The 113,645-nt window shown below is 62.2% G+C and carries 110 protein-coding genes, 1 tRNA gene and 2 pseudogenes (2 of these 113 only partly in view); 57 read left to right on the top strand and 56 right to left on the bottom strand.

Going from position 1 to position 113,645, the window contains the following annotated elements; all coding sequences use genetic code 11:
* From LB551_RS01425 to LB551_RS01370, 12 genes are all read left to right on the top strand, one after another.
* Positions 1-309: the 3' end of a metal-dependent hydrolase family protein gene (locus tag LB551_RS01425; RefSeq protein ID WP_224624157.1), read on the top strand. Its footprint begins 1,134 nt before the window's first position; only the last 309 of its 1,443 coding nucleotides appear in the window; the start codon falls outside the window, past its left edge; it ends in the stop codon at positions 307-309.
* Between the two features lie 218 nt (positions 310-527).
* Positions 528-1,148: an HdeD family acid-resistance protein gene (locus LB551_RS01420; protein ID WP_224657947.1), complete on the top strand. Its 621-nt coding sequence runs from the start codon at positions 528-530 to the stop codon at positions 1,146-1,148.
* Positions 1,132-2,268, top strand: a complete 1,137-nt coding sequence (locus LB551_RS01415; protein ID WP_224657946.1) for an efflux RND transporter periplasmic adaptor subunit — start codon at positions 1,132-1,134, stop codon at positions 2,266-2,268. Before LB551_RS01420 ends, LB551_RS01415 begins: the two co-directional genes overlap by 17 nt.
* Positions 2,265-5,426 carry an efflux RND transporter permease subunit gene (locus LB551_RS01410; RefSeq protein ID WP_224657945.1) on the top strand — a complete coding sequence of 1,054 codons (3,162 nt, stop codon included), beginning with the start codon at positions 2,265-2,267 and terminating at the stop codon, positions 5,424-5,426. Before LB551_RS01415 ends, LB551_RS01410 begins: the two co-directional genes overlap by 4 nt.
* A gap of 240 nt (positions 5,427-5,666) precedes the next feature.
* On the top strand, positions 5,667-6,374 hold the full coding sequence (locus LB551_RS30010; RefSeq protein ID WP_224657944.1) for an META domain-containing protein: 708 nt from the start codon (positions 5,667-5,669) through the stop codon (positions 6,372-6,374).
* Between the two features lie 18 nt (positions 6,375-6,392).
* A complete protein-coding gene (locus LB551_RS01400) occupies positions 6,393-7,574 on the top strand; it encodes an alpha/beta hydrolase (RefSeq protein ID WP_224657943.1) in 1,182 nt (393 codons plus the stop codon).
* Between the two features lie 37 nt (positions 7,575-7,611).
* A complete protein-coding gene (locus LB551_RS01395) occupies positions 7,612-8,319 on the top strand; it encodes an MgtC/SapB family protein (RefSeq protein WP_181172550.1) in 708 nt (235 codons plus the stop codon).
* 61 nt (positions 8,320-8,380) lie between these two features.
* On the top strand, positions 8,381-8,581 hold the full coding sequence (locus LB551_RS01390; RefSeq protein WP_140552140.1) for a hypothetical protein: 201 nt from the start codon (positions 8,381-8,383) through the stop codon (positions 8,579-8,581).
* Positions 8,582-8,649: 68 nt separating this feature from the next.
* Positions 8,650-9,687, top strand: a complete 1,038-nt coding sequence (locus tag LB551_RS01385) for an AraC family transcriptional regulator (protein ID WP_224657942.1) — start codon at positions 8,650-8,652, stop codon at positions 9,685-9,687.
* Positions 9,688-10,257: 570 nt separating this feature from the next.
* Positions 10,258-11,328 (top strand): helix-turn-helix domain-containing protein, encoded by a 1,071-nt coding sequence (locus LB551_RS01380; RefSeq protein ID WP_224657941.1) that lies wholly within the window; start codon positions 10,258-10,260, stop codon positions 11,326-11,328.
* Between the two features lie 532 nt (positions 11,329-11,860).
* Positions 11,861-12,928 carry a helix-turn-helix domain-containing protein gene (locus tag LB551_RS01375; RefSeq protein ID WP_224657940.1) on the top strand — a complete coding sequence of 356 codons (1,068 nt, stop codon included), beginning with the start codon at positions 11,861-11,863 and terminating at the stop codon, positions 12,926-12,928.
* Positions 12,929-13,179: 251 nt separating this feature from the next.
* Positions 13,180-13,785: a L,D-transpeptidase gene (locus tag LB551_RS01370; RefSeq protein WP_224624148.1), complete on the top strand. Its 606-nt coding sequence runs from the start codon at positions 13,180-13,182 to the stop codon at positions 13,783-13,785.
* A gap of 139 nt (positions 13,786-13,924) precedes the next feature.
* Here the strand turns inward: LB551_RS01370 and LB551_RS01365 are convergent, their stop codons facing one another.
* From LB551_RS01365 to LB551_RS01350, 4 genes are all read right to left on the bottom strand, one after another.
* Complete coding sequence (locus tag LB551_RS01365; RefSeq protein WP_224624147.1) at positions 13,925-14,377, bottom strand: universal stress protein; 453 nt, start codon at positions 14,375-14,377, stop codon at positions 13,925-13,927.
* Positions 14,378-15,366: 989 nt separating this feature from the next.
* Positions 15,367-16,362: a YihY/virulence factor BrkB family protein gene (locus tag LB551_RS01360; RefSeq protein ID WP_224657939.1), complete on the bottom strand. Its 996-nt coding sequence runs from the start codon at positions 16,360-16,362 to the stop codon at positions 15,367-15,369.
* A 5-nt stretch (positions 16,363-16,367) separates the two neighbouring features.
* Positions 16,368-16,586, bottom strand: a complete 219-nt coding sequence (locus LB551_RS01355; protein WP_224624145.1) for a hypothetical protein — start codon at positions 16,584-16,586, stop codon at positions 16,368-16,370.
* 102 nt (positions 16,587-16,688) lie between these two features.
* Complete coding sequence (locus LB551_RS01350) at positions 16,689-16,994, bottom strand: preprotein translocase subunit YajC (RefSeq protein ID WP_140552148.1); 306 nt, start codon at positions 16,992-16,994, stop codon at positions 16,689-16,691.
* Positions 16,995-17,650: 656 nt separating this feature from the next.
* On the opposite strand from LB551_RS01350, the gene cyoA reads away from it, so the two are divergent.
* The 14 genes from cyoA to LB551_RS01280 all read left to right on the top strand — a co-directional run bounded on the left by cyoA (position 17,651) and on the right by LB551_RS01280 (position 31,385).
* Complete coding sequence (cyoA, locus tag LB551_RS01345; RefSeq protein ID WP_411970921.1) at positions 17,651-18,520, top strand: ubiquinol oxidase subunit II; 870 nt, start codon at positions 17,651-17,653, stop codon at positions 18,518-18,520.
* A 2-nt stretch (positions 18,521-18,522) separates the two neighbouring features.
* Positions 18,523-20,526 carry a cytochrome o ubiquinol oxidase subunit I gene (gene cyoB, locus LB551_RS01340; protein WP_224657937.1) on the top strand — a complete coding sequence of 668 codons (2,004 nt, stop codon included), beginning with the start codon at positions 18,523-18,525 and terminating at the stop codon, positions 20,524-20,526.
* Complete coding sequence (gene cyoC, locus LB551_RS01335; protein WP_224657936.1) at positions 20,523-21,197, top strand: cytochrome o ubiquinol oxidase subunit III; 675 nt, start codon at positions 20,523-20,525, stop codon at positions 21,195-21,197. The genes cyoB and cyoC overlap by 4 nt, the downstream gene beginning before the upstream one ends.
* Complete coding sequence (cyoD, locus tag LB551_RS01330; RefSeq protein ID WP_224657935.1) at positions 21,194-21,604, top strand: cytochrome o ubiquinol oxidase subunit IV; 411 nt, start codon at positions 21,194-21,196, stop codon at positions 21,602-21,604. The genes cyoC and cyoD overlap by 4 nt, the downstream gene beginning before the upstream one ends.
* A 544-nt stretch (positions 21,605-22,148) precedes the next feature.
* Complete coding sequence (locus tag LB551_RS01325) at positions 22,149-22,931, top strand: heme-binding protein (RefSeq protein WP_224657934.1); 783 nt, start codon at positions 22,149-22,151, stop codon at positions 22,929-22,931.
* Complete coding sequence (locus LB551_RS01320; RefSeq protein WP_411970920.1) at positions 22,928-24,814, top strand: methanol/ethanol family PQQ-dependent dehydrogenase; 1,887 nt, start codon at positions 22,928-22,930, stop codon at positions 24,812-24,814. The genes LB551_RS01325 and LB551_RS01320 overlap by 4 nt, the downstream gene beginning before the upstream one ends.
* A gap of 58 nt (positions 24,815-24,872) precedes the next feature.
* Entirely contained in the window at positions 24,873-25,664 is a 792-nt protein-coding gene (locus LB551_RS01315) for a substrate-binding domain-containing protein (RefSeq protein WP_411910464.1), read from the top strand.
* A complete protein-coding gene (locus LB551_RS01310) occupies positions 25,661-26,194 on the top strand; it encodes a c-type cytochrome (RefSeq protein ID WP_224657932.1) in 534 nt (177 codons plus the stop codon). Before LB551_RS01315 ends, LB551_RS01310 begins: the two co-directional genes overlap by 4 nt.
* 38 nt (positions 26,195-26,232) lie before the next feature.
* On the top strand, positions 26,233-27,204 hold the full coding sequence (coxB, locus tag LB551_RS01305) for a cytochrome c oxidase subunit II (protein ID WP_224657931.1): 972 nt from the start codon (positions 26,233-26,235) through the stop codon (positions 27,202-27,204).
* Positions 27,201-29,177, top strand: a complete 1,977-nt coding sequence (gene ctaD / locus LB551_RS01300) for a cytochrome c oxidase subunit I (RefSeq protein ID WP_224624136.1) — start codon at positions 27,201-27,203, stop codon at positions 29,175-29,177. The genes coxB and ctaD overlap by 4 nt, the downstream gene beginning before the upstream one ends.
* A complete protein-coding gene (locus tag LB551_RS01295; protein ID WP_224624135.1) occupies positions 29,174-29,779 on the top strand; it encodes a cytochrome c oxidase subunit 3 in 606 nt (201 codons plus the stop codon). Before ctaD ends, LB551_RS01295 begins: the two co-directional genes overlap by 4 nt.
* 1 nt (position 29,780) lies before the next feature.
* Positions 29,781-30,122 carry a hypothetical protein gene (locus LB551_RS01290; protein WP_140552158.1) on the top strand — a complete coding sequence of 114 codons (342 nt, stop codon included), beginning with the start codon at positions 29,781-29,783 and terminating at the stop codon, positions 30,120-30,122.
* On the top strand, positions 30,119-30,997 hold the full coding sequence (locus LB551_RS01285) for a cytochrome c oxidase assembly protein (protein WP_224657930.1): 879 nt from the start codon (positions 30,119-30,121) through the stop codon (positions 30,995-30,997). The genes LB551_RS01290 and LB551_RS01285 overlap by 4 nt, the downstream gene beginning before the upstream one ends.
* On the top strand, positions 30,978-31,385 hold the full coding sequence (locus LB551_RS01280; RefSeq protein ID WP_140552160.1) for a c-type cytochrome: 408 nt from the start codon (positions 30,978-30,980) through the stop codon (positions 31,383-31,385). The genes LB551_RS01285 and LB551_RS01280 overlap by 20 nt, the downstream gene beginning before the upstream one ends.
* Positions 31,386-31,944: 559 nt before the next feature.
* Here the strand turns inward: LB551_RS01280 and LB551_RS01275 are convergent.
* Complete coding sequence (locus LB551_RS01275; RefSeq protein ID WP_224657929.1) at positions 31,945-32,934, bottom strand: NAD-dependent epimerase/dehydratase family protein; 990 nt, start codon at positions 32,932-32,934, stop codon at positions 31,945-31,947.
* 558 nt (positions 32,935-33,492) lie between these two features.
* Between LB551_RS01275 and LB551_RS01270 the strand changes: the two genes are divergently transcribed.
* Both LB551_RS01270 and LB551_RS01265 read left to right on the top strand, forming a co-directional pair.
* The gene (locus LB551_RS01270; RefSeq protein ID WP_140517471.1) at positions 33,493-34,368 is read left to right on the top strand and encodes an ABC transporter permease; all 876 of its coding nucleotides are present in this window, start codon (positions 33,493-33,495) and stop codon (positions 34,366-34,368) included.
* Between the two features lie 3 nt (positions 34,369-34,371).
* Positions 34,372-35,601, top strand: a complete 1,230-nt coding sequence (locus tag LB551_RS01265; RefSeq protein ID WP_140552163.1) for an ABC transporter ATP-binding protein — start codon at positions 34,372-34,374, stop codon at positions 35,599-35,601.
* A gap of 9 nt (positions 35,602-35,610) precedes the next feature.
* On the opposite strand, the gene LB551_RS01260 is transcribed toward LB551_RS01265, so the two are convergent.
* The 10 genes from LB551_RS01260 to LB551_RS01215 all read right to left on the bottom strand — a co-directional run bounded on the left by LB551_RS01260 (position 35,611) and on the right by LB551_RS01215 (position 46,049).
* A complete protein-coding gene (locus LB551_RS01260; RefSeq protein ID WP_224657928.1) occupies positions 35,611-36,549 on the bottom strand; it encodes a glycosyltransferase in 939 nt (312 codons plus the stop codon).
* The gene (locus LB551_RS01255) at positions 36,546-37,424 is read right to left on the bottom strand and encodes a glycosyltransferase family 2 protein (RefSeq protein ID WP_140552165.1); all 879 of its coding nucleotides are present in this window, start codon (positions 37,422-37,424) and stop codon (positions 36,546-36,548) included. Before LB551_RS01255 ends, LB551_RS01260 begins: the two co-directional genes overlap by 4 nt.
* Positions 37,417-38,415, bottom strand: a complete 999-nt coding sequence (locus LB551_RS01250; protein ID WP_224623652.1) for a polysaccharide deacetylase family protein — start codon at positions 38,413-38,415, stop codon at positions 37,417-37,419. The genes LB551_RS01255 and LB551_RS01250 overlap by 8 nt, the downstream gene beginning before the upstream one ends.
* Positions 38,412-39,974 (bottom strand): glycosyltransferase, encoded by a 1,563-nt coding sequence (locus LB551_RS01245; RefSeq protein ID WP_224657927.1) that lies wholly within the window; start codon positions 39,972-39,974, stop codon positions 38,412-38,414. Before LB551_RS01245 ends, LB551_RS01250 begins: the two co-directional genes overlap by 4 nt.
* On the bottom strand, positions 39,971-41,065 hold the full coding sequence (locus tag LB551_RS01240; RefSeq protein WP_224657926.1) for an NAD-dependent epimerase/dehydratase family protein: 1,095 nt from the start codon (positions 41,063-41,065) through the stop codon (positions 39,971-39,973). Before LB551_RS01240 ends, LB551_RS01245 begins: the two co-directional genes overlap by 4 nt.
* Positions 41,062-42,165, bottom strand: coding sequence for a Gfo/Idh/MocA family protein (locus LB551_RS01235; protein ID WP_224657925.1), 1,104 nt, complete (start codon positions 42,163-42,165; stop codon positions 41,062-41,064). Before LB551_RS01235 ends, LB551_RS01240 begins: the two co-directional genes overlap by 4 nt.
* Entirely contained in the window at positions 42,149-43,141 is a 993-nt protein-coding gene (locus tag LB551_RS01230; protein ID WP_224623656.1) for a glycosyltransferase family 2 protein, read from the bottom strand. Before LB551_RS01230 ends, LB551_RS01235 begins: the two co-directional genes overlap by 17 nt.
* A complete protein-coding gene (locus LB551_RS01225) occupies positions 43,138-44,154 on the bottom strand; it encodes a glycosyltransferase family 2 protein (protein WP_224657924.1) in 1,017 nt (338 codons plus the stop codon). The genes LB551_RS01230 and LB551_RS01225 overlap by 4 nt, the downstream gene beginning before the upstream one ends.
* Positions 44,151-45,296, bottom strand: a complete 1,146-nt coding sequence (locus tag LB551_RS01220; protein WP_224623658.1) for a glycosyltransferase family 2 protein — start codon at positions 45,294-45,296, stop codon at positions 44,151-44,153. The genes LB551_RS01225 and LB551_RS01220 overlap by 4 nt, the downstream gene beginning before the upstream one ends.
* Before the next feature lie 677 nt (positions 45,297-45,973).
* Positions 45,974-46,049, bottom strand: a tRNA-Ile gene (locus tag LB551_RS01215).
* A gap of 147 nt (positions 46,050-46,196) precedes the next feature.
* On the opposite strand from LB551_RS01215, the gene LB551_RS01210 reads away from it, so the two are divergent.
* The gene (locus tag LB551_RS01210; RefSeq protein WP_140549984.1) at positions 46,197-46,907 is read left to right on the top strand and encodes an SIMPL domain-containing protein; all 711 of its coding nucleotides are present in this window, start codon (positions 46,197-46,199) and stop codon (positions 46,905-46,907) included.
* Between the two features lie 279 nt (positions 46,908-47,186).
* On the opposite strand, the gene LB551_RS01205 is transcribed toward LB551_RS01210, so the two are convergent.
* Positions 47,187-47,540, bottom strand: a complete 354-nt coding sequence (locus LB551_RS01205; protein WP_140549983.1) for a hypothetical protein — start codon at positions 47,538-47,540, stop codon at positions 47,187-47,189.
* Positions 47,541-47,822: 282 nt separating this feature from the next.
* Positions 47,823-48,269: a YcgN family cysteine cluster protein gene (locus tag LB551_RS01200; RefSeq protein ID WP_140550023.1), complete on the bottom strand. Its 447-nt coding sequence runs from the start codon at positions 48,267-48,269 to the stop codon at positions 47,823-47,825.
* A 198-nt stretch (positions 48,270-48,467) separates the two neighbouring features.
* Between LB551_RS01200 and LB551_RS30005 the strand changes: the two genes are divergently transcribed.
* Entirely contained in the window at positions 48,468-50,633 is a 2,166-nt protein-coding gene (locus LB551_RS30005; RefSeq protein WP_411970919.1) for an OmpA family protein, read from the top strand.
* A 365-nt stretch (positions 50,634-50,998) separates the two neighbouring features.
* Here LB551_RS30005 and LB551_RS01185 read toward each other — a convergent pair whose 3' ends face one another.
* From LB551_RS01185 to LB551_RS01175, 3 genes are all read right to left on the bottom strand, one after another.
* Positions 50,999-51,865, bottom strand: coding sequence for an SDR family oxidoreductase (locus LB551_RS01185; protein ID WP_224657921.1), 867 nt, complete (start codon positions 51,863-51,865; stop codon positions 50,999-51,001).
* A gap of 236 nt (positions 51,866-52,101) precedes the next feature.
* Positions 52,102-52,782, bottom strand: coding sequence for a helix-turn-helix transcriptional regulator (locus LB551_RS01180; RefSeq protein ID WP_224657920.1), 681 nt, complete (start codon positions 52,780-52,782; stop codon positions 52,102-52,104).
* 8 nt (positions 52,783-52,790) lie between these two features.
* Complete coding sequence (locus tag LB551_RS01175; protein WP_224657919.1) at positions 52,791-53,663, bottom strand: S1C family serine protease; 873 nt, start codon at positions 53,661-53,663, stop codon at positions 52,791-52,793.
* Between the two features lie 168 nt (positions 53,664-53,831).
* On the opposite strand from LB551_RS01175, the gene LB551_RS01170 reads away from it, so the two are divergent.
* The gene (locus LB551_RS01170; protein ID WP_224657918.1) at positions 53,832-54,782 is read left to right on the top strand and encodes a S1C family serine protease; all 951 of its coding nucleotides are present in this window, start codon (positions 53,832-53,834) and stop codon (positions 54,780-54,782) included.
* 10 nt (positions 54,783-54,792) lie between these two features.
* Here the strand turns inward: LB551_RS01170 and LB551_RS01165 are convergent, their stop codons facing one another.
* The gene (locus LB551_RS01165; RefSeq protein ID WP_224657917.1) at positions 54,793-55,218 is read right to left on the bottom strand and encodes a VOC family protein; all 426 of its coding nucleotides are present in this window, start codon (positions 55,216-55,218) and stop codon (positions 54,793-54,795) included.
* A gap of 66 nt (positions 55,219-55,284) precedes the next feature.
* Here LB551_RS01165 and LB551_RS01160 point away from each other — a divergent pair, with 66 nt between their 5' ends.
* Positions 55,285-55,878, top strand: a complete 594-nt coding sequence (locus tag LB551_RS01160; RefSeq protein ID WP_224657916.1) for a TetR/AcrR family transcriptional regulator — start codon at positions 55,285-55,287, stop codon at positions 55,876-55,878.
* A 42-nt stretch (positions 55,879-55,920) separates the two neighbouring features.
* On the opposite strand, the gene LB551_RS01155 is transcribed toward LB551_RS01160, so the two are convergent.
* Complete coding sequence (locus LB551_RS01155; RefSeq protein WP_224658179.1) at positions 55,921-56,874, bottom strand: LysR family transcriptional regulator; 954 nt, start codon at positions 56,872-56,874, stop codon at positions 55,921-55,923.
* Between the two features lie 107 nt (positions 56,875-56,981).
* Here LB551_RS01155 and LB551_RS01150 point away from each other — a divergent pair, with 107 nt between their 5' ends.
* Positions 56,982-57,617 carry an FMN-dependent NADH-azoreductase gene (locus LB551_RS01150; protein ID WP_224657915.1) on the top strand — a complete coding sequence of 212 codons (636 nt, stop codon included), beginning with the start codon at positions 56,982-56,984 and terminating at the stop codon, positions 57,615-57,617.
* A gap of 53 nt (positions 57,618-57,670) precedes the next feature.
* Here LB551_RS01150 and LB551_RS01145 read toward each other — a convergent pair whose 3' ends face one another.
* Both LB551_RS01145 and LB551_RS01140 read right to left on the bottom strand, forming a co-directional pair.
* A complete protein-coding gene (locus LB551_RS01145) occupies positions 57,671-57,970 on the bottom strand; it encodes an AzlD family protein (protein WP_224657914.1) in 300 nt (99 codons plus the stop codon).
* Positions 57,967-58,701 (bottom strand): AzlC family ABC transporter permease, encoded by a 735-nt coding sequence (locus tag LB551_RS01140; RefSeq protein WP_224657913.1) that lies wholly within the window; start codon positions 58,699-58,701, stop codon positions 57,967-57,969. Before LB551_RS01140 ends, LB551_RS01145 begins: the two co-directional genes overlap by 4 nt.
* A gap of 166 nt (positions 58,702-58,867) precedes the next feature.
* Between LB551_RS01140 and LB551_RS01135 the strand changes: the two genes are divergently transcribed.
* Both LB551_RS01135 and LB551_RS01130 read left to right on the top strand, forming a co-directional pair.
* Positions 58,868-59,326, top strand: coding sequence for an Lrp/AsnC family transcriptional regulator (locus LB551_RS01135; RefSeq protein WP_140549972.1), 459 nt, complete (start codon positions 58,868-58,870; stop codon positions 59,324-59,326).
* A 147-nt stretch (positions 59,327-59,473) separates the two neighbouring features.
* Positions 59,474-60,676 (top strand): MFS transporter, encoded by a 1,203-nt coding sequence (locus tag LB551_RS01130; RefSeq protein WP_140549971.1) that lies wholly within the window; start codon positions 59,474-59,476, stop codon positions 60,674-60,676.
* A 78-nt stretch (positions 60,677-60,754) separates the two neighbouring features.
* Here the strand turns inward: LB551_RS01130 and LB551_RS01125 are convergent, their stop codons facing one another.
* From LB551_RS01125 to LB551_RS01095, 7 genes are all read right to left on the bottom strand, one after another.
* Positions 60,755-61,051 (bottom strand): HlyU family transcriptional regulator, encoded by a 297-nt coding sequence (locus LB551_RS01125; RefSeq protein ID WP_140549970.1) that lies wholly within the window; start codon positions 61,049-61,051, stop codon positions 60,755-60,757.
* A 113-nt stretch (positions 61,052-61,164) separates the two neighbouring features.
* Positions 61,165-61,836, bottom strand: a complete 672-nt coding sequence (locus tag LB551_RS01120; RefSeq protein ID WP_140549969.1) for a PadR family transcriptional regulator — start codon at positions 61,834-61,836, stop codon at positions 61,165-61,167.
* A gap of 165 nt (positions 61,837-62,001) precedes the next feature.
* A complete protein-coding gene (locus LB551_RS01115) occupies positions 62,002-62,370 on the bottom strand; it encodes a thiol-disulfide oxidoreductase DCC family protein (protein ID WP_140549968.1) in 369 nt (122 codons plus the stop codon).
* 160 nt (positions 62,371-62,530) lie between these two features.
* The gene (locus LB551_RS01110; protein ID WP_140549967.1) at positions 62,531-62,824 is read right to left on the bottom strand and encodes a GYD domain-containing protein; all 294 of its coding nucleotides are present in this window, start codon (positions 62,822-62,824) and stop codon (positions 62,531-62,533) included.
* A 206-nt stretch (positions 62,825-63,030) separates the two neighbouring features.
* Entirely contained in the window at positions 63,031-65,055 is a 2,025-nt protein-coding gene (gene rpoD / locus LB551_RS01105) for an RNA polymerase sigma factor RpoD (RefSeq protein ID WP_140495911.1), read from the bottom strand.
* A 520-nt stretch (positions 65,056-65,575) separates the two neighbouring features.
* The gene (dnaG, locus tag LB551_RS01100; RefSeq protein ID WP_224657912.1) at positions 65,576-67,510 is read right to left on the bottom strand and encodes a DNA primase; all 1,935 of its coding nucleotides are present in this window, start codon (positions 67,508-67,510) and stop codon (positions 65,576-65,578) included.
* Positions 67,511-67,651: 141 nt separating this feature from the next.
* A complete protein-coding gene (locus LB551_RS01095; protein ID WP_224657911.1) occupies positions 67,652-68,047 on the bottom strand; it encodes an RcnB family protein in 396 nt (131 codons plus the stop codon).
* Between the two features lie 390 nt (positions 68,048-68,437).
* Here LB551_RS01095 and LB551_RS01090 point away from each other — a divergent pair, with 390 nt between their 5' ends.
* The 3 genes from LB551_RS01090 (at position 68,438) to LB551_RS01080 (ending at position 71,814) form a co-directional block, all read left to right on the top strand.
* Positions 68,438-70,099: a Na/Pi cotransporter family protein gene (locus tag LB551_RS01090; RefSeq protein WP_224657910.1), complete on the top strand. Its 1,662-nt coding sequence runs from the start codon at positions 68,438-68,440 to the stop codon at positions 70,097-70,099.
* 218 nt (positions 70,100-70,317) lie between these two features.
* A complete protein-coding gene (locus tag LB551_RS01085) occupies positions 70,318-70,527 on the top strand; it encodes a DUF2061 domain-containing protein (protein ID WP_224623678.1) in 210 nt (69 codons plus the stop codon).
* A 102-nt stretch (positions 70,528-70,629) separates the two neighbouring features.
* Positions 70,630-71,814: an MFS transporter gene (locus LB551_RS01080; protein ID WP_224657909.1), complete on the top strand. Its 1,185-nt coding sequence runs from the start codon at positions 70,630-70,632 to the stop codon at positions 71,812-71,814.
* A gap of 111 nt (positions 71,815-71,925) precedes the next feature.
* On the opposite strand, the gene LB551_RS01075 is transcribed toward LB551_RS01080, so the two are convergent.
* Together LB551_RS01075 and LB551_RS01070 are read right to left on the bottom strand one after the other, a co-directional pair.
* A complete protein-coding gene (locus tag LB551_RS01075) occupies positions 71,926-72,483 on the bottom strand; it encodes a GNAT family N-acetyltransferase (protein WP_224657908.1) in 558 nt (185 codons plus the stop codon).
* 52 nt (positions 72,484-72,535) lie between these two features.
* A pseudogene (locus LB551_RS01070) lies at positions 72,536-72,740 on the bottom strand (DNA helicase); the annotation flags it as partial.
* Between the two features lie 28 nt (positions 72,741-72,768).
* Between LB551_RS01070 and LB551_RS01065 the strand changes: the two are divergent.
* Entirely contained in the window at positions 72,769-72,936 is a 168-nt protein-coding gene (locus LB551_RS01065) for a hypothetical protein (protein WP_224657907.1), read from the top strand.
* Positions 72,937-72,971: 35 nt separating this feature from the next.
* On the top strand, positions 72,972-73,961 hold the full coding sequence (locus LB551_RS01060; protein ID WP_224657906.1) for a murein L,D-transpeptidase catalytic domain family protein: 990 nt from the start codon (positions 72,972-72,974) through the stop codon (positions 73,959-73,961).
* 53 nt (positions 73,962-74,014) lie between these two features.
* Here LB551_RS01060 and LB551_RS01055 read toward each other — a convergent pair whose 3' ends face one another.
* Entirely contained in the window at positions 74,015-74,464 is a 450-nt protein-coding gene (locus LB551_RS01055) for a GatB/YqeY domain-containing protein (protein WP_224623681.1), read from the bottom strand.
* A gap of 278 nt (positions 74,465-74,742) precedes the next feature.
* Here LB551_RS01055 and carA point away from each other — a divergent pair, with 278 nt between their 5' ends.
* The gene (carA, locus tag LB551_RS01050; RefSeq protein WP_224657905.1) at positions 74,743-75,954 is read left to right on the top strand and encodes a glutamine-hydrolyzing carbamoyl-phosphate synthase small subunit; all 1,212 of its coding nucleotides are present in this window, start codon (positions 74,743-74,745) and stop codon (positions 75,952-75,954) included.
* 13 nt (positions 75,955-75,967) lie between these two features.
* On the opposite strand, the gene LB551_RS01045 is transcribed toward carA, so the two are convergent.
* The 3 genes from LB551_RS01045 to mntR all read right to left on the bottom strand — a co-directional run bounded on the left by LB551_RS01045 (position 75,968) and on the right by mntR (position 78,978).
* Complete coding sequence (locus LB551_RS01045; RefSeq protein ID WP_224657904.1) at positions 75,968-77,233, bottom strand: TCR/Tet family MFS transporter; 1,266 nt, start codon at positions 77,231-77,233, stop codon at positions 75,968-75,970.
* Between the two features lie 159 nt (positions 77,234-77,392).
* A complete protein-coding gene (locus LB551_RS01040; RefSeq protein ID WP_224623684.1) occupies positions 77,393-78,325 on the bottom strand; it encodes a neutral zinc metallopeptidase in 933 nt (310 codons plus the stop codon).
* Between the two features lie 203 nt (positions 78,326-78,528).
* Positions 78,529-78,978, bottom strand: a complete 450-nt coding sequence (gene mntR, locus LB551_RS01035) for a manganese-binding transcriptional regulator MntR (RefSeq protein WP_181165236.1) — start codon at positions 78,976-78,978, stop codon at positions 78,529-78,531.
* Positions 78,979-79,205: 227 nt separating this feature from the next.
* On the opposite strand from mntR, the gene LB551_RS01030 reads away from it, so the two are divergent.
* The 3 genes from LB551_RS01030 (at position 79,206) to LB551_RS01020 (ending at position 82,213) form a co-directional block, all read left to right on the top strand.
* The gene (locus LB551_RS01030) at positions 79,206-80,570 is read left to right on the top strand and encodes an Nramp family divalent metal transporter (protein ID WP_224657903.1); all 1,365 of its coding nucleotides are present in this window, start codon (positions 79,206-79,208) and stop codon (positions 80,568-80,570) included.
* Positions 80,571-80,617: 47 nt separating this feature from the next.
* Positions 80,618-81,460, top strand: a complete 843-nt coding sequence (locus LB551_RS01025; protein WP_224657902.1) for a protein-L-isoaspartate O-methyltransferase family protein — start codon at positions 80,618-80,620, stop codon at positions 81,458-81,460.
* A 102-nt stretch (positions 81,461-81,562) separates the two neighbouring features.
* On the top strand, positions 81,563-82,213 hold the full coding sequence (locus LB551_RS01020; protein WP_224657901.1) for a dihydrofolate reductase family protein: 651 nt from the start codon (positions 81,563-81,565) through the stop codon (positions 82,211-82,213).
* 60 nt (positions 82,214-82,273) lie between these two features.
* Here LB551_RS01020 and LB551_RS01015 read toward each other — a convergent pair whose 3' ends face one another.
* A complete protein-coding gene (locus tag LB551_RS01015; RefSeq protein WP_224658178.1) occupies positions 82,274-83,143 on the bottom strand; it encodes a LysR substrate-binding domain-containing protein in 870 nt (289 codons plus the stop codon).
* Positions 83,144-83,238: 95 nt separating this feature from the next.
* Between LB551_RS01015 and LB551_RS01010 the strand changes: the two genes are divergently transcribed.
* Positions 83,239-83,838, top strand: a complete 600-nt coding sequence (locus LB551_RS01010; protein WP_224657900.1) for a LysE family translocator — start codon at positions 83,239-83,241, stop codon at positions 83,836-83,838.
* A 72-nt stretch (positions 83,839-83,910) separates the two neighbouring features.
* Here the strand turns inward: LB551_RS01010 and LB551_RS01005 are convergent, their stop codons facing one another.
* Complete coding sequence (locus tag LB551_RS01005; protein WP_224657899.1) at positions 83,911-84,705, bottom strand: SDR family NAD(P)-dependent oxidoreductase; 795 nt, start codon at positions 84,703-84,705, stop codon at positions 83,911-83,913.
* Positions 84,706-84,898: 193 nt separating this feature from the next.
* On the opposite strand from LB551_RS01005, the gene LB551_RS01000 reads away from it, so the two are divergent.
* On the top strand, positions 84,899-85,363 hold the full coding sequence (locus tag LB551_RS01000; RefSeq protein WP_224657898.1) for a MarR family winged helix-turn-helix transcriptional regulator: 465 nt from the start codon (positions 84,899-84,901) through the stop codon (positions 85,361-85,363).
* Between the two features lie 41 nt (positions 85,364-85,404).
* Here the strand turns inward: LB551_RS01000 and LB551_RS00995 are convergent, their stop codons facing one another.
* The gene (locus tag LB551_RS00995) at positions 85,405-86,583 is read right to left on the bottom strand and encodes an MFS transporter (protein ID WP_224657897.1); all 1,179 of its coding nucleotides are present in this window, start codon (positions 86,581-86,583) and stop codon (positions 85,405-85,407) included.
* A gap of 194 nt (positions 86,584-86,777) precedes the next feature.
* On the opposite strand from LB551_RS00995, the gene LB551_RS00990 reads away from it, so the two are divergent.
* The 6 genes from LB551_RS00990 (at position 86,778) to LB551_RS00965 (ending at position 94,391) form a co-directional block, all read left to right on the top strand.
* Positions 86,778-87,134 carry an ArsR/SmtB family transcription factor gene (locus LB551_RS00990; RefSeq protein ID WP_140549950.1) on the top strand — a complete coding sequence of 119 codons (357 nt, stop codon included), beginning with the start codon at positions 86,778-86,780 and terminating at the stop codon, positions 87,132-87,134.
* A 197-nt stretch (positions 87,135-87,331) separates the two neighbouring features.
* A complete protein-coding gene (locus LB551_RS00985) occupies positions 87,332-88,090 on the top strand; it encodes a metallophosphoesterase family protein (protein ID WP_224657896.1) in 759 nt (252 codons plus the stop codon).
* A 287-nt stretch (positions 88,091-88,377) separates the two neighbouring features.
* Complete coding sequence (locus tag LB551_RS00980) at positions 88,378-89,217, top strand: SH3 domain-containing protein (RefSeq protein ID WP_224657895.1); 840 nt, start codon at positions 88,378-88,380, stop codon at positions 89,215-89,217.
* A gap of 274 nt (positions 89,218-89,491) precedes the next feature.
* Complete coding sequence (gene carB, locus LB551_RS00975) at positions 89,492-92,983, top strand: carbamoyl-phosphate synthase large subunit (protein ID WP_224657894.1); 3,492 nt, start codon at positions 89,492-89,494, stop codon at positions 92,981-92,983.
* Positions 92,984-93,093: 110 nt separating this feature from the next.
* Positions 93,094-93,816, top strand: a complete 723-nt coding sequence (locus LB551_RS00970) for a DUF5343 domain-containing protein (RefSeq protein WP_224657893.1) — start codon at positions 93,094-93,096, stop codon at positions 93,814-93,816.
* Positions 93,813-94,391 (top strand): Swt1 family HEPN domain-containing protein, encoded by a 579-nt coding sequence (locus LB551_RS00965; RefSeq protein ID WP_224657892.1) that lies wholly within the window; start codon positions 93,813-93,815, stop codon positions 94,389-94,391. The genes LB551_RS00970 and LB551_RS00965 overlap by 4 nt, the downstream gene beginning before the upstream one ends.
* A gap of 80 nt (positions 94,392-94,471) precedes the next feature.
* Here the strand turns inward: LB551_RS00965 and LB551_RS00960 are convergent, their stop codons facing one another.
* The 9 genes and pseudogenes from LB551_RS00960 to LB551_RS00915 all read right to left on the bottom strand — a co-directional run bounded on the left by LB551_RS00960 (position 94,472) and on the right by LB551_RS00915 (position 101,943).
* Positions 94,472-94,864: a Rid family hydrolase gene (locus LB551_RS00960; RefSeq protein WP_224657891.1), complete on the bottom strand. Its 393-nt coding sequence runs from the start codon at positions 94,862-94,864 to the stop codon at positions 94,472-94,474.
* A 222-nt stretch (positions 94,865-95,086) separates the two neighbouring features.
* Complete coding sequence (locus LB551_RS00955; RefSeq protein ID WP_224657890.1) at positions 95,087-95,551, bottom strand: cupin domain-containing protein; 465 nt, start codon at positions 95,549-95,551, stop codon at positions 95,087-95,089.
* 263 nt (positions 95,552-95,814) lie between these two features.
* Positions 95,815-96,366, bottom strand: coding sequence for a DUF4142 domain-containing protein (locus LB551_RS00950; RefSeq protein ID WP_224657889.1), 552 nt, complete (start codon positions 96,364-96,366; stop codon positions 95,815-95,817).
* A gap of 78 nt (positions 96,367-96,444) precedes the next feature.
* Positions 96,445-97,188 carry a DUF899 family protein gene (locus LB551_RS00945; RefSeq protein WP_224657888.1) on the bottom strand — a complete coding sequence of 248 codons (744 nt, stop codon included), beginning with the start codon at positions 97,186-97,188 and terminating at the stop codon, positions 96,445-96,447.
* 92 nt (positions 97,189-97,280) lie between these two features.
* Positions 97,281-98,105 carry a carbohydrate ABC transporter permease gene (locus LB551_RS00940; protein WP_224657887.1) on the bottom strand — a complete coding sequence of 275 codons (825 nt, stop codon included), beginning with the start codon at positions 98,103-98,105 and terminating at the stop codon, positions 97,281-97,283.
* Between the two features lies 1 nt (position 98,106).
* The gene (locus tag LB551_RS00935; protein ID WP_224657886.1) at positions 98,107-99,063 is read right to left on the bottom strand and encodes a carbohydrate ABC transporter permease; all 957 of its coding nucleotides are present in this window, start codon (positions 99,061-99,063) and stop codon (positions 98,107-98,109) included.
* Positions 99,064-99,119: 56 nt separating this feature from the next.
* Positions 99,120-100,388 carry an ABC transporter substrate-binding protein gene (locus tag LB551_RS00930; protein ID WP_224657885.1) on the bottom strand — a complete coding sequence of 423 codons (1,269 nt, stop codon included), beginning with the start codon at positions 100,386-100,388 and terminating at the stop codon, positions 99,120-99,122.
* 150 nt (positions 100,389-100,538) lie between these two features.
* Positions 100,539-101,026, bottom strand: a pseudogene (locus LB551_RS00920) (GNAT family N-acetyltransferase).
* Between the two features lie 5 nt (positions 101,027-101,031).
* Positions 101,032-101,943, bottom strand: coding sequence for a lytic transglycosylase domain-containing protein (locus LB551_RS00915; protein WP_224657884.1), 912 nt, complete (start codon positions 101,941-101,943; stop codon positions 101,032-101,034).
* A gap of 180 nt (positions 101,944-102,123) precedes the next feature.
* On the opposite strand from LB551_RS00915, the gene LB551_RS00910 reads away from it, so the two are divergent.
* Positions 102,124-102,693, top strand: a complete 570-nt coding sequence (locus tag LB551_RS00910) for a methylated-DNA--[protein]-cysteine S-methyltransferase (protein ID WP_224657883.1) — start codon at positions 102,124-102,126, stop codon at positions 102,691-102,693.
* Positions 102,694-102,721: 28 nt separating this feature from the next.
* Here LB551_RS00910 and LB551_RS00905 read toward each other — a convergent pair whose 3' ends face one another.
* Positions 102,722-103,051 carry a hypothetical protein gene (locus LB551_RS00905; RefSeq protein ID WP_224657882.1) on the bottom strand — a complete coding sequence of 110 codons (330 nt, stop codon included), beginning with the start codon at positions 103,049-103,051 and terminating at the stop codon, positions 102,722-102,724.
* Positions 103,052-103,326: 275 nt separating this feature from the next.
* Here LB551_RS00905 and LB551_RS00900 point away from each other — a divergent pair, with 275 nt between their 5' ends.
* Positions 103,327-103,539: a cold-shock protein gene (locus tag LB551_RS00900; protein ID WP_010910991.1), complete on the top strand. Its 213-nt coding sequence runs from the start codon at positions 103,327-103,329 to the stop codon at positions 103,537-103,539.
* 228 nt (positions 103,540-103,767) lie between these two features.
* Here LB551_RS00900 and LB551_RS00895 read toward each other — a convergent pair whose 3' ends face one another.
* From LB551_RS00895 to LB551_RS00885, 3 genes are all read right to left on the bottom strand, one after another.
* Positions 103,768-104,376: a glutathione S-transferase family protein gene (locus LB551_RS00895; protein ID WP_224657881.1), complete on the bottom strand. Its 609-nt coding sequence runs from the start codon at positions 104,374-104,376 to the stop codon at positions 103,768-103,770.
* A gap of 113 nt (positions 104,377-104,489) precedes the next feature.
* On the bottom strand, positions 104,490-105,338 hold the full coding sequence (locus tag LB551_RS00890) for an EAL domain-containing protein (protein ID WP_224657880.1): 849 nt from the start codon (positions 105,336-105,338) through the stop codon (positions 104,490-104,492).
* A complete protein-coding gene (locus LB551_RS00885; RefSeq protein WP_224657879.1) occupies positions 105,335-106,225 on the bottom strand; it encodes an EAL domain-containing protein in 891 nt (296 codons plus the stop codon). Before LB551_RS00885 ends, LB551_RS00890 begins: the two co-directional genes overlap by 4 nt.
* A 215-nt stretch (positions 106,226-106,440) precedes the next feature.
* On the opposite strand from LB551_RS00885, the gene LB551_RS00880 reads away from it, so the two are divergent.
* Positions 106,441-107,643 carry a pyridoxal phosphate-dependent aminotransferase gene (locus LB551_RS00880; RefSeq protein ID WP_140516803.1) on the top strand — a complete coding sequence of 401 codons (1,203 nt, stop codon included), beginning with the start codon at positions 106,441-106,443 and terminating at the stop codon, positions 107,641-107,643.
* A gap of 56 nt (positions 107,644-107,699) precedes the next feature.
* Here LB551_RS00880 and LB551_RS00875 read toward each other — a convergent pair whose 3' ends face one another.
* Positions 107,700-108,095 (bottom strand): cupin domain-containing protein, encoded by a 396-nt coding sequence (locus LB551_RS00875; protein ID WP_224657878.1) that lies wholly within the window; start codon positions 108,093-108,095, stop codon positions 107,700-107,702.
* A gap of 326 nt (positions 108,096-108,421) precedes the next feature.
* On the opposite strand from LB551_RS00875, the gene LB551_RS00870 reads away from it, so the two are divergent.
* On the top strand, positions 108,422-110,473 hold the full coding sequence (locus tag LB551_RS00870) for an elongation factor G (protein ID WP_224657877.1): 2,052 nt from the start codon (positions 108,422-108,424) through the stop codon (positions 110,471-110,473).
* Between the two features lie 860 nt (positions 110,474-111,333).
* On the top strand, positions 111,334-111,831 hold the full coding sequence (locus LB551_RS00865) for a methyltransferase family protein (protein WP_224657876.1): 498 nt from the start codon (positions 111,334-111,336) through the stop codon (positions 111,829-111,831).
* A gap of 13 nt (positions 111,832-111,844) precedes the next feature.
* Here LB551_RS00865 and LB551_RS00860 read toward each other — a convergent pair whose 3' ends face one another.
* Both LB551_RS00860 and trxB read right to left on the bottom strand, forming a co-directional pair.
* Positions 111,845-112,741: a LysR family transcriptional regulator gene (locus LB551_RS00860; protein WP_140495954.1), complete on the bottom strand. Its 897-nt coding sequence runs from the start codon at positions 112,739-112,741 to the stop codon at positions 111,845-111,847.
* Positions 112,742-112,830: 89 nt separating this feature from the next.
* Positions 112,831-113,645, bottom strand: the 3' portion of a protein-coding gene (trxB, locus tag LB551_RS00855) for a thioredoxin-disulfide reductase (protein WP_224657875.1). The gene runs 160 nt beyond the window's last position; the window shows 815 of its 975 coding nt (coding positions 161-975); the start codon falls outside the window, past its right edge; the stop codon is at positions 112,831-112,833.

The following is a 113,645-nucleotide window of genomic DNA, read 5'->3' as shown; positions in this document are numbered from 1 at the left end:
TGGGGTTCCGACGTGCTGTTCTCGCCCGCGTTGGGTCCGCGCCAGAGCATGATGCTCACGCATTTAGCCAACTGGTACAAGAACGCCGAAGTCCTGCAGATGGCGACCTCCGGCAATGCCGAACTGCTCGCGCTCTCCAATCTGCGCAACCCTTATCCTGGCAAGCTCGGCGTCATCGAGGAAGGAGCTTTCGCGGACCTCCTGGTCGTGGACGGCAACCCGCTCGACGACATCCGGCTGATCGAGGATCCGCACAAGAATTTCGTCGTCATCATGAAGGACGGCCGGCTGCACAAGAGTACCCTTTGAAAGCCAGCGGAAAGCCGTATGCCGCATTCACGTCGCAGCGATCAGTATCCGACACGGCCTCACGGACCTGACGAAGCAAGGGCGCAAGAAGATCTCGACCACGCAGCCGTCGTCATCGGGAAATCTCGCCGAGAGGCGGCCAGACTGGCTCCTGACGTTCCGTCCGGACTGTCCGCAGGGTGCGAGATCGATATTTAGAACCTGCATGGAACGGGGACATGCCAGAAAAATCAGATCACCCGCCTGCAACGCCATATGAACGGGCCGAAATCGAGCAGAGCAAGTGGCGCAGGTTTCTGCTCTTTGGGATCCTCCTGCTTGCGGGCGGTGTTTTTTCAGTCGCAGTTCCCACCGTTTCCAATTTCGCATCCAACGTCGTGTTCGCCGTAGCCCTGATGGCAGTCGGCGTCATCAAGGTCATCCAATCTCTCTGGATCAAAAGTTGGGCGGGTTTCGTGTGGCAGGAACTGACCGGCTTCTTCGAGCTCATCGGCGGCATCATGATTTACTTCAACCCTATAAAAGCATCGGCCGCAATATCACTGTTCATAGCATTTGTACTATTCGTCCACGGTATTCTTCAACTAATCATTGCCACGGAAGTCAGGAAAGTCGGCGGCTGGTATTGGTTCGCCGTTTCCGGAATCGTCGCCATATTTGCTGCCTTCTCCATACTGTTGAAGTGGCCGATCGTCAGAGAGATGCCGACTGGCTTGGTGGCCGGATTTTCCATGATGATTGCCGGACTGGCGTATCTCGTCATTGCGCTGAGCGTGCGCAGGACGAGGGTTGTGGCTTTAGAGCGGGATGCGAGGGCCCATGATGAAAAGCAATTTTGATTTTCGAGCCAAGATCGTGGCGGCTGCAATGCTGGTCGGCGTGGCCGGCTTCGCGGGCGCGGCACGTACGCAGACCGCGCAGCCGGCGCCCGTGCCGGTGGTCGTGCAGAAAGTCCAGTCCGGTCCAGCAAACGCCCCGCTGACATACAACGCGCAGGTCGAGGCCATCGACGCTGTCGACATTCAGGCGCGCGTGTCCGGCCTGTTGAAGGAGATCCGGTTTTCGGAAGGCCAGCGCGTGAAGGAGGGCGATCTGCTTTTCGAAATCGAGCCGGATCAACTGTCGGCGGCGGTGATGTCGGCCCAAGCACAAGTGGCGCGATCCGAAGCCACCCGCAATGCCGCGCAGCAAAGCCTGTCGCGCGCCAGGGACCTGCTCAATCGCAGGACTATCGCTCAGGCCACGCTGGACGATGCGCAGGCTGCATTCGATGTCGCCGCGGCGGATGTTCAAAGCGCCAACGCAGCGCTCCATACGGCCGAACTCAATCTTTCCTATGCTCAGATCAGGTCTCCCATCGATGGCACCATCGGCCGCTCCCTGGCGACGCGCGGCAATCTCGTGGGGCCCGGCTCCGCGCCATTGGCGCGCATCGTGCAACTCGACCCTATTCGCGTCGCATTTTCGATCGCCGACAGCACCTTGGTCGACATCAGGCAGAAATTGGCCGGCGGCCAGAAAATCGATCCGAACGGGTTTCGCCTGAGCCTGTTGCTCGCCAACGGCACCGAATTCGCTTCGCCGGGGCGGGTGCAGTTCATCGACAATGAGGTCAACCAGCAGACCGGCACCGTCGCCGTCCGCGCGTTGTTCCCCAACCCCGACCATATATTGGCGCCAGGCCAATTCGTCCGGCTGACAGTCGTCGATGAAGACGCCAGAAAGTTGCCGATGGTGCCGATGGCGTCCGTTCTTCAGGACCGCCAGGGCAAGTTCGTCTTCGTGCTCAACGACAACAATACCGTGACCAGGCACGCGATCACGACCGGTGCGCGCATCGACAATCGCTGGGCAGCGACGAGCGGATTGAAAGGCGGCGAGACGATCGTCGTCGAAGGACTGCAGCGCGTTTCCGATGGTCAGCAGGTCACCCCGCGCGAAAGCGAGGGCACGCAATGATCTCGGACCTGTTCATCACCCGCACCCGGCTCGCGATCGTTATCTCGATCATCATTTCGATCGCCGGTGCGATCGCGGTGTTTTCTCTTCCCATACAGCAATACCCGCAGATCAGCCCTCCAACAGTGACAGTGTCGGCCTCCTATCCGGGAGCAAGCGCGGAAGTCATCGCCGACGTCGTCGGTGGCCCGCTGGAGACGGCCATAAATGGCGTGGATCACATGATGTACATGTCGTCCACCAGCTCCAACGCCGGCCAATACACGCTGTCGGTGACCTTCGAAGTCGGAACCGACCCCGAGACGGCGCAGATCAACGTACAGAACCGTGCCCAACTGGCGATCTCGCGGCTGCCGGCGGCGGTTGCGCAGCAAGGCGTGTCCGTGCGCGCTCGCTCGCCGGATTTCATCCTTGGTATCGCCTTCTATTCACCGGACGACAGCCTCGATGCGCTGGCGATCACGAATTTCATCACCACGACCATCGCCGACACGATATCGCGTGTGCGGGGCGTCGGTGAGGCTTCGGTTGCGGGGGCCTCGGAATACTCGATGAGGGTATGGCTCAACCCACAGCGCATGGATGCGCTTGGGCTGACGCCCGACGATGTCTCAGCCGCCATCCAACGCCAGAACATCCAGGCGACACTCGGGCAGGCGGGCGCGCCGCCGCAGGCGCAAGGCTCGGAGCTGCAGTACACGCTGGTCGCGCAGGGGCGGCTGAGGAGCGTCGAGGAGTTCGGCGACATCGTCGTACGTACGGGCTCGTCGGGGGCCAAGGTCTACCTGCGCGACATCGCGCGGCTCGAGCTCGGCGCGCGAAGCTATGCTTCGAGTGCCAGCTTTGCCGGACACGCATCGGCGATGATGCAGATCAACCAGTCGCCCGGCGCCAACGCCATCCAGACCGCGGCCTCGGTACGCGCCGAACTGGAGCGCCTTTCGTCACGCTTTCCCAAAGGCATGCAGTACCACATCGTCTACGACGCGACCCGCTTCGTGAATGCCAGCATCTCGCTGACGACCCGAACCCTGCTTGAAGCGTTCCTGATCGTTCTCGCGGTCACCTATGTCTTCCTGCAGGATTGGCGCGCCACGTTCATATCGGCGCTTGCCATCCCGGTTTCCATGCTCGGCGCCTTGGCGGTGCTGTTTGCCGCCGGCTATTCGCTGAACATGGTCTCTCTTCTGGCGCTGGTGCTGGCAATCGGCCTGGTGGTGGATGATGCCATCCTTGTCGTTGAGAACGTCAAGCATGTGCTGGAGGATACGCCGGACATCGGGGTCGCCGACGCCACGCGCAAGGCGATGCACCAGATCACCGGGCCGATCATATCCACGACCCTGGTGCTGCTGGCCGTGGTGACGCCGACGGCGTTTCTCGGCGGCATAGGTGGCCAGCTCTACCGGCAGTTCGCCGTGACGCTGTCTTCGGCGCTGGTGATCTCCTCGTTTGTCGGATTGACCCTGAGCCCGGCGCTGGCCGCACTGCTTCTGCGGCGCCATGCGGGTCATTTCAAGCGCGGCCCCCTGGCCTGGTTCACGGCATTCATGAACAGGACGCGCGACGGCTATGGACGCCTCGTCGGATTTCTGGTGCGGCATTGGTACGTGCCTTTGGCGGGATTGCTTGCCTGTTTCGGCGCCGCCTATCTGATCTTCACCGGGCTGCCGTCGACCTTCCTGCCCGAAGAGGACCAGGGCGCGCTGTTCGTCGACATCCAGTTGCCCAATGCCGCTTCACTCGATCGCACGAAAGCCATCGTGGAGGACGTGCGCAAGATTCTGGCCGACACCGGCGGCGTGCAAGATGTCATCACGGTTGCGGGATTCAGCATCCTTCAGTCGACGAGTTCGCCCAGCGGCGCAATGGCGGTCGCGGCGCTGAAGCCCTGGGACGAGCGCACGTCCAGGGAACTGCAGCTCGCCGGCATCCTGCAGGCGCTGCGGATGAAATTCTCCCAGATCCCCGGCGCGAATGTCGCCGTGTTCGCTCCGCCGGCGATCGCCGGCATCGGCTCGGTCGGTGGCTTGGACTTCCGCCTGCAGGCGCTAGAAGGGCAACCGCCGCAGGAGATCGCGCAGGTCGTCAGCGCCCTGCTTGGCGCCTTCAATCACCTGCCCGAACTCGGCGGGGCCGCCACCACCTTCAGCGCCAATGTCCCGCAAGTCTATGTCGACGTGGACAGAACGCGTGCCGAGGCGCTCGGAGTAAGCGTGTCGGACGTCTACTCCACGATCGGCGCGGCTTTCGGGTCGCGCTACGTAAATGACTTTACGCTCAACGGCCGCGTGTTCCAGGTCAATCTGCAGGCCGATGCCGATTTCCGTGCCCATGCGGAAGACATCTTGGACCTGCACGTGCGCAGCCGGAACGGCACCATGGTGCCCTTGAACACTCTGACGTCGCTGACGACGATCCTGTCGCCGTTCGCCATCCAGCGCTACAACCTGTCGGTCGCCGCTCCCATAAACGCCATTACCGCACCTGGAAGCTCGAGCGGCGGCGCCATGGACGCAATGGAGAAGACAGCGGCCCAGGTTTTGCCGAACGGCTATGGTTTCGAATGGTCGGGCCTGTCGTTTCAAGAACGTCGCGGCAGTGGCCAGGAGGGTCTGGTCTTCGCGCTGGCGTTCCTCTTTGCCTATCTCTTCCTTGTCGCCCAATACGAGAGCTGGTCGCTTCCGTTGGTCGTCATCCTTTCGCTCGGAGCGGCTCTCTTCGGCGCCATCGCGGCATTGAAGGTCTTCGGATTGCAGAACAGCCTCTACGTGCAGATCGCCATGGTGCTGCTGATTGGGCTGGCGGCGAAGAATGCCATCCTGATCGTGGAATTCGCCAAGGAGCGGCGCGATGAAGGACAGAGCATAGTGGAGGCCGCGCGGACCGGGGCCGAGCAGCGCTTCAGGGCGGTCATGATGACCGCGGTCTCCTTCATCCTCGGGATCATTCCTCTTGTCGTGTCGACCGGCGCGGGCGCCGGCGCGCGGCGGGCTGTTGGCGTCACAATCTTCGGGGGCATGGCCGCGGCTACCACGATCGGCCTGCTGATCATTCCCTCGGTCTATTTTGTCGTCCAGAAAGCAACCGAGTATCTGTCGTTCCGGCGTCCGGAAGACCGTGCGGAACGCCTCGATACGATCGAACCATCCCGTTGAGGTTCGTCCTCGCCAAAGGGCGGCCGAGATGGTCCACGGCCATCATCTATATTCTTGGAATCTCAATTCTTGGCTTTGCGTCCATTTTTCGCCGAATGGACTCGTTCTCCGAACCGCGACGATAGACTGACGGCCGGATGTCAGTACATTCGGCGCAATATTTTGGCGAAGCCGCCCCGCCAGAGGCCGGTTTCCGGGCGGCCTTTGAATTCAGTGACGCTTCGCCTGGAGGCTGCAACCGTGAGCCCAGATTCCTGCTCGTCTCCGCCATTAGCCGCTTCACTTGCGGTGTTGTCGGTGTTCGCCACCGCGACGGGCAATGCGGAGGCCGCGTCGCTGACCGCACGCGGCAACGAGCCGAGTTGGCAGATCAGTATCTCGGACACCGCGCTCAGCTTCAACGCCTTAGGGGGCGAGACCTTCACGGTTAAGCCGGCTCCGAGCCCTACGAGGCAAGGCGACGCCGACACCTATTTGGCAACGGTCGGCGGCCGGCAACTCGCGGTGACCGTCGCTGCCAAAATATGCGTCGATACCATGAGCGGAATGCCATACCCCCAAACCGCGACCGTCATCCTTGGCGACCGGAAATTTGAGGGCTGCGCCGGAGAGCCGGGCGACCTCCTTCACGGAGATTGGCTCGTGGACGAGATTCGAGAAGAAACCACGGTCGCGGGTTCGAAACCCACCCTTGCCTTCGAGCCGGATGGACGCATCCATGGGAATGGTTCGTGCAATCGGTTCTTTGGCGGCTTCGCCTTGACCGGGGAAGCGCTGACGATCTCGGAAACCGGCTCGTCGAGGATGATGTGCGATCAGCCACTCATGGATCAAGAGCGCAATCTTCTGAAGGCACTCGGGTCCGTCCATCGCTTTGAAGCCCCACAGACAGGACGAGTGCAACTGTTGGACAAGGATGGCCAAAGGCTGGTGAGTTTACAAAGATAAGCCGGCGCGGCCAGCAGCATGCAGAACCCCGCAGGACGATTTGTGTTGGTTATCTCGCTGGCGTTGCTGGTGCAAAGCTGCGCCGGTCCAAGAGCCGTGACAGGCCTTGCCTCGCCTGTACAAATTAGCAACGAAATGTCGGCTATTCCCTTCCTGGTCGCCACCACGCGCACAAGGTTCCCTACCACTGAACCGCCCTATTCGCGGGATCGTTCCCCGACATTGAGTTTTTCGCAGTTGACTGTCGTTGTGCCGGCCACACACCGGCCGGGCGTCGTCGAGACGTCATCGACATCACCCGATCCGAAGCGCCATTTTTCCGCTCGTGATCTTGTCCGCTTCGAGAACAGGGCATCCTTCGCAGGTCGGTTAAACGGTATGCTGGCGAAGCGCCCGCCTTCGGAGCGCGAGGTGTTTATCTTCGTGCACGGCTACAACAACAATTTTGCCGAAGGCCTGTTTCGCAATGCCCAAGTCGTCCACGACTACCATATCTCCTCGGTGCCGGTTCATTTCTCCTGGGCGTCGGCGGGATCCATCGGCGGCTATCTTTTCGATCGCGATAGCGCTCTGCAGGCGCGGGACGGCTTGGCCGAAACGATCGAAATCGCAGCTCGATCGAACGCTACCGGTGTTTTCATCGTCGGCCATTCCATGGGCGCGTATGTCGTGATGGAGGCGCTCCGCACCCTTGCGTTGCAAGGCAAGGCGGAGGTGACCTCAAGAATCCGCGGCGTCTTGCTTGCCGCGCCCGATATCGATCCGGATGTCTTCAGCAGCCAGGTTAGGGACATACCCCAACTGCCCCATCCCTTCACGATCGTTGTCTCTCGGCGAGATCGTGCCTTGAGCGTGTCGCGCCGCATCGCAGGTGGCCGGCCACGAGTGGGCAGTGGCTTCGAGATTCCGCTCCTTCAGAAAAAGAACATCCAAGTTATCGATATTTCCGGCGTGGACGGCGGCGGACACAGCGGCTTCGCAACATCGGAAACACTGATGAAGCTGTTGGGGTCCGGGCATCTGCTGCGTCGTCTCATCGTGAACGAAGATATGCCGGTCGAAGACAAAGCCGAAGAGGCCCGGCAGATCATCTTCAACAACGCCTTCCTCGTTCTCCACCTGCCGCTCACAATCCTGAAGCGGTCGGCATCCCAGCAATCCGTGTCCCGGCAGCCGGCGCCCGAGATCGGCGCCATGTGATGAAAGCCCTGCATCTTGAATAAGACGGAATGAACATTTGGAAGCTGAAGTCGCGATAACTCAATCAATCCTGCTGAAGCTTGTGCTTGCCTTGCTGCTCGGCGCGCTGATTGGTGCGGAACGCCAGTACCGGCAACAGTATACAGGACTTGTGACGTACGCACTGGTCGCACTGGGTGCGGCAGCATATTCCTCGCTGCCGGGCGCTCTCGGCTCAGGTCTCGATCTTCGAATGGGGGCTCAGGTCGTAACCGGCATTGGTTTCCTTGGCGCCGGCCTGATCATCAGGGACGGTTCCAACATAAGAGGGTTGAGTACGTCCGCGACGATCTGGAGCACTGGCTCTGTCGGAGTGTTCGTAGGCTTTGGCTTTCTGCTGCTGGCCGCGGAAACCGCAATGCTGATTATCGTACTCAATTCGCTTCTTCCTAATTTCTCAAGATTCTTTCGAAGGCACTCTCAGGAACAACCTGCCGTCGAATACACGTACACCATAGAGATCGTATGCCCACGGGATAATGTTTATTTGCTCAGATCGATCCTGCTTCAGACCATCAATACAAACCTCCTCCGCCTACGCTCCCTTAACAGCCATCCCATCAATGAGGGCGACGCCATGAGAATAGAAGCAACGTTGTTCAGCAACCGTGATGATGCGCAATCAGTCGAACGCGTCGTCGCTCACCTCGCGCTCGACTCGAATGTTCAGTCGGCTTCCTGGGAGCCGGAAGAAAAGACCGAATAGAGCGAAAGCCAGAAAGACCCTCGACACCACCTCGAAACGTCAAATTTAAGGAGCTGCGACAATGGAAGGAACCACCAAGGCCCTGTTGGCAAACAAATTGATAGCTATCGGCCTCTTGCTCATAGGCTTTCTCATTTTTGCATCGGGCTATCGCTACGGCTCTCCATCGAGCATCACGGTTGGCTGTCTTCTCTTTGCTATCGGAATCATTCTCCTGATTATAAAGATCGCCCGCAGAAACAAGCCGGACTCGGTTGCTTGACTTATCGAGTTGGACGAAAGCGATCGCGTCCAACCCCAGTCCGGACAAAAGACTTGGAGAGGCCCTCGTTGTTGGAGGCTCCTAACTGGTACGCTCGCCAATATAATTCCGTGGTCGCGCGCACCCGCGAGTCTGATCCCGACGCGGAATTCCATATCCAGCAGATTGGCGAGCAGCGCCATGCATCGAGCCTTGCAACGATAGACTATGGCGACACGTTTGTCCTCGATTTGCGGGACAAGGGTGGCATCGCCATGTCTGGGGCGATCAATGACGATGCGTTGACGGCGGTGTTCCTCTGGGGCGAAGGCACGACCTTCAACGGACAACGGAGTGAAGTACCGCAGTTGCGGATCATCGGCCCGGGAACGGAATTCAAGCTGGAGATGCCAGGAAGCTATCGCCTCATGCGGATCGGTCTGCGTGGGTCCGCGCTCGAGTCTCTGCGCACGGCATCAGCCTCCCACCTGGGCCAGAGGAGCTCGTTGACGCCAGGGATACATGAGCAACGCCTCACGGCAGGAGCCGAACTGGAGCTTCAGCAGAAGCTGCTGCGAACCGTCGGGTTCGCGGAAGCTGCAGCACAGCGTGGCTATGACCTAAGTGCCGGCCTGGCCGTTGCGGCGAGCGAAGCGGGCGCCGCGCTCGCGCGGGTGCTTTCCCTCACGGAGCAACCGTCCCCCCGCGCCCCCGGCTCCAGCGATCGGCGCGATATCGTTGACGCTACCCTGGCCATTCTGGAGGCAAAGCCTCATAGCCCTGTTTCCGTCAGTGCAGTCTGCGAGGTACTGGGCATTGGCGAGCGAATGTTGGAGCGCGCCTTTCAGGAACGTCTGGGAGTCAGCCCTCGAACTTACGAGCGGGAGCGGCGGCTTCGGGCCGCGCACGGCCTTATCCTGACGCAGGGCGATCGCCTCTCGATCACCGATATCGCCATGAGCTTTGGTTTCTGGCACCTGGGCCGTTTCGCTGGAGCCTATATGTCAATCTTCGGATGCTCCCCCAGTGAGGCGCGTCGGCGCTTCTGGAGACACACAGCACCAGACCGATGGGATGCCCAACCTGCCGATCCGAGGCTGGTTAACGTTGGGCCCCAGGCATTTTGATCAGGATGGAGCCGTCGGCTCCTGTTGGACGGAGGCAGTCGGCAGAAATGCCGGCCCCCCGCGGTCCAAGCCAAGAACATGCCTACGCGTAGAGCCTCATCACAGCTTGTGCAGCCCGCATTCGGCCTATTGCCTACTGAACCACCCAATCCCGAGAGCTTTCAGGCACTCCGTCGGAAAGTGGATAGAAATTGGTTGGCCGTCAGGAGATTCTCATGGCGCGACCTCTGTGGGTCGCAACAGACCTTCCGACCGGTTGGTCGCAAGCAAGAGAATGCAAGGTCACTCCACATGGCGCGCTCGGCGCTGACAAGAATGGCCATGGTTGCAAGGGTAAATACGATGGGAAAAACGCTGTCCCCGTTTCCACGAGAAATAAACGCATTGCCTATGTTTGGGATTCCTAGCCCACTCTAGGGGCGTATCTCCGGCTTAAGATTGTCTCAAAATCGATCTCATCCGCGGCGGCAGGTTGAGGCGTGTTTTATTGTCGGTTTCCTTCCGGGAAACGGCCTGCCGACCCCTTGAGTTGCCTATACTTCGGCGTCTCTTGTACGACAGGAGTTTGTTATGGACGCGAGAGTAACCGCTGCCGGCGTTCCCACCGACCCTTTTGCGGATGAACCTCTAAGATGCGCCATCGACGTAAGTAGCTTGTTGGCGCCCCCAGCCGAACAGTTTGATTTCTATCGATCATGGTTTACCGGGGTTGCCGAAATACAGCTTCTTCGAGCTGAGCGCTCCGCGTTCCCGGCTCGTCATCAGGTATGGCAGTTGGGCGATCTGGCGTTGAGTTCCATCGAAATTCCAGGCGCCGGTTACGAGATACAATGGGAACATCGCAGACGACCGCTGTTGGATCACTGGATGCTGTCGGTGCCGTTCTCGCGTTGTGCCGGGGGCGAGATGATATCTCGTCGGCCCCGCATGAGGTGTCTGGCCCTGCCCGATGTTGGAGTGAGCAACGACGACCTGTTCATCACACTTTTTCTGCCGCGCACATGGCCGGCAACCAGATCATCGAAAATCGAAGCCAGCGACGCAGCGCTTGATTTTCTTGCCCACTACGCGGTTCTTCTGCACCGCTCACTTCCTCACTTGAGAGAAGCGGATCTACCCCATATCGTTACCGCGACCGCCAATATTTCCGCGGCTGCTCTTATGCCGACAAAAGATCATCTGGCAGAGGCGCAAGGGCCTGTGAACGCCGTGTCTGCCGCTCGGATTGCCAAGCGTATCGCGGAGAGGTTGAGCGATCCCGACTTGACGCCCAACAAACTCTGCCGTGCGGTCGGTGTCTCGCGCTCCCGTCTCTACCGGATTTTCGAGCCGGTAGGCGGTGTGTCCAACTATGTGCGACGCAAGCGGCTGCTCAAAACGCGCGACGCCCTGGCGGACAGTTCGGACAAGCGAACGATCTCCAGCATAGCCGAAGCATGGGGCTTCCACGATCCGTCTACCTACAGCCGGATGTTCAAAACAGAGTTCGGCATCTCTCCAAGAGAAGCGCGCGAACTCGGGTGGCAGGGCGTCAAGCATTCGACCTGGCTGACTGTGGATGAGCCAGTCGCGGATGCTGGCATTCTGAGCAACCTCCTGATCAACAATTCATTGGGATTGTCCCTTTCTTCAAGACAGTGACGGATTCCTGGCAGAGGTCGGGGGCGACTGGAGATCATCACACAAGCTACAAGAAATATACGTCAAACCCATATTATGGATTCCTCGCATATTTTTCAAAAATCGATGACCGTTTAAGCTCGGCCGTGTCCTCGTCATCAGCATCACGATTTTCGATAACTCCACTCTGGATTTTTAATTGTCAGGACCGTCTCCTTGCGAAAGGCACATCGTTCATTGTTGATCTGCTAGCGCCATAGGAGCTTGTGATGGAGGTAACCATACGAAGCGATACTCTTGGCGAGCCGATCGCTGCAGCAGTTGCCATACACGCGGCCGACATCCGCACATCATCGATTCTGCTGGCTGGGCGAGATGTTCTTGTCGACTGGTTCCATACCACCCAAGCAGGTGCAGGTGTCGGGATTTCAATCCCATAACCTCGATCTCGCCGCGGCTACATCCGCCGGCGATGAGCCCGACACGTCTGGTCTCTTGATCGAGAACTCCATGGGGTCGGCGTCACCCTCTTTCAAGCAATGAGTTTGCCTCAATGCAAGACAAGCCATCAATTGTCAGCGAAAGTGAAGCGATCGGGACCGCGGAACCTCTAAGATGCGTCGTAGACGTTGATACCTCGCAGGTGCCACCGGCCGAGCAATTCGACCTGTTCCGGAGTTGGCACTCAAATATTGCCGACGTCGAATTGCTGCGAGACGAGTTCGGCTCGTTCTCTGCGCGCGAGCGGGCGTGGCGATTGGAGAGCCTCGTGCTGGCCTTCATCGAATATCCCGGGATGGGGTACCGTCGGCGGTGGCGCAGCAGAAAGAGTCCGGTGTTCGACCACTGGGCTCTCTCGGTGCCCCAGACAATCCCCGCGGGCGGCGGCCCGCCAAGAATGGGACAGCTACGCTGGCAATGCCTGGGTGCACCCCATGAAGATCAGGGTGAGGATGACGGTGTCCTTGCGCTATTCCTTCCGCGGGATTTCGCCTTCTCGCAACCCTTCACGCTCGATATCCGGCCCGAGATGGCTGCGTTCGTCGCCGACTATGTTCTGCTGCTCTATCATTCCTTTCCCGATCGCACGGAAAACGACGTCCCGTATATCGCATCGGCGACCACCAGCCTGCTTGCCGCGTGCATTTCCCCGTCCCGGGATCACTTTTTCGAAGCACAGGAGCCGATCGACGCGGTCATCATGGCCCGCGCAAACAAGATCATAATAGCCAATCTGGCCGACCGGAACCTGACACCGGGAAAGCTCTCGCAAGACCTCGGCATCTCACGCTCTCGACTTTATCGGATTTTCGAACCAGCCGGAGGAATCTCGCACTATATCCGGCGACAGCGGCTGCTGAAAACGAGGGACGCGCTCGGGAACATCGCGGATGGACGCCCGATTTCAAGCATTGCGGAGGAGTGGGGCTTCATGGATCCCTCGACATATAGCCGGACATTCAGGCGCGAGTTCGGAATCTCGCCCAAAGAGGCACGGGAGGCGGGCTGGCTGGGCCTCAAGCATCCTCCTTTGGCGGAGCGGTCGAACAACGGCAAACCTTCCCTGAACAGCCTCCTGGCCAACAATTGCCTTCTCAGCCATCAGCTTTCGAGTATGTGATTGGAGTCTTCGGCTGAGGTAATCTTGTCGAAGACGAGAGTGAACCCATTCCTTGGCGAAGCTGGAGATTGGACGCCGGTTCGAACTGCCCGCCGGGAACACCACGCAGCCTGACGAGGCGCTCGTACGCATAAGAGATTGCACCCTCAAGCGGAGAGGCCGATGTCAGAAATGTTGGTCCCGATAGCGCAGGCTCATCGAAACTCACAAAATACCAGCCAACAAGTCATTATATTTTGGAGGTTCATTTGGTGAATTCTTTGAGCAGACGGTCCCTGATCGTTGGGGGGATATCATTTCTGGCGCTGTCCGGGCGTGCGGAAGCTTCCCAAAAAAGTTGGTATATCGGGAGAATTCCAGATCAGCCGTTTGACATCCCTCTCGTAGACAAGACGCGCATCCCCCAGCAATTCCGTCGGCAAACGGTGCCTTACTTGGGCAGGGAAACCGCCGGAACTATCCTAATCAACAAGCAGGAGCGCTTCCTGTACTATGTCGAAGACGCCGGCAGGGCGATCCGCTTCGGCATCGCAGTCGGTCGGGACGGACAGAGATGGGATGGAGAGGCAATCGTTGGACGACGAGCCCAATGGCCGACCTGGACCCCCACCGCCAACATGCGACGCCGTAACCCGAGCTTGCCGCAGCGCGTTCCGGGAGGCCCAAACAATCCTCTCGGCGCGCGGGCGCTGTATCTGTATCGCAATGGCCAGGACACGCTGTATCGCATTCATGGGACCAATGAGCCCTGGACCATTGGAAAAGCTGCATCATCCGGCTGCATCCGGATGTTGAACGAGCATGTTTTTGAACTCTTCGGGACAGTGCGCAACGGCGCCCGCGTTATCGTTGTCTAGCCTGCGCCAATCATGGATGCCATTGTGCGGCAGCCTCTAAATGCCGAGGCCGGCGCATGGAGACATCGTCGTCACAGGATACCGTCTCTTTCGGAAGGTTGAGCGCAAAGGAAGCCGGCACTTCTCCGGTTTCGTCTGGCTACCGTACGACCAATACAGGCACACTTCCATCCGCGAGAACCTCCGATGTCTGGCTTCCCAGCAAAAGCTTTCTGATGCCACGACGGCCGTGGGAAGCCATCACAATCAGGTCGCAGCCCCGTGACTTGGCGGTGTCGATAATCGCCTTGGCCGGGTGGGCATCCGGGACATGTAGAAATTCCGCGGATACCCCCATCCGGTCAGTTGCCTCCCTGACTTGATCGAGGACTTGCCCTGCGAATTCCTTGCTCGCGGCCTCAAAACTATCAACCTCCTCCTGCGAAGGAATAGACCCGGAGGTAAATCCGGTTCCATAGTCAATCAGCATTGGCTCCGTGACAGTGACAACTGTCGCCTTGGCAGCCAAGGCTTTCGCCAAGGCTATCCCCTGCTCAACGCCCTTCCTGGCGACGTCGGAGCCATCCGTGCTCACGAGAATATTGGTGTACATCTGAGTTCTCCCTGCCTGGTCGATCACGGTTCCGGCAACACCAACAGTAGTCGAGATATGCACGTTGGTGCACTGCAAGCCCTCTCTTGCTTATCCAACTCACGCCGCCTGTATCGCGACGCCTGGCACATTCGGGAGCGGGCGCACCGTCTCCAAATCGCGGAGGAATAGCGCTTGCCCGGCCCGCCGATCACCAATTGCCTTCTCATGTACCAGCTATGGTTAAATCACAGACAAGACGACAGATGTTCGCAATGCCGTTGTTGCCCGCTCAACCTACAATTCATCGGGTCATTGCGTTATGTGCAATTTATCCCAATGAATTGCATCTCGTCCAATTCTTCTTATTGCGATGACATATGTTAGCGATACCTCTTTCGACCCCGAAATCGCACATATGATTTGATCAATGTATCTTTCGGTGAGGATCTCCACATGAAAGGAAGCCCATTTCTGACTGCAGGGGCGGCAGCCGTCACCGCCTGTCTGCAAAGCCCGCATTTTCGCAGTCGACCTCGGAGGACGGCCAGCCGCTAACGGTCACCGATTTGGAGAACTCGGCCGCTCAGCTTCGACCCGCTTTTTCTCCGGGTTTCGATCCCGCCCGGTGAGTGCCTATCAGGGTGAACGCGCGATGCTACGATGATCGACATGGCGCCGAGCCAAGGCCCCGATTTGCAGGTCCGAGAGTAAGGAAACACTGCCTTCGCACAGCCTAAGTCCTCCACCACTGTGCCTGAATGCCGGAGCTCAAAGCTCCCGCCGTGGCAGACCGACTCCTTCTGCGAAGCCACAGGCGCCAAGTGTCCAAACGCGCGGCACGACCGCGCCGCGCTCCACGGGTCAAGGCTGCCGGACAGCACGGATAATCTTCGCCTTGCTCCTGCGCAGCGGCCGGGATCCTGTTATCCTCAGTAGTGCTGCGCCCATATGGGGCTGGATCAAGATGCTACGGCTTTCGCTTTTTGCAACGGTGCCCCCGCGCGGCGTCAATCCTGCTTTCGCCGCCACAATTGCGAGACCAGCGCGGTGATCAGGCTGCTTACGACAATCCATGCGGCGATCTCGCCGTCATGCACTTCAGGCCGGCGCGGCTTATCTATCTTGTTGCCGCTCAACACCACTACCGGCGCAAGGTCTGGCCGGCTGCCACGCCTGACCGAGTAAGCGCGCGTAATTTCCGCACCGAAGAGGAAGATCTGCGCTGAATAATAGACCCAAAGCAGCACCACCATCAGCGCGCCCGCCGCTCCGTAGGAAGTCGCTATCGCGCTGGTTCCGATATACCAGCCGATCAGCGACTTGCCGATGGTGAACAGCAACGCAGTGACCACCGACCCGACGGCAACATCGCGCCATTTGAGCGTGCGATCCGGCAAGACCTTGTAGATCGCTGCGAAGAGCAGCCCAATCAGCAAGAAAGAGACAACCGTGTTGACCGTGCTGAGCACCAGTTCGCCGAACGGCAGGTGGTGATTGATGACTTCGCTTAGCGCGGTGATCGCTGCGCTTGCCGCCAGCGATACCATCAGCATGAAGCCCAGCGCGGCAACCAGGCCGAGACTTGCCGCACGCGCCCGCACCAGGCGCGAAAGCGACAGGCCGTCCGCTTTTACCTTCCAGATCTCGTTCAGCGACTGTTGCATCTCACCGAAAACACCGGAGGCAGTGAAGAAGAGCGTCACCAATCCGATGACCGTGGCAAGCGTCCCGGACCATCGGTGCGAAGCCGTCTCGATCGTCGCCTTGAGTAGATCGGCACTCTGCGCGCCCATCACGCCGGATATCTGTGCCGACAGGGCGAGCTGGGCCGCATCCTTGCCCACCGCCAGACCAGCGACCGCCACGACGATCAGAAGGATCGGCGCCAGCGATGTCGTGGCGTAGAAAGCCACCGCTGCCCCGTGGCTCAACGCATTGTCGTTGATGAAGCCGGTGACGGCATCCTTCAAGAGAATCCAGGCACCGCGAAACCAGTGTGGCATCTCCCTCATCCGTCACGCCATATCGGACGCGGAGCGTCGTGGCCTGTCACGATCGGCGGAAACTGCCCTGCACGTCGGTCTCTGACCGCTTCCGCCACTGCCAGCACCGCGATGCGGACCCCGGTCTGGATCGCACGGTCGGCGTCAAGCGCTTCATGGCTCGGCTCCCAGTGGCCGATATAGCGCGCGAGTTCGGCCACTTCGCCAATGGGATCAAGCTTCATCGAGCGCAGCCCGTCGGTAAGGCTGACGCGGCGAGATGGCGTGAATAATCCCATCCCGCGAGCTCGGCCTCGTTGGCGAGCTTTACGCCGCAGGGCGATGCATCAGCCATTTCGGGCCGCGCAATTTTTCTTGAGCCTTATGATCGCCGACATGTGGACGGTAACCACACCGCCACAGTCAATCCGTACGCTCAGCTTGTTGGTTTCAAGATCGACCCGAGTGACGTCCCCAACAAGAACGACTTTGTCTCCGACGTGAGTTCTGGGGGGCGCATCGATCGCATAAGGACGATCATAGGAGGGGATGCTCACCCTGGCGCGTCCGCTGGGAAGCATGTCCATGACCGTACTCGTCAGGGCAACTTCATCACCGATTGCAACTTCTCGAGGCAGGTTGAATTGCAGCATGGCATTTCTCCCGAGACTGTCCCAAATCAATGCTGGCAGTTCGAGTTGGTTGCCTGAAATCGCACCTACATAGCAGGCAATAGGAGACCTGCTGACGCGGATCGCGAGCCGCGAGCTCAACAGCTCGCCCGGGAGGAACACACGGAGCGGAAACCTTTAAGAGCCAAGCCAGCCGATATTGCGTGATCGCGAAACGTCCCAGTGCGCAACGGCGTCTCGCCCGAGGTTGGGTTGGATCTTGTAGGGCTCGCGTTCGCCGTAGCACTCAGTTGGACATTTGCTGTCCATTTCCGCAGGAGAAGCATCCGGCCTGCTGCACGTTAGGCGCAGTCTCTTTCGCGAAGTGTCGAGGCGAATTGCGTGGCCGACAAGGCAGGCCGACCACACGGGCCAGCCTGCCGTAGCGCTGACGTAGAACAAGTTGAGATCGGAGCGTGGGGCGCGCGAGACGCTCCGTCATCTCGATGCAGTGGCCGTCGCCGTTGGAAACAAAAGCGCGCCTTTGCGGAACAAGCAGCCCGCGCCGCAGTTATGCAGGTACTCATCCCGGGGACGGCGGCTGGCTATGATGTTTTGCAGTGTTACACTGTTTTAGTCGAGGCCTATCGCTTCTCTGGATTTTCGCAGCGGTAACCCTGTCGGGTTGCGCGGGAGGCGTGCTCGACCCGCAGGGACCGGTCGGCGCGGGGAACCGTACGATCCTCCTGAACTCACTGGCCGTGATGCTGGTCATCGTCATTCCGACGCTGGTCGCGCTGCTTGCCTTCGCCTGGATATTTCGTGCCTCGAACAGCAGGGCTCGGTATGATCCAGAGTTCACGTATTCCGGCCGGATCGAGCTCATCGTCTGGTCAATTCCGACGCTGACCATCCTCTTCCTCGGCGGCTTGATCTATTATGGATCGTACCATCTCGATCCTCGCAAGCCGATCGACTCCAGCCGGCCGCCAATCGAAATCCAGGTGGTGGCGCTCGACTGGAAATGGCTGTTCCTCTATCCCGATCAAGGTGTCGGAACGGTCAACCAGCTGGTTATTCCAACCGGCATGCCGGTGCGTTTCAGACTGACCTCGGCCAGCGTCATGAACACCTTCTTCGTGCCGCAGCTCGGCAGCATGGTCTATGCCATGAACGGCATGCAGACCGAGGTCAACCTGCAGGCTGATCGCGAGGGCGAGTACTTCGGCCTTTCGGCGCATTTCAGTGGCGATGGCTTTTCGGACATGAATTTCCGTGTCAGGGCAGTCTCGGCTGACGCCTTCGCCAGTTGGGCCTCCTCCTTGCATGGAGGAGGCGGCGTGCTCAACGCCAGCACCTATCGCCAGCTTGCCAGGCAAAGCATCAACGCGCCGGCATCCTCGTTCGGCCATGTGCAGCCGGGCTTGTTCGATGCGGTCGTGCGCCAGACGCTGCCTCCAGGGCCGGGACCTGCTGGAACTGCCGCCGGAGGGCCGCAGGTGAGCCCGAAAGCTGAGCCCAAGGCGGGAGCGCCGCCCATGGCTCACCAGCACGATGAAGGAGGATGACGATGCTCGGCAAGCTCGACTGGTCGGCCGTTCCCTTTGACCAGCCTATTCCGCTCGGCGCGGCCCTGATCGTCTTCCTGGCCGCCGCCGCCGTTCTGACCTGGGTAACGATCAAAGGCTACTGGCCCTATCTTTGGCATGAGTGGATAACCTCCGTCGACCACAAGCGGATCGGCGTCATGTATATCGTGCTGGCGGCGCTGATGCTTCTGCGCGGCTTCGTTGACGCCGTCATGATGCGCACCCAGCAGGTGCTCGCCATCCACGGACCGGGATACCTGCCGCCGGAGCACTACGACCAGGTCTTTTCGGCCCACGGCACGATCATGATCTTCTTCGCCGCGATGCCCTTTGTCATTGGGCTGATGAATTTCGTCATCCCGCTGCAGCTCGGCATCCGCGATGTCGCCTTCCCGACGCTGAATTCAGTGAGCTTCTGGCTGACCGCGACCGGCGCGCTGCTCGTCAACATTTCGCTCGTCGTCGGCGAGTTCGCGCGCACCGGCTGGCTGCCTTATGCACCGCTGTCGGAGACGACCTACTCGCCAGGCGTCGGCGTCGACTATTATCTGTGGTCGATCCAGATCTCCGGCGTCGGCACCCTGCTCACGGGCGTCAACCTGGCGACCACCATCCTCAAGATGCGCGCGCCAGGCATGGGTTATCTGCGCATGCCGATGTTCTGCTGGACCTCGCTTGCCTCCAACATGCTCATCGTCGCCGCATTCCCTATCCTTACCGCAACCCTCGCCATGCTAACCCTCGACCGCTATCTCGACTTCCATTTTTTCACCAACGAAGCCGGTGGCAACCAGATGATGTTCGTCAATCTCATCTGGGCCTGGGGTCATCCCGAGGTCTACATCCTCGTGCTTCCCGCCTTCGGGATCTATTCGGAAATCTTCTCGACCTTCTCGTCGAAACCGCTGTTCGGCTATCGTTCGATGGTTGCGGCGACGATGTTCATCTGCATCGTCTCCTTCATGGTCTGGCTGCACCACTTCTTCACCATGGGCGCCGGCGCCGATGTCAATGCGGCTTTCGGCATCGCCACCTCGGTTATCGCCGTCGGCACCGGGGTCAAGATCTACAACTGGCTCTTCACCATGTATGGCGGGCGCGTGCGCTTCGAAACGCCAATGCTGTGGGCGCTAGGCTTTGTCACCACTTTCATCATCGGCGGCATGACCGGCGTGCTGCTCGCCGTTCCGCCGGCCGATTTCATGCTGCACAATTCGCTCTTTCTCGTGGCGCATTTTCACAACGTCATCATCTCGGGCGTGCTGTTCGCGGCCTTTGCCGGCTTCACCTACTGGTTCCCGAAAGCCTTCGGGTTCCGGCTGCATGAGGGTTGGGGCAAGGCGGCGTTCTGGGTCACGCTTGCCGGCTACATTCTGGTGTTCGTGCCGCTCTATATCGTCGGCCTTCTCGGTATGACCCGCCGCCTTCAGCATATCGACATGGATATGTGGGCGCCGTGGCTTGTCGTGGCGGCCTTCGGAATCGTGGTGATGATCATCGGCGCCGCATGCCAAATCACGCAGCTTGTCGTCTCGATCAGGCATCGCGACGAGTTGCGCGACGAAACCGGCGATCCTTGGGACGGACGCTCGCTGGAATGGTCGACATCCTCGCCGCCGCCCGTCTTCAACTACGCGCGGCTGCCGCATGTCGAAAACGAGGAGCCCTACTGGACCATCAAGCAAAGGGCAATGGACGAGCAGAGTCAGGAGACCGAAGAAGACTACGAGGCGATCGAGATGCCGCGCAATAGCCCCACAGGCTTCGTCACCGCCTTCTTCAGCACTCTGATTGGCTTCGCGCTCATCTGGCACATCTGGTGGTTGGCGATTGTCGGCTTCATCGGGGCCTATGCCACCTTCGTTGTATTCGCCTGGCGCGAGCATGGCGATTACGAGATCCCTGCCGACGAGGTCGGTCGCATCGATCTTGACCGCAAGGCAGCCCAACTTGCCTGGATGCGCAGACGCGAGCGTGTGGCATGAGCGACATCCCCGCCGACACCGCAACGCGCGATCCCTACCGGCTGGGTCGCACCGCAGGGCATGGCCATCACGTGTTCTCGGCGACCGGCCACGGCGAGGGTGGCCCGGCCTCGAAGTTCGTTACGGTTGCCTACGGCTTTTGGATCTTCCTGTTGTCGGACATCATAATGTTCTCGGCTTTCTTCGCCGCATATGCCGTCCTGTCCAATTCGGCGGCGGGGGGGCCAACAGGCAAGGAGCTGTTTGAGTTGACGCGCGTCGCGGCACAGACGGCGCTGCTGCTCACTTCGAGCTTCACCGGCGGCCTTGCGATGCTCGCGACCCACCGCCGGTCGATGGCCGCCGCCCAGTTCTGGTTGCTGGTGACCGGCCTTCTTGGTGCAGCCTTCCTGTTCCTGGAGGTGCAGGAATTCGCGGCCATGGTGAATGAGCAGGCGGGCCCATCACGTAGCGCCTTCCTGTCCGCGTTCTTCGCCCTTGTGGGCTGCCACGGAACCCATGTTGGACTTGGCCTGCTTTGGCTCGGCACCATGATGGCGCAGCTCTGGATAAAAGGCTTTCGTCCCGACATATTGCGCCGGCTTCACTGCTTCAGCCTGTTCTGGCACGCGCTCGACATCATCTGGATCGCCATCTTCACCCTGGTCTATCTGCTGGGAGCGTCATCATGAGCGAAATGGACAGCCGGAACGAAGACATGCTTGACCGCCGCGATTCCGCACCAGGCGAAGAACGCAGCGAGGAACACGAGGTGGCGGGAGGCCTTTCCGGCTATCTGCTGGGCTTTGGCCTGGCAATCCTGTTGTCAGTGGCGTCCTTCATCGCGGCACAAACCGATCTGATTTACCAGCCGGCCGTGATCTCGGCCCTGACGGTGCTTGCCATCGCACAAATGGGCGTCCATCTCGTCTTCTTCCTTCACCTGACGACAGGACCTGACAACACCAACAACGTGCTCGCGCTCGCTTTCGGTGTGCTGATCGTGACCTTGGTCGTTTTGGGCTCGGTGTGGATCATGAATCATCTCAGCCAGAACATGGGAGCGATGGATGCGCATCAGGCTCACATTATGCCATGATGCGGTTCCAGCTCCGTGGCCTGGGCGCAAGACCGCCCGTCCATCGGTTCGGCTACCTTGCGCATAGCGTCTGCACTTTCAGTGTCGAAAATCCATAGGTGCGGAGAGCCAAGCCGATACCACTCGTACCCCCAGCGATGACGATGCTCTGTTGGAAAACTTGCCCATAGCTCACAGTCCGCACGGCGTTTGCACCTTGAACGCTGGACGCATCATTTCCCGTCACACCGTGCCGCTTCGGATGGTGGCTTAGACTACCTCGGACCTCGGCTGGCCGCATGCGTGACCAAGCGTGTTTTTCCGGGCTGTCATCCTGCTGCGGCCAACATGGAAGGTGACCAGCGAGCTGCGTCGATGCCTTTTCAATGAGCTGCTGCCTATGTCGCAGCGTCTATGCCTTTCATCATAATTTCAGGAAGTAGGAACATAGGGGCCTCGTCCGAGTTCCATTGAAAGTGCGGGAACATAGCTCAGTTTGCGAGGGGATTCCTTGCTCTGTGAGCGCTCTCACTTTCCACGTTGTGTTCAACGAATGCTCCGGATCATGGGTCGCCCACAGCTTTTCTCTCTGGCTTTCAGCCTCCTGGTACTCGTTAATTGCGCCTTGCTGCAAAGCAGGGCTTGGGCACAGCTACCCTGCCCCGCCGACCACGCCAAGCTCCTGGCTGCCCTCAAGGCAAACGTCAAAGCAAGCGGCGGCCCTGCCAATGGCGGCTTCGAGACCAATGAATGGGCGGCGATCGTTACGCGTGACGGAACAGTTTGCGCTGTTGCGTTCAGCGGCCCCACCAGCGATGCGCAGTGGCCCGGCAGCCGGCTGATCGCAGCCGAAAAGGCCAGCACGGCCAACGGGCTCAGCGTTGTCCAGATGGCTCTCTCGACGGCGAACCTATATGCGTCTGTTCAGCCAGGCGCCCCCTTGTTCGGATTGCAGCTTACCAATCCTGTCAACCAGGCAGCCGCCTATGCCGGCGACAGCAAGGCCTTTGGAAGTGCGAGCGATCCGCTGATTGGCAAGCCGATCGGCGGCGTCGTGGCATTTGGCGGCGGCCTTGCTCTCTACGACGGCAAAACGATTGTCGGCGGGCTTGGCATCAGCGGCGACTCCTCGTGCGCCGATCACAATGTCGCTTGGCGGCTGCGTGCGGACCTAGGCCTGGACAAGGTTCCGGCGGGCGTCAGTCCCAACGCCAAGGACGCTATCATCTACGATCTCGATCCCGGCGGAAAGAGCGCCTCCGGTTGGGGTCATCCGTTGTGCGCGGGAACCGAGGCGGACGTCGCGGCGGAACTCGGCGCCGGAGTGGGAGGTTCGATCCGCAAATGAGGGGATTGCTGAAACTGGCGGGGAAATACGCATGCGCGACACCAGACGGTCGAGGAGCGGAAAGGGGCCGGTGTTTTGACTTTAGGCCGTTGAAGTGGCTGGTGCTGGCCGCAGGCTGCTCATTGCTGAACGCCGCGGCCGCGCAGTCTGCGGTCACACCCGCCATCGCACCGCCCGCCGCGGCCGCGCCACCCGATGACGGCCAGTGGACAATGCCGGCCAAGAATTATGCCTCGACGCGCTACAGCGAATTGGCGGACATCAACGAGGACAATGTCAAGAACCTTCAGGTTGCCTTCACCTTTTCGACCGGAGTGAACAAGGGTCAGGAAGCGGCGCCACTCGTCGTCGGAAACACGATGTATATCGTGACGCCTTTTCCAAACATCGTCTACGCGCTCGATCTTTCCAAGCCGGGCGCGCCGATGAAATGGAAATATGAGCCAAATCCTGAACCTGCCGCGCAGGGCGTTGCCTGCTGCGACGTCGTCAACCGCGGTGCGGTCTTCGCCGACGGGCGCCTCTTCTTCAACACGCTGGATGGTCACACGATCGCGCTGGATGCCGCCACTGGCCAACCGGTGTGGAACGCGCATGTCGGCAACATCAATATCGGCGAGACCATAACCATGGCGCCGCTTGTGGTGAAGGGCAAAGTGCTGGTCGGCAATTCCGGCGGCGAGATGGGGGTGCGCGGCTGGGTCAAGGCGCTGGACGCGGGCGACGGACATGTCGTCTGGACGGCCTACGGCACCGGACCCGACAAGGACGTGCTGATCGGACCGGATTTCAAGCCGCATTACGACATGGACAGGGGCAAGGACCTTGGCGTGACCACATGGCCGCCCGAAGCCTGGAAGATCGGCGGCGGCAACATGTGGGGCTGGATCTCTTACGATCCGGACCTCAACTTGATCTATCACGGGACCGGCAATCCAGGGCCGTGGAATCCGGACCTTCGGCCCGGCGACAACAAATGGACCTCCGGCATCTTCGCGCGCGACCCCGATACCGGGGCCGCGAAATGGTTCTACCAATGGAGCCCACACGACCTGCACGATTACGACGGCATCAACGAGCAGATCCTGCTCGATATGAATTGGCAGGGTAAGCCGCGCAAGGTGCTGGTCCGCCCGGAGCGCAACGGCTATCTCTACATTCTGGATCGGACCACCGGGGAGGTCCTGTCGGCGACACCCTATGGGGCCGTTAATTCCAGCAAGGGCGTCGATCTGAAAACCGGGCGCCTGATCGAAAACCCCGACAAGAAAACCGGCACCGGCAAGGTGATCCGGGATATCTGCCCGACAGCATCCGGGCTCAAGGATTGGCAGCCATCCGCGTTCTCGCCCAAGACAGGGCTGCTCTACATCCCACACAACAATCTGTGCATGGACGAAGAGGGCCTCGAGGTGAACTACATCGCCGGCACCCCCTATGTCGGCATGAATGTGCGCATGATCCCGGGCCCGGGCGGCAACCGCGGTGCCTTCACCGCCTGGGACATCGCCGCGGCAAAGCCAGCCTGGAGCCTGAAAGAAAATTTTCCGGTGTGGAGCGGCGCGGTCGTAACCGCCGGCAACGTCGTCTTCTACGGCACAATGGAAGGCTGGTTCAAAGCTGTGAGCGCAAGGACAGGGGAATTGCTTTGGCAGTTCAAGACCTCGTCCGGGATTATTGGGCAGCCGGTCACCTATCGCGGCCCCGACGGACACCAATATGTCGCGATCCTGTCGGGCGTCGGTGGTTGGGCCGGCGCGATCGTGTCAGGCGACCTCGACCCGCGCGACGCTACCGCCGCGCTCGGCTTCGTCAACGCGATGAAAGACCTGAAGAACGCGACCACGGCGGGAGGCACGCTCTATGTGTTCCGGCTCCCCTGATGCTTTCGAGTTGACGGCAGTTCGAAGACGCGAGGCGAACGGACATCTTGTAGCCGCGGTGGTAGCGTTTGCCTCGCTGCTCTTCGCGGTTGCCGCCGACGCACGTGAACTCAAGGTGTGTGCCGACCCTAACAACATGCCGTTTTCCAACGCCGCTGGACAGGGCTTCGAAAACAAGATTGCCCAGATCATCGCCAAAGAACTGGATGCAAGACTTTCCTATACCTGGTGGGCCCAACGCCGCGGTTTCGTTCGCAACACGCTCAAGGCAGGCCTGTGCGATCTCATACCCGGCACCCCCGCCAATCTCGAAATTCTCCGCGCCACCGCTCCCTATTACCGCTCGACCTATGTCTTCGTGACGCGGAAGGACAGTCCCGAGATCACGTCTTTCAACGATCCACGCCTGCGCACTTTGCGCATCGGCGTGCAGCTCATCGGCGATGACGGGGCCAATTCCCCACCGGTCCAGGCACTCGGCCGCCGCGGCATTGTCGGTCATCTCGTCGGCTATCCAGTCTATGGCGACTATTCGGCCCCCAACCCGCCCGCGCGCATTGTCGAGGCGGTGGCCAGCGGCGAGATCGATGTTGCCGTCGTCTGGGGCCCGCTCGCTGGTTATTTCGCCGCCAAGCAGAAGATACCGCTGCGCATCACGCCCGTGACACCTCGAATCGACGGGCCTCAATTGCCAATGGTCTACGACATCTCCATGGGCGTCCGACGCGGGGACGACGCGCTGCGCGACGAAGTGGATGCAGCCCTTGCCAAGCACAAGGCTGAGATCGACGCGACCCTGGCCCGATACGGTGTACCGCGCCTTGATACCGGCGGGAGCGCGGACCGATGAGGCGGGCCCTCACCGTGCTCTTGTCGGCGATGCTGACCCTTGCCGCTTGCCAGCGGGAAGAGCGCGACACACGTCCGCAATCGGCACTTGGGTCCGGCCAACAGCCGACGCCGGTGACTGCGCTGGAGCCCGGCGGCCAAAGGCCATCCCCAAGCGACAACAAGGCGGCCAGCTTCGAGGCCAACGCCTTTCATCTCAGCGAGGGCAAGCGCCTGTTCAGCTGGTTCAATTGCTCGGGGTGCCATGCCAATGGCGGCGGCGGCATGGGACCGGCGCTGATGGATCAAAAGTGGATTTACGGCAGCTCGATCGAGAGTATCCACGCAACGATCCGGGATGGGCGGCCTAACGGAATGCCGAGCTTTCGAAACAAGATTCCCGATGATCAGATTTGGGAGCTTGCAGCCTTCGTGCGTTCGTTGAGCGGCAACGCGCCCTCCTCCGCCGCACCGCAGCGTAACGACGACATGATGGTCCATCCGTCGGAAAATCGCCTGCCCGATGCCGCCACGCTGGGGAAATCGCCGTGAAACGCTTTTTTCCAAAAGCGTGTTGCGCAACCGCTCTCTTGGCCCTTGCAGGTTGCAGCGGCTGGCAGTCCGCTCTTGATCCGAAAGGCCCCGCCGCGGGCGAGCTCGCCTGGCTGATATGGTTCTTCACCGCACTGTGCGCGGCAGTGTGGATGCTGGTGATGGTCGTGCTGGTCGCCACCCTGTTGCGGCGGGCTCGAACAGGAAAAGATCCGCTCGTCCTCGACCTCGCTTCCGAACATCGCAAAATGCGCGTGGTCGTGACCGCGGTTGGGGTGACGGCGGCGATCCTAATTGGGCTGACCCTGTTGAGCTTCTTCGCCAACAGGACCCTTGCCGGGATCGGATCGGATGAGGCGCTGACGATCCGCGTGACCGGCCACCAATGGTGGTGGGAAGTGCGCTACGAGAATGCTCAGCCAAGCCGCATCCTGACGACGGCGAACGAGATCCACATTCCAGCCGGCGAGCCGGTTCGGCTTCTTTTGACTTCGACGGATGTAATCCACTCCTTCTGGGTGCCAAGCCTTGCGGGCAAGCTCGACCTCATCCCCGGATATATGAATGTGCTGGACATCAGGGCTGACAAGCCAGGCGTCTATCGTGGTCAATGTGCTGAGTTCTGCGGCGCGCAGCACGCCAACATGGGCACCTTCATCATTGCCGAGCCGCGGCCGCAGTTCGATGCCTGGCTGGACGACCAGTTGCGGCCCGCCGCCGCTCCGGCGAACGCCGAAGCCAAGGCCGGCGCCGACCTTTTCCTCCGGCGGCCCTGCGTGATGTGCCACAGGATCGGCGGCACACCCGCAGGCGGCACAGTGGCGCCTGATCTTACCCACATTGCGAGCCGGCAAACTCTCGCAGCCGGAACGCTGACGATGAGCCGCGGTAATCTCGCTGCCTGGATCGCCGACCCTCAAGGCATCAAGCCCGGCTCCCATATGCCCGTAATGGAACTCAATGGCGACGAGCTCAATGCCATCGTCGCCTACCTCGAGGAGTTGAAATGAGCAGCGCCGGCCTGACGAGCGGACGTGACCTGCGGGCGGAAGACGAAGCAGGCTCCACGGGAGATCTTGCTCCCGAGCAGGACGGACCGCGCGATACCGGCATGGAAAAGGCCGACCTCCAGCGGTGGCTGGAACGCACCTGGCGTACGCCTCCCGGCATCATCGGCGCGCTTTCGAGCGTCGACCATAAGGTCATCGCCAGGCGGTATCTGATCACTGCCTTTATCTTTCTGTGTCTGGGCGGGCTCAACGCAGTGGCCATGCGTGTTCAGCTCTCGGGCCCGCAGCGTGGGCTGATCGGGCCGGACCTCTACAACCAGCTGTTCACGATGCACGGCGTCACGATGATGTTCCTGTTCGCGGTACCGATCGTTCAGGCGACCGGCATTTATCTGGTGCCGCTGATGGTCGGCACCCGCAACATCGCGTTTCCGCGGCTGAATGCATTCAGTTACTGGGTCTATGTCTCGGGCGGCCTGTTCGCCTGGGTGTCTTTCGCTCTCAACATGGCGCCGGATGTCGGCTGGTTCGCCTATGTGCCGCTGTCCGGCCCCGAATTCGCCCCTGGCAAGCGCGCCGACGTCTGGGCGCAAATGATTACCTATACCGAAGTATCGTCGCTGGCTGTGGCGGTAGCGACGATCGTCACGGTCTTGAAGCAGCGTGCTCCCGGCATGTCGCTGGACAAGATCCCGCTATACGTCTGGGCAATGCTGGTCACCTCCTTTGTCGTCGTCTTCGCAATGCCGGCGGTGATGATCACTTCGACATTCCTGATTCTCGACAGGCTGGTCGGCACGCACATCTTCAACCCGGCCGAAGGCGGTGACGCCTTGCTGTTCCAACATCTGTTCTGGTTCTTCGGCCACCCCGAGGTCTACATCATATTCCTGCCGGCGACCGGCATGGTTTCCTCGATCATCCCGGCCTTCGCCCGGCGACCGATGTTCGGCCATCTCGGCCTGGTTCTGTCGTTGATCGCGGTCGGCTTCCTGTCCTTCGGCCTGTGGGTCCACCACATGTTCGCGACAGGCCTGCCCAAGCTCGGCGCCAGCTTCTTCACAGCTTCCAGCATGATGATCGCTATTCCCAACGGGGTGCAGATATTCTGCTGGCTGGCGACGATGTGGGACGGCAGGCCGGTGATCCGCACGCCATTGTTGTTTGTGTTCGGCTTCTTCTTCATCTTCGTCATCGGCGGTCTCACCGGCGTCATGCTGGCCTCCGTGCCGCTGGATCTGCAGGTGCACGACACCTACTTCGTCGTCGCGCATTTCCACTATGTGCTGATCGGCGGATCGGTATTCCCGCTGCTGGGCGCGGCCTATTTCTGGTTTCCCAAAATCACCGGCCGCATGATGAGCGAGCGCCTCGGCCGCTTGCATTTCTGGCTGGCCTTCATCGGCTTCAACGCAGCCTTTTTTCCCATGCACATCGTCGGCCTGTGGGGCATGCCGCGACGGGTCTATACCTATCCAGCCGAGCTTGGCTGGGGAAACATCAACCTGTTCATAACAGCAGGTGCGGTGGTCTTCTTCCTGAGCTTCGTCCTGTTCACCTTCAATCTTGCACATGGCGCGTCGAAAGGCGCGCCGGCAGGCAGCAATCCGTGGGATGCCGGCACGCTGGAATGGGCGACGTTCTCACCACCGCCGAGCTATAATTTCGCCCGCATTCCGGTCGTCACCAACGTGGAGCCACTCTGGGCCGAGCGCGACGCCCTGCCTGTAGCGACCGGGCTTCGCGTCGACACGCGCGAGCTGCTGGTGTCAACAGTCGCCGAAGCCCATCCCGACATCCGCGAGAAATCGGCGACACCCTCGATCTGGCCGCTATTTGCGGCGCTCGCCGTAGGCAGCACGTTTCTCTATTCGATCTTCACGCCCTGGGCCATCGTGTGGGGCGCCCTGCCAATCGCCGTCACCTTGATCGGTTGGTTCTGGCCAAAAGGTGATCCGGAGGACGAGGAATGAACGAGCGTCCCGTCACAGATGTTTCCGGGCTCCCCACCTTTGGGCATGGTCCGCGCAGCCCTACCTGGTGGGGCACGTTGGGCTTCATGGCTCTGGAGGGCACCGGCTTTGCGCTCGCCGCAGCCGCCTATCTTTACCTGGCGCTCTCGTGGCCTGAATGGCGGTTGAGTGCACCGCAGCCGAACCATTGGCCAGGAACGATCGTCACGCTTCTGCTGATCGCCAGTCTGGTGCCGAACCACATCCTCGACCACTATGCCAAGCAATGCGCCATCGTACCAGTGCGGATCGGGCTGGTTGTCATGTCGCTGCTCGGCCTCGCCCCGCTCCTTGTGCGCTGGTTCGAGTTTCCGGCCTTGAACGTCTATTGGGATACGAACGCCTACGGCTCAATGCTTTGGGTGCTGCTCGGGCTCCACACCACGCATCTGATAACAGACGTCGGCGACACGATCGTGCTGACGGTGCTGATGTTCACGCGCCATGGTTATAACGGACGACGCTTCGGCGACGTCGGCGACAACGTTTTCTATTGGGATTTCGTGGTCGCAACCTGGCTTCCGATCTATGTGCTGATTTACTGGGTACCGAGGCTCGGCTGACATGCGCGCGGTGCAGTTAGGAACGTCCTGGGGTGGACTTTTGTCGGGCCCGTTGGGTTGGGCGGTCTCGACCCAATTGAACTACGCGCTGGTGCCCTGGCAATGCAATCACCAGGTGCCGGTCGTGCTTCCCGTAGCGTTGCTGCTTGCCTTGTTCTCGCTTCTGGGCGGTGCTCTGTCCTGGCAGGCAAAGCGGCAAGGCGGCGCCGCTTTCAAACCATCGCGCACGCGCGGTACTGAGCATTTCGTCGCCGATCTCGGCATGCTGGCGGCTCTGCTGTTTGCACTGGTCATCATCATGCAGGGCAGCGCCGCACTCATCCTGGACGAGTGTCTGCGATGAACCTGGCCACGCTCTTCTCCACCTCGATCTGCTACGGCTCCGGCGCGCCCGAGGCCGGATGGACACTTGCGCTTCCCATCACGGTTCCGCTGACTGCCGTTGCGCTCATCTACATGGCCGGTGCGATGCGCCTGTGGCGCCGCAGCGCTCGCGGCCGTCCCCTGCGGATGCGTCAGGCACTGCTGTTTGCCGCCGGCTGGAGCGTGCTGACAGCGGCCTTGGTGAGCCCGATCCATGCTCTCGGCGAGCGGCTGTTTGCCGCGCACATGATCGAGCACGAGTTGCTGATGGCGGGGGCGGCGCCGCTGCTGGTCATCGCCTGCCCCGCCCCTGCTCTGTTGTGGGCATTTCCCGTAACGTTTCGGCGTGCCCTGGGTATGGTTGGGCATGGCAAATCGCTGCGAGCGCTCTGGACCTTTGCGAGCCGGCCTGTCACCGCAACGATTGTTCACGGGATCGCGATATGGGTGTGGCACATTCCGGTCCTGTTTGAGGCAGCGCTCGAGCATGGCGTGCTGCATTATGCGCAACATGCGAGCTTCCTCGGCACCGGCCTGCTCTTCTGGTGGGCGTTGCTGCCGCGCCGACGCCAACAGCAGGCTTATGGAAGTGCCGTAATGCATCTTTTCTTCACCTCCCTGCATACCGGCCTGCTCGGCGTCCTGCTTCTTCTATCGCCGAAGCTCTGGTACCCGGAGAATGCTGCCGGGGCGGCAGTGTGGAATTTGAGCCCGATCGAGGACCAGCAGCTTGCCGGGCTCGTTATGTGGGTCCCGGCCGGCCTTATCTATGGCGGGGCAGCGCTATTGCTGGCCGGCCTCTGGATAACGACGAGCGGAACCAGGAAGATCGCACATGCGCCCTGGCCCGTCTAAATTGATCATCGCCGTGTGCATTCTGTTGGTCGTCGCGGGCGGCGCGCTCGCGTTGTGGGCCGACCGAGTCCGTCGGGTGCAGCAAGAGGCGGACGCCGCTACCGGCGGCGTCGGTGCACGTGCGGTACCGATCATGCTGGCGAATGGCTGCGCCGGCTGCCACACCATCACCGGTGTACCCGGTGCGGTAGGCCACGTCGGCCCGCGCCTGGACGCCAGTCTATCTGACAGGATCTATATTGGCGGCGTACTGGCCAACAATCCGGAGAACATGATCCGCTGGATACGGTCAGCAAGGGACATCAATCCGCACACCGCCATGCCTTCCACCGGCATCACCGAACAGCAAGCGCGTGATATCGCCGCCTATCTCTATGCTTTGAGATAGACCAGTCTTCGCCGCCTCGGCGGGACCACGGGCTGCGCCCAGGACCATAGCCGACGACGGGGAACAAAGCTGCCCGATTACGGTTTGGACAGCAGCCGGCGCAGTACAAATTCAGGTCCGCCGTGCTGCTGGGCCATAAGCCCCAGCCAAGAGCCCGCTTCCCCCTCCCTCAAGAGCGGGCTCTTTCCTTGTGGATCGGATGCGGAGCGATCAGGGGCGGGGACCGAGGCGACATGAAGCAACTTCTGTCAGATCTCGCCGCAATGGCCGAACCCGGCTTCTGGATCGCCTTGGGGCTTTTAGCCCTGCCTTACGTTGTGGGAGTAATCTTCCTGATCAAGACATGCCACTGCCTCTGATCGCCCAGCCTTCCGGTCGTACGGGCCTTATTACTTGCCAGCGCAAGGTGCGACCATCACGAACTGGGATCGTCGCCGAGGCCATCCGCGCCGCTCGAACACTCATAAGGTTGCCGACCACGCGTTGGAGGAGTTGCTGGGGAAGCATGCATTGCCGCGGGCGGAGCCTTCCGGTCACATTTTATCGGGGCGGATCCCACTCACACCGATGCGGCAGCCATCGAGTCCGAGGACACACTGGACAAGTCCTTCTGTTGCTGGCGGCGAAACCAATCCAGGGTGAGGCGCACACCCTCTTCAAGAGGTATTTGACAGGCCCAGCCGGGGATGATCCTGCGCGCTAGAGTTAAGTCCGGACAGCGGTTCGTCGGATCCTGGGGGATCGGATCAACATGCACGATTTTAGTGCCTGGCACCAAGCCCGCGACGTAACGGGCAACATCGACAACGGAAATCTCACGATCGTTCCCGATGTTCAGGGGACCAATATAACCATGCTCCTCCCCCCAGAAGAATTGCTCTAGGCCGTCCACGATATCGCTGACGTATCCCCAACTCCTCGACTGCAAGCCGTCGCCAAAAACGATTATAGGTTTGCCGAACAGCGCATTCGTGATGAAATTTGATACTGCACGTCCATCGTCAGGTCGTGTCCTCGGTCCGTAGACGTTGAACAATCTTGCAACTCGAATGTCGAGCCCGCTCAATCGGTTACTCTCAAAAAGCAGGGCCTCGGCGCAACGCTTGCTTTCGTCATACGATGAGCGCGGCCCCGTGCAATCAACGGAGCCCCTGTAGGTTTCCGGTTGCGGCGTCACCAGCGGATCGCCGTAAACCTCAGACGTGGACGTGAAACAGAAGCGGCCCCCGGCGCGAAGAAGGGCCAGAAGCCGCATAGTTCCTATTACGTTGGCCGAGATGGTTCTTACCGGATCTTGCATATACCAAGGAGGCGAAGCGGGTGAGGCAAGATGATAGATCTCGTCAAAAAGGCTCCCCTGTTGAAAATCTTCAACAGCCACATCTACCACGACCAAGCGAGGGTCGGCGATATGATCTAAATTGACACGCGTACCAGTCCAGAAATTGTCAACAGCAACAATTCGATTTATTTCTTGCCTTAACAACAGTCTATCAACCAGATGGGATCCAATGAACCCGGCTGCTCCCGCGACAAGAACACTTTTCATTTCCGACCCAAAGCTTTGCAGCTTGCTCAGGAGCTATGAACGCTGACTCGTCAAGCCGTCTGAATTGCCAATGAGATGTCACTCCTTCCACGCAATGATGGTTCGCGCAACGCGCATCGCCCGAACAACCCAAATCCGCGCAAATAGTACCACCCCATTGGACAATGGCACATCTTAAGGACCCTGTCACCAGCGGTGCAGTGCATACACTACACTGTAAAAACGACAGATTTCTGTAGCCTGACTATCTTCGATGGGCATAACATCACCACAGGTTCAATAGGGAAATATATCCTCGACAAACCCAGCACAGGTGGGAGAATAGCGGTAGAACTCAGACGGCCCGGGCAGATGTTCGTTGGCATCCGGATCGAACATAAAGCCCCTCCGTCCGGTTGGACTTATCGAGCAACGGGGAATATGCGGCGCGATCTCGCGCCTCCGGAGGATCTGGTCGAGCATTATGGGCGGCTGCTATGCGCTCTCGAATGGTGAGGGTCGTGGAACGACAGGCACCATCAAAAGTGCTGATTGCACTGCGCGGAAATGTAGGCCTCAATGGGGCTGTCAAGGGAGGCGGACGCCATCATCGTGTCGGACCGGACAGGCGCACAATCAGCTGTCGTGACAATCATCGATCCGTCCCGCAAGCGAGGACTGTTCGAACCTTCCGAGCTTTGGCGATATCGGGAAGTTGTGTTCTTCCTGGCCTGGCGTGATTTCAAGGTCAAATACCGGCAGACTTATCTGGGCATCCTTTGGGCAATGCTGCAGCCGCTCGTTGCTATGTCGGTCTTCAGCATCTTCTTCGGCAAGCTCGCAGGCATTTCGTCCAACGGCGCGCCATACCCGCTCTTTGTTCTGTGTGGGCTTGTGCCATGGAGTTTTTTTTCGCGAGCCGTCGCCAGCATGACGGGCAGCCTCGTCAGAAACCAGGAACTGGTGAAACGCGTCTATTTCCCGCGTCTGATCATTCCCATCTCCACGATGGCCTCATGCCTGACCGATATGCTCGTCGGCTTCGCTCTTTTGTTCGCCGCCATGCTGGCATTCGGAAGCTGGCCGGCACCACAAGCAGTCTTCTTGCCGCTGTTCGTGCTCGTAATGGCTGCGTCAGCGACTGGAGTGGGCGTGGCATTGTCGGCGATCAACGTTCGCTTTCGCGATGTGGGCTATCTGTTGCCGTTCAGCCTTCAGATACTTCTGTTCATGACCCCGATCGTCTATCCAGCCAATCTCGTCCCTCAATTGTGGCGGCCGCTCTATAGTCTAAACCCAATGGTTGGGACAGTCGAAGCCATCCGCTGGAGCGTACTGGGCACGCCTGCGGACTGGCTCATGATCTCGATATCAACGCTCTCCTCGTTAGCCCTTCTCGTTGCCGGACTGACTATCTTCTCAAAATCCGAACGCGCGTTTCCGGACCTGATCTGAGTGATGACCGACATCGTGATTCAGGCTGCCAATCTCTCCAAGGCGTATAGACTTGGTGTGGCGAACAACAGCTTCCCCACGCTGCGAGACGCGCTCGCCAGCAAAAGGCGGGGCCTCCGCGGGGAGGCCGATACAAGTCACCGCAAAGGTGCGGACGAGCCGTTCTGGGCGTTGAAAAACGTCTCCTTCGAGGTGCACGCAGGCGAAGTCCTTGCCGTGATCGGTCCCAACGGTGCAGGAAAGAGCACCATTCTCAAGATACTGGCGAAGATCGTGGAGCCGACTTCCGGCCGCGCGACGATACATGGACGGCTGGGAGCTTTGCTGGAGGTCGGCACGGGGTTCCATGCCGAACTGACCGGCCGTGAGAACATTTATCTCAACGGGGCCATACTCGGCATGCGGCGCGTCGAGATCAATTCCAAGCTTGACGAGATCGTGGATTTCTCCGGGGTCGAGCCGTTTCTCGATACGCCTGTCAAACGATACTCAAGCGGCATGTACTTGCGTCTGGCCTTCGCGATTGCCGCCCACGTCAATCCCGACATTCTGGTGGTCGATGAGGTCCTGGCTGTCGGCGATGCCACGTTCCAGAAGAAATGCATTGCCAAGGCAGCGAGCATCGCCGGGACAGGCCGCACCGTGCTGATCGTCAGTCACCAGATGCCGGTTCTGCAACGACTTTGCACCCGCGCAATCCTTATCGACGGCGGGATGATCCAGGCGGACGGCCCGACTCAGGACGTGGTCCGGGATTATCTCCAGACGCTTGAGGCCCGTGCAGGAACCGATCTGAGTGTGCGATCCACGCGCACCGGGCGCGGCCGCCTCCGTGTGGTCGGCATCGAAGTCTTCAATGAAATGGGCCCCGTCGCGTCCGGGCAGCCGGCAACTTTTCGGCTTCAGGTTGATGGGCCGCGCGAAACATTGCAGTGCCTTGTGACTATCATTGATGATCTCGGGGATCCTGTGACCTCATTTGATAGCCGGGAGCATTCCCTGCATGACCGTCAGGGCGAAGTCTACATGGTACATGTGGACAGCCTTATGCTGAGACCAGGGCGCTACAGGATTGACGTGGCGCTGGTGGCGGACGACAGGGTGGTCGAAGACCATGTCGAGACGGCCGCTGTGTTCGATGTCATGCCCGGTTTGCTCGACGATCGACCGGTCAGCGCCCAGCCTGGCTTTGGCAATGTCAGCTTCCCGCATCGATGGGTGGTCAGGAAGTGACGCCTGTTTTCACCTGGCCACGTGCGCAAACTGTCGCCGAACCCTGCGCCGCTGCTTTGCTACCCACACCATGATCTTCAGGGCAAGCCGTTCGGCTTTGCTTCCGATCGTTGCAGGCGTGACATAGGGCGCGCGTGCCAGCCGCAGCGCCAATTGGAGGCGGAAATCCCGCGTTCCACTTTCCATCATATGCTCCGCGATCCAGTCAAGAAAAGCGGCGCGGGCGGGGTGTTTCCCCATCCGATCGTAGAGCCCTCGCTCAGTGGCAATCGCCGAGGCCGAACTGGAATGCTGCCGGTAACGTGCGAGAGTTACAGGAGTGATGAAGGCTGGGAATCGCAGGAATAGCTTTGCCCACAGAGCTTGGTCTTCATAGAGATCAAACTGCTCCTCAAAGCCGCCAACCGTGCTAATCGCGCTTCTCCGCAAGAGCACGGAACAGGTGCACGGAACGTGGCCGTCCTGCATCAGCAGAAGCCGCCCCAGAAGCCTGGGGGGCTGATGCAAGCGTGCGGCAAGTCCGTCCGTCGGCTCGATCCAGTCGGAGCGCGCTCCATCCGGGTACCACCATTTGGTCGGCCCGAAAATCATTGCGGCATCCGGGTTGCCATCGGCTGCCGCCAGGACCGTCTGCAGCATATGCGGCTCGTACAAATCATCTGCATCCAGGAAGGCAAGCAAATCGCCGCAGCTGGCGGCTATTCCGGCGTTTCTCGCTGCCGCGGCGCCGCGCTTGGATCCGGGCGGCCTGCGCAGCACCTTAATTCGGGGATCGGTTGCCGCGGCATCATTGGCGATCCTGACACTGTCGTCCGTCGAATTGTCGTCGACCAGCAAGAGCTCCCAATCCGCAACCGTCTGGGCTCGGACGCTGGCGATCGCTTCGCCCAGATTTGACGCCGCATTGAGGAAGGGGGTTATGATCGTCACCCGCGGCACGGAAGTCATCGCTGGAGCCGTCTCGCAATGCTTCGCTTGCTCGCCTTCCAGGTTTCGCGCGCGAGCACTCTCCAGATTGCGGAACGAATGCGGAAGGAGGCGCCCTGATCCGCCATCACCCCATTCAGCCATTTGAGAAACGTGATACGCGCGGCTTCGTCAGTGCCTGCCCTGGCGGAGGCAACAGAGCAGCTTTCGGCGTGCTGGCGGTATCTCGCCCAGGTCCGGCCGGACACGTAGACGGGCGCGAATGCGAGCGCCTTGGCAAAGAATGTCTGGTCTTCGAACATCAGGCGAAAACTGTTCTCGAATCCCCCGAGGGTTGCGAACAAGCTCGAACGCATCAGGGCATTGCAAGTAGTCGGCGTCTGGGCCTGGTTCTGCAGCAGCAGCTCCAGCAGCACGGGCGGATCGTATCGGGCGTTTGGTTCGACTCCGAGCGGGTAATAGTAGTCGGCACGGCCAGCAGCCTCTTCCCAGCTGTGCCAGATCAGCGTCCGGCCGTAGATTAGGCCGAGCGCCGGATCGCTTTCCATGACGGAGACTTGTTCGGACAGCTTTTCGGGCAGCCATGTATCGTCTGCATCGAGAAACGCGACATAGTCGCCCCTCGCCTCGGCCAGCCCGCGGTTGCGCGACGCGCTAATACCATGATTGCCATTGTCGGGATGAGAGAGTAGTCGCACCTTGCTTGGCGAGCGCTGCGCATAGTCGCGCACGATGACAGATGACCGGTCCGTCGAGCCATCGTCGACGACGAGGAGTTCCCAGTCGGTGAAGCTTTGACCTACAACGCTGTCAATAGCTTCCCGGAGATATCTCTCGCCGTTGAACACGACGATGATTGCCGTGACGCGCGGTTTTCCGCATGCATGGTCAGCCATGGCATAGCACCGTACGTCGGAACTCTATCTCACCCCAATCAGCGACCGTGACCCGCGGCAGTCGGAAGGGATCGACCCTGGGCCCAGCTTCACGCGGCAGGGTGGTTACTGCATAGTCCATGCCAGCAGATCTTACCGCTTTGGCGGTGCTGTCGTCGAAGTCTCCGAAGGGGTATGCGAATCCCGACACCCTCCGCCCTGTGATCTCTTCGCATCGTTGGCGGCTAGCGGAGATCTCGCGTTCAAGATTGTCCCGTTTCAGCAACGGCAGGGACGGATGCGTGCAGGTGTGGGCACCGATCGAAACGCCATCGGTGTCGGCGAGATGCCGCAGCTCCGAATGAGTCATGGCGCGGTCACGCCTTCGGGGGCTGGCGTCGGTTCCTGCCCATCTTGCCAGCTGCTGCAGCACCCTCCTCCGTTCGTGTACTCTCAACGGCTTCAGCAGTGCGTGTAAGCCGAAATGGAGCGCCGTGCGACTGATGGCGAGATTCGATTTCGCGCGCGTGGCGTCCTCCGTCACGAGCCAATCATAGTTTCGGCCTGCGATCTGGATCGCCAGCCTCTCCGGGAGAGCAGGCGTCTCCAAAGTGATGCGCGACAGAATATCCCACCAGAACACTGAGGGATCGGTGAGCGCATGGGTGGTGACGAAGACGGTCACAGGAGCGTTCATGCGTAGCATGATCGGCACGGCATTTTGGACGACATCCGCATAACCGTCGTCAAAGGTGACTGCCGCAGCATTTCTCGGTGGCTTTCCGTCCCGAAGCCGTTGTGCCAGCCATTGCAGGGGAACAATATCGCGTGCCTCTGCCAGGGTTTCGATTTGGCGTGCGAAATTTTGTGGCGAGACCGAAAGTTCCCAAGGATCGACCAGCGGTTCTCCGACCCGGTGATACATCAGCACGAGCGGCCGATTGTAACCGGCAAGCAATCGGCCCCGTCGCAAGAGCTTGCTGAGAGTTTGACGCACTGTCACGCCGCTCATCGCCTGAAAGCGCGCGCGGCGACAATCACGGGGCAACATGGGTCATGCACATCGAGCATTGCCGAATTCAGCTCATGTTCTGCCAAGCCATAGAGAAACCCGGTAGCCGAATAGGCGTTTCCATAGTGGCGGACTTCGACATTCTGCACCCCGAACCTGTCTGAGAGAAGCCGTCCCAGGGCCGCCGGGGTTATCGACCAGAACCAGCTCTCGCCCCATTCTCCTCGGTCGATCGGGCTTACCCAAGGCACCGTGACCAGGAGCACGCCTCCCGGTTTCAGCATCCGCCATAGGGTTGCGACCGCGGCAGGCATATTGAAAAGGAGATGAAGGGTCTGGGTGAGCACGATGCAGTCAAATGTCTCGGAGGGCAGATCGTCGCCGTTGGCCAGATCGCCCACCAAGGTCGTCAACGGGTGACCTTCATATCGGTTTAGAACGTCGCTCCTGGCAACCCGATTGCCTCCGAAGCGGGTCGTATAGGCGCTGTCGCCGATTTCCAGAACCCTGCCGGATATGTTCAGCGAACATGATGCGAGGAAAGTCTCGACATAGCGGCGGTCCACCGGCTTGCCGCGATCAAAACCGAAATTTGTACTGAAGGGCAGCGGGCGGCTGAGGTCACCGAACCGGACGCCCGAGCGGCGCCGACTTGACCAGCCCTTGAACCGCTGCAGCAGCATCATGGTGGTCTGCAAGGGCGCTGCGAGCGAAACGGCAATGGTGTTCAGGAGCTGACCGCCGAGCGAAGAACGGGATCGAACCGCTGTACTAAGCTGTCCCAGTTGCATGTGCGCATAGTAGCGTTTCCAATTTTCGACGCCCTGATGGTAGGCGGCCGTCCGGTCTGGATTGGCCTGCACAAGACTCCTCTGCCGTCCAAGGACTTTTAGCGCCGCGCGCAACATCATCGGATTGTTGTTGGACATATTCGTCGCGTGCCTGCGGTAATCTGCGAGACACGCCGGGCTGCATGCGGCCTTGTTTGCCCGGGACAGGCGAAGGTAGACGTCGTAATCCTCGCAAGCCCGCAGGGATCGGTCAAATCCGCCAGCGGCCTCCAATGTGCTACGGCGATAGAGCACCGTCGCATGCATTCCAATCAGGTTGCCGGTCAAGAATCCGGCATACGGGTCCTCTCCCACCGGCCTCAGCGGAACTGAATTCCTGACTGCTCCCGCCTCATCGATGTAGCAATAGGCTCCATAGACGAAGGCGCAATCCGGACTGTCATGGAACAAAGCAAGATTGGTGGCGAGCGCCGTCGGGCGCAGCCTGTCGTCGGCATCCAGGAACGCGATGAATTCGCCACGTGCTGCCTTCATTCCCGTATTGCGGGCAGCGGCTAAACCCTGGTTTTTTTGGCGGATGTAGTGGACGTCGACATACCGGCGAACGACATTCTCGGGATTGTCCAACGAACCATCGTCCACAACGATGATCTCATCGGGCCGCACGCTCTGGTTCCGGACACTGTCGATCGCTTCCGCGAGAAATCGAGCATGGTTATAGGTCGTAATGACAACCGAAACATAGGCTGCGGCGGGTCTGGCGGTCATCTCTCGCCCACTTGGCTCCGCGTAGTCGGATAGCCGGCAAAGGTTAGCCATGCGACTGATCGCCGACATGCCTCCTCGAAGCCGACCACCGGTTGGTATCCGAGCTCGCGCTCGGCCTTGGCCGACGGGAGTTTCACCCGACACCGGTGCAACAGCGCACGTTCTTCAGATATCTTGATCTTTGGAGCCGTAGGCGGCTTCTGATCGAGCCCTGACTTCCGCCACTCGGCATAGCCTACCTTTAGTCCGCTACGAACGGGTTTCGGGAGGCTTCGGACAAGCCGCCGGTATAGGTCGCCGTCTCTCAGCCATTGTGTCCAGTTCGGTGTGAATGACAATGGCGCGGAAACCGAAATCGCAGCCAGGTCGACGCCCAATGCCTCGGCGATCGGGCGGCAAAGATCTGCCCAACTTATCCTTTCGCGGTCCCCGACCAGATAGGTTCGCCCAGCCGCCTCGGGCACTTCGATCGCAAGCTTGATCGCATGAACGACATTGTCGACATAAGCGCTGTTGCAGATGCCATGGCCGCCATCCACCAGATAGGCAGAGCCGTCGAGGAGATCGTTGGCAAAGCCCCCCGTCCAGCTGGAGCGCGGGCCAAAGACAATTCCGGGCCGCAGCACCACCACCTGGATTGCACCGTCCCGTGACAATTCTCCGAGACGACGTTCAGCACGAACCTTGGCATTGTTGTATTCGACCGTCTGGCCGTCGTGCAGCGCGCTCGTTTCGTCCGTCCCGGGCGGCGGCGATTGGCCGTGAACGGATGCGCTACTGAGGTAGACCAGGCGAACGACGCCCGCAGCGGCGGCGGCACGATAGACAGGCTCCACGGCATCGACGATCGTGCGAGTATCACCAGCAACTGCATGAACAACGGACTGACAGCCAAGAAGGGCCGCGGTAAGAGCAGGAACGTCATGCGCGTCCGCCACTCTTCCATCGATCGCAAAGCGAGACAGGCTGGCGAAAGCACTCGGCCTGCGAACGATCGGCCTCACCTCTGCCCAGCCGGAAAGATGCAGCAACTCCACGGTCCGGCAACCTATGAAGCCGTTGGCGCCAAGCACGGCAACAGTGCCGGTCATTGTCTGGTCTCGGCGGAAGCAATGACGTGGCGAAAGTCTTCTGCTCCGAGCCAAGGCATGTCCAGCCGTTTCCGTCTGGCATAGCATTCCTCGATTCGCTTGAGCACGTTGCGCCCCGCTGTGGCTGACCCGGAAAGGGGGATTCCATTTCGGACCGTGTCGACCAAGTCCGAAATCTGATCGCAGAACGCGTCGACGAAATCGCGCGATCCGCCGTCGGTGTTGGTGAAGGAGGCGGTGGCTGTCGTGCGGCATCCTTTCAAGGCGATCTCTACAAGCTCAGTCTCATTGACTGCCCAGGAAATCGAGCCACGTTCGCCCTCAAGACGGTAAAGGTTCGGACGAGCCCAATCACGGCTCAACCGGACCGTTGCCTCGAAGCCGCCAAAACCTAACCGGACAAGGCAGTTCGCCTCGACGCCGCCCATTGCGTCATCGGCGTAGTGGATTTCATGGGGCTCTCCGAACCACCAGGTCAGGAGGTCGAGGCAGTGCGTACCTATGTCCTGAAGCACGCCACCGCCGGATTCCGCGCGGCTGAAATAGCTCGTCGAAGCGACAGGCCACTGGAAAGGGCCACCCTCAAAACAACAAACACTTTGGATTTTTCCGATCAATCCGCCCTCGACCATGGCCTTTATCGATCGGGTGGCAGGGAACTGCCTTCTGACGAGGCCTGTCGCCACATGTAGGTTGTTGGCTGCCGCTGCCGCGAGGATAAGATCCGCGTCGGAGCTGCTCGTGGCCATCGGCTTCTCGCATAGAACATGCATGCCGGCCCGCAACGCCTGCATCGACTGATCAAGATGGTATCGAGGCGGGGAAGCGATGATCGCCACATCGGCGCCCACAGCCAAAAGGCCGTCGAAACTGGCTGCAACCTTCGCTCCGGGCAGCCGCGCCTGTACGACCGCGGCGGATTTCGCTTCGGGATCAAAGATCCCTGCGACTGCGATCTGGCCTCTGCCTTGAAGGCGCGACAGCGCTTCCGCATAGTAGAGCTTCGTGACGGCGCCACATCCGGCCAAAACGAGACGGACAGGCTCACCTTGCCGCAGCCGTGCTGGCTGCCGTTGCACAGTTTCAATTTGGGCGGACAATCTCGCCTCCCTGCTTCGCAACGAGTCGCAGCATACGTCCAATTGTCTTGAGCGACGGATCGAGTTGGAAGGCTTCACTCATTTGCGCGAGGCATCCAGCCCAATCACCGGAGCCAAGCAGCCGCCGCCCGGTTTCGAGAGCGCTTTGCGAATAGGTCCGCCGAGCCGATGCGGCGACATCGTCCGCGAGGTCGCTTGGAAGATAGCTCTTGAAAATATCAATCGCCATTCGCGTGTAAGCCATGTCCCCGGCACTCCGGATATGGCGTCCTGTGTTCGATTGCGGGTGCATCCGATAAAGGGCAAGGGCTCGCGGTTCGTACCAGACGGGAAAACGAGAAGCGATGCGTATCCACATCTCCCAGTCTTCGCTGCATTTCAGCCGCCGGTCGAAGCCGCCGAGTTCTTCGTAGACCGCGCGTCGGACCGCGATGGACGGCGTCATGATGCGCTGTTCGAGCGCCAGTCGCACCACCGCATTCTCAAGCCGTCCGGAGATTGACTGCATTGCAGGTTCGATCGACAACTCCTGTCCATGGGCGTCCATGAAGACCGTCCGGCAGAACGCCGCTCCTACTCTCGGGTCCGCATCGAAACCCCGACCGAGCAATTCGTAGAATCCTGGTCGGACGGCATCGTCGCCGTGCAGAAGATGGACAAGTTCCCCCTGGGCTCGGTTCAGGCAGGTGTGGAAGTTGCCGATATGGCCGAGGTTTTGGGGCTGGCGGAAAAAGCCGACACGCCTTCCCCCGATTTCGTTCACGACTTTTTGCGGATCGTCGGACGAACAATCGTCAACCACTTCGATCTGCATATGAGCCGGGTCAGGGGCTTGCGCGAGCACGCTTTGCAGCGTTGAGGCAAGAAAGCGAGCGCTATTATAGACGGGGATCATCACCGACCACTTCGGACGAACAGCCGCCTGTGGCAAGGACGGGACCGGATCCCGATTCTCGAAGTTGCGGAAAGCCGTCATCTCCCGAGCACCGAGGATTTCAGCAGGAGCAGTGCCAACCGCGCGATATCGCGTTTCGGCACGTTGTTTCCGCCACTGCCGCTTCGCAGCAATCGCAGGAAGCACGATCTGGCCGACGGCAAGTCACCTTCGTTCAGATACTGCTTCGACCATTCGTAAAAGTAGCGGGAACAGCCGCCACGGGCAAACTGTGCCCCACGGGCATCCATGACATTCGCCATTCGCCGGTAGAATCCCTCGATCGCATCAAGCCTGAGCGGGCCTGGCAGCGCCGATACAAGCCCACCCGGGTGCAGACGATAGATACCTGCCACCTCGTCGACAAAAGCGAGGTCTGCTGTCTTTGCGCAATGGACATACAGCGGCCAGTCAGTAATCGGAAAGAAATCTGCATACCACGATGGTACATCCCGAACGCACGCCGTTCGCATCATACCGCCGCAAGTGGCGAAGGGATTGCCTTCCCAGATCTCCCTTTGTGTGATTAAGGGCTTCTGATCACGTGGCGTCCACCGCCACGACGTGATCTCGTCGCCGTGCGCCACGAGCGCATTGTAAAATATGGCCGAGAGCTCAGGATGCGCGTCAAGATGGGCCACCTGATCTCGCAGCTTGGTCTTGGATGTCCACAGGTCGTCGCCATCAAGGATCGAGACATAGCGCCCGCGCGCAACCCGGAGTCCTCTCGCAACGACCTCGTTGGATCTCAAATTGCTGCCAGAATAGATCGCCGATAGTCTTTCGGGATAATCGGATACATACCGCTCGACGATCTCCCGGGTACCGTCCGTCGAAAAATCTTCGCTGATCAGGATCTCAACACCGAATTCCGTGTCTTGCATGAGAACGCTGTCGATCGCTGCCGCTACGTAGCGTGCGTGATTGTAGGTGACAATGAGGACGGTCACACTGACCGTCGGTTCATTCACCGTCCGCTCCAAAACGCATTCTGCCCCCTGGGCCAAGTTGCGACCCGATGACGACTGCTCTTTCGACAGCAGCAGCTTCTTCATTCCAAGCCTCGAAGCAGAAACAGGCTGTCTGAGTCGCCGCCCTCCTGGGGCGCTGCAAAGGTTCCTCGTTCGGGATGCTGCGCCAAATAGCCTCCGCAGGGTCCAAGTTTGCTGTCCATTACAGCCAGATTGTTGAGCAAGGCGCGGTAATCGGTATTCTCGCCCCGATCAAAAAACTCATCGACAGCGTAGTCCCAGAACGATTTCCCGATCCCCGAGCTGCGGCCTTCGCGTTCCAGCTTGGTTCCTTGCTTCGCCTTGCGCCGGAAAATGGCAAGCGTCGCACCGGCGACTTTCGCGAACTGCGAGGGCGATCGCCAGAGCACCCTGGCGAAGTTCATGGCGACGGCAGCAAAGCGGCGCCTTTTAAGCCCGAGCCTGGCGATCTCGACATCGTTACGGAACATCACATCCGATAGGATCGGGCTCACCACCTCGGTGCAGCGAGCAAAGAGGCTCTCGAGCACCATCCGACGCGAGATGAGCATTCGGACGAAATCTTGCGACATAGCCCCTGGCGTTCGGCGGTATCCGACCAAGTGCTCCATGACGACATCGAACCGGTATTTCGAGGCGATACTCAATTGGAGGAAGAAGTCCTCACAACCCTCCGCACCGTTTTCGCGCAGTCGCGAGGAATAGCCGCCCATTTCGAGCAAGACATCGCGCCGGAACATTGCCGAACTTCCGTGACCGATAAAGTTCTGTCCGAGATGCTGCATGAATACCCATCCGTGCGGGTGCGTGCGCTTAGGCGTAATGATCGCCCTATCATCGGCATCAATCGTCCGGTAAAGCGTATAGACAAGCCCGACATCATTGCCTGCTGCAGCGAAAACACGCAGCTGCTTTTCGAGTTTGGTTGGGTGCCAGAGATCGTCGGCGTCTATAGGCGCTATGTAGATGCCCTTGCTTGCACGTATCCCCGTATTCCGCGCCGACGCGACGCCGCTGTTCTTCTGTTGGAGCAACTTGATACGCGGATCGTCATTAGATAGTCGGCGGACGATTGATGCAGTTTCATCAATCGAACCGTCGTCAACGACTATTATCTCGATGTTTCTGTAGGTCTGGTTTGTCACCGACGCCAAGGTGCGTTCGATGAATTGTTCTGCGTTGTAGGCGGGGATAATAACGGCCACAAATGCGTGAGTAGGACATTGTGAGTTGCTCGTAGAACAGCTCTCCCTAGTGCGGCCACTTCCCTTCACTGTCACCGGGCCTCTGAGCTCTGCATGTACTGCTAAACGGTCGCTGTCCGGCTCATTAACATTTTGGGCCACGCACACTGGACGGCCCCTCGCCCAGCCTTCTTAGGTGGCCGATCCATTCTCTTTGTGCGACAGCCCATAGCGTATTTTCCTTTCGCCCCTGGCGGCTTGGGGTTGAAACTCACGCAATAGCCCGCCCCGCCCGCTGGCTAAGTGACCCCAAAATGATCGCACCCATGCGTAGAGCCGCCCACGCAGAGTGGCGGATCCGAGAATATCTGCCGTTCCTGCAATCTATGCCCCTGGATGGCGAGTAGATAGATCGTCAAAAGCGGTATCCGATAAGGAAAATTCGCGACCGTTTCGGGGTACCCGCGAGAATAAAACGGTCTCATTGCTGAGCGCGTACACGAATGTCACGAACTGACTGAATCGCACCCAAAACTGTGGAAATTCGCCTTCCATCTGGGAGTGCGCCCGTCGGGAAGATTTCTGATGACCCACGAAAACCGCTCTCGACGCCATCCGATCTAACTTTATCGCGGCTTCGAGCCCACTGCCTGGGCAAAGAAATAATAGATGAAAAATCAGTGACGTAGTTGTGTAGTTGGTGGGCCCGGAGGGACTCGAACCCCCAACCAAGCGGTTATGAGCCGCCGGCTCTAACCATTGAGCTACAGGCCCCACGCGGGCTGGATTAATGTTTTTCGCATCGCGACACAAGGCTTTCCGGGACCGCTGGTCACGATCGTCCAAATCAGCCCATAATCGCGCCATAAGGAGCCGCGTGCGCCCGGCTGGGCGCGGATATGCTTACCCGAGGAGATTTTCATGACCAGACCTCTTTTGCCCCTCGCACTCGCCGCCGCCATCGCCTTTCCGGCGCTGGCAGCGGCCGCTGAGTCGCCGACACCGCCCCGTATCGTGGTGTCGGGCGAAGGGGCGGCGACTGTAGCGCCCGACCTGGCGGTCCTGACGCTCAGCGTCATGCGCGAAGCCAAGACGGCGCGCGCCGCACTGGATGCCAACAACGACGCCATGGCCGCCGTGATCGCCGCGATGAAGTCGGCCGGCATCAAGGACCGCGACCTCCAGACCGCGGGCATCCAGATCAATCCGCGCTATAACTACACAAACAAGCCCGACGGCGGCCAGGAGGCCGAATTGATTGCCTACCAGGTAACCAACACGCTGTCGGTGCGCGTGCGCGACGTCGACAAGACCGGTGAGATCCTCGACAAGGCGGTGTCGCTGGGCGTCAACCAGGGCGGCGGCATCGTCTTCACCAACGACAATCCGGCTGCCACCGTCACCGAAGCGCGCAAAAAGGCGGTGGCCGACGCCATGGCCAAGGCCAAGACGCTGGCGGAAGCCGCCGGCGTCAGCATAGGCCGGGTGATCGAAATCACTGACCAGAATATCGCGCCGCCACCGATGCCGATCAACGCCAAGGCCTTCGACGCGGCCGTCGGTGCGGCTCCGGTGCAGGCCGGCGAGAACGTCTACAATGTCCAGGTCACCGTTACCTTCGAACTGAAATAAGCGCCTTCGAGGGTCCATGGCCGAGCCCGGCCCTGAACCGTCCGCCGTGGTGCATGAAAAACCCCGCGGGATCGCTCCCGCGGGGTTTTGGAGCCGCATTCTTCCCGAAGGAAAACGGCTCCACTACTCCAGACCGACCTTCGCAGAAGGTCGTGTCTCCAGACTAACCCTAAGAGGACATGTCTCCAGACCGACCTTCGCAGAAGGTCGTGTCTGCCGACTGACCCCGCAGAGGATCATGCCGCTACCAACCCTCGCAGAAGGTTGCGCCTTAGAGGCTCAACGGTTGATGATCGGGCAACCACGCTCATTGGCGAACACGATGACCACGCGGTCGCCATACTGGCGGCCCATCACCTTGACCGTGCGGCGGCTGACATCGACGATGCGGGCACGGTGCAGCCCCATGCGTTCGGCCTTATTCAGGGCCCAGTCGGGCGAACAGCCGCGGCGCCAGTCGCGGCGTTCATCGCGGCGGTGGCGATAGCCGTCATCGCCGGCATAGACGCCGAAGCGCGGATCGTTGTTGTTGCCGAAGCCCAGGTAAAGGCTGTCGGCATGGGCGGGAATGGCCGCCAGCGTGCCGAGGCCGACGAGTGCCGAAAGGGCTGCCGTTTTCACCGTGTTGAACATGGTCTTCTCTCCTTGTTGCGGGCTATCGCCCGTCCTCTTGAAATCTATGATGGGAGAATGCACCCGCCTGTCTGAACTATTTACGAACCCGCCGTTCATCGGCGGTTCATGTGGCGGAAAAAGGAAGCTTCTGCCGGTTTTCCAACGATGTGCCCCAAACGTCTCGCAGGTTCCTGGTCCTGCGCGCCCTTGCGGACACCGGCCTTATGGCTCGTCATCCCGATGCGAGCTTATGGCTCGTCATCCCGATGCGAGCTTATGGCTCGTCATCCCGATGCGAGCTTATGGCTCGTCATCGAGCATATAGTCGAAATAATCGTCCGGCTCGGCCAGGTCCGTCTCGCTGGCCTTGACCCGACCGCGCATCGACATGCCGGCCTCATGCACCGTCTCGGCACTGCCCGACACCAGCCGGTGCCACCAGTAGAGATCGCGCCCCTCCGCGACCAGCCGATAGGCGCAGGTGCTGGGCAGCCAGCTGATGGTGCGTACATTTTGCGGCGTCAGCCCGACGCAATCGGGAACGCGCGCCAGCCGGTTGTGATAGTCCGAACAGCGGCACGTCTGCGCGTCGAACAGGCGGCAGCCGACACTGGTCCAGTAGATGTCGCCAGTATCCTCGTCCTCGAGCTTCGAGAGGCAGCATTTGCCGCAGCCGTCGCAGAGCGATTCCCACTCGGCCGGGCTCATTGCTTCCAGCGTCTTTGTTTTCCAGAACGGCGTTTCCATCCCCGGCATGTGGCCCCAGCCGCTGCGAAGGTCAAGCAGGGCAAGGGCTGGAATGGGGCGGCAACCCCGTCGAAAGACATGAAGTTGCCTTCAAAAGGCCGGCCAATCGCCCCGTACGGTCCCTAACCATGAGCTGCCGGAACCAATTTCGTTAAAATCGGTTTCGGCAAGGATGGGACCCCACAAGGAGAAATTTCGATGAAACGCCAACCAGGGATTCTGGCAGGCACGGCACTCGGCCTGCTGATGGCATCCGCGCCGTTGGGCGCATCCCCGCTTCAGGGAAGTGCCGCGTTCGGCCCCATGCGAGACAGCGCAATGCCGCTGGTCCTGGCCCAGGACACCCAGACTGACGCACAGCAGAGCGACCAGGAACTGCTACGCAAGAAGAAGCGCGATCAGCAACAACAGCAGACCGAACAGGCACCCGCACAGCAGGCCGCGCCAGCCGCCGAGGAACAACAGCCACGCAGGAAGAAGCGCGACCAGCAGCAGGTCGAGCAGGCGCCCGCCGGTGAAGCCGCGCCAGCCGCCGAGGAACAACAGCCGCGCAGGAAGAAGCGCGATCAGCAACAACAGACCGAACAGGCACCCGCGCCAGCCGCCGAGGAACAACAGCCACGCAGGAAGAAGCGCGACCAGCAGCAGGTCGAGCAGGCGCCCGCCGGTGAAGCCGCGCCCGCCGTCGAGGAACAGCAGCCGCGCAGGAAAAAGCGCGACCAGCAACAGCAGACCGAGCAGGCGCCAGCCGGTGAGGCAGCACCCGCCACCGAGGAACAGCAACCGCGCAGGAAGAAGCGCGACCAGCAACAGCAGACCGAACAGGCACCGGCCGAACAGGCGCCGGCGGCCCAAACGGAACCTGCCAACGACAACCAGCGTAAGAAGCGCAAACAGGACCAGCAGGCCGAGCCCAGCGCCGTGCCGACACCGAAGGAAGCACCTGCCGCCGAGGCGCCCAAGGCCGAACCGGCACCTTCAGGCGAGCGGCCGGCAGCCCAGGGCGAACAACCCCAGGACAAGAGGAAAAAGAACGGCAGGCAACCGGCTGGCGAGCAGCCGGCCAATGGCGAACAGGAGCAAACCGGCAGGGCAACGGGCGAGCAGCCGGCCACGGGTGAACAGCCCGCTGCCGGCAAGGCCGCGCCTGTCCAGGGGCAAAACCCCGAGCAGGCCGAGACGCCCGCCGAAAAGAACGCTGCCCCCATTCTCGACAGCCAGAAGGATGCCCGGCGCCGCAGCCGCGGCGAGAACGGCCAGGCCGGCAGGAACCCCGCCAACCAGAATGGCGAGCAGCAGAATGGCGGGCAAAACGCCCAGCAGGGCGGTGCTCAGGGCCGCCAGCCCGCGGTCGCTCCCGTCGACCAGGGCCCGCCTCCGACCGACGATAGAGCTGCCCAGCAGGAGATCAAACCGGAGAAAATCGTTCCGGTTACCGAGGAGAAGGGCAAACGCCTCGAGCGCGCACCGGACGAGAACATCCGCGACCGCCGCCGCCCCAAGGGTGTCGACGTGCTCAAGGAGATCGGCGATCGGGTCATCATCCAGCTCAACGATCAGACATACGTTCAGAGCAGTGACCGGCCGCGCCTGACCCGCGGCGCCAGGGATGTCTACTATGAGGATCTGTCGCAAGGCCGCACGCGCGAAACGGTCGAGCGCGACAACGGCGTGCAGATCGTCACCATCCGCAACCGCTACGGCGACATCATCCAGCGGTCGCGTATCATGCCCGACGGCCATGAGTATGTGTTGAGCTATGTCGACGAACGAAGCTACGACGACGATAATGATTGGCGCGATCCGGGCGACGACCTGCCACCGATGCGGCTGACCATTCCGCGCCGGGACTATATCCTCGATTCCGAAGAGGTCGAAAGCCCTGACGACTACTACACCTTCCTCGAGCAGCCGCCGGTGGAGAAGGTGCAGCGCCTCTATTCGATCAACGAGGTCAAGCGTTCCGCACGGGTGCGCGACATCGCCCGACGCATCGATCTTGACACGCTGAACTTCGAATTCGGCTCTTCCTCGATCTCCGACACCGAGGTGCAGAAGCTCGAGGGTGTCGCCACGGCCATGGAGAAGCTGTTGAAGAAGAACCCGGCCGAGACCTTCCTGATCGAAGGCCACACCGACGCTGTCGGCACACCGGAGGCGAACCTCGCTCTGTCGGACCGCCGCGCCGAAGCGGTGGCCGAAGCGCTGACCAACGCCTTCGGCATACCGCCTGAAAACCTGACCACGCAGGGCTATGGCGAGGAATATCTGAAGGTCGACACCTCAGGCCCCAACCGCGAGAACCGGCGGGTCGCCATCCGCCGCATCACCTCGCTGGTGGCGCCGGTGGCGAGCAACAACTGACCATGGTCGGGAAAGCTGGAAACCGGCTTCGGAAAAGATCATGATCCATCAAATGTCTGCATTTCCAGACGCTTGAGCGGGCTTCTGGAATCAGATCGGTAAAAGGCCCATCCCGGCGAAACCGGGATGGGCGAGATCGTGGGCAACGGCCCAAGTTCAACAAGAATTGTCCTGGCGTCAGATCCCGGTCATTGAATCGCGGGGTAGCCTACCCCAGATTCAGGATCGGGCGTTCCCTGCCCCGTCCCGACTCCAGCGGGACGCACTGAGCCCCGCCGGCCCTCTCCGGCGGGGCTTTTTGCTCAGAGCAGCTCCAGGAAAGTCTGAAACCGAGTTCCATCCGGAATTGCGCCTCGAGACATCTTTTAGAAAGCCGTCCTGATCTTCGTGCCGGAATTGGCAAACACCTCGTCCGGGACAAAAAAATCGCCGGCCAGCGGCCCGGCCGCACCCGGCGCATAGACCGAAAAATCGCTGATCCCCTCGGCGCGCAGCACTTCCTCGTCGATGTAGAAATTGCCGGTCGCTTCGCGCGATGGCCGCATGAAGATGGCATGCGCGGCATCGGCCATGATGTCCGGGGAACGGCTCATCGCGGCCACCGTCGCGCCGCCCAGGAGATTGCGCACGGCCGCGGTATCGATGGTCGAGATCGGCCACAGCGAATTGACCGCGATGCCGTCTTTGGCGAACTCCGCGCTCATGCCCAGCGTGCACATGGACATGCCGAACTTGGCCATTGTGTAGGCGACATGGTTCTTGAACCACTTGGCCTTCATGTCGAGCGGCGGCGCCAGATTCAGGATATGAGGATTCCCGGCCAACTTCAGGTGCGGAATGCACATTTTGGAAACGAGAAACGTGCCGCGCGTGTTGATCTGGTGCATCAGGTCGTAACGCTTCATGTCGGTTTCCAGCGTGCCGGTGAGCTGGATGGCGCTGGCATTGTTGACGCAGATATCGATGCCGCCGAATTTTTCGACCGTCTTGGACACCGCTCCGGCCACTTGCGCGTTCTCGCGAATGTCGCACAGGACCGGCAGCGCCCTGCCGCCGGCTTGCTCGATCTCTTCAGCGGCGGTGTAGATCGTGCCCGGCAGCTTCGGATGTGGCTCAGCGGTCTTGGCCGCGATCGTCACATTGGCTCCGTCGCGCGCGGCGCGCAAAGCGATCGCCAGCCCGATGCCGCGCGACCCGCCGGAGATGAACAGCGTCTTTCCCTTGAGCGACATTTTTCCTCCGCTTGCATTGTCTCGCAGCGCGATCCTTGCCTGTGGCGGTCCCGGATACAAGAGCTTGCGGCAGCGGACGATGGTGACGCTGCGGACGATAGTGCGAGTTGATCGGAAAACGGTTGGATTGGCAGGGTGGCGCGCGAACTCGCACGGCGCCCCTGAAAGCCATGCCGTTCCTGTTCAGAGGTGATAATTTCCGACTAACCGACGTCGAAGCGGCGGTGTGATCGATATCAGACCAGCACCAGCCCCTGCCGCATCGCAATGGCGATGGCGTCCGTCCGGTTAGCGGCGCCGAGCTTGATCAGGATCGCGGCGACATGGAACTTCGCCGTGTGAACGGAAATGTCGAGCCGGCGCGCGATCACCTTGTTGGGCGCGCCCTCGGCCAGAAGCGCCAGCACTTCCGCTTCTCGCGGCGACAGCGCCGGGCGGGCGGCATGCTCGTCGGGATGCTCCTCGTGGAAAAGGCCGTCGCCGCCAATATCACCGTCGTGGAAATCGTCGCGGCGGCCAGGAACGGACCCGCTGTCGCCAAAGACGCGGTAGCCGGCCGCCGCCAGCCTGGCGGCGGCCGCAATCAGCATTGCATCCGCCGCCGTCGGCAGCACGGCGAACACCTGCCCCTGCGGCCGTGCCAGGCCGGCCTGCGAAGACAACAGCACCCGCGTGGTCGCGGCGGGAACGGCGTCGCCCTTCCCTGTTCCCGCACCCGTGGACCCGACAGTGTCGTCGACGATGGCGACGTCGGCCGCTTCGCCGCTGCCCGGCGTCACCGGCAGCAGATCGTCGGTCGCGGCAAGCGACGCGGACAGGCGCTCGGCGCGCGCGGCGTCACCGAGCGCGATCAGCACGACCAGCTGCCGCTCGCCGGTGCCACTTCCCGTCATCTCGCCTGCCGCGATCGCGTCCATTAATCCTCTCAGCTGAGCGGCTTTTCGCCGATCGTCAGCGCCACGTCTCGCTGTTCTCCGCCGCGCACGACGCCGAGCGTAACCGAAGCACCGGCGCTGTCGGGCCCGAGCCTGCGGATCAACTCGCGCGGGCCGCTCACCGCCTCGCCGTTCCACGCGACGATGATGTCGCCGAGGGAAAGGCCGGCGGCCTTGGCCGGACCGTTGTCGTCAAGGCTCATGACGATGGCGCCGCGAGCCTCACCGTCGCGGATCGGACGCAGACCGGCGCCGAGATAGCCGCGGGCGACATGGCCTTTCTCTCGCAGCGTGGCGACCGCCCGCTCGATCGTCTCGTAAGGCATGACCAGCGCGCGGCCGCGCGGCCCGAACAACAACATGCCGATCAGCGCGCCCTTGGCATCGAGCACCGGGCCGCCCTCGAAACGGCCGCCGGCGCCCACCGCCAGGTTGATGCGCCGGTCGATGGTGCCGCCGCGCATCGAGCGCCAGGCCGGGCCGACTTCGCCGACCGAGCCTGAAACCGCCAGCGCCGAACCCCGGCTGTTACCGATGGCGACGGCAATATTGCCGGGCCGCACCGCATCCGCCCTGGCCAACAGCGCGGCATTGACGGCACCGGTCGGCTTGAGCAGGGCGACGCCAGTCGAGGGATCGCGGCCGACAAGATCGGCCTTCACCGTCTCGCCCGAAGCCAGCGTCAGCTCGATCTCCTCGCCGGCCTCGACGGCTTCCTCGGCGGCAACGAAGTACCCGTCGCGCCAATGGAAGGCGCTCGCTGTGCGATGATGGTGCGTGGTGAAGCTCGCGGTCGCCGGTGCCGCCTTTGCTGCCAGATCGGCGATGGCTTCCGAAAAGGCACTTAGATTGAATTCGCTCATAACGGTCTCCTGGGTTCATCCATGCCCCAGATATCGCGCGGCAGCGCGCTTGGAGATACTCGCCTGACGGCTAGTCGGCCGGGTGACTGGCCATCTGGTCAGGTCGCGGCGGATGAAGCCGCTCCGCACATATAGTCATCGTTGCGCCTGAAAACATGGAGCCCGCCAATGGCCGTCGCTGCCGCCAAATTCCAATCCGACGACACGCTGCTTGACGCCTATTCGACGACGGTCGCCGACGCTGTCGACCGCATCGGCCCGGCCGTCTGCCGCATCGAGCGTATCGGTGGTCAGGGCGGGCATGGTTCGGGCTTCGTCATTGCGCATGACGGGCTCGTCGTCACCAACTTCCACGTCGTCGGCGATGCCAGAACGGTGCGCGTGTCGATGCCTGACGGCGCCTCCAGCGAAGGCCGCGTGCTCGGCCGCGATCCCGATACCGACATCGCGCTGGTGCGTGCCGACGGCAGCTTTGCCGATGCCGCGCCGCTGGGCGATTCCAAGCGCCTGCGGCGCGGCCAGATCGCCATTGCTATCGGCAACCCGCTCGGCTTCGAATGGACCGTCACCTCGGGCGTCGTCTCGGCGCTCGGCCGCTCGATGCGCGCTTCCACCGGGCGGCTGATCGACGATGTCATCCAGACCGACGCCGCGCTCAACCCCGGCAATTCCGGCGGACCGTTGGTATCCTCGGCGGGCGAGGTGATCGGCGTCAACACCGCCATGATCCATGGCGCGCAAGGCATTGCCTTTGCCGTCGCCTCCAACACCGCCAATTTCGTCATTTCGGAGATCATCCGTTTCGGCCGCGTCCGCCGCGCCTTCATCGGGGTGTCGGCCGACACCGTCAACCTGCCCCGTCGCGCGGCCCTTCTGTCACAAGTATCCAGCAAGACGGCGGTTCGGCTGCGCAGCGTCGAGAAGGAAGGCCCAGCGGCCAGGGCCGGCCTCCGGGAAGGCGATATCGTCGCCGCGATAGACGGCCGACCGGTCACAGGCGTCGACGACCTCGTGCGTTTGCTCGACGCCGAGCGGATCGGCTGCGAGACGCGGTGCACGGTCGTGCGCCGCACCGGTGTCAGCCAGGTGACGGTGATGCCAGTGGCAAGGGCTGGTTGAGGATTGCTACTCAGGCGCTCACTGCACCTTGCGCATACTGCGCCAGGAATTCCTCGCTCGGCGGGATCGGCTTGATGACATCGATCAGGACGCCGTTGGGGTCCCTGGTGATGAAATGGCGCTGGCCGAAAGGCTCGTCGCGCAGGGACCTAAGCATGGGCAGGCCGGCGGCTGTGATCCGCTCATAGACCGCATCGGGATCACGGACTTCGAAGTTGATCAGCAGGCCCGAGCTCCGACCCCTTCCCTCTTCCGGGATCGTCTCATGGTCGCCTTGCACGATGCCGAGATTGACGCGCTTGCTCTCCGCCGATTGCAGATGCACGTACCAGTCGCTCGTAAACAGCGGCCGGAAGCCGAAATGCTCGACATAGAACGCCGCTGTGCCGGCAACGTCCCCGGTCATCAGCACCGGATAATAGCTGGTCGTCTTCATCTTTCCTTCTCCCGTCAAGCAACATACAGTCTGCATGTAAATTGAATTAACATACAGGCTGCATGTATGCAACAGAGATCAGCGCGCCGTTCCAACCGTGACCGCACCGAGGCGACACGAGCCGATCTGATCGCCGCCGCGCGAAAACTGTTCATCGAAAAATCCTACGCCGAGACCGGCACGCCGGAGATCGTCGCCGTAGCCGGCGTGACGCGGGGGGCGCTCTACCACCACTTCTCCGACAAGCAGGCGCTGTTTGGCGCCGTTGTCGAGCAGGAGGCAGAGGCGGTGGCGCGGGAGATCGAAGGCGCCGCGCCGCCTTCGATCAATGCCCGCGACGCGCTCATTGCCGGCTCCGACGCCTATCTTGCCGCCATGCGCGCGCCCGGCCGCACGCGGCTTCTGCTGCTCGACGGCCCGGCCGTGCTCGGCCGCGCCGAAATGGACGCCATCGACAACCGCCATGGCAATCGCTCGCTGCGCGAAGGGCTGGTCGCGGCGATGCGCGCGCGGACTGTGAAGAAGCTTCCGGCCGAAGCCACGACCGCCTTGCTCGCCGCCGCCTTCGACCGCGCGGCGCTTGCCATCGAGGCGGGTGGTTCGGCAGAAGACTACCGTGCCGTGCTCATGGCGCTGATCGATGGGTTGTCCCGCGCCTGATCCGAGGCTCTCGCCTGATGTAACCGCCGGGCAAAGTTTGAATCAAAATTCCGCGTTGGAAATTTCCGGCTCTTCATCCGGCACTTCGCCCGGCTCGAACTCGTTGAAGCAGCCGAGCTGACGCTTGAACTGCTCGATCAGCCAGGCCGCCGCCGGCTTCGGGCTGCGGTCGGCGCGATGCATGGCATAGAGCGGCGAGCGCACCTCGCTGAACGGTTCCAGGTCGAGTTCCACCAGCCGGCCGCTGGCCAGATCATCGGCGATCAGCCAGCGCGGCAGCCCGCCCCAGCCTAGCCCGTCGCGCATCAGCGTGTGCTTGGTGCGTACATCAGTCAGCCGCCATGTGCGATACGCGAAGACACCATAGTCGCGCCCCTTGGTGCGCTCGGACTGGTCGGTGACGACAAGCTGCGTATGTTCGCGCGCATCCTCGATCGCCACCGGTTTGGGTAGCAGCGCCAGCGGGTGGCTGGGCGCGGCAGCCAACACTATCGACATGAAGCCTATGCGCACCAGGTGGACATCGACATCGCCCAGCAGGCCGCCGATGCCGAGATCGGCCTGGCCACCGACAACATGGTCGGGGATAAGGCCGAGCGTGCCGATATGCAGACGCAGCATCACGGTCGGAAACTGCGCTTCGAACGCCTTGAGCACCCGCACCAGCACAGGTGAAGGCAACGCCGCATCGACCGACAGTGCCACTTCGGCCTCCAGCCCGTGATGATGGCCGTCGACGCGCGAGCGGATACGCTGCAGCACGCCGACCATCCGCCGCGCATCTTCCAGCATCGCGCGGCCGATCTCGGTCAGTTGTGGCTCCCGCGTGCCGTCGCGCTCGAACAGCTTCAGCCCGAGTTGCGCCTCGAGATTGGCGATGCCGTAGCTGATGACGGATTGCGCCCGGTTGAGCTTGCGGCCGGCGGCGGAAAAACTTCCGGTATCGGCAACAGCCACGAGGATCTGAAGCTGGTCGAGTGTCGGGTTAGGCTGCATCATTGTATCTAATTCATGGATGGATCGTATAGAAAATATACCAGTTTATCTGATGGGTCGAAAGCCCATATGTAGCGGGACAACCCAATTCCACTGGAGAGACCCGTATGTCCATTCTTCTCGTCACGTCGAGCCCGCGCGGCGCTGCCTCGCACTCGACCCGTATCGCCACCGAACTCGCTCAGAAGCTGCTCGCCGCCGATCCGACGAACACGCTTGTCGTGCGCGACCTCGTCGCCAACCCGCTGCCGCATATCGACACCGATTATGCGACCGGCATCTACACGCCGGCCGAATCCCGCACGCCGCGCCAGGCCGAAGTGGTCGGCGTCTCCGACGCCGTGCTGGACGAACTGTTCGCCGCCGACACGGTGATCCTGGCCACCGGCTTCATCAACTTCAACATCTCCTCGACGCTGAAGTCCTGGGTCGACCATGTCGCCCGTTCCGGCAAAACCTTTGCTTACGGCGAGAGCGGCCCGAAAGGCCTCGTCACCGGCAAGAAGGTCTATATTGTGCTCGCTTCCGGCGGCATCTACTCGGAAGGCGCGGCCGTGCAGTTCGATCATGCTGTTCCCTATCTGCGCTCGGTGCTCGGCTTCATCGGCATGACCGAAGTCGACGTCATCCGCATCGAAGGCGTAGCCAAGGGTCCTGACGCAGTCAGCGAAGCGCTCGCCAAAGCCACCGCCAAGGTCGACGCTGTGGTGGCTGCCAGCCGGGATGTTGCGGCAGCCGCGTAAAAGCTCTGATTGCCAACCAGATCGAAGGCAGGCGCCCGCGCCTGCCTTTTGGCCTATCCAATGATGTGCCGCAGCAGTCCCGCCGAAGCGACCCCGATCAGCACGGTCGGCAGCATCGAAAATCGCGTGGCGGCAATCAGCGTGACGGCCAGGGCCAGAAGATCAGCCGGGTTTTTCGACACGAAGGCCGGCGCGATGACCGAGATCAGTACGCAACCGGGCGCCGCCTCCATCACGGCCGTTGCCCGTGCGCTGAGCACGCGGTTGCGCAGCACGACATAGCCGCCGATCCGGGTGAGATAGGTGACGCCCGCCATCAGCACTACGGCGAGAAGGGTTGTCATGTCGATCATGCATCACCTGCCGTCAGCCAGGCAGCAAGCAGCCCCGACAGCGCGCCCGCCGCGACATACCAGGCGCCGGGAGCGAAAAGGTAGGTCAGTGCCGCGATGACGAGGCTGACCAGCCACGGTCGTGCCGCGGCAATGCTTTTCCACATGCCGCGCAGCAGCACCAGGAAGACGGCCGCGAAGGCCATGTCGAAGCCGTAGGTCTCGGCGTCGCCAAGCACCGGGCCGAGCAAAGCGCCAGACGTGGTGAACGCCACCCAGGTCAAGTACATCGCCAGTGCCGCGCCCATGTAGTAGCGCGGACTGAAGGCCGGCGTCACGCCGTCGGCGGCGCGCCGTTTGGCGTCCGCCAGGCCCAGCGCCCAACTTTCATCGCACATGAAGAACAGCGCCGGAAACACCCTGCGCCGCGGCAGGTCGCGCAGGAAAGGCGCCAGTGCCGCCCCCATCAAGAGATGGCGGCTGTTGACCAGGAAGGCGATGGCGACGATGAGCAGGATGTGCGGCGGCGACGTCCATAGCTGGATCGCCGCGAATTCCGAACCGCCGGCGAAGTTCAGGCCAGTCAGCAGCGACAGTTCGACGGTGCTCAGTCCCTTCTGCGTGGCCTGCGCGCCGAGCACCAGCGCATAGGGGATGGTGCCGAGCAGCACCGGCGCGCAGGAAGCCACGCCGCGCCGGAACTCCGATCCCGAACCCCCGTCAGCCGCCGATGTCGCCTCTGCAATGCTCATGGTTCTTCCCTGGGCGCCTCGCGGCCGCCTCTGCCGGTTCCGATGTCGGTGATGTCTGCGCCAACCATAGCCATTTGGTCCCGCAATTTGGTTGCGAAGATTGTTGTGTTTCATCATGTTTTGGCATCTGATGTCAGAAATAAGCGAAGAAATGGAATTGAGAGCCATGAAGCTGGATGAGATCGACAGGCGGATCCTACGGGCGCTGCAGCGGGACGGGCGTATGGCCAACAATGAGCTGGCCATCGAAGTCGGACTGTCGCCGTCGCCCTGCCTGCGCCGCGTCAAGCTCCTGGAGGAGGCCGGCGTCATCGACCGCTACGTCGCCGTGCTCAACCCGGCCAGCATCGGCAAGGGCCTGACGTTCTTCACCCGCATCTGGCTGAAGGCGCAGGACGAGGACACGATCGAGCATTTCGCCACCGAGGTCGCCAAGCTGCCGCAGGTGATGGAATGCTATCTGATGCTGGGCGACTGCGACGCCATGGTGCGCGTGGTGGCGGCCGGCATCGACGACTACCGTCGCTTCCAGTCGGAGCATCTCAGCCGCATCAAGGGCGTGCAGAACGTCAAGACCGATGTTCCCAGCCAGACCATCAAATACACATCGGAACTGCCGATCTAGGCGCCGGGAAACGGTGTCATCTCGGACTGGATAAAAAATGCAACCGGATTGTAGGATCGGAGCCGGCGCGGGCGTCCTTCGGACGCAAGCGGCAGGCCAAGCCAGGCCGTGCCGCACAACAAATGCCTTACGGCATGGGAGAAAACCATGAACCTTTCCTATCGTTGGGTCATCGTCGCGGCCGGCGCGCTGATGTCTTGTGTCGCCATCGGCACGATGTTTTCGCTGGCGATCTTTCTCGAGCCGATGGCGCTCGACACCGGCTGGTCGCGTGCCGGCATATCGAGCGCCATGACGCTCAATTTCCTGGTCATGGGCCTTGGCGGCTTCGCCTGGGGCGCGCTGTCGGACCGCTTCGGCGCCCGCATCGTCGTCACGATCGGCGCGGTGCTGCTCGGCCTGGCGCTGGTGCTGGCCAGCCGCGCCGGCTCGCTTGTCACCTTCCAGATAACCTTTGGCGTGCTCGTCGGGCTCGCGGCCAGCGCCTTCTTCGCGCCGATGATCGCATTGACGACCGCCTGGTTCGACACCAACCGCGGCCTTGCCGTGTCGCTGGTCTCGGCCGGCATGGGCGTCGCGCCGATGACGATCTCGCCCTTCGCCCGCTGGCTGATCTCAGCCTATGAATGGCGCACCGCCATGTTCGACATCGGCATCATGGCCTGGGTGCTGCTCCTGCCGGCGGTGCTTCTGGTGCGCCAGCCGCCAAAGCCGGCCGCAACCGGCGCGGCCGCCGCACCGGTTGCCGAGGGCGCCGGTATGAGCGTCGGCCAGGCGCTGCGCTCGCCGCAATTCATCGTGCTGGGGCTGACCTTCTTCGCCTGCTGCGCGGCGCATTCGGGGCCGATTTTCCACATGGTCAGCTACGCCATGCTGTGCGGCGTGGCGCCCATGGCCGCCGTCTCGATCTACAGCGTCGAGGGCCTTGCCGGGCTTGGCGGGCGTCTGCTCTATGGCGTGCTCGCCGACAGGCTGGGCGTCAAGCCGGTGCTGATCGCCGGATTGGTGATCCAGGCCGTGGTGATCGCCGCCTATCTCTCGATCAGCCAGCTCGACCAGTTCTACATGCTGGCCGTCATCTTCGGCGCCACCTATGGCGGCGTCATGCCGCTCTACGCGGTGCTGGCGCGCGAATATTTTGGCCAGCGCATCCTGGGCACCGTGTTCGGCGCCGCCACCATGCTGTCCAGCCTCGGCATGGCGCTCGGCCCGCTCGCCGGCGGCATGGTGTTCGACGCCTACGCCAACTACCATTGGCTGTTCATCGGTTCGGCCCTCATCGGGCTCGGTGCAGCCGGCATCGCCATCGCCTTCCCGCCACTGCCGCGCAGAACGTTGCAGCCGGCATAGCGGGAACAAACGAAAGGGCCGGCCCATATCTGGACCGGCCCTCGGCTCTCTGGAATTCTTGAGCCGTTCGTCGGCGGCCTACCCGAACATCCGCTCGCCCTGCTCGTCGACGAGCTGGATGCCCTTCTTGATCGAGATGTCGACGGCGTCGTCCAACCCGGCAAAGCGGTCGGCGCGGATGAATCTATGTTCCTTCAGGACGCCGTCGACGTCCTTGGAGACGACGCCGCAGGTCTGGTACTGGCCATCGGCCTTGTAGGGCGTGGCACTGATCGTGAAACCCTTGTGCTCCACCTGCTTGGCCGGTGCGGCGCTCTTGGGCTCGGCCGCTTCATCGCCGCCACCACCGCCGAAAAGACGCTTCAGAAAAGACATCGGGCTTCCTCCACACCATTCATCCCGCACCACATAATGCAGCGCGGGATGATTTTCACTATCGGTCCTTGCCTGTACGGGCAAGAGATGTGTCCGGCTGGACCGGAGACCAGCTATTTGCGCGACAGCGCTTCCAAAGCCGCGGCGGCGTCTTCGAGGATGCTCATCGCCTCGGCCTGCTTGTCCGCCGGCGCATCGACGATGTCGCTCAGCGCGGCGCGCAGCCGGTGGCGCAGCGCACGGAATTCATCGCGCTTCTCCGAACGGCCGCCTCGGCCGCCGCGCCGATCCTCGCCCTCGTCGTTCCAGCCGAACCAGTCGCGCGCCTTGGCCATCTTGCGGCCGAACCGCTCGAGATGGTCGAGCACGCCGTCGATCATCTCGCGGTTGTCGGCAAGATGCTCCTGCCCGGCCTCGGTGATCGAAAACACCTTCTTGTTGCCTTCGCTCGAGGACACGGCATAGCCTGCCTCTTCCAGGAAGGTCAGCGTCGGGTAGACCACGCCCGGGCTCGGGCTGTAGATGCCGCTGGTGCGCTCCTCCAAGGCCTTGATGATGTCATAGCCGTGCCGCGGCGCCTCGGCCAGCAGCGACAGCGTGATCAGCTTGAGGTCGCCGTCGGCCAGCATGCGCCCGGCGCGGAACATGTCGCCCGGGCCGCCGCGTCCGCCGCCCCTGCCGTGGCCGAACGGGCCAAAGCCGCCGCCCCCTCTGCCGCCAAATTTTCCGGCCATGTGCATGAAAACGCGCTCGGCGCGATCGCCAAAATGATTATGTCTGTGCATTGACTGCTCCTTGAGTTCTATCTTACGATATATCTTAATTAGGAGTGCTCAATCGAGGAGTCAAGATATATCTTACGATGTATCTAACTGGAAGCAGCATCTGTCGGCCTCAACCAGGCGGGCAGCGCTCGAACTATGCCTTCGTCATGATTGGAGCGGCCCGCGCTACCAGCGGCCGCTGCGCCGGTTCCATGCATAGAGCAGGTCGGCAAAGCGGTCGTAGCCGAAGCGAGCGAGCGGCAGCGTGACGGCGTTGCCGAACAGCTTTGCCAGCCAGCCCTCGCCCGGCGTTACCCGCCAGACCGCTACTGCAACATCGGCGCCGACCAGCAGCCTGCCCTGAGCATCCGTTGCGTGCAGCCGGCGGCGGATGTCTTCCAGCGAAGCGCCGAATCCGGCCAGTGCTTCGGGCTCATGATTGATGTCGCGAAATTCGATCCGTCCGGCCTTGACCGCCTCGATCAGCCGCCGCTTCTGCCTGCCAATGCCGGCATTGCAGACCGGGCAACGCGTGTTGTACCAGACGGTCAGCAAAGGCCCGGACCTCGAAACAGAAGTATAACCTGAACTATCCGGAAAATGCCGCCGCCCCGCAATATGCCGGCTTAACGGCTGTCCGTCGAAGACGGTCAGGAAGCTCGCCGCCAAGCGGGCGTCGTCAAGACGGCGCCCTGCCCGTCGGCCTGCGTGGCGGCTATCCAAGCGAGGAGATGATCTCGCGGTAAGCAAGTTCCGGAAAAGCCTTCAATGTCCTTGTCTTGACGTTGCCGCCCGTGGCCAGCATCAGCGCGAAACGCGCCAGCACCGCATCATCGGGCGCTTCGACAACTGCCACCATGTCGTATTCGCCCATGGTCAGGTAGAACGACTTGAATGATCCTCCCATCTCGCCCAACTGCGTCCTGGCGGCGTCGAGGCGCTTTGGCGAGTCGCGCACATTTTTGGCGCCCTGCTCGGTCCAGTTGATAAGTATGATGTAAGTCGTCATGGCACACCTCCTCCGGGGCCACGGAGCACGGTGCTCAGGCCATGGAAATGTCGACATGGCCTCGACCGGGGCAGGCTTCCCGGGTTGTCGCCCAGAAAAATGCATCCGACACGAAATTATCCTCCCCAAGGGCAAATGCCGCAAGCCGCCCCAAGAAAAAGGGCGCCACGATGGGCGCCCTTTTCTCCAATACCGATTGGCAAGTCTCAGCTGTCGAGGAAGCTGCGCAGCTTGCGCGAGCGGCTCGGGTGCTTGAGCTTGCGCAATGCCTTGGCTTCGATCTGGCGGATACGCTCGCGGGTGACCGAGAACTGCTGGCCGACCTCCTCGAGCGTATGGTCGGTGTTCATGCCGATGCCGAAGCGCATGCGCAGCACTCGCTCCTCGCGCGGCGTCAGCGAGGCGAGCACGCGCGTGGTGGTCTCGCGCAGATTGGCCTGGATCGCCGCGTCGATCGGCAGGATCGCCATCTTGTCCTCGATGAAGTCGCCCAGATGCGAATCCTCCTCGTCGCCGACCGGCGTTTCGAGCGAGATCGGCTCCTTGGCGATCTTCAGCACCTTGCGCACTTTTTCGAGCGGCATTGCGAGCTTCTCGGCCAATTCCTCCGGCGTCGGCTCGCGGCCGATCTCGTGCAGCATCTGGCGCGAGGTGCGCACGATCTTGTTGATCGTCTCGATCATGTGCACCGGAATGCGGATGGTGCGCGCCTGGTCGGCGATCGAACGCGTGATCGCCTGCCGGATCCACCATGTCGCGTAGGTCGAGAACTTGTAGCCGCGGCGATACTCGAATTTGTCGACGGCCTTCATCAGGCCGATATTGCCTTCCTGGATCAGGTCGAGGAACTGCAGGCCACGATTGGTGTATTTCTTGGCGATGGAGATGACGAGGCGCAGATTGGCCTCGACCATTTCCTTCTTGGCGATAGCCGCTTCGCGCTCGCCCTTCTGCACCTGGTTGACGATCTTGCGGAATTCCAGGATCGAGATGGCCGTTTCCGTGGCCAGATTCTGGATCTCGGCGCGCAGATCCCTGATCGCGTCCTTCTCGTTCTTGGTGAACTCCTTCCAGCCGCGCGAGGTCAGATTGGCGATCGAGCGCGTCCAGTTCGGGTCGAGTTCGGAGCCCTGATATTCCTTCAGGAACTCCTCGCGGCGCACGCCATAGCTTTCGGCGAGACGCAAAAGCTTGCCCTCGTTCTGCACCAGGCGCTTGTTGATGTCGTAGAGCTGCTCGACCAGCGCCTCGATGCGCGCCGTGTTGAGCGACAGCGACTTTACCGCCTTGATGAGCTGGTCCTTCAGCTCCTTCAAGCGGCGGTCCTGGCTGGGCGACAGCGTGCCGGCCGCGGCCAGCCGGTTCTCGACCTGCTGATCCTGCAGCTTGCGCAGCTTCTTGTAGGTGTCGGCGATGACGTCGAGCGTTTCCATGACCTGCGGGCGCAGCTCGGCTTCCATTGCCGCCAGCGACAGGCTGGCCTCGTCCTCGTCCTCCTCGTCATCATCCCCGATGCCGCGCGTGTCGGCGCCGACATTGGTGATGTCGTCTTCATCGTCGCGTCCGCGGCGCGGCTTTTCCTCGACCTTGGGCGCTTCCTCGACGCGCTCCACCACCGGCGCCTGTTTGGCCTCGGGGCCGGCATAGGTAGCTTCGAGGTCGATGATCTCGCGCAGCAGGATCTTGGATTCGTTGAGCTCGTCGCGCCAGATGATGATGGCCTGGAAGGTCAGCGGGCTTTCGCACAGGCCCGCGATCATCGTCTCGCGGCCGGCCTCGATGCGCTTGGCGATGGCGATTTCGCCCTCGCGCGACAACAGCTCGACCGAACCCATTTCGCGCAGGTACATGCGGACCGGATCGTCGGTGCGGTCGGTCGGCTCTTTCTTCGTGGTTGTGGCGGCGACGGCGGTGCCGGTCTGCTCGGCCAGCTCGTTGGCGTCTTCCTCGGCATCCGCCGCGGTGTCGCCGGCCTCGGCCTCTTCGCCCTGCTCGTCATCCTCGACGACGTTGATGCCCATGTCGGACAACATCGCCATCGTGTCCTCGATCTGCTCGGAGGTCACTTCCTCGGAGGGCAGCACCGAATTCAGCTCGTCCATGGTGACATAGCCGCGCTTCTTGGCGGCCTTGATCATCTTCTTGACAGCATCATCAGAAAGGTCGAGCAGAGGGCCATCGGTGGCGCCTTCGCGTTCGGTCTCGACCTCTTCCTTTTCCTTTGTCGCCATAGTCTTTATCTTCTCCTAGCGGCCCGACATCGAGGCCGCGCAAGCTGTCGGACCGGTCAAATCGGCTGGGCTCGCTTTTGCAACGCGCTTCACCGGGCCAATAACTACATCATCTCTTTGTTGGTGCCCTGTCGTCGCCCAAAACCGGTTTCCATTTTTGGGCGACATGCATTAAGTCCAGATTAACCCTGATATCTGTGGCAGGCTGGCTGCCTGTCCAGTGACCAAGACCTGACATCGCTGCTTTTCCCGTCGACGCGGGTGCGGGTTAACGTTTCGAATCGTCCTGATTCCGCCATTCTGCCGGAAGGTCAAGCGCCTCTCGCATGATTCGCATGAAAAAAGCGAATCAATTACCCGACTTAGCGCGGTCCGGCTCTAGAAGATCCATGACCACGCCGTCATTCCTGCACTTGCTGGCACGAGCCCGTCCCAACCCTCGGGCCGAAATGAGCTCCGCCTTTCTTCTGCTGGAGCATGATCGTTCCCGAAAACCAGGTCCCGCTTTCGGAACCATGCTTCAGGCCCGACCAGCCCTGCCCGACGAAACACCGAAGCCTTCGATCAGCGCTTCCGTCGCTTGTACATCCCGAAATTGCGCTTGAATTTCGATCAGATGGCGGAAATTCTCGTCCGAAGGATCCGCATCCATCGCCGCTTCCGCCTGTTTCAGCTCCTTATGTAAGGTGCGCGCGCTGCGCTGCAAGTGCAGCGCCTGGTTCAGAGCGTCGCGGGCATCCTCGAGCGCTGCCGTCTCCAGCGCCGGCCACTGCCGCGCCCGCCTGATCAGGCCGACGGCACGCTCCCAGATCTCGGCGCAGCCGGCGCGCTCGATCGTCGCCACCACGGCGTGGCGGTCATTGGCCATGTCATGCGCCATCGCGTCGAGGATGGCGCCGTGCAGCCGCCTCAACTCGGAGTTGGCGAGATCGAGGAACTCGACATGGGCGAAATTCTCGTCGATCAGCGCCGGGTGGTTGACCAGTGCCACGATGATCGTCGCTTCGCGCACCGGCATTCCTTCGTTGCCGCGCTTGACCAGTGCCGACTGGCCGAGGCTTTCCGTGATGGCGATGCGACCACCGCCGGCCTTAGCGAATTGTCCGCCGGGAGCGGGCGCCTTGCCCTGCCCCGGTTTCCAGTCCGGACGACCTTGCCGCGTTCCGCGCTGAGAACCGAAGAAGCTCAGCACGCGCTCGCGCATCTCCTGCTGGTAGTGATATCGCAGGCTTTCATCACGGATGCGGCTGGTCAGTTCGCGCAGTCGCTTCTCCAGTTCGGCCCGCCGCTCCGGCGTGTCGAAGACGCCGCCCGCCGTCTCGCGCATCCATAACAGATCGGCAAGAGGACGCGCTTCCGCCAGCACGGCGCGGAAGGCATCCGGCCCCTCCGCCTTGACCAGGTCGTCGGGATCCTTGCCTTCCGGCAGCAGCGCGAAGCGCGCCGTGCGCCCGGCCTGGACTACGGGCAGCACCATGTCGGCGGCCCGCCATGCCGCCTTCAGCCCAGCCTTGTCGCCGTCGAAGCACAGCACTGGCTCGGCGGCCATACGCCACAACAGTTCGAGTTGGTTTTCGGTAAGCGCCGTGCCGAGTGGCGCCACGACATTTTCGAAGCCGGCCTGCGCCAATGCGATGACATCCATATAGCCTTCGACGGCGATGACCGTGCCGCCCTTGGCCAGCGCTTTTCGCGCGCGGGCGAAATTGTACAGCACGTTACCCTTGTGGAAGAGCTCGGTATCGGGCGAGTTCATGTATTTGGCGAGCGCATCCGGCGCCAGCGCTCGCCCGCCGAAAGCGATGATCTTGCCGCGCGAATCCGGAATCGGGAACATGATGCGGTCGCGGAACCAGTCATAGGAGACCGGAATGTCGTCGCCATGGCGCACCAGCCCACAGGCCTCGATATCGGCCTTCGGCACGCCCTTTGCAGCCAGATGCTCCTTCAGCGCATTGCGGCTGTCGGGCGCATAGCCCAGCCGGAACGCATGCTGCGTCGCGGGCGTCAGTCCGCGGTCGCGCAGATACGCACGGGCTTTGGCGCCCTCCGCGCCCTGTAGCCGCTCCTGGAAAAAGGCAGTCGCCATTTCCATGACGTCAGTGAGGCTGGCGCGTTCCTTCTCGCGCCGCTCCTCCTGCACGTCGCGAACCGGCATCGGCACGCCGGCCATGTCCGCGATCTTCTCGACCGCCTCGGGAAAGCTCAGTCCGTCAAGTTCGGTCAGGAACTTGAAGTGATCGCCCGAGACCGAGCAGCCGAAACAATGATAGCGGCCCTTCTTGTCCTCGCAATGGAAGGACGGGCTCTTCTCGCCATGGAACGGGCAGCAGGCCCAATAATCGCCGCGCGACGCATTGGTCTTCTTGCGATCCCAGGCGACGCGCTGGCCGATGACCTGCGAAATCGGCACGCGGTCGCGTATCTCGTCGAGGAAGGCGGGCGGAAAGCGCATCGGGGAACTCGTTTATCCCCCATATAATCATGCCCGCAAAGTCCGGCGACCCCTAATGCTGACGATGCCCGGTTTCCACAGGGCAAAAGGAAAGGCGGCCGTTGCGGGCCGCCCTTCCTCCAGTCTGGCACTATCGGGACTTTACTGCGCGGCAATGGCGCCAAAGATGATGCCGGAGAGGGCGCCGACCAGCACATAGTCGTTGCCGACGCGGATCCATTCCTGGCCACGGCCGGGACGATGCAGGCCGTAGCGACCATAATCGCGGACCGGCTGATGCTGCCGCCAGCCGGAATATTTCTGGCCATTGCGCCAGTTGTTCCGCTTCACGACGACCTTCTTTTGAATGATGCGCTTCTGGATAACGCGCTTCTGGATGACGCGCTTCCTGACATCCCGGTTGGTGGGCTTCTGCCAGTCGACGGCGGTGTAATTCGACTGCGGCGCGACCGGCGCATTGAGCGGCGCGGCCTGGCCCGTCAGGGACGTAGCGGCCAGCATCGAGAAAGCAAGACCGGAAAGAACAATGCGTTTCATGAAGGAATCTCCTTGGTTGTCGATGCCGCAGAAATAGCCGTCGAAGAATGAACCGAAACTGAACACGCGTATTACAATTCCGTAATGGATTCGAAGCTTTAGGCCGATTGGTTGAACATCCTCGCAAATTCCGGGCGAAGGGCTGGCGGCAACACCGGCCGATCCGCTGCGTCAAGGCGGCGAGGCTCATGCAACCATTTCGGCATCCGTCCATTCTCCGACACGTCCCGTCGCGCGTGGGGAGCCCTTGAAATCGACAAATTTTTATTATCCGGCTAAAATATTCGAGCTATTATCGCCCAACGCCATGATCATGATTCGCACACCTCGTCTTTCCCCCGGCCGCCGCGCTGCCCGCGGCGCCGGCTTTGCCCGTATCGGTGCGCCGCAATGAGCGGCTCCGTGGTCCTTCTGCATCTGGCCGGCGCCGTGGCGTTGATGCTGTTTGCCACGCGCATGGTGAAAACCGGCGTCGAGCGGGCCTATGGCGACGTGCTGCGCCACAAGCTGCGCGCCACCATGCGCAATCCTGTCATGGCGGTGCTGGCAGGCACCGGCCTCGCTATAGCGCTGCAGAGCTCCACCGCCGTCACGCTGCTGGTCGGCTCCTTCGCCGGCTCCGGCATCGTCTCGGGCGCGGCGGGGCAACTGGCCGTGCGCGGCGCCGAGATCGGTTCGGCTCTGGTGGTCAAGCTGCTCACCTTCGACCTCACCCTGCTGGTGCCGCTTTGCCTGATCACCGGCACGGTCATGTTCATGGCCACCGAGCGGCGCGACTGGCGCCAGACCGGTCGCATCCTGGTCGGCATCGGCCTTTTGATCCTGTCGCTGGAAATGATCGGTCAGGCATCCGAGCCGCTGCGCAACAGCCAGTTGATGCCGGTCATCATCAATTACTTCTCCGGCGATTCCATCACCGCTTATCTGCTGGCGGCGCTGATCACGTGGCTGTTCCAGTCGAGCATCGCCGCGGTTCTGTTAATGGCGACGCTGGCGGGCCGCGGCCTGATTACGCCGGAACTCGGCGTCGTCCTCATCCTGGGCGTCAATCTCGGTTCGTCGATCATCGCGCCCATGCTGACCCGTTCCTCCGGCCCCGAAGTGCGCGTAGTGCCGATCGGCAACCTCTTGATGCGCGGGCTTGGCTCGCTGGTCATGCTGATCCTGGTCATGATCTTCAGGCCGCATTTCGCGTTCCTCGGCGCGACGGCAGCGGACCAGATCGTCAATGCCCACATCCTGTTCAATGTGCTGATCCTGCTCGCCGGCCTGCCGCTGGCGGGTCTCGTCTACCGCGCCTCTGAGAAGATCGTGGCGCTCGGCACCAAGGCGCCAGCCGCCACGCTTGACGTGGTCGAACTCTCGGCGCTCAACGAAAGCGCGCTCGACATGCCGAGCCAGGCGCTGGCCAATGCCACCCGCGAGGTGGTGCGGGTCTGCGAGACGGTCGAGATCATGCTCAAGCGCATCATCGAGCTCTACGAGAGCGCCGATGCCGACAAGATCAAGGCGCTGGCCGCGCTTGACGACCGCGTCGACCGCAAGCACGCGGCGATCAAGCTCTACCTCGCCAAGGTCACCAAGAACCCGCTCACCGAGGACGAGGCATTGCGCTGCCAGGAACTGATCGGCGCCTGCGTCAAGCTGGAGCAGGTCGGCGACATCATTGTGCGCAACATGCTGGTGCATGTAAAGAAGAAGTTCGACCGTGGGCTGGAATTCACCGACGAGGGCTGGAGCGAGCTGTGCGCCTTCCACGCCTCGGTGCTCGCCAATGCGCGGCTTGCCTTCAACGTGCTGGTGTCGCGCGATGCCGAGACGGCGCGTCAATTGGTTCTGGAGAAGGAACGGCTGCGCGACGCCGAAAAAGAGACAAGCGCCAGCCATTTCCTGCGGCTGCGCGAAGGCACTGCCAAAAGCGTCGAGACCAGTTCGATCCACCTCGACACCATCCGCGATCTCAAACAGATCAACTCGCTGCTGGCATCGATGGCCTATCCCGTGCTGGAAGAACGCGGCCTCCTCGGCGGATCCAGGTTGAAGGCGAGCTGATCAAGGACATCTCTCCTTCTCCCTTTGGGAACCCTCATCCGACCTCGCTTTGCGAGGTCGCCTTCTCCCAACAAGGGCAGAAGAAGAGCGCCGCGCTCCCCCAAAAAATTGCATTGCGTAAAAATTGCATGGCGTCGGTGTTTCGGCGGCAAAATTGCCATTGCCGCGTTTCCATCGCTCGGGCTAGGCATATCAGCCAAAGCTTTCGGAGGAAATCGATGGACACCCATTCGCGCAGTTTCGCCAAGGCGCTTTCGTGGCGCGTGACCGGCACCATCGATACGATGATCATCTCGCTGGTGGTGACCGGAAGCGTCAAGCTGGCGGCCGCCATCGGCGTCACCGAGATCTTCACCAAGTCGCTGCTCTATTATTTTCACGAGCGGGCATGGCTGAAGGTTCCTTATGGACGCAAGACCCCGTTCTGACCCCGGGGATCAAGAAAAGCTAAAGCGGCGACAAAAATTTCTGGATTGCCGGCAGCGCGCATCCGTGGTTTGAGGCCTGCATTCGAGGATTTAATTCCCGCCATGTCGCTTCCGCTCATCGCCCTGTTCATCGCTGCCTTCGCTTTCGGCACCACCGAATTCGTCATCGCAGGCGTGCTGCCGCAGGTGGCGCAAGGGCTTGGCGTTTCGGTTCCGACATCGGGCTATCTCGTCTCCGGCTATGCCTGCGGCATCGCCATCGGCGGTCCGCTTCTGGCGCTTGCCACCAAGTCCCTGCCGCGCAAGACCTTGCTGCTCGGCCTCGCCGTCGCCTTCACCATCGGTCAGGCGGCCTGCGCGCTGGCGCCCGACTTCACCTCGATGCTGCTTCTGCGCATTGCCGTCGCAGTCGCGCATGGCGCTTATTTCGGCGTCGCCATGGTGGTGGCGGTCGGGCTGGTGCGCGAGGACCAGCGCGGCATGGCGGTGGCCGTCATCCTGTCGGGCCTCACCGTCTCCAACGTGATCGGCGTGCCAGCGGGCACTGCCATCGGCAACATTTGGGGCTGGCGCGCGACCTTCTGGGTTATGTGCGCATTGGGCGTGGCGGCCACGCTTGCCATGGCAGCCCTTTTGCCGCGCACCACAGGCTTTCAGGCCAAACCCGCCGGCCTCGCCCGCGAGGTCCGTGTGCTTGCCCGCCAGCAGGTCTGGACGTCGCTGATCCTGATGCTGATGCTGATGATCGGCCAGTTCGGCCTGTTCACCTACATCACCCCGACATTGCTCGAGATCACCGGCCTCGACGAGAACCTGGTGCCTTGGGTGCTCTTGCTCAACGGCGTCGGCGCCACGCTTGGCGTCTTCCTCGGCGGCAGGCTAGCCGACTGGAAGCTGATGCCCTCGCTGATCACCATGCTGGCCCTGCAGGCGGTGACGCTTGCGGTGATCTATGCCGTCAGCCCCTATCCCGTGCCGATGGTCGTGGCGATCGTCATCTGGGGCGGCCTCAACTTCGCCATCGGTACGCCGATTCAGACCCGCATCCTGTCCTGGACTGCGGATGCCTCGAACCTGGCCTCCTCGCTGATCCCATCCGGCTTCAATGTCGGTATAGCGCTCGCGGCATCGCTCGGTGCCGCCATGCTCAATGGCGGTTACGGTTATCGCAGCCTGCCGCTGCTTGGCGCTTTGGCGATGCTGGTCGCCGTCGCGGTGGCGCTCGCCTCGCACATCTGGGAGTGGCGCAGCAACGCCACGCCACCGCTGACGGCAGCGGCGGAGTAGATTATCCGCGCCGCGATATACTACCGATCATGCCTGATCCGGGCGTCCACCGGCGCAAGCACGACGCGATGAACAGTCATGTCTCCCCGGCGGCTGCGCAGCTCCAACGCATTACAGATCGATGCGGAACCGCAGGCTCTCCGCTCCGCCATAGGCGGCATCTTCGAAGAAACGTTCGACCAGTCTGCCGCCGTTGGCCAGGATCACTTTGTGCGAGGCCGGATTGCCAGGTTTTGCAGTGATGTCGACATGAGCCAGGCCGACCGCCCTCGCCTCATCCAACATCAGCCGCAGCGCTTCCGTCGCGTAGCCGCGTCGCTGTTTCCACGGCACCACGGCATAGCCGATATGGCCAAGCACGTGCGGCGGCAGCGCCGACGTGCCCTTCTGCCAGCGCAGGCCGATCGAGCCTGACGCCTCGCCGTCCCATATCCAGCGCCTGAAACCCGGCAGGCGCGGGACCTGTCTGCCGTCGGGCAAGGTGATCGGCGGCCCCTTGGCCTCGGGATCATCGAGGCTGGCCAGGAACGCCGCTGGATCCTCCTCGATTGCCGCAAGCTGCTCGCGCGTTGCATCCATGAGCCGTACATTGTCGGGCGACCAGCCGCGCTCGAGCGCAGCCTTGTAGGACGCCAGATGCTCGAGCCCGGGCTTGACAATTTCGATCATGATCCATGCTCCCTCGCAGGCCAAGCAGGCATAGCGATGGCCACTGGAACGCTCAAGCGGGCTGGAAGCGGATCTCGCCGCTGTTGAGGAAACACGCCTTGCTGAACAGCGACAGATCCGTCGGGTTCGGCAACCGGACGTCGCTGATAGCGGGAAACGGCTTCATCGATGGATCGTATGACCGGTCGATCTGCGAGATGAAGACCAGGATCACGCCCCCTGTCGCGCGCAAAAACCTTCAATGTGCGGACCTGCACAGTTGGTCCGGTGATCGGATTGCCCCGCATGAACAATGCTTTCCCGACTGAGGGAGGAGGCGTGGGCGCGCCGGAATCAGATGATACCGCAATGCTGGCGGGTCGAAAACGCGCATATATGCGGGAAGCGCTGAACAAGATGTGTTTCGCCGGCGGGCGCGAGCCGATTTATGATCGTGTCGTAGTGATTCACTAAGAAAACGCAAACGCTTCGACAGGAGAATGGGTCCGGTGCGGTTGATATCTGTCCCGCTGGGTGTCGTCGCCAGCCTCCTCCTCGTTGTCGTTGCCTTGACGGCACGGTCCTTTGCTGAGCCCTCGGCCATTCCGGCCTGGCTGCAGGCCCATGTCGGCGAAGGTGATGGTCAGATCTCAGCTGTGGTCCTGGAGCGGGCCCGTGCGCTTTACCTGAAGAAAGTCGGCGCAGGAGCCGTTAACAATCCATGCTACTTCGCCATGGATGCGACGCGCCCTAGCGATCTGGGCAACAACAAACTGGGTCACCGTTATTACATCATTTGCGAGGCCAGCCAGGCGTTTCGCGCGGTTTCGGCGGGCCACGGCAGCGGCCGGAATCTGAAGGGCGTCGCCGATTTCGCCAATGGCAAGCGCTGCGCGAAGAACTTCGGCAACGCGCTGGATTCGTCACTGACCGCCGGCGGCGCCTATATGACCGGCGAGGCCAAAACCTCGTTCAAGGGCTATTATCGCACCGCGGCGAAGCAGGACGTGGCTTTCATGCGTACCTTCGTGCAGTTCGATGGCGAGGGCGAGGCCGCGAACGCCAGGCAGCGCGTGATCGGCGGGCATCCGGCGGAAGTGTTGAAGGGAATGTGTCTTCGCAAAGACCCGGCCAGCTCGCATGCCGACCATGACGGCTACGTGCCGTTCGGTAAGCTGGTGGATTATGCCGGCGGCCGCAGCAATGGCTGCACCAGTTGGTCGGCGGCGGATGCGCGGCAGATCGTCCAGATGGTGAAGGACAATCCGACGACGCTCTACATCTACCCTGAATCGCGCGACATCGCCGCCGTTGCGCAAATGGTGGCGGCGGGTCGTTCGCTGTCGGGCGCTGGGCCCTATTGGAACGCATCCTGCCTGAAGGAAATCGGCTCTCCGAAATTCTGGCCGCGAAAGACGCTCGAGCCGATCATTGCCCAATACAGGAAGGACCACCCGCCACCACCGCCGCAGCCGGTGCCGATCTGCAAGGAGCCGTGAAGTTCGCCCACAGTGCCGAATTGCGGACTTTGCAAGCCAAGAGAAACAGCACCCTACTGCAGCAGCCCCTTGACGATCCCGCTTGCCTTGCCGAAATCCATCTGGCCGGCATATTTTTGCTTCAGCGCCGCGATCACCTTGCCCATGTCCTTCTGGCTGGCCGCACCGGTCGCTGCGATCGCCTCACGCGCCGCGGCGGTGATGGCGGCATCGTCGAGTTGCGTCGGCAGGAAATCGCGGATGATCGCCATCTCGCCGCGCTCCTGCGCGGCCAGTTCCGGACGCTTGCCGTCTTCGAAGGCCTTGGCCGATTCTTCGCGCTGCTTCACCATCTTGGCCAGGATCTGCAGGATCTCCTCATCGCTGGCCGGCTCTTTGCCGGCACCGCGATTGGCGATGTCGCGATCGTGGATGGCGGCCTGGATCAGCCGCAATGTCGGCAGCCGGTGCTTGTCCTGCGCCTTCATCGCGCTCTTCAGGGATTCGGCGATTTTTGCGCGCATCGTGCTTTCTCCTTCGGTCGGCGCGGACAATAGCGCCCGGTGCGGACCAACGCAAACCCTGATATGTTGAGGCAAGCCTATGATATTGCTCAATGAAATAAATCGCAGCGGCATTTCCCATCATCATTGACCGACCTGCCCCCTTCCCCTATGTACTGGGCCTTGCATGAACTGAAGCTTGAGTGCGTGGAGGCCGCGAATTCGCCGCTCCGCGCCGTTTGCCGCGCAAATGGGCCGCTGGGCCGGTTTGAAGCGCGCGGCCTGATAGGAGTGCCGCCATGGCCGACACCGCGTCCACCCCCGCTTGGGCAACCGAGAAACCGACGGCATTGCTGGTGCTGGCCGACGGCACCGTCATCGAGGGTCGCGGCCTGGGCGCAACGGGTTCGGCGGTCGCCGAGGTCTGCTTCAACACCGCGCTCACCGGTTACCAGGAGATCCTGACCGATCCGTCCTATGCCGGCCAGATCGTCACCTTCACCTTCCCGCATGTCGGCAATATCGGCACCAATGGCGAAGACGTCGAGGACCTCAATCCGGCCGCTCGCGCCGGCGCCGTCGGCGCCGTGTTCAAGGCCGACGTCACCAATCCCTCCAACTACCGCGCTGCCGGCCACCTCGACCAGTGGCTGAAGAAGCGCGGCATCGTCGCCCTCTCGGGCATCGACACGCGCGCACTGACCGCGTTGATCCGCGAAAAGGGCATGCCCAACGCCGTTATCGCGCACGCGCCCGACGGCGTCTTCGATCTCGACGACCTGAAGCGCCGCGCCGCCGCGTGGTCCGGCCTGATCGGCCTCGACCTCGCCAAAGAGGTCACGTCAGGCCAATCCTCGGTGTGGCGCGAGACGCCTTGGGTGTGGGACGAGGGCTTTGGCGAACAGGACGAGCCCTCCATGCATGTCGTCGCCATCGACTATGGCGTCAAGCGCAACATCCTGCGCCTGCTTGCGGGGCTTGGTGCCAAGGTGACCGTGGTTCCGGCCAAGACCGGCGCCGAGGAGATCCTCGCCATGCAGCCGGACGGCATCTTTCTGTCCAACGGCCCGGGGGATCCGGAGGCGACCGGCGACTACGCCGTGCCCGTCATCCAGGACCTGTTGAAGACCGATATTCCGGTGTTTGGCATCTGCCTCGGCCACCAGATGCTGGCGCTGGCGCTGGGCGGCAAGACCGCCAAGATGCATCAGGGCCATCACGGCGCCAATCACCCGGTCAAGGACCACACCACGGGCAAGGTCGAGATCGTCTCGATGAACCACGGTTTTGCCGTCGACGCTGACTCGCTGCCGTCGGGCGTCGAGGAAACCCATGTCTCGCTGTTCGACGGCTCGAATTGCGGCATCGCGCTGACAGGCCGGCCGGTATTCTCGGTCCAGCACCACCCGGAGGCCTCTCCCGGCCCGCAGGATTCGCATTATCTGTTCCGCCGCTTCGTCAACCTGATCCGCGAAAAGCGCGGCGAGGAACTGCTGGCCGAACGGGCTTAGTTCCGACAGATCCTCATACGCGTGCCCCATCTTCCGCGACGCCTTTGGTGACCGTTCCGAGTGCCGCGGGCCTCGCCACTTTCGTAACGAAGACAACGAGCGCCAGCACTAGGAAAACCGCGCCAACCAGGTAAGGCGCACCGCCGAAGGTCACTGGCGCGCTTGGCCCGGTGAACCAGGAAAAGATCGCGGTATAGAGCAGCGGAGTGATGATCGATGTGATCGAGAAGATCGACGTCATCGCGCCTTGTAATTCACCCTGCGCCGAAGGCGGCACCTTGGCGGCGGCGAGGCTCCTGAGCGGCGGGTCGGCCAGCGCTTCCAGGCAGCCGAAGACGATCACCGCATAAATCATCCAACCCTGCGTCGCGAAGGCGTAGCCGAAAGCGCTGAGCGCCGTGAACGCCAGACCGATCACCGCCGTCCTCCACTCGCCAAGCCTGGGAATGATGCGTGGCAGCACCGTTGCCATGACGATGGCACCGCACAGGCCGAAAGCGCCGAGCGAAAAACCGATCTGCTGCTCGTTCCAGCCATAGCGATAGTTGGAGACGAACGACCAGACCGCCGGATACATCATGTGGCCGAGCGTCATCAGGAAGAAGACCAGTCCGATCCAGCCAATGCCTTGATATTGGCGCATCTGCAGAAGCGTGCCGACCGGGTTGGCGCGCTTCCACTCGAAGCGGCGGCGGTGCTTTTCGTCCAGCGTTTCGGGCAGCAGGAACAGCGCGATCAGGAAGTTCACAAAAGCAAGCCCCGCGGCGAAAAAGAACGGCACGCGCGGCCCGAAGGTGCCGAGCAGGCCGCCAAGGACCGGCCCGATGACGAAGCCGACGCCGAAGGCGATGCCGAGCAGGCCGAAATTCTTGGCCCGGTTCTCATCGTTCGAGATGTCGGCGATGAAGGCTGATGTGGTCGAATAGCTGGCGCCCGAAATGCCGGCCAGCACGCGCCCGATGAACAGCATCGGGTAGGACCAGGCTATGGCGCAGATCAGATTGTCGATGGAAAACGTCAGCACAGAGGCGAGAAGGATCGGCCGCCGGCCGAACCGGTCGCTCAGCCCGCCCATGATGGGCGCGAAGAAGAACTGCATGGCCGCATAGACGAAGAATAGCCAGCCGCCTTCGATCGCCGCCTCCGAGACGCCGACGCCGGTCAACTCTTGCAGGTAGGCCGGCAGCACCGGCATGATGATGCCGAAGCCGATGATGTCGAGGAGCAGCGTCGTGAAGACGAGCGCAAGACCCCGCTTGGCGGTTTTGGGATCGATCATGGGTTCATTTGCTCCTTCCCCGGCGCCTGGCGCGCAGGCGGAGGCACTTATAGGTGAGCCCGCCGTCAGGAACAATGAGGGAACAAGCAGGACGTTCGCATCCTGACATCCCCTGACGGCATCCCTGCCGTCAGGTCACCCGTGAAAGAACCGGGATGCTCAGATCGGGTTGTTGAACGTATCGCAGTCGGAAAGCTTGCCGCTCTTGTAGCCGCGCGCCAGCCAGGTCTGCCGCTGCGCCGACGTGCCGTGGTTGAAGCTTTCCGGCACCACATAGCCCTGCATTTTCTTCTGCAGCGTATCGTCGCCGATCTGCTTGGCGGCATTCAGAGCGCTTTCCATATCGCCTTGCTCCAATATGCCCTTCTGCGCCGTGTAATGCGCCCAGACGCCGGCGAAGCAGTCGGCCTGAAGCTCGACGCGCACCGACATCTGGTTGGCTTCGGCCTCGTCCATGCTTTGCCGCATCTGGTTGAATTTGGACATGATGCCGGTCAGATTCTGCACGTGGTGGCCGACCTCATGCGCGATCACATAGGCCCGCGCGAACTCGCCCGAGGCGCCGAACTGCTGGTCCAGCTGCTGGAAGAATGTCATGTCGAGATAGACCTTGTGGTCGCCGGGGCAATAGAACGGTCCGGCCGCCGACGAGGCGAAGCCGCAGGCCGAGCGGATCTGCCCGCTGAACAGCACCAGCTTGGGGTCCTCATAGGTCAGTCCGTTGGCCTTGAAGATACCGGTCCATGTGTCCTCGGTCTCGGCCAGCACGGTTGCCACGAACTGCTTCATCTCGTCGGAAGCCGGCGCACCGGTGCCGCCGTCCTGGCTGCCGCTGTTGTCCGTTATCTCGCCGCCGCCAGGCAGCAGGCCTCCACCGCCGCCACTCAACACCTGGATCGGATCAATGCCGAAGGCTTTCAGGCCGAAATAGAGCACGACGAGGATGATGATGGTCGAGATCGACATGCCGCCGCCGCTGCTGCCGCCGATCGGAATGCGGAACTGGCCGGGTCCGCCGCCACCAAATCCGCCGTCGCCGCTGCTGCGCTGGTCCTCGACATTGTCACTCTGACGACGGCCTCTCCAGAGCATGGCAACTCCCCGCTGCGAATTTACTGGTCGATCCGGCGCGAGGCCGGCTCCACCTCCTAAACAATTATCTCAATGGTTGCGCCAAGTCACAGCATTTTTCGCGGCCGTGGTCGTGCTGGCATGTTGGCTCCGCAGCTCTGGCCGCGACTGTGGTATGTCCATGGCTTCGCCGGCGAAACGAGCCCAACGGCTTGGCAAAGTCCCTAGCCCGCCGTCATCGCCTTGCGGAACGCTTCCAGCGTCTCGGCGCTGACATGGTGCTCTATGCCCTCGGCATCGATGCGCGCCGTCTCGGCGCTGACGCCGAGCGAACGCAAAAAAGCCTCCACCGTCTGGTGGCGAATGCGGCTCTCTTCCGCGACCTTGCGGCCGGCTTCGGTGAGGAACACGCCGCGATAAGGCTTTCTGGACACCAGCCCGTCGGCACACAGCCTGGTCAGCATCTTGGCAACTGTCGGTTGGGCGACCCCCAGCCTGGCAGCGATGTCGACCTGCCGGGCCTCGTTGCCATCCTCGATCAGGTCGGCGATCAACTCGACATAATCCTCGACCAGCGCGCTGCGGCGCGCTTCGCGCGTCTGCCGGAACCCTTCCGAATGGACATCGGCATCGGGCAGCGGCTCACGCGGGACCGGTCTGTTCTTCAGCGCCAATATGCGCTCCTCCTTGGCTGCCCGAAGATTGAATCGGCCCGCATTCATAGCACGGGACCCGACAATCCTGGCGTTTATTTGCATTCGGACCCAGGCGCAACCGCATCGCCGCCCCGTCAGCGCAAGATCGATCACATCACAAAAGCATGATCAATGAAATATAGCATATTGCATAATGTTGAGCCGCGGCATAGATAAGGGGCATCATCCATCAAGCGGAATTCCCCATGTCCGAGACCGACGCCACCGCCATAGCCAGACCCGCGTGGCGGTTCGACAGGCCAGGCGAAGAGCAGCCCAGCCTGCGTGAGGTCAATTCGTCGATCGCCGTGCCGAATTCGGGCGTCTGGTTCCGTCGCCTGTTCGCCTTCATGGGGCCGGGCTACATGGTCTCGGTCGGTTATATGGACCCCGGCAACTGGGCGACCGACCTCGCCGGCGGCGCCCAGTTCGGCTACACGCTTTTGTTCATCATCATGCTGTCCAACCTGATGGCGATCCTGCTGCAGGCGCTCGCCGCGCGTCTCGGCATCGCCACCGGGCGCGACCTCGCCCAGGCCTGCCGCGCCTACTATCCGCGCCCGGTCAATTTCGTGCTGTGGATCGCCTGCGAACTCGCCATCATCGCCTGTGACCTCGCCGAGGTCATCGGCACCGCGATCGCGCTGCAGCTCCTGTTCGGCATTCCGCTGATTGGCGGCGCCGTGCTCACCGCGCTCGACGCCTTCCTGGTGCTTTTGTTGATGAACAAGGGCTTCCGCTATCTCGAGGCCTTCGTCATCGCGCTTCTGATCATCATCTTCAGCTGCTTCGCCATCCAGATCTTTGTCGCCGCGCCGCCGGCCGGGACGATCCTGCACGCCATGTTCGTGCCGTCATCCGAGATCGTCACCAATCCGGCGATGCTCTACATCGCCATCGGCATCATCGGCGCAACCGTCATGCCGCATAATCTCTATCTGCACTCCTCGATCGTGCAGACCCGCGCCTATGAGCGCACCGACAAGGGCAAGCGCGACGCCATCAAATGGGCAACGACGGACTCGACCATCGCCCTGATGCTGGCCCTGTTCGTCAACGCCTCGATCCTGATCGTGTCGGCGGTTGCCTTCCACGGCACAGGCCACCAGGACGTCGCCGAGATAGGCCAGGCGTTCGAGCTGTTGTCGCCGCTGCTCGGCCTGAGCATTGCCTCGATCCTGTTTGCCGTGGCGCTGCTCGCCTCCGGCCTGAACTCGACGGTGACCGCCACGCTTGCCGGCCAGATCGTCATGGAAGGCTTCCTGCGCCTGCGCATCCCGCAATGGGCGCGGCGCCTGCTGACGCGCGGCCTCGCCATCATTCCCGTGGTGGTCGTCACCGCGCTCTACGGCGAAAAGGGCACCGGCCAGTTGCTGGTGTTCAGCCAGGTGATCCTGTCGATGCAACTGCCCTTTGCGGTGGTCCCGCTGGTGCATTTCGTCTCCGACAGGAAGAAGATGGGCGCTCTCGCCATTCCGCGAGGCGTTGCAGCGCTGGCCTGGGTGGTCGCCGCCATCATCCTGGTGCTCAATTTCAAGCTGCTCTACGACACGCTGTTCGGGATCGGCTGAAAATCGGCCGCGACAAAGACGCGGCCCGCGCTATTTTTCGGTCGGTCATGACCACGATAGCCCAATCCCGAAGCTTCTACGCCAAGCTGATGGCCGCCCAGGCACGTTCCGCCGATCCGCGTCTCGAAGAGGTGTTCGCGGCCGTACCGCGCGAGGCGTTTATCGGTCCCGGTCCATGGACGATCGTCGCCGGTCAAGGCGTCATCGAGACGCCGAGCGCCGACCCGCGTTTCATCTACCAGAACGTGCTGGTGGTGCTCGATGCCGATAAGGGCATCAACAATGGCGAGCCGTTCCTGCACGCCATGTGGATCGGGAAACTGGCGCCCAGGCCCGGCGAGGCTGTCACGCACATCGGCGCCGGCACCGGCTACTACACGGCTTTGCTGGCCAGGTTGGTTTCACCTGGCGGCACCGTTGCCGCCTTCGAACTGGACGCCGATCTTGCCTTGCGGGCAAAGGCAAACCTTGCGGCATACGAGAACGTCACTGTCATTCCTGGCGATGCCGTCACATCGGATTTGCCGCCATCGGACGTCATTTATGTCAATGCCGGCGTCGCGGCACCTCCACCCGGCTGGCTCAAGGCGCTGAAGCCGGACGGCCGCATGATCTTCCCGTGGCGCCCGGCCGAGCGCGTTCCCCTGGCCGTTCTGGTGACCCGCACCGAAAAAGGTTTTGCCTGCGACCCTTTCATGCGCTCCTGGTTCATCCCTTGCTCCGGCGCGTCGGTTGCAAGTCTCGCGGCAAAAATCCCGACACGCGACCAGGCCGCGCGCAGCCGCTCGATCTGGCTGACGGCGGACAAGTTGCCGGACCGCACCGCCACCGCGGTCTTTGAGCATGTCTGGTTTTCGTCACGCAGCCTCGATATCCGGCCCCGGGGCTGACGCACCGAAATTCGGCACGCCCTGTCGGACGGCCAGCCAGTCATCCGTCCTTGGGCTGAAGTCCGGCCCTGACGGCATGGATCGAAACAGGAGGAGCATCCTATGAGAAAGATCAAAGCGGCGACATTCGTCAGCCTCGACGGTGTCATGCAGGCGCCTGGCGGCCCGGAGGAGGATCCCGTCGGCGGCTTCAAGTTCGGCGGCTGGACGTTCCATTATTTTGACGAAGTGGCGGGCGCGGCGATGGATGAGCTATTCTCCAAGCCCTTCGCCCTCTTGCTCGGCCGCAGAACCTACGACATCTTCGCCGCGTACTGGCCGTATCAGAAAGATCCGATCGCGGATGCCTTCAACCCTGCGACCAAATACGTGGCGACGCATCATCCGGATTCGCTCACCTGGCAGAACACGCAATCGCTTGGGCCTGATATCGTCCCGGCGTTGCGCCGCCTCAAACAGGAAGAGGGACCTGATCTGCTCATCCAGGGATCGGGCAATCTGATCCAGACCCTGCTCGCCAATGGTCTGATCGACGAAATTCGGTTGATGATCTTCCCGCTGTTGCTGGGCAAGGGCAAGCGGCTGTTCGGCGATGATGCGATGCCGGCCGCCTTCAAGCTGACCCGCTCGCAGACTTCCAGCACTGGCGTCATCATGGCGACCTACGAGCGCGCCGGCGAAATCAAGACCGGTTCCTTTGTCACGGGGGAGCCATCCGACGCCGAGCTCGAGCGGCGCAGGACCTGGAAGTAAACGCTTCTTTTCCTCTCCTCCACGAACGTGGAGGAGAGGAACCAGGTTCTGAGAAGTCCCTCAAGCCGCCTGCGGCCGGCGCGCCAGCCCGTCGCGTATATGCCGTGCGAACGCTTGCGCCGCCGGGCCAACACCGTGCCTCGGCAGATGCAGGTTGATCGAGAAATTCGGCAGCGGCGGCAGGCCGGACTCGGATGGCAATATGTCGAGATCGGCCGGCACCGTGGAGGCCAGCCAGGTGGTGACGGCCAGGTCGGAGCGCACGGTCGCCGTCGTCGCGTCGATATTGCCGTTCTCGAACACGGTGCGCCATTCCAGCCCATGCTCGTTGAGTGCCGAAAGCACCACCGGCCGGAAGGCGCAGCTGTCGGCAACCATCGAGACCGGCAGGGGGCGCTTGACGCGCGCGACACCGCCCTTGGCGCCGACCCACACCAGCCGATCGATGGCGAGGCATTCGCCATCCGATGGCCCTACCCGTTCCTCGATGACTGCCAGGTCGATTGTGCCCGCCGCGAGCGCCGCGGCCAGTTCCGGCGAAGAGGCGCAGACCAGCGATATCTCGACCTGCGGATAGGTTTGCGCATAGGCCTTCAGCACCGGCGCCAGCGTCGTGCCGACAAGGTCGTAAGGCACGCCGAACCGCACCTGGCCGGCCACGACATTGGCAGCCATTTCGGCCCAGATCTCGTCATTGAGGCTGAGCAGCCGCTTTGCCTTGCCGAACAGCCGCTCGCCAGAAGAGGTCAGCCGCAAGCCGCGCCGGTCGCGCTCAAACAGGCTGCGGCCGAGCGCCTCTTCAAGTCGCCGGACCTGCTGGCTGACGGCGCCTTGAGTCAGATGCAGCGCATTAGCCGCCGCCGTCATGCTGGCCTTGTCCGCGACGGTGATGAAGGTGCGCATGAGCGTCGTATCGAGGTTGCGGATCATGCCTGCATTATAGATGCTAATGCTTGTCATCGCAAATATTGCATTTACTGATATTCGGCTGCATCTACCATGGGGCCTCCGACTGAGGACGCCGCATGCTCCAACCCGTCATCCCCTTGATCTTGTTCGCCCTCGTGGCGACCAGCACGCCCGGCATCGCCACCACCTTGTCGACGGCGTCGGGCGCGCAGTTCGGCTTTCGCCGCTCGATCCCGCTGGTGGTCGGCAGCGCGGCCGGCTTGGCCACCGTCACCGGGGCTGCGGCCGCCGGGCTGGCCAGCCTGCTTCTCGCTATGCCGTCCTTGCAGCTTGCCATGAAGATCGCCGGCTCACTCTACCTTGTCTGGCTGGCGCTCAAGATCGGCCGTGCGGGGGCACCCAAGCTCGACGTGACGATGGTCAAACCGAACAGTTTTCTTGGCGGCGCCGGCATTCAGTGGATGAACCCCAAGGGCTGGGCGATGGGGCTTGGGGCCGCGGCATCCTTCGCCGCGCTCGCCGACGGACCGGCGCGTCTGGCGCTGCTGCTCGGCACCGCCTTCGGCCTCACCGCTGCCTTCTCGCTGTCGCTATGGTGTGTGGCCGGCATGCTGCTTGCCCGGCTGCTGAAGACCGAGCGGCAATGGCGCGCGCTCAATATCCTGCTCGGCCTGGTGCTGGCGGCATCCATCATTCCGATGTGGCGGCAGGCGTAGAGCGCAGCCTTGCAAGATTTGGGTTCCTCGCCCCCGCCAGAGCGGGGGCGAGGAACTCCCAGTCCTGCTAGCTCAAGCCGCGTAGCGCGCCGCCGGCTTGTCGGCGTGCAAGCTGCCAAAAAAGGCTTGCCGCGCGCCGAGGAAAATGTCCAGCTTGGCGGGGTCGGCAAGTCCCGGCACGGTGACCGCCTCGCCCCTCGCCAGCCCGACAAGCGCGGCATCGACCAGATCGTCGGCCGCCATGACGATCTCCTGCGGAACAGCGTTGATATCGCTTCCGGCACTTTCCCAGAAATCGGTCCGGGTCGCCCCCGGCAGCACCACCTGCACCTGGACATGGGTGCCGGCGACCTCGCGCTGCAGGGCTTCGGTGAAGTTGACGACATAGGCCTTGGTGCCGCTGTAGATGCCGCCGAACGAGGTGTCGAAGGCCAGCACCGAGGCGATGTTGACGATGGCGCCCCGGTTGCGCGCCAGAAGTCCCGGCAGCACCGCGCGGGTCAGGCGCGTCAAAGCGATGACATTGACCTTGATCATGCGTTCAGCCGCATCGGCGTCCGCCGTCGCAACCACCTGCGCACCACCAAGCCCGGCATTATTGACCAACAGCGTGACGCTGTCATCCGTCGATACCGCCCGCTCCACCCGCCGCACATCATCGTCGTTGGCCAGATCGGCACTGATCACGCTGACCTTGCTTCTATAGGCATAGCGCAGCTTTTCAGCCAGTTCCTCGAGCCGGTCGGCGCGGCGCGCCACCAGCACCAGGTCATAGCCCTGCCCCGCCAGCCGGTCGGCATAGACAGCACCGATGCCGGAGGAGGCGCCGGTGATGACGGCCGTGCCCTTGTTCTCATTCTTGCTCATTGTCTCCTGTTCCTTTTTCGCGCTCTTCGCTCTGGTTCGGCTTCGGCGGACGCGCCGGCTGCCGGGTTTCTGGATCAATTGGTGGCATATGCCACTTTTGGCGAAATAGGTATATGCCACTATCTTGTCAACCGCGGCCGCGAAAACTATTTCTGCGGCAGGCTGGCACAGTCTTCGCCGGCGAGGAGTTGACATGACCGACCTTCAGCAGCCGGGATTCAGCCGGTGCAACAATGCCACCTTGCGACGCACCGCGCGCAGGCTCGGCCGCTTCTACGACGACGCACTTGCGCCTTCCGGGTTGAAAGGCACGCAATTTGGCCTGCTCTTTCAAATCAGCGCCAGCAGCGAACCGGCGATGGGCACCGTTGCCGAGGCGCTGATCATGGATCTCTCCGCGCTCGGCCACACGCTGAAGCCGCTGGTCCGCGACGGCTATGTCGAAACCTTTCCCGACAAGGACGACCGCCGCGTCAAGCGCGTCCGGCTGACGCCGCACGGCCGGGCCAAGCTCGAAGAGGCGATCAAGCTGTGGAGTGTCGCCCAGCAGCGCTTCGAGGAGATGGTCGGCGCGGAACAAGCCGCGAAGCTGCGTGCGACGCTGGATGATGTGGCTTCTCTGGCCCTCGAAATGCCGGCGGCCGCTCCCTCCAGTTGAAGCGGCCGCGAAAGAACCAGCGACGAAAAGCTCGGCGCCATCTACTCCGCCGGCATGGCGACCGGCCGCGCCAGCATCCGGCCGGCCAGCACGATGCCGAGCCCGACGATCGGGAAGACGGCCGCGATGAGGCCGAGATCGGCCGGCGCGCCATAGCGCAGCACGGCGCCGCCAACCACCGCGCCGAGCGCCACGCCGAGATAGAGCGCCGAGGCGTTGAGCGACAGCACGATCGGGGCAGCGTCGGGGGCGAGCTTGATGATGCGGCTCGCCTGCGCCGGCGGGAAGGCCCAGCCGACAATGCCCCACGGTACCATCATGCCCATCAGCGCCGGCCCGGCGAGATGATGCGGCAGAAAGGCCGGGATCAGCGAGAAGGTGACGAGCGTGGCAGCGCTCAGCGCCAGCGACCAGCCGACGGTACGCGTGGCGCCGAACCGATCCGCGGCCTGGCCGCCGGCAATATTGCCGATGACGGCGCCGACGCCGAAGGCGAGCAGCATGCCGGGCAGCGCTATCGGGGAGAGCCCGCTGGCTTCGATGGCCAGCGGCGCGATGAAGCTGAAGACGGTGAAGGCGCCGATGAGAGCAAGCGTGGTCGTGACCAGGATCGGCATCACGCCGGGACGCATTGCCGCCGCCAGCCGGCGCTTCAGCGGCAGCTTGGTGCCGATGATGCCGCGCGGCAGCCGGTACCAGAGGATGGCGCCGGCGAGCGCGCCGAGGCCTGCGATGGCATAGAACGTGCCGCGCCAGCCGGCGATCGCCGCGACCAGCGCGCCGAGCGGGGCGCCCACCGCCACCGCCACCGTGGTGCCGCCGACGACGACGGCAATGGCGCGGGCCCGGTGATGGTCATCGACCAGCGCCACCGACGTGCCTTGCGCGGTCGCAGCGAAAAGGCCCGACGACAGCGCCATGATTATGCGCGCGGCGAGCAGCACTTCGAAGGAGGAGCTCATCGCCGCGACAACGTTGCCGATGACGAAGAACACCAGCGTCCACAGGATGACGCGGCGCCGGTCCCATTCGCCGGTCAGCGTCGCCAGGATGGGCGTGCCGACCGCATAGGCGAGCGCGAAGGCGGTGATCAGCGTGCCGGCGAGCGGAACGGAGATGCCGGCATCCCTGGCGATGTCGGGCAGAAGGCTGGAGATGACGAAGCCTTCGGTCGAGATCGCAAACGATCCGAGCGCAAGCCAGAAGATCCGCCTGTCCATGGCGATGTGTCCTTAGTTCAAAAGTTATTGAACAATTGGACATAACCCGGCAGGATGTCAATGAAGCCAGGGAAAAATAGCACAACCATCCTGACAGCCCTGTGTCAGCACGGTCGTGAAAGGGAGAGCGGTGTGCACGGCAGACGCGGAGCGGATGCGTTGAAATCGGCCGAAACTGTGCTTAGGTTGCAGCCATGAGCCTGCCACATCCCAATACGGACCAGATCAGCCTGCCGATCGTGCTCGCCGTGCTCGGCGACCCGACGCGGCTGGCGATCGTGCGTTATCTCGCCAGCAAGGAAGGCGTGCCGCTGAACTGCAGCAAGTTCCTCGATCTCGCCTCGAAGACCAATCTTAGCTACCATCTGGCCAAGCTGCGCGAGGCCGGCGTCACCCGCGCCGAAGCGGCCGGCACCAACCGTCTGATCACGCTGCGCCGCGCCGATCTCGACGCCCGCTTTCCCGGCCTGCTCGACAGCATCATTGCCGCCGCCGCGGATGATGCCGCGCTGCCGGCGGTCGGCGGCCACGATATGGAAGTGCCGGCCTAGTAGATTTTGGCCACCGCGAACGTTGGAGATTGGCGAAAGGCCGCGGTGACAGCGATCTCCCCCCTTGTGGGGGAGATTGGCAGCCTCGTCGCCGCGCCCTTCCTTCGCAAGCGCGAAAACCGGTTCGTTTCTGGTGACCCCGTAGAACGTCAACCGTGGCGCTGCTATGCAAGTGCCCGACCAACGGAAGCCATCGCATGCGCATCGCCGTGCTCGCCGATATCCACGGCAATGTGCTGGCGCTTGACGCCGTGCTCGCCGACCTCGAGCGGCGCGGCGGCGCGGACATCACGGTCAATCTCGGCGACAGCGTTTCGGGTCCGCTCTGGCCGCGCGAGACGTTTGCGCGGCTGGAAGCGCTGGGCCTGCCGACCGTGCGCGGCAACCATGACCGCCGCGTCGCCGCCGATCCGGCCGATGAGACCATGTGGGCTTCCGACGTCTACGCGCAGGAACGACTGACCGGGGCGCAGCGCGAGGTGCTGTTCGCCCTGCCGCTGACGCTGGAGATCGCGCCCGGCGTGATCGCTTTCCATGCACGTCCAGACCACGACGAGAAATACCTGCTCGATGCGATCACCGATGGCCGGCTGGTGCGCGCGCCGCTGGCGGCGATCCGGCGGCGGTTGAAGGCGCTCGATCCGGCCTGCCGCCTGGCCCTGTGCGGCCACAGCCACCGCGCCGAGCTGATCCGCATGCCCGGCGGTCCGGTGATCTTCAACCCGGGCAGCGTCGGCTGTCCCGCCTATGAAGACACGACGCCGCCGGCGCATGTTTCCGAGCAGGGCGGGCCGCATGCGCGCTACGGCATCGTCACTTCAGGCGAGCCCGGCCGACCCGACCGCTTCGAGGCCATCGCCGTCGACTACGATCACGAGGCGGCCGCCCGCCAGGCCGAGCAGGCGGGACGGCCCGGATGGGCCCATGCGCTGCGAACCGGCTTCATGCCGGGCTGAGCGAGCCCATGCCGGGCTGAGCGAGCTCATGCCCGGCTGGATGCCCTTGCATTCATGCCGCCAGGCTGAATGCTTTTTGCATTCATGCCGCGATCAAGCGCATGCCAGGCTGAGCTCGCTCCTCGCTCCCCCGATGACCGCCTTCACACAGGTCGGTCCATGCCGGAAGAAATCTCGCTTCTGGACATGGCGCGGCGTAGTCGCCTATAAAATCGGCTTCGCGTGTGGCGGCGTTTTTGTATCTGGCGGTGCCTTTGGTAATGCAATCTATCGGCCACGGCGAAGCGATGAAGCGCCGGTCTACGCTCCGAACGACACTCTTCGCGCTGATCGCCGCTCCTTTGCTTCTGACGGTGGCCCATGCCGAAGATGGGCCGTTCATCTCCATCGTAACCGGCCTCGCCCCCGACGATCTCCTCAACGTCCGCGCCCAGCCATCGCCGATCGGCAAGACCGAGGCGCGTCTGGCCAATGGCGCCAGCGTGAACAATCTCGGCTGCACCGATGTCGACGGCCGTCAATGGTGCAAGGTCGAGGCCGAGAACCCGAAAATCAGCGGCTGGACCCCCGCCCGTTACCTCAACCCCGTCAATCCGGCATCCCCACCCAATCCGGATCAGGCGGATGCAGGCCAGGCGCTCGACGCAACGGCCGGCCCCGCGGCCGCTCCGCCGCCCGCATTGCCGCCCGACCTGACGGCGCGGCTGGGCGGAGCCGACAATGCGGCTGCCCCCGCAACCACGCCGAAATCCGCGGCGGCGATCGCCATGCAGGATGCCTACGCCCTGGCGCTGGTGGCGAATGAACGGCCGCCCAGTGAGGAGACTCCGGCACAGGCGGAGGCCACCGGCGGAGGCGCCGCCATTGAAATTCCCTGCGCGCGCAATGTCGGCCAGCCGATGACCCTTTGCGCGGCAAGTGTCGAGCACAAGGGCAGCGACAAGGCCGACGTCACCGTAACCTGGCCCGACGGCGGCAGCCGCATCATCTCCTTCTACGGCGGACTGCCAGCAGGTTCCGACGGCGACAGCGATTTCCGCTTCACCCGCGAGGGCAGTCTCAGCATGATCCGCGTCGGCGTCTCGGAACGATTCGAGATCACGGACGCGGTGGCGTTTGGGGATTAGTTTGGAAGGGGAATAGGGCAGTAGGGCAGCAAGGCAATATGTGAAGTGCCTGGAAGGCCTTGCCCTACTGCCCTACTGCCCTACTGCCCTACTGCCCTACTGCCCTACTGCCCTACTGCCCTACTGCCCTACTGCCCTCATTTTCGGGGTTACATCAGGCAAAACTCTTCCCTATAAGGCCCTCCTAGCCTGATACCAGAATCGCAAGCACAACCGGCCGGGTCTCCCGTCCCGGTTTTTCGTGCAAGCCGCTCGCCGAACGGAATTCATAAAGATGCCAAGACGCACCGACATCAAGTCGATCCTGATCATCGGGGCCGGCCCCATCGTCATCGGCCAGGCCTGCGAGTTCGACTATTCCGGAACCCAGGCCTGCAAGGCGCTGAAGGAGGAGGGCTTCCGCGTCATCCTGGTCAATTCCAACCCGGCCACCATCATGACCGACCCGGAACTGGCCGACGCCACCTATATCGAGCCGATCACCCCCGAAGTCGTGGCCAAGATCATCGCCAAGGAGCGCCCGGATGCGCTGCTGCCCACCATGGGCGGCCAGACCGCGCTCAACACCGCGCTCTCGTTGCGCCGCATGGGCGTCCTGGAGCGCTATAATGTCGAGATGATCGGCGCCGACGCCACGGCCATCGACAAGGCCGAGGACCGGGCGCTGTTCCGCGAGGCGATGAAGAAGATCGGCCTGGAAACGCCGAAGTCGATGCTGGCCAACGCCACCGACGTCAAGAACGCCGACCGCAAGACGCATGAGGCCGAACGCGCCGCGCTGAAGGCAGAAAAGCCCGACAATCTCGACGCCGCGCTCGACGCGCTGGAGACAAGCTGGAACCTCGGCGAAGGCGACCGCAAGCAGCGCTATATCAGCCACGCCATGGCGATCGCCGCCCAGGCGCTCGACCATGTCGGCCTGCCCGCCATCATCCGCCCCTCCTTCACCATGGGCGGCACCGGCGGCGGCATCGCCTACAACAGGGCCGAATTCTTCGACATCGTCCAGTCCGGCCTCGACGCCTCGCCGACCACCGAAGTGCTGATCGAGGAAAGCGTGCTCGGCTGGAAGGAGTACGAGATGGAGGTCGTCCGCGACAGAGCGGACAATTGCATCATCGTCTGCTCGATCGAGAACATCGACCCGATGGGCGTGCACACGGGCGATTCGATCACCGTCGCCCCGGCGCTGACCTTGACCGACAAGGAATACCAGATGATGCGCAACGCCTCGATCGCGGTGCTGCGCGAGATCGGCGTCGAGACCGGCGGCTCCAACGTTCAGTTCGCCGTCAACCCGGCCGATGGCCGCCTTGTCGTCATCGAGATGAACCCGCGCGTCTCGCGCTCCTCAGCGCTAGCCTCGAAGGCGACCGGTTTCCCCATCGCCAAGATCGCGGCGAAACTCGCCGTCGGCTACACGCTGGACGAGCTGGAGAACGACATCACCGGCGGCGCCACGCCCGCCTCGTTCGAGCCGAGCATCGACTACGTCGTCACGAAAATCCCGCGCTTTGCCTTCGAAAAATTCCCCGGCGCCGAGCCTGTGCTGACCACCGCCATGAAGTCGGTCGGCGAAGTCATGGCCATCGGCCGCACCTTCCAGGAATCCCTGCAGAAGGCGCTGCGCGGGCTGGAGACGGGCCTCACCGGTCTCGACGAGATCGAGATCCCCGGTCTCGGCTCGGCCAACAGCACTGACGACCGCAATGCTATCCGTGCAGCACTCGGCACGCCGACGCCCGACCGGCTGCGCATGGTGGCGCAGGCGATCCGCATGGGCACCTCGCTCGAAGACGTGCACGCAATGTGCAAGATCGACCCGTGGTTCCTCGAGCAGATCGCGGGCATCCTCGCCATGGAAGCCCGCATCCGCGAACACGGCCTGCCTGAGAATGCCGCCAATCTGCGCATGCTGAAGGCCATGGGTTTTTCGGACGCCCGCCTCGCGTCGCTGACGAAGAGCGACGTGGAAGTCGTTCAGAAGATTCGCGAAAAGCTCGACGTTCATCCGGTTTATAAACGCATCGACACCTGCGCGGCCGAGTTCGCCTCGCCGACCGCCTACATGTACTCCACTTATGAAGTGCCGTTCGCCGGCGCGCTCGCCAGCGAGGCGCAGGTTTCGTCGCGCAAGAAGGTCGTCATCCTCGGCGGCGGGCCGAACCGCATCGGCCAGGGCATCGAGTTCGACTATTGCTGCTGCCACGCGGCCTTTGCCCTGCGCGATGCCGGCTATGAAGCGATCATGATCAACTGCAACCCGGAGACGGTGTCGACCGACTACGACACGTCGGACCGGCTCTATTTCGATCCGCTGACGGCGGAGGACGTGCTGGAGATCCTGCGTGCCGAGCAGGCCTCGGGCGAACTGGTCGGCGTCATCGTCCAGTTCGGCGGCCAGACGCCGCTGAAGCTGGCCGACGCGCTGGAGAAGGCCGGCATCCCGATCCTCGGCACCTCGCCCGACATGATCGACCTGGCCGAGGACCGCGACCGCTTCCAGAAGCTCTTGCACAAGCTCAACCTCAGCCAGCCGAAGAACGGCATCGCCTATTCGGTCGAGCAGGCCCGCCTCGTCGCCGGCGAACTCGGTTTCCCCCTGGTGGTGCGCCCCTCCTATGTGCTGGGCGGCCGCGCCATGCAGATCATCCATGACGAGGGCATGCTGCAATCCTACCTGCTCGACACCGTGCCCGGCCTGGTGCCGGAGGACATCAAGCAGAAATACCCCAACGACAAGACCGGCCAGATCAACACGCTCTTGGGCAAGAACCCGCTGCTGTTCGACACCTATCTATCCGGCGCCATCGAGGTCGATGTCGACTGCCTCTGCGACGGCAAGGCGACCTTCGTGTCGGGGATATTGGAGCACATCGAGGAGGCCGGCATCCATTCGGGCGACTCGGCCTGCTCGCTGCCCGTTCACTCGCTGCCTTCGGAGTTGGTCGACGAACTGGAGCGCCAGACGGCGGCACTTGCCCGCGCGCTCAATGTCGGCGGGCTGATGAACGTGCAGTACGCGATCAAGGACGGCACGGTCTATGTGCTGGAGGTCAACCCGCGCGCGTCGCGCACTGTGCCCTTCGTCGCCAAGACCATCGGCCGACCCATCGCCAAGATCGCAGCCCGCATCATGGCCGGCGAGAGCCTCGAAGACGCTTTCGCCCATTACGGCGCCATGCCCGACCCCAGGAACCCCGGTCACATCGCGGTCAAGGAAGCCGTCTTCCCCTTCGCCCGCTTCCCCGGCGTCGACATATTGCTCGGCCCGGAAATGCGCTCGACCGGCGAGGTCATGGGCCTCGACCGCGACTTTGCGCTGGCCTTCGCCAAGAGCCAGTTAGGGGCCGGCGTCGACCTGCCCCGCTCCGGCACGCTGTTCGTCTCGGTGCGCGACGAGGACAAGAAAGGCATATTGCCCGCGGTCAAGCGCCTCGCCGGCCTCGGCTTCAAGGTGATGGCAACCTCAGGCACCGCCCGCTTCCTCGCCGAAAACGGCGTCGTCGCCGAGAAGATCAACAAGGTGCTGGAAGGCCGCCCTCACATCGAAGACGCCATCCGCAACCGCCAGGTCCAGATCGTCTTCAACACGACTGATGGCCAGAAGGCAGTGTCGGATTCCAAATCGCTGCGCCGCGCGACGCTGATGCAGAAGGTACCGTATTACACGACGCTATCGGGAGCGGCGGCGGTGGCCGAGGCGATCGCGGCGCTGAAGGCTGGGAGCCTGGAGGTGCGGCCGTTGCAGGAGTATTTTAGTTAACGACCGTCGAATCGCGCCTCAGAGGAACAAAACAGTAGTCAGAGCGACAATTGACAGCAAACTGATTCTTCTGCCACCCTATCTAATTGATTTGGATCGGGGCGGGAGAGATGACGGAGTCAACGGAAAACAAAGAGCCAGCAGCATCAGGCACTCAAAGTAATAATTCTTCCGAAAAGCAAACCGCGACACAAAGAAAAATACCCGGCAATTTACCATATCTTACTGCTAGTGGAACGCTAAAGAAAACGTTAGATCGACTCATCGAAGCCCAGCGCCCAGAACGATTTAGCGTTGATTTTCTTGAAAACGTCCTCAAATTGTCTGGAGGTGGTGCAAGAGCGACAATACCAATACTTAAGAAAATGAACTTTCTCGGTAGCGACGGGACGCCCACCGAACTCTACGCTAAATTTAGAACAGACAGCGGACGCGGAGCGGCCGCGTTGCAAGGGCTACGAAGCGCTTTTCAAGAGATTTTTCGCAGAAGCGAATATGCATACTCTGCTGAGGAATCAAAACTAAAAGACATAATTGTTGAAGTAACAGGCCTTAAGCCAACCGACCCTGTCGCGATGGCGATACGAAGCACATTCAACGTCATCAAATCTTATATTCCACCGAATATGGAGGTAGGCCAATCCAACGGCACTGAAGACAGTGACGGTGCCGAAGCACCAGAAATTCGGCCTTTTGTGCGACAAGAGCGGAGGGATAGCGCTGTCAGCGAGATCGGTCTTGTTTATAACATAAATATTGTTTTGCCCGAAACATCTGACCTCACCGTTCTCAACGCAATATTCAGAAGCATCAAGGAAAACTTGATGAAATGAGTAAGTTGGATAAAATAGAGCTATTTGTTCTTAAGTCGGCCTCTGTAAAGGTGTCTACGGACATTATAACCGAAAAAATTGACCCGTCGAAGGTTGCCGTTCAGCCTGAAATATTTTCATCTATAAAACAATTCTCGAGCGACGTACGCGAAAACGCCGAGCGTATGTCTCAATATTATAAGCTTTTCTATATGCTAGAAAACGACATTCGTAAATTAATCGGCGACACCTTGTCCGAGGTCTATGGACCGCATTGGTGGGATAGTTATGCGCCAGGAAGCGCGAAAGAAGAGTGTAAATTTAATCAACAGCGAGAACAAGAGGCCGCCGTTACGAGTCGCTCAGAGAACGAGCTAGACTATGTTTCATTTGGACAGCTTGGCGAGATAATCCGTTCAAATTGGGTTTTATTTGGAGGAATTCTCAGCAATCAAAAGGCAATGGGACGGGTGATGTTCTCACTCAACACTCTGAGGGGTCCTATCGCTCACTGCGGGATACTGGCAGAAGACGAGGTTGATCGTTTGAAACTGACGGTAAAAGATTGGTTCAGACTCTTAGAGGGGCCAAAGTAACGCTGTCCAATCTGAGGATTGTTGGAAAAGACTGAGTGGCCTGGAAGTCATTTGGATCCCACGCCTACCCCCTCGATATCTCACGCCACCGCCACGCACTCAATCTCGATATCGAACTCCATCGGCCACGACGCCACCGGCACAAAGCTCCGCGCCGGCGGGTTAACGCTGAAGTACCGCGCATAAACCCGGTTGATCGCGTTGTAGAAGCCGGAATTGACGGCGTAGATGCGCACCATCACCACGTTTTCCAATGAGGTGCCCGCCGCTTCCAGGCAATGTTTCAGCGCCTTCAGCGACGCCTCGGTCTGCACCTCGATGTCGCCGCGCACCATCTCGCCGGTCACCATGTCCACCGGCGGCGTCGCCGAGATGAACACGAAGCCGTTGGCCTTCACCGCCGTCGAACAGGGCAGGCCGAGTGAGCGCACCTTGTCCGACATGACGGGTACTTCGATGACTTCTTTTTTCATGGTGATGCTCCCTGGGTTAGCGGGAGCTTATCGCGGCGCCGGCCGAATGCCAGCGTCTCTTCCTTCTCCCCTTGTGGGAGAAGGTGGATCGCCGCATAGCGGCGAGACGGTTGAGGGGTGTTCCAGCGGAGTGAGGCGTTGGCGTTCCCTGGAGCACCCCTCATCCGTCGCCTGCGGCGACACCTTCTCCCACAAGGGGAGAAGGGAGACCAGAGCCAGCGCTCACTCCTGCACCGGATACGGCGTGCCGTCCTTGTGCAGAAAACGCCCGTCGGCGCTGGGGCTCATCATGTCGACGTCGGAGCAGGTGATGACATCATCCGGGTTGCGCGAGCCGACCTCGAGGTAGAGCGCCGTCGTGGACGAGCGGTTGATCAAATGGTGGCCGTTGCCGCTGTTCTTGGCGAAGGTCGCGCAGTCGCCGGCGCTCAGCAGCGTCTCGCCGCCATCCTCGACCAGCGTCAACTCGCCTTCCAGCACATAGACGAACTCGTCCTCATGGCTGTGCCAGTGGCGCTGGCTCGACCAGCCGCCGGATGGCAATGTCATCAGGTTGACGCCGAAATCTGTGAGGCCGCCAGCATCGCCAAGGCGGCGGCGCGTGCGGTTCGCACAAGGGGCGTCGAAGGGCGCGGGGTAGCCCGAGCCCTTGCGGATGGGCAGGGCTGATATGTCTATTCTGGGCATGGGACCCTTCTCTCGGATGGATGACCGCAGTCTAAATTCGCAGAGCGTCGCGCTCTACGGCGCCCCCCTCTGTCCTGCCGGACATCTCCCCCACTTGGGGGGAGATTGGCGGCTTCGGCGCCGGCTCTCTTCTTGCCACGTTGGAGATTGGCGAAGGCCAAAAGTACAGTCAATCTCCCCACCTGTGGGGAGATGTCCGGCAGGACAGAGGGGGGCGCCGTAGAGCATTATCGTCAGCCGTTCAGCTCCTGCCTGACTGCCCCTCACCCCTGATGCGCCGCCCCCAGTTCCTTCACGTGCTTTTCGTGCATCTTCAGCACCGGCAGCGTCTTCTTGGCGAATTCCTTCATCGCCGGATCATCGCCCGATTTGGCATAGGTGCTGAACAGCGCCACCGCCTGTTTGTGCGCTTCGGCCTGCATCATGATGTATTTGGTGTCGAAGTCCTTGCCGCTGGCGGCCTTGAGTTCGTCGAGCTGGCCCTGTTCTTTCGGCTGCAGCGCCGGGCCGGCCGGCTTGGTCGAGGCGGTGGTCTGGCCTTGGGCGAGTGCCGCCTTGAAGTCCTCACCGGCCTTGGTGTGGTCGGTGATCATCTGTTTGGCGAAGGCCTTGACGTCGGCCGAGGCGGATTTCTGCTCGGCGAGCTTGCTCGACTGGATCTCGAACTCGTTGGCGCCGGGCACCGTTTTGATGAAGGTCTGCGTGTCGACCTTGCTGTCGGCGGCCAACGGGGTCGTTTGGGCGGTGGATTGGGCAAGCGCTGCGGGCGCCCCGGCGAGCAAGGCCGCGGCGGTCATGGTCAGAAGCGTTTTCATCTGCAATCTCCGGTCGGAATGGATCCCTCGGGATTCCAACGCCGCAGAGGAGCGGAAGTTGCGCCGGGCGCCCTGCCTTCAATGGCAGCACGCCTCGCCATATTGCAGCTGCTCGTCCCAGTTCGGCCGGCCTTCCGGCGTGAAATCCATCAGATTCCAGAGGATCTCGCAGGTGCCGATGGCGCGTGGGTCCTGGCCGGGTTCGGGCGCGGCGAAGTCCAGCTCGGACGACCAGAAATGGCGGATGCCGTCAGCATCGCGGTGGAACACCGACAGCAGCGGGATCTGCGCGCCGTCGACCGCCTCCGCATTGTAGTCGCGCTTGAAGCTGCTGGAGGCCGACGACACCAGCCGCATGTTCTTCCAGCCGCGGTCGCGGCCGAGCGTGAGCAGGTTTTCGAGCGCGGTTTTCGCCACCACGCAGAAGTTGAAGCCGGCGGCTTCGAGATTGCCGACCGCGCCGTCGAACTGGTCGAGCAGCGCCGTGCAGGACGGGCATGGCTGCTCCTGCCGCGCCAGCTTCGCCGTGCCGCCCGTCATTGCCACGTCGCGCGTCTCCTGCGGATGGCGCGGAAACATCATCTGGTAGAGGATCAGCGTGTCTTTGCCGGGCGCGAACAGCTGCGACAGCTTTATCTCAGCCGGCCTGCCCTCGGCATCCAGCCCGTCGAACACGTAATCCTGTGGCACCAGCCCGCCCGGCGGCAGCGAGCGGCGCGCGACGGCAACCGCTTCCATGGCGCGGCGCAGCTCGATTTCCTTCTGCAGCAGTTTTTCGCGGGCGGCGCGATATTTGGCGGATTCGTTGGGAAAGGTGATCATGATCGGCTCCTTGGGTCACAGCGCCGGCGTCCCGGCGCGGTTGCTCTACGACCTAAGGACGGGCCGCTCAGGCCGATTCCGACAATTTCCCTTCACCCTTTCACGCCGCCGGCGGTCAGGCCCGAGACGATCTTGCGCTGGAAGATCAGCACCAACACCACCAGCGGCACGGTGACGATCACCGACGCGGCCATGATGTTGCCCCACGGGATCTCGAACTGCGAATTGCCCGACAGCAGCGCGATCGCCACCGGCACGGTCCGCTGCGCGTTGTTGCAGGTGAAGGTCAGGGCAAACAGGAACTCGTTCCACGCGCCGATGAAGGCGAGCAGCCCGGTGGTCGCCAGCGCCGGCCACATCAGCGGCAGGAAGATGCGCGTGACGATGATCCACGGCGTCGCGCCATCGAGGATCGCCGCCTCCTCGACCTCGACCGGCAGGTCGCGCACGAACGCGGTCAACACCCAGACGGTGAACGGCAAGGTGAAGATCATGTAGGAGAAGATCAGCGCGAAAAGCGAATTGTAGAGGCCGAACATCCGCACCAGCTCGAACAGCCCGGCCAGCACCGCCACCTGCGGGAACATCGACACCGACAGGATGGCGAAGAGCAGCGCCGAACGGCCGCGAAAGCGCACGCGCGCCAGCGCATAGGCCGCGGTGACGCCAAGGAACAGCGAGAGCGCGACGACCGCGCCTGAAACCACCAACGAGTTCACGAGGTTGCGCGCGAAGGCGCCTTCGGTCAGCACGTTGCGGTAGTTGCCGAGGCTGAACGTCCGCGGCCAGAGGTCCGCCTGGAAGAGCTCGGTGCCCGATTTCAGGCTGGTGACGATGGCGTAGTAGAACGGGAATACCGCGACCAGCACGATGACCGCGACCAGCAGGTAGAAAGCCGTCCGCTTCAGGATCCCCATCTCAGCGCCCTCCGTCCAGGCTGACCCGGCCGATCCGGATATAGGCCATGGTGAGAAGGGCAAGAATGAGGAACAGCAGCGTCGAAGCGGCCGAGCCGTAGGCGAACTTGTCGAACTCGAACAGGTTCTCGCGCGCGAACACCGACATCGATTTGGTGTGCACATTGTTGGGCGTCAGCACATAGATCAGGTCGAAGATGCGCAGCGCATCGAGCGCGCGGAAGATCACCGCCACCATCACCGCCGGGCGGATCAGCGGCAAGGTCACCCGCCAGAAGATCTGCCACGGATTGGCGCCATCGAGCTTGGCGACCTCGATGATCTCGCGCGGCAGCATCTGCAGCGCGGCGAGGATGAGCAGCGCCATGAACGGCGTCGTCTTCCAGATGTCGACGACCAGCACGGCCGCCATCGCCGTGTCGGCATTGGCCGTCCAGGCGATTTTGCTGTCGATCAGGCCGAGATTGAGCAGAACCACATTGATGATGCCGAACTGGTCGTTGAGCATCCACTGCCACATCTTGGCCGAGACGATGGTCGGGATCGCCCAGGGGATGAGGATCGCCGCCCTGACGATGCCGCGGCCCGGAAATTCGGCATTGAGCACCAGCGCGACGATCATGCCGAGGATCGTCTCGCAGGTCACCGAAATCACCGCGAAACGCACCGTGTTCCAGACGGCGCTCCACCAGACCGGGTCGGCCAGCACGCCGTCATAGAGCACTCGGCCGCTCGGCATATGCAGCACCGAGAAGTAATTGGCGAAGCCTGCCCATTGGCGGGCGTCGAGGTCGGCCAGCGAAGCGTCGGTGAAGCTGAAATAGATGGTGCGGGCGAGCGGCCAGCCGGCGGCGGCGGCGAGCACCAGGAGCATCGGTGCCAGGAACAGCCAGGCCGAGCGCACGCGCTGGCGCATCAGCCGCGAGCGCGGGCGGCGGGTCGCGGCTGTTTCAGGCATCGGCTCCGTTTCTGTCATCCCTCCGGCCGGGCGGGATATGGAGGCGCGTTGTGGCGTCACCAGCCACGACCCTTCAGCCTGGTCAGCATGGCTTCGAGGTCGGCCAGATTGTCGCCGGCGGCGCCATCGCCCGACAGCGTCTTGTGGACGGCGTTCCAGAACTGGCTCGACGCCTCGTTGTACTTGATCTTGGCCGCGGCCGAGGGACGCGGCACGGCATTGAGGAAAATCTGCTTCCAGCGCGGGACGATCGGCTGTTGCCTTGCGATGTCGGCATCGTCATAGAGCACCTGGATGGTCGGCAGGCTGGAGTTCCTCAGCGCGCGGTATTTCTGCATCGCGGGCGAAGCGATGAATTTGACGAGCCCGATCGCCGCGTCCGGGTGCCTGGAATATTTGGACACGGCAAGATTCCAGCCACCCAGCACTGCCGCCGGCCGCGCGCCTTCGCCGGTGCCGGCCGGCAGCGGCGCGACGTCGAATTTGCCCTTGATCGGCGAGCCTTCGGAATTGCCGAGTGCATAGGCATAGGGCCAGTTGCGCATGAAGACCGCATTGCCGGTCTGCCACACGCCGCGCGATTCCTCTTCCTGATAGGCCAGCACGCCGGGTGGCGCGATGGTCCCGACCCAGCCTTTGGCCATGTCGAGCGCTGCCGCCGCTTTTGGGTTGTTGATCGAGATGGTGCCGTCCGGCTCGATGATCTGGCCGCCGCCGTTCGACATTACCCATTCGAGCGCGTCGCAGGTCAGCCCCTCATAGGCATTGCCCTGGAAGACGAAGCCCCAGATATCCTTGTTGCCGGCCGCCCGCTCCTTGTCCATGACCAGCCTGGCGGTGTCGGCCAGCTCCTTCCAGGTGGCAGGCACCTTGGCTCCGTAGTTGTCGAGCAGGTCCTTGCGATAGTAGAGCGCCGGCGCATCGGTGAAGATCGGCAGCGCCACCAGCCTCCCGTTGACGGTCTGCGACTGGATGATCGAAGGGAAATGGGCGCCGACGACATCCTTGGTCGCCGTGGTCAGGTCGACGAGCTGGCTGGCGAGCTGCGGCGCCCAGATCACATCGGTCTGGTAGACATCGATATCGCTGTTGCCGGCAGCAAGCCACAGCCGGTACTGGCCGAACTGGTCGGTCCCGGATGCCGGCATGACGACGATGCTGACCTTGTTGCCGCTGTCCTTCTCATAGCGGTCGAGGATTTCACGCAGCACCTTGATGCCGATGCCTGTGTCGCCCGACACGATCGACAGCTCGACGGCCCGCGCAGGGGCGGCCGCAATCATCGCGACAGCGGCCACCGCGGCAAATGCGTGAAAGAGCCTCATGGCGGCGGAGGGTCTCCTTTTGGAACCGCGACGCAAGCCTTCCAGGCGCCGAAAGCTGGTCGGACCCCTCCACCACTCATTGAATGCGGAGCGGCGCTCTGGGTTCCCGAACCATGCCGGCGAGCGGCGGTGGACAAGGCCGCGGCGGCCTCAGCCTTCCCAGGCGACAGAGCTCATCCCAAGCCGTTGATAGAGCCGGACTGCGGCGGCATTTTTCACCGTGTTGGTCTTGAGGTCGACATGGGGGGCGCCGCGTTCGCGAAAGACGGCGAAGGCGTGCCACATCAGCGCCTCGCCGATGCCCCTGCCCCGCGCCTGCGGATGCACGGCGAGATCCCTAACGAAGGCGCTCGTCCAGCACAGCGCCGCCGCCGCCAGCAGGCCTTGGCGTCGATGACGAGGAAACAGAGCGCCGGGTCGAATTCGGGGTCGCCTGAGACGCGCGACCACCATTCGTCGAACGGGCCGTCGGCACCGTCGTCGAACACTTCGGTCAAAAGCGCATGCAAGGCCGGCGCGTCGCCGTGCCCGAGGCTGCGCATGACGAAGCCTTCGGGCCAATGTGGCGCGACCAGCGTCTCGTCGAGGATCTTGCGCAGCCGGATGTCGTTGGGAGCCGGCGGGCGCGGTTCGGGCATTTCGCTCAGGCGTCGGGCAGCAGGCGCCGCCGCTCGCGGTCGACGCCGAGGCCGGTCGCCTCGAGCAGGCCTTTGCGCTTGGCGTCGAAATAGTAGCCGGTCTGGTAGAGCCAGTCGGCGCGCTTGGCGTTGCCGTCCGACACCAGCCAGGCGCCACGCAGGTATTTGACGGCGTATTTCAGGTTGGTTTCGGCATCGAACAGGCCCCTGGCCGGTCCGTCATAGCCCATGCCGCGCGCCGTCGCGTGCTTGATCTGCATCAGCCCCCAATGGCCGTTGTTGTAGGCCTTGGGATTGAAGGTGCTTTCGCGGTTGACGACATGGCGCACAAGGTCGACCGGCACCTGATAAAGCGCGGCGTATTTTACGATCAGCCGGTCGATATCGCCGCGCACGCCGGTCGCATGCTCTTCCTGCACCGGAGCGGCAGGGAACTGGACGAGGGCAGCCGGATTTTGCGGCACAACGTAGGCGGCCTGCTGCACGCCGGGCATGGCTTTCTGATCGTTCCTGGCGATCGCCGGCACGATGAGCCCGGCGGTGGCGTGGGCGGCCGCCGCCTTGATTGGTGCGCCGGCGCCAGCCGGCGGCGGCGCCTGCCAGGCATTGGCGGTCATCACCGCCGGCACGGCCGGCGCGGTTGGGGTCGCTCCGGCAAAGGCCGCGGTTGCCGCGGCCGCCTGCGTGGCCGGGCCGGCGGGCAACTCAGCGGTTTGAACGGGCGCAATCCCCGACGATTCCGGAAGCACCAAAACCGTCTCTGGCAACGGTATGGTGAAGCCGGCATCGGTACCGGCGACGGTCGCCGTTTCGGTGAGGGAAGACGCGGATTTCATCTGCGAGGTCGACGTGCAACCGCTGACGCCGGCCATGGCCGCGATCACGCCGAGCAGGATAAGGGTTTGTTTTGCTGGCAAGCCGCGTTCGGGTCCGGTTCGTCGGATGTTAAGAAATCCCTTACACCAGCGATTCCTGGCGAGCAATCGGGGCGCTCAGGTGGTTTTCGGGTGGCGAGACTCAGGCCGAAATGCCATATTGTTCCTGATATGTACCGGCACGAATGCCGGTTTCTGGCCATTTTGCGAAAGGAGTACGGCATGCAAACGCCATCGCAGATCACAGCCGGCCACGCAGTGTTAGAAACAGTGATCGGCTTCATGGGCATTGCCTGGAGCGAAAAGGGCCTGATCCGGCTCTGCTTGCCCGAACGCAGCCGCGAGGCGGTGGAGCGGCGGCTGATGCGCCATGCGGGCGTTTCGGCCTCTACCGTGCAGCCGCCGTGGGTGGTCGAGCTGATCGCCTCGATCAAGGCCTATGCGGCCGGCGAGGACGTCGATTTCTCCTCCGTGCCGGTCGATCTCGACGGCATCGACGATTTCCGCCTCGCCATCTATGACGCTGCGCGAAAGCTCGCCTATGGCGAAACCACCACCTATGGCGAACTGGCCAAGCGCGCGGGCCATGCCGGCTTGCCGCGCGAAACGGGTGCCGCACTTGGCGTCAATCCGGTGCCTCTGGTCATTCCGTGCCACCGCATCGTCGCCGCCGGCGGCAAGATCGGCGGCTTCTCCGCGCCCGGCGGCTCGACCACCAAGGAAAAGATGCTGGCCATGGAAGGCGTGCGCGTCGGCCCGCCGCCGCCCGCGCAGGTCTCATTCGGATTTTGACGCGATAACGGCCGCGCCGAGCGATTAGCTAGTCGTTATGAAAAAACCGCCGGCGGAAATGCCGGTCGTTGTCCGGCCGCTTGCAATTGTAGACGGGGCAGGATTTCGTATCGGCGCTCGGCACGTAGGCGCGTGTCCTCACCTCCCCCATGGCGCAGAATTGCTGGCTCTGCACGTAGCGGTCGTAGAGCGGCAGCCCCGGCACCCGCCTCGACTGATAGCGCAGGATGACGGCGCCCTGCCGCGCGATCGTCGCCTGCACGCGGCCACAGTCCATCCGCGTCGGATCGTAGCGCGAGATCGCCTGCGCCTCGGCGGCAACCAGCGTCAGGCATGCCGCCAGCAGAATGGTCTTCATGGTCCTCTCCCCTGATGCGCGGCCCACGGACAGCGCCATCTGACGCAACGGTTTCAGCAGATTGGGGCGGCCGTTGGGCGATCCTCCGATCACGGCTTTCTCACGCAGTCTTGTATTTCGTGCGAAAGCAGCCTATATCAGCCCCATTGATATTTCGGCCGATCGATCCGGGCCTCGCGATCTTCGCGTTTGCTGACGTCTATCTCCAAAATCTCGATGCACACCGGCTGGACCTCGGTTCGGTCAAACCAAAGCAAATGTGAAGGACTATTTTAATGGCAACTGGAACGGTCAAGTGGTTCAACGCCACCAAGGGCTTCGGCTTCATCCAGCCTGACGCGGGCGGCGCGGACGTTTTCGTCCACATCTCCGCTGTCGAGCGCGCTGGACTGTCGACCTTGGTCGAAGGCCAGAAGATCAACTTCGAGATCGAGCAGGACCGCCGCACTGGCAAGTCGTCCGCTGGATCTCTGAGCAAGGCAGCCTGATTTTGAAAATGGCGCGCGCCGGGCGACAGCCCGGGGCGTGCGGCAAGTCACGGATGTACTGACGGTCGCGCGAGAAGCGCGTCGGAGCGGAAAGACCCGACAAGCTGGAACAGCAGATAGCTGCCAGCCCGGACCGGATGCTCCCGATCAGGCTACCGAAATGGGAAGGCGGGCACTGTCCCGCCTTTTTATTTGCCTGGATTCAACTATTGACGAAACCGGCGAAGCTCACCCCACCCACTCGATCGGCACATGCCCCGGATCGGCCTCGACGCGGCCAAGCCAGGCCACGACCGCCGGATAGGCGTCGAGCTGGAAGCCGCCCTGCTCCGCCGTATGCGTATAGGCATAGAGCGCGATATCGGCGATGCTGTAGGCGTTTCCGGCGAAGAAAGCGTTGCTCTCCAGGTATTTATCCATGACGCCGAGCGCCTTGTTGCCGCGCTCCAGCGTCACCGCCAGCCGCTCGGGCGTGGCGTCCTTGGCCCTTTCGGGGAAAGTCAGCAGCGCCTTGCGCACGGCGATATAGGGCTCGTGGCTGTACTGTTCGAAGAACAGCCATTGATAGGCGAGCCCGCGCTCATATTTGTCCGCGGGCAGGAAGCGCGTGCCCTCGGCGAGGTAGAGCAGGATGGCGTTGGATTCAGCGATCCGCCTTCCGTCGTCGAGTTCCAGCAGCGGCACCATGGCGTTCGGATTCTTGGCGACGAAATCCGCTTTTCGCGTATCGCCCGTGTGCGAACTCACCTCGACAGTGGTGAAAGGGAGGCCGAGCTTGGCCATCAGAAGGCGCGGCTTGTAGCAATTGCCGCTGTCGATCATGCTGTAAAGTATCATCGCGGGTCCCCCGAGCGCTGCCACGTGCAGACGCGATTATCGCAGCCGCGCCGTCCTCGCCAATGATTAGTTTTGGCGCGATGATCAGCGCCGCTGATGTGTAGCACGCGGCGCTACCCGAACAGCGGCACCACCTTGCTGTCCCTGCCCAGCAGCGCATCGATGGCGAGCGGTTTCTCGTCGAAGATCATCCCCGCCAGTGCCGGCCGGGCAAGCAGAAAACCTTGCAGCAGGTCGACGCCGCCATCGAGCGCGACGCGCAGATGGGTGGGCTGTTCGATACCTTCGACCAGGACCTTGGCGCCGCGGTCGTGCAGGCTTGAAACCAGCGGGCGGAAGAACCGCTCGGCGGCGGCGTGCCGGCAGAATTGCGCGAACCAGCCACCGTCGATTTTGACGATATCGGGCTTGAGCAGGCTGACCCGCTCCTCGGTCGAGTGGCCGGTGCCGAAATCGTCGATGGCGATGCGGATGCCGTCGCGGCGCATCTCGCGCACCAGCCTGGCCAGCAGCGTGTCATCGGCCGCCTGTTCGGTGATTTCGCAGACCAGCATGCCGGGGGCCAGCCCGAGCTCGCCGAGATGCCTGCTCATCAGCCGGATTTCGGCCAAGGCCCGCCGCCGATGGTCGTTGACCAATGGATTGTAGTTGAAGAACAGATCGAGCCCATCGACGCCGATGTTGCGGAAATTCCTGAGATGCAGCACCCGGCACATGGTTTCGACGAACAGCCGGTCCTGGGCCGCGACGCCTTCGAAGAACGCCCGTGCCGCGCCCGGCTGGCCGGCGCGATGCGGCTCGATCAGACCCTCGACCGCGATTGCGTGCAGGAAGCGGCCGCGCGGCGCGAAGATCGGCTGATAGGCGCTGCGCAGGCGGAAGTCGCCATAAACGCCATATTCGATACCGACCTCGTCCATGAAGATCGCATCGCCGACATCGCGCCGCCGCTCGGGCCTCATGGTGTGCCCCTGCGCCCGAAGACCTTCGCCGCTCGCGCCGCATGCGGCGCGCCGGCCGTGACAGAGGTTGCACCGGCGGCGGTGGGCGACGGCCCATCCCTGCCGAAGACGCGGAAGCTGGTGGGCGCCAGCTCCGGCCGCGCCAGCACGAAACCCTGGACCATCGAAGCTCCGGATTTCTCGGCCAGCTCCAGCTGCCAGCCTTCCTCGATGCCCTCGAACACGGTGCGGATGCCTTGTGCCTCGAAGCTTTTCACCATGGACGTCAGCAGCGCGAAGCCGGCGCCGGACTCCATCAACTGCGTGATCCAGTGGGCGTCGAACTTGACGATGTCGGGTTTCAACTCCTTGATGCGATTGATGTCGGAATCGTCGGCGCCATAATCATCGACGGCAATGCGAAAGCCGTTGCCCTTCAATGCCGCGACGAAGCCATGCAGGGTCTCCTGCGAGGCTGAGCGCTGCTCGGTCACCTCGCACACGACACGGCCCGGATCGATGCCGGCCTCGTGGAGCACCAGGCGCATTTCGCGCAAGGCATTGTCGGCAACGGCGCGCTCGGTGAACACCGACGGATCGAAATTGACGAAGATCGATGCTTCCTGCGGTAGGCAGGCGCCGGCATTCAGCAGATGCAGCGTCCTGGTCAGCGCCTCGATATGGAGCCGGTCGGCGGCCGGACAGGCCGAGAAGAAGCTCATCGGCGATTGCGGCTCGCCGTCGCGGAACGGCCGGATCAAGCCCTCGAAGGCGGCAACCGACAGCTTGCCTTCCCTGAAGGCGAAGATCGGCTGGAAGGCGCTTTGCAGCGTGTAGATGCCCCAGACACCTGACGAGGTGCCGTCATCATGACGGATGATATGGGCAAGCCCGATGCTGCGCGACAAGGTTCCTGGCTCCGCGAACTGGCGCAATTGGGTTGCGATCCTGCCACGCAAGCCTCTACCGCCCGTTAATGAACTTTCTGTTGCAGATCACGGCTCATTGACCTCCTTGCGGCACTGGCCCAGCCGACAATGCTTGCACTCACGGGAATGATGCGACATGAGAAGCGCCGCGGCCGCTCCTGGCCGCGCCGATCCTTTCTGGAGAGAAAAAGGTCATGGCCTTCCTTGCCGACACCCTTTCACGCGTGAAGCCTTCCGCCACCATCGCGGTGACGCAGAAAGCCCGCGAGCTGAAAAATGCCGGCCGCGACGTCATCGGCCTGGGTGCAGGCGAACCGGATTTCGATACCCCCGACAACATCAAGAATGCGGCGATCGAGGCCATCCGCCGTGGTGAGACCAAATATCCGCCGGTGTCGGGCATCGCGCCGCTGCGCGAAGCGATCGCGAAGAAATTCAAGCGCGAGAACAATCTCGACTACAAGCCGGAGCAGACCATCGTCGGCACCGGCGGCAAGCAGATCCTGTTCAACGCCTTCATGGCGACGCTGAACCCTGGCGACGAGGTGATCATTCCCCGCCCCTATTGGGTCAGCTATCCCGAGATGGTGGCGATCTGCGGCGGCACCTCGGTGTTTGCCGACACTTCGATCGACAACGGCTTCAAGCTCACCGCCGCTGTGCTGGAAAAGGCGATCACGCCGCGCACAAAGTGGCTGCTGATGAACTCGCCGTCGAACCCGTCGGGCGCCGCCTACACCGAGGCCGAGCTTCGGTCGCTCGCCGACGTGCTGCTCAGGCATCCGCATGTCTGGACGCTGACCGACGACATGTACGAGCATCTGACCTATGGCGACTTCGTCTTCAAGACCATCGCCGAGGTCGAGCCGAAGCTCTATGAGCGCACGCTGACCATGAACGGCGTGTCGAAAGCCTATGCCATGACCGGCTGGCGCATTGGCTACGCCGCGGGCCCCGTCCAGCTGATCAAGGCGATGGACATGATCCAGGGCCAGCAGACGTCGGGCGCCTGCACCATCGCGCAATGGGCCTCGGTCGAAGCGCTGAACGGGCCGCAGGACTTCATCGCCAAGAACAAGGCGATCTTCCAGGGGCGTCGCGACCTCGTCGTCTCGATGCTCAACCAGGCGCGCGGCATTTCCTGCCCTTCGCCGGAAGGCGCGTTCTATGTCTATCCGTCCTGCGCCCAGTTGATCGGCAAGAAGACCAAGGCCGGCAAGGTGATCGACACCGACGAGGCCTTCTGCTCGGAGCTGCTCGAGGCCGAGGGCGTGGCTGTGGTGTTCGGTTCGGCCTTCGGCCTCGGTCCGAACTTCCGCATCTCCTACGCCACGTCGGAGACGCTGCTGGAGGAAGCGTGCACGCGCATCCAGCGCTTCACGGCATCACTGACCTGATCGTGAAAACAAAACCCGGCCAAACGCCGGGTTTTTAGATCGGCTCGACACGGTACTCAGCCGCCATATTGGGCCGGCGTCACCGCTTCCAGCCAGTCGGCATGCACGCCCTCGAGCGCTTCCTGCATGGCTATATGCGTCATCGCCGTTTTCGGCCCGGCGCCATGCCAGTGCTTTTCGCCTGGCGCGAACGAGATGACGTCCCCTGCCCTGATCTCCTGGATGAGACCGCCCCAGGTCTGGGCGAGGCCGGCGCCCGACGTGACGTACAGCGTCTGGCCAAGCGGATGCGTATGCCAGTGGGTCCGCGCGCCCGGCTCGAAGCTGACCAATGTCGCCCGCAGCCGTGCCGGAGCCTCCTTCTCGATGATCGGCGTTTGCAGCACCCGGCCGGTGAAGTACTTTTCCGGTGCGGTGACGGTCGGCGTGCTGCCGCAGGCAATGATCTTCATCGTTCGATCCCTGGAACTGGTGGCGATGCGGGCGGCGGCGACGCCGCTCTTCTTTCGAGACACTAGTTTCGGCCGATATGGCCGGCGACGCAACCGGGTCTGTTCGGCTTGCAAGGCAGCGGTGACCGCACCGCGCGCTCAGCCCCTGAGGCTACCTATTTTCCTTGCCCTGCCGGCAAACAAGTGGGACGATGCCTTTGGGCCGGTTGAAGACAAGCCCGCCCGCGACGGTCGAACAGGCCGGCCGCCGCTCAGGACCGACTGACCTTGGCCTGAACCATGAATGCCAGTCGGTCCCCAGGGAAACGCCTGAGTGGAGGTCAGTCATGGGTAATCGCGCCGGAGGACGACGCACGGGACCGAAATGCATTGCCATAGTCGGTCCCTTCGCAAGCGGTAAGACGACACTTCTCGAAGCCATATTGGCCCGCACGGGCGCCATTCCCCGCCAGAACCCGGTTTCCTCGGGAAACACCGTTTCAGACCATTCGCCCGAGGCGCGCGCCCACGCCATGAGCGTCGAGGCGACCTTCGCCACCACGGAATTCATGGGCGAGCAGTTCACCTTCGTCGACTGTCCCGGATCGATCGAATTCTCCTTCGAGGCCGAACCGGTGCTGGCCGCCTGCGACCTCGCGGTGGTCGTCGCCGAGGCCGACGAGAAGAAGATCCCTGCCCTCCAGCTCATCATGCGCAAGCTCGACGATCTCGGCGTGCCGCGCATCCTGTTTCTCAACAAGGTCGACAAGGCGATCGCGGGCGTGCGCGACACGCTGAAGATGCTGCAGCCGGCAAGTGCGGTGCCGTTGCTCCTGCGCCAGATCCCGCTGCGCAAGGACGGCGTCGTCATTGGCTCGATCGACCTGGCGCTCGAACGCGCCTACATCTACCGCGAATATGCCGAGAGCGAGGTGGCGCAGATCCCTGGCGACGAAAAGGCGCGCGAGCTCGAAGCCCGTTTTTCGATGCTGGAAAGGCTGGCCGACCATGACGACCAGTTGATGGAACAGCTGCTCGAGGAGATCGAGCCGCCCAAGGACGCGGTCTTCGACGATCTCGCCGCGGACCTGCGCGACGGCGCCGTCACGCCGGTGCTGATCGGCACCGCCGAGAAAGGCAATGGCGTGCTGCGCCTCCTGAAGGCGATCCGCCATGATGCGCCCGACATCGAGGCGACCCGCAAGCGGCTCGGCGCACCCGAAGGCAACGCGACCGTGGTTCAGGTGATGAAGACAATCCATACGCCGCATGGAGGCAAATTGTCGGTGTCGCGCATCCTGTCGGGACAGGTCGCCGATGGCTCCGAGCTCTGGCTGCCCAGCGGCGATATGGCAAAGGTGTCCGGCATCTACAGGATGCTTGGCAAGGACCAGTCGAAGCTCACCGCGGCGAAGACCGGCGACACGGTCGCGCTCGGCAAGCTGGACGCGGTCAAGACCGGCCAGACGCTGACCTCGGCCAAGGGCGGCATGAAGCCGCTGCTCCAGTTCGAGCCGCCGCAGCCTGTCTTCGCTTTCGCCTTGCGGCCGAAAGAGCGCAAGGACGAGGTGAAGATGTCTGCCGCCATCCAGCGGCTGGCCGAAGAAGATCCCTCGCTCAGCCTGCATCATAATCAGGACTCGGCCGAGACCGTGCTGTCGGGCCATGGAGAAATGCACCTGCGCGTCGTGCGCGAACGGCTCGAGGGCAAGAACCAGATTCCGGTCGAGGGCCATCCGCCGGCGGTGCCCTATCGCGAGACGATCCGCAAATCGGCGCAGCAGCGCGGCCGCCACAAGAAGCAGTCCGGCGGCCACGGCCAGTTCGGCGATGTGGTGATCGAGATAAAGCCGCTGCCGCGCGGCGCAGGTTTCCAGTTCACCGATACCATCACCGGCGGCGTGGTGCCCAAGACCTACATCCAGTCGGTCGAAAGCGGCATACGCGATTACCTGAAGTCGGGCCCGCTCGGCTTTCCCGTCGTCGACGTCGCCGTCAACCTGTCGGACGGCTCCTACCACGCGGTCGATTCCTCCGACATGGCCTTCCAGATGGCGGCCAAGCTTGCCATGAAGGAAGGCATGGCGGGCTGTTCGCCCGTGCTCCTGGAGCCGGTGATGAAGGTCGAGATCGTGACGCCCTCCGATGCGACCTCGAAGATCATCGCGCTGATCCCGCAGCGGCGCGGCCAGATCCTCGGCTACGACGCGCGGCCCGGCTGGCCAGGATGGGATGTCGTCGAGGCGACCATGCCGCAATCGGAGATTGGCGATCTGATCATTGAGCTGCGCTCAGCCACCTCAGGCGTCGCCAGCTACCGCGCCGTCTTCGACCACATGGCCGAACTCACCGGCCGGCTCGCCGACGAAGCGATGAATGCCAACGGCAAGGCAGCCTGATCCTGATGCCGTCGCCTAAAGTGATCTTGGCTTTGGGACATCGACATGCAGAAGGTTTGGGTGAGCGCCCTTTCGAACCTTATTCGAGGGGGCGCAAAAAAACGACGCCCGGGGACCGGACGCCGTTTTGTCTGCGGACCGTTTTCTTGGGAGGAAAAACGGCAGGTCCGCCGCATCTTGAAGTCGCCGCTTCGGCGGAAGAAGGTTCGGACGCGGTAGCCGCCTGAGCCCGGGCCGTCCGAGTGATGCCCCCATCTCCCGTCCGACCACACCGCGTCCTATCGTCTGCTTAGCAGATACCGAGCGCCTTTGACATGTTACCAAAGGTTACATGTCACTGTTACGTGGCTATTTCGGTGGATTTTCCCGCCCTTCCGGCAGCGTCCGGGCAACAAAAAAGCCGGATCAATGAAGATCCGGCTGAGTTTGATTGGAAGTGCCTGTTAAGGCTAACCTCCAGAGGGGAACACTCAAGGGCGCTAATGGGAGGAGAACGCGCCCAGGAGATGAACTATATATGTGCTCATCATGCTCAAGAAACAAGCATCTATTTTGCAACACACGCATGCAAAAAGACCCAGGCTGTGGTCTAAGCCATTCCTGGAGCCGATAGGACCAGCAGAATCGCCGAAACCCAACGCGCGATGAGGTAGTTGCCACGACGGAACCGCGAACCATGCTCGGTTTTCATCTCGAAATGTCAAAAATGCGCAATGGCGTGGAATGAGGCAGCAGGCGTTTATTTCCGAGGCAACTAATGCATGTCGCGCAAAAGTGCCTGCGGTTCGGGCAATGACGTGCATAAAACCGCGTCGCAGGAATCGGTTTCGGCGCGACAGGCTGTAGGCGAGAGACAAGCAATGCGGACCTTTTCGGCGATCGCCGGCAGCGCTGCCTTCTTCATCGCGGCACCTTGTGTCGTCGCCGGCCTCGTGCCGTGGCTGCTGACGGATCGCTGGGACCGGCCATGGTCGAACCTGCCGGGTCTCGCCCCTCTCGGCTGGATTCTCATCGCGGTCGCCGTGGCGGCTCTGCTGCATGCATTCGCCCGCTTTGCGCTTGAAGGCCTCGGCACGCCTGCTCCGATCGCTCCGACCGAGAGACTGGTGGTCGGCGGGCTCTACCGCCATGTCCGCAATCCGATGTATGTGGCGGTGCTGTCGATCATCATCGGCCAGGCGCTGCTGTTTTCCAGCTGGACGCTTGTCGCCTACGCCGCAACGGCAGCCGCGGCCATGGCCGCCTTCGTCAAGCTCTACGAGGAGCCGACTCTCGCCCGCCACTACGGCGACGAATACGAGACTTACCGCCGCAACGTGCCCGGCTGGCTGCCCCGGCTAACGCCTTGGCGGGGATGAGGGCCATCTGCGGTCAATATGACCAGCTCCGCGCCTTGGCGATGATGAAGTCGCGAAACACGTGCAGCTTCGCCTGGTTCTTCATCGCGTCCGGATAGGCGAAATAGGTGTCGAAGGAAGGCACCTCCGTTTCCGGCAGAAGCTGCACCAGGCCGGAATCCTTGGAGATGACATAGTCGGGCAGCATGGCGATGCCGGCACCGCCCTGCACCGCGCGCTTGATGGACAAAATATCGTTGATCTGCAGCGTCGGCACGCGCTGGCCGCCCTCGAAATCGCCGACCGTTTCCAGCCAGTTCAACTCCGACAGATGCGCGGGCACCGGCACGCCGAAAGTGACGATGCGATGCGCCTTGAGCTCGGCCACCGAAGCCGGCCTGCCATGCTTGGCGATATAGCCGGGCGACGCATAGAGGTGGAAATGCACCGTGAACAGGCGGCGCTGGATGAGGTCCGGCTGCTGCGGCTGGCGCAGCCGGATGGCGCAATCGGCCTGGCGCATGGTGAGGTCGAGCTCCTCGTTGGCGAGGATCAGCTGCAGGCTGATTTCAGGATAGAGCTCGATGAATTCCTGCACGCGCTCGGTCAGCCAGCCGGCGCCGAGCCCGACCGTGGTCGTGACCCGGAGTACGCCGGACGGGCGGTCCTTGGTTTCGGTCAGCCGCGACTTGATGGTCTCGAGCTTCATCAGCACGTCATGCGCCGTGCGGAACAGCATCTCGCCCTGTTCGGTCAGCACCAGGCCGCGGGCGTGGCGGTTGAACAGCGGCACGCCGACATCATGCTCGAGCGCGCTGACCTGGCGCGAAATCGCCGATTGCGACAGGTGCAGCGTCTCGGCCGCATGCGTAAACGACCCCGCTTCCGCCGCAGCGTGAAACACGCGTAGCTTATCCCAGTCCAACGCCATGATTCCCCTCGTTCCTGTTTGGCGTCTGAATGAAAAATCAGGCTTTTACACGGCGTTTCTAAGCCGTTCTTTCAACAGTTTGCGAACGGCTATTCGGCCGCCTCGCGATGCACCTCGATGCCTGCCAGGTACTTCTCCGCCTCGAGCGCCGCCATGCAGCCCAGCCCCGCCGCGGTCACCGCCTGGCGGTAGATATCGTCGGTCACGTCGCCGGCGGCGAACACGCCGGGCACGTCGGTGCGCGTCGAATCCGGCGCCGTCCACAGATAGCCGTTCGGCTTCTGCTTCAGCTTGCCGACAAACAGCTCGACCGCCGGCGCATGGCCGATGGCGACGAACACGCCGTCGACCTCGAGCTGCGTCTCGACACCCGTCACCACGTTGCGCAGCTTCAATCCTTCGACCGACGGCGGCAGTGGCGTCTTGCCCGGACGGCCGGTGATCTCATCGACAACCGTGTCCCAGATGACGCGGACATTGTCCTTCTTCAAGAGCCGTTCGCGCAGGATGCGTTCGGCGCGGAAGTCCGAGCGCCTGTGGATGACCGTCACGCTCTTGGCGAGGTTCGACAGATAGAGTGCTTCTTCCACCGCCGAATTGCCGCCGCCGACCACCGCGACATCCTTGCCGCGATAGAAGAAGCCGTCGCAGGTGGCGCAAGCCGATACGCCGAAGCCCATGAAAGTCTGTTCGGTTGGAATGCCAAGCCATTTGGCCTGCGCGCCGGTGGCGATGATCAGGGCATCGGCCGTGTAGACGGTGCCGGAATCGCCCGTTGCGCGGAACGGCCTCACGTTAAGATCGACCTCGGTGATGATGTCGGAGATGATGTCGGTGCCGACATGCTCGGCCTGCCTGAGCATCTCGCTCATCAGCCACGGACCCTGGATGGGTTCGCCGAAAC

The sequence above is a fragment of the Mesorhizobium sp. BR1-1-2 genome (assembly GCF_020165435.1).
GTDB lineage: Bacteria > Pseudomonadota > Alphaproteobacteria > Rhizobiales > Rhizobiaceae > Mesorhizobium.
The sequence above is the reverse complement of the archived record's forward strand: the minus strand, read 5'-3'. Positions and strand labels throughout refer to the sequence as shown.

Coding starts and splice junctions, on each gene's coding strand:
- LB551_RS01025 (WP_224657902.1), top strand. CDS start 80,618: ATGACCACGATAGCCCAATCCCGAAGCTTCTACGCCAAGCTGATGGCC.
- LB551_RS01045 (WP_224657904.1), bottom strand. CDS start 77,233: ATGATCGATCCCAAAACCGCCAAGCGGGGTCTTGCGCTCGTCTTCACG.
- LB551_RS00900 (WP_010910991.1), top strand. CDS start 103,327: ATGGCAACTGGAACGGTCAAGTGGTTCAACGCCACCAAGGGCTTCGGC.
- LB551_RS00935 (WP_224657886.1), bottom strand. CDS start 99,063: ATGCCTGAAACAGCCGCGACCCGCCGCCCGCGCTCGCGGCTGATGCGC.
- LB551_RS00995 (WP_224657897.1), bottom strand. CDS start 86,583: ATGGACAGGCGGATCTTCTGGCTTGCGCTCGGATCGTTTGCGATCTCG.
- LB551_RS01270 (WP_140517471.1), top strand. CDS start 33,493: ATGGGGCTGTCAAGGGAGGCGGACGCCATCATCGTGTCGGACCGGACA.
- LB551_RS00980 (WP_224657895.1), top strand. CDS start 88,378: ATGAAGCGCCGGTCTACGCTCCGAACGACACTCTTCGCGCTGATCGCC.
- LB551_RS01205 (WP_140549983.1), bottom strand. CDS start 47,540: ATGTTCAACACGGTGAAAACGGCAGCCCTTTCGGCACTCGTCGGCCTC.
- LB551_RS01265 (WP_140552163.1), top strand. CDS start 34,372: ATGACCGACATCGTGATTCAGGCTGCCAATCTCTCCAAGGCGTATAGA.
- LB551_RS01380 (WP_224657941.1), top strand. CDS start 10,258: ATGGACGCGAGAGTAACCGCTGCCGGCGTTCCCACCGACCCTTTTGCG.
- LB551_RS01030 (WP_224657903.1), top strand. CDS start 79,206: ATGTCCGAGACCGACGCCACCGCCATAGCCAGACCCGCGTGGCGGTTC.
- LB551_RS01135 (WP_140549972.1), top strand. CDS start 58,868: ATGAAGCTGGATGAGATCGACAGGCGGATCCTACGGGCGCTGCAGCGG.
- dnaG (WP_224657912.1), bottom strand. CDS start 67,510: ATGCGCTTTCCGCCCGCCTTCCTCGACGAGATACGCGACCGCGTGCCG.
- LB551_RS01140 (WP_224657913.1), bottom strand. CDS start 58,701: ATGAGCATTGCAGAGGCGACATCGGCGGCTGACGGGGGTTCGGGATCG.
- LB551_RS00955 (WP_224657890.1), bottom strand. CDS start 95,551: ATGCCCAGAATAGACATATCAGCCCTGCCCATCCGCAAGGGCTCGGGC.
- LB551_RS01420 (WP_224657947.1), top strand. CDS start 528: ATGCCAGAAAAATCAGATCACCCGCCTGCAACGCCATATGAACGGGCC.
- LB551_RS00860 (WP_140495954.1), bottom strand. CDS start 112,741: ATGGCGTTGGACTGGGATAAGCTACGCGTGTTTCACGCTGCGGCGGAA.
- LB551_RS01180 (WP_224657920.1), bottom strand. CDS start 52,782: ATGGACGCGATCGCGGCAGGCGAGATGACGGGAAGTGGCACCGGCGAG.
- LB551_RS00965 (WP_224657892.1), top strand. CDS start 93,813: ATGAGTAAGTTGGATAAAATAGAGCTATTTGTTCTTAAGTCGGCCTCT.
- LB551_RS01290 (WP_140552158.1), top strand. CDS start 29,781: ATGCGCGCGGTGCAGTTAGGAACGTCCTGGGGTGGACTTTTGTCGGGC.
- LB551_RS01065 (WP_224657907.1), top strand. CDS start 72,769: ATGAACAATGCTTTCCCGACTGAGGGAGGAGGCGTGGGCGCGCCGGAA.
- LB551_RS01325 (WP_224657934.1), top strand. CDS start 22,149: ATGGGTCGCCCACAGCTTTTCTCTCTGGCTTTCAGCCTCCTGGTACTC.
- LB551_RS01085 (WP_224623678.1), top strand. CDS start 70,318: ATGGACACCCATTCGCGCAGTTTCGCCAAGGCGCTTTCGTGGCGCGTG.
- LB551_RS01355 (WP_224624145.1), bottom strand. CDS start 16,586: ATGAAGCTTGATCCCATTGGCGAAGTGGCCGAACTCGCGCGCTATATC.
- LB551_RS00985 (WP_224657896.1), top strand. CDS start 87,332: ATGCGCATCGCCGTGCTCGCCGATATCCACGGCAATGTGCTGGCGCTT.
- LB551_RS00945 (WP_224657888.1), bottom strand. CDS start 97,188: ATGATCACCTTTCCCAACGAATCCGCCAAATATCGCGCCGCCCGCGAA.
- LB551_RS01260 (WP_224657928.1), bottom strand. CDS start 36,549: ATGACTTCCGTGCCGCGGGTGACGATCATAACCCCCTTCCTCAATGCG.
- LB551_RS01160 (WP_224657916.1), top strand. CDS start 55,285: ATGCAACAGAGATCAGCGCGCCGTTCCAACCGTGACCGCACCGAGGCG.
- LB551_RS01155 (WP_224658179.1), bottom strand. CDS start 56,874: ATGCAGCCTAACCCGACACTCGACCAGCTTCAGATCCTCGTGGCTGTT.
- LB551_RS01040 (WP_224623684.1), bottom strand. CDS start 78,325: ATGCTCTGGAGAGGCCGTCGTCAGAGTGACAATGTCGAGGACCAGCGC.
- LB551_RS01020 (WP_224657901.1), top strand. CDS start 81,563: ATGAGAAAGATCAAAGCGGCGACATTCGTCAGCCTCGACGGTGTCATG.
- LB551_RS01000 (WP_224657898.1), top strand. CDS start 84,899: ATGACCGACCTTCAGCAGCCGGGATTCAGCCGGTGCAACAATGCCACC.
- LB551_RS01145 (WP_224657914.1), bottom strand. CDS start 57,970: ATGATCGACATGACAACCCTTCTCGCCGTAGTGCTGATGGCGGGCGTC.
- LB551_RS01275 (WP_224657929.1), bottom strand. CDS start 32,934: ATGAAAAGTGTTCTTGTCGCGGGAGCAGCCGGGTTCATTGGATCCCAT.
- LB551_RS01360 (WP_224657939.1), bottom strand. CDS start 16,362: ATGCCACACTGGTTTCGCGGTGCCTGGATTCTCTTGAAGGATGCCGTC.
- cyoD (WP_224657935.1), top strand. CDS start 21,194: ATGAGCGAAATGGACAGCCGGAACGAAGACATGCTTGACCGCCGCGAT.
- LB551_RS00990 (WP_140549950.1), top strand. CDS start 86,778: ATGAGCCTGCCACATCCCAATACGGACCAGATCAGCCTGCCGATCGTG.
- LB551_RS00960 (WP_224657891.1), bottom strand. CDS start 94,864: ATGAAAAAAGAAGTCATCGAAGTACCCGTCATGTCGGACAAGGTGCGC.
- LB551_RS00880 (WP_140516803.1), top strand. CDS start 106,441: ATGGCCTTCCTTGCCGACACCCTTTCACGCGTGAAGCCTTCCGCCACC.
- LB551_RS01125 (WP_140549970.1), bottom strand. CDS start 61,051: ATGTCTTTTCTGAAGCGTCTTTTCGGCGGTGGTGGCGGCGATGAAGCG.
- LB551_RS01410 (WP_224657945.1), top strand. CDS start 2,265: ATGATCTCGGACCTGTTCATCACCCGCACCCGGCTCGCGATCGTTATC.
- LB551_RS01400 (WP_224657943.1), top strand. CDS start 6,393: ATGCAGAACCCCGCAGGACGATTTGTGTTGGTTATCTCGCTGGCGTTG.
- LB551_RS01015 (WP_224658178.1), bottom strand. CDS start 83,143: ATGATCCGCAACCTCGATACGACGCTCATGCGCACCTTCATCACCGTC.
- LB551_RS01055 (WP_224623681.1), bottom strand. CDS start 74,464: ATGCGCGCAAAAATCGCCGAATCCCTGAAGAGCGCGATGAAGGCGCAG.
- LB551_RS30005 (WP_411970919.1), top strand. CDS start 48,468: ATGAAACGCCAACCAGGGATTCTGGCAGGCACGGCACTCGGCCTGCTG.
- rpoD (WP_140495911.1), bottom strand. CDS start 65,055: ATGGCGACAAAGGAAAAGGAAGAGGTCGAGACCGAACGCGAAGGCGCC.
- LB551_RS01170 (WP_224657918.1), top strand. CDS start 53,832: ATGGCCGTCGCTGCCGCCAAATTCCAATCCGACGACACGCTGCTTGAC.
- LB551_RS01210 (WP_140549984.1), top strand. CDS start 46,197: ATGACCAGACCTCTTTTGCCCCTCGCACTCGCCGCCGCCATCGCCTTT.
- LB551_RS01245 (WP_224657927.1), bottom strand. CDS start 39,974: ATGACCGCCAGACCCGCCGCAGCCTATGTTTCGGTTGTCATTACGACC.
- LB551_RS01285 (WP_224657930.1), top strand. CDS start 30,119: ATGAACCTGGCCACGCTCTTCTCCACCTCGATCTGCTACGGCTCCGGC.
- LB551_RS01365 (WP_224624147.1), bottom strand. CDS start 14,377: ATGTACACCAATATTCTCGTGAGCACGGATGGCTCCGACGTCGCCAGG.
- cyoC (WP_224657936.1), top strand. CDS start 20,523: ATGAGCGACATCCCCGCCGACACCGCAACGCGCGATCCCTACCGGCTG.
- ctaD (WP_224624136.1), top strand. CDS start 27,201: ATGAGCAGCGCCGGCCTGACGAGCGGACGTGACCTGCGGGCGGAAGAC.
- LB551_RS01150 (WP_224657915.1), top strand. CDS start 56,982: ATGTCCATTCTTCTCGTCACGTCGAGCCCGCGCGGCGCTGCCTCGCAC.
- LB551_RS00950 (WP_224657889.1), bottom strand. CDS start 96,366: ATGAAAACGCTTCTGACCATGACCGCCGCGGCCTTGCTCGCCGGGGCG.
- LB551_RS01165 (WP_224657917.1), bottom strand. CDS start 55,218: ATGAAGACGACCAGCTATTATCCGGTGCTGATGACCGGGGACGTTGCC.
- LB551_RS01200 (WP_140550023.1), bottom strand. CDS start 48,269: ATGGAAACGCCGTTCTGGAAAACAAAGACGCTGGAAGCAATGAGCCCG.
- LB551_RS01240 (WP_224657926.1), bottom strand. CDS start 41,065: ATGACCGGCACTGTTGCCGTGCTTGGCGCCAACGGCTTCATAGGTTGC.
- LB551_RS00970 (WP_224657893.1), top strand. CDS start 93,094: ATGACGGAGTCAACGGAAAACAAAGAGCCAGCAGCATCAGGCACTCAA.
- LB551_RS00910 (WP_224657883.1), top strand. CDS start 102,124: ATGCAAACGCCATCGCAGATCACAGCCGGCCACGCAGTGTTAGAAACA.
- LB551_RS01390 (WP_140552140.1), top strand. CDS start 8,381: ATGGAAGGAACCACCAAGGCCCTGTTGGCAAACAAATTGATAGCTATC.
- LB551_RS01415 (WP_224657946.1), top strand. CDS start 1,132: ATGAAAAGCAATTTTGATTTTCGAGCCAAGATCGTGGCGGCTGCAATG.
- LB551_RS00875 (WP_224657878.1), bottom strand. CDS start 108,095: ATGAAGATCATTGCCTGCGGCAGCACGCCGACCGTCACCGCACCGGAA.
- LB551_RS01005 (WP_224657899.1), bottom strand. CDS start 84,705: ATGAGCAAGAATGAGAACAAGGGCACGGCCGTCATCACCGGCGCCTCC.
- LB551_RS01120 (WP_140549969.1), bottom strand. CDS start 61,836: ATGCACAGACATAATCATTTTGGCGATCGCGCCGAGCGCGTTTTCATG.
- LB551_RS00865 (WP_224657876.1), top strand. CDS start 111,334: ATGCGGACCTTTTCGGCGATCGCCGGCAGCGCTGCCTTCTTCATCGCG.
- LB551_RS01230 (WP_224623656.1), bottom strand. CDS start 43,141: ATGACGGCTTTCCGCAACTTCGAGAATCGGGATCCGGTCCCGTCCTTG.
- LB551_RS01090 (WP_224657910.1), top strand. CDS start 68,438: ATGAGCGGCTCCGTGGTCCTTCTGCATCTGGCCGGCGCCGTGGCGTTG.
- LB551_RS00905 (WP_224657882.1), bottom strand. CDS start 103,051: ATGAAGACCATTCTGCTGGCGGCATGCCTGACGCTGGTTGCCGCCGAG.
- LB551_RS01225 (WP_224657924.1), bottom strand. CDS start 44,154: ATGAAGAAGCTGCTGCTGTCGAAAGAGCAGTCGTCATCGGGTCGCAAC.
- LB551_RS01185 (WP_224657921.1), bottom strand. CDS start 51,865: ATGTCGCTCAAGGGAAAGACGCTGTTCATCTCCGGCGGGTCGCGCGGC.
- carA (WP_224657905.1), top strand. CDS start 74,743: ATGGCCGACACCGCGTCCACCCCCGCTTGGGCAACCGAGAAACCGACG.
- LB551_RS01080 (WP_224657909.1), top strand. CDS start 70,630: ATGTCGCTTCCGCTCATCGCCCTGTTCATCGCTGCCTTCGCTTTCGGC.
- LB551_RS01350 (WP_140552148.1), bottom strand. CDS start 16,994: ATGCTGCAATTCAACCTGCCTCGAGAAGTTGCAATCGGTGATGAAGTT.
- LB551_RS01130 (WP_140549971.1), top strand. CDS start 59,474: ATGAACCTTTCCTATCGTTGGGTCATCGTCGCGGCCGGCGCGCTGATG.
- LB551_RS01295 (WP_224624135.1), top strand. CDS start 29,174: ATGAACGAGCGTCCCGTCACAGATGTTTCCGGGCTCCCCACCTTTGGG.
- LB551_RS00940 (WP_224657887.1), bottom strand. CDS start 98,105: ATGGGGATCCTGAAGCGGACGGCTTTCTACCTGCTGGTCGCGGTCATC.
- LB551_RS00930 (WP_224657885.1), bottom strand. CDS start 100,388: ATGAGGCTCTTTCACGCATTTGCCGCGGTGGCCGCTGTCGCGATGATT.
- LB551_RS01010 (WP_224657900.1), top strand. CDS start 83,239: ATGCTCCAACCCGTCATCCCCTTGATCTTGTTCGCCCTCGTGGCGACC.
- LB551_RS01175 (WP_224657919.1), bottom strand. CDS start 53,663: ATGAGCGAATTCAATCTAAGTGCCTTTTCGGAAGCCATCGCCGATCTG.
- LB551_RS00890 (WP_224657880.1), bottom strand. CDS start 105,338: ATGAGGCCCGAGCGGCGGCGCGATGTCGGCGATGCGATCTTCATGGAC.
- LB551_RS00870 (WP_224657877.1), top strand. CDS start 108,422: ATGGGTAATCGCGCCGGAGGACGACGCACGGGACCGAAATGCATTGCC.
- carB (WP_224657894.1), top strand. CDS start 89,492: ATGCCAAGACGCACCGACATCAAGTCGATCCTGATCATCGGGGCCGGC.
- LB551_RS01255 (WP_140552165.1), bottom strand. CDS start 37,424: ATGGCTGACCATGCATGCGGAAAACCGCGCGTCACGGCAATCATCGTC.
- LB551_RS01310 (WP_224657932.1), top strand. CDS start 25,661: ATGAGGCGGGCCCTCACCGTGCTCTTGTCGGCGATGCTGACCCTTGCC.
- LB551_RS00895 (WP_224657881.1), bottom strand. CDS start 104,376: ATGATACTTTACAGCATGATCGACAGCGGCAATTGCTACAAGCCGCGC.
- LB551_RS01075 (WP_224657908.1), bottom strand. CDS start 72,483: ATGATCGAAATTGTCAAGCCCGGGCTCGAGCATCTGGCGTCCTACAAG.
- LB551_RS01095 (WP_224657911.1), bottom strand. CDS start 68,047: ATGAAACGCATTGTTCTTTCCGGTCTTGCTTTCTCGATGCTGGCCGCT.
- LB551_RS01280 (WP_140552160.1), top strand. CDS start 30,978: ATGCGCCCTGGCCCGTCTAAATTGATCATCGCCGTGTGCATTCTGTTG.
- LB551_RS01375 (WP_224657940.1), top strand. CDS start 11,861: ATGCAAGACAAGCCATCAATTGTCAGCGAAAGTGAAGCGATCGGGACC.
- cyoB (WP_224657937.1), top strand. CDS start 18,523: ATGCTCGGCAAGCTCGACTGGTCGGCCGTTCCCTTTGACCAGCCTATT.
- LB551_RS01110 (WP_140549967.1), bottom strand. CDS start 62,824: ATGACGACTTACATCATACTTATCAACTGGACCGAGCAGGGCGCCAAA.
- LB551_RS01250 (WP_224623652.1), bottom strand. CDS start 38,415: ATGAGCGGCGTGACAGTGCGTCAAACTCTCAGCAAGCTCTTGCGACGG.
- LB551_RS01320 (WP_411970920.1), top strand. CDS start 22,928: ATGAGGGGATTGCTGAAACTGGCGGGGAAATACGCATGCGCGACACCA.